A 100,367-nucleotide genomic window follows, 5' to 3' on the forward strand; every position below is an offset into this window, starting at 1 on the left:
TGCGTGTAATTTGTGAAGAAGGTTGCGATTTTATAATTACTTCATTGGGAAGTCCAGAAGAAACCATAAATCAGGCACACAGGGTAGGTATAAAAGTGTTTTGCGATGTAGTAGATTTAAAGTTTGCTAAAAAAGTTGAAGGTTTAGGAGCAGATGCTGTTATTGCTGTTAACAATCAAGCAGGTGGGCATAGGGGTGATGCATCTCCAGAAGAATTAATAAAGCATTTAGTTGTAAATTGTAACATACCAATAATTTCAGCTGGTGGTGTAGGCTGTAAAACAGATATTGATAAAATGCTAAGTTATGGAGCAGCAGGTGTTTCAGTAGGAAGTCCATTTATTGCATCAATAGAAGCAAATGTTACTGATGAATACAAGCAAGCTTGTGTAGATTATGGCGCTAATGATATTGTTGTAACAGAACGTATTTCTGGAACACCTTGCACTGTTATTAATACACCTTATGTACAAAAAATTGGTACCAAAGCTACTTGGATTGAAAACTTACTTAATAAGAATCGAAAACTCAAGAAATGGGTAAAAATGATTCGTTTTTCTATAGGAATGAATGCCACTAAAAATGCAGCAACCAAAGCTACATACAAAACGGTTTGGGTTGCTGGCCCGAGTATTGAGCATACAACAGAAATTTTGCCAACAAAAGATATTATTAATCGTTTGGTTAATTAACTAAGGCTGTTTTTGCACCCTTTTTTCTGTTCTTATTTTTACCAACAAATATGCTAAGTGTTGTACTCATTGCCAAACCACCAGTTGTAGTTGCAATTATTTCTCCAGTATCAAACCTTTCATCTTGTCCTGCATCAATAAGTTCTTTAGTTAATCCAGCTAAAGCAGAAGCGCCTAAGCTATACCAAAATGCTTTTTTTTTGTTTTTTATAGTTGTATGAACTATTATATAAGTAGCTCCAGAAATAAGCGCACCTGCAGCTAAATGTAATTTGTCGTCATTAGAAATAAATTGTGCATTACACAAATCTGTAAACGATAATGCTAAAATTATAATAATTACCCTCATGGTTTAATATTTAATTATTTATCTATAATTGTAAGTAATATTTACTTTAATACTAACAAATACTTGATGAAATACCTTTTTATTTGATTATTGACCATATTATTAAATTAAATTTTTTCTAAATACATGACAAAAGTTTAGTCAAGTTTGTATTATTTAATACCCTAGTGGAAGAGCAAAGGATAAATCACTTTTTAAATTAGATAAGCATTCTAGAAATTTTATCAATACTTAGCCTTTTTTAGTTTTATCTTTTTTAAACAATAAAGGAAAACAAAATACTTTGTTAAGAGGAGGATTTCGAGGTTTTGTAAAAGTAATACGCGATTCAAAAATAATTATGCCTGATGTTAAAGAAATAATAGAGTAGATAGCTTATTAAATGTTATTGAAACAGGAAAAGTTGGTCTGCTGTTTTCAATACCTAGTGTAAATGGGACCTTACGAATTAATCTAAATACTTATATATTAGTAGATTAAGGATTATTTAATTTACAACAAAATAAACCCAAAATCGATATTGTTATTACTGCAAAAGAAGTTTTTTTTGGCATTGTGAAAAAACTTTATATGCGGTCTAAATTATTGGATGAGTTTTCAAAACATTAAATAGCTACTTTTATAAAGGTGGCTAATTATTCGGCTATTTTAATTTGTTAATTTTAACAGAATCTATATGATTAATTTATTTTAAGTATTTTAGTCTTTTAATCTAACTATACAACCCTTTTTAGTATTATTAACTAACTAAACTATTTATTTATGAAAACAAAATTTGCATTAGCGTGTATAACTTTTTTTATTTTTTTAATTATTGGATGCAAGCAAAAAGAGGAAACTCAAGTAATTGAGGAACTTAAAATAGACATTATTAACGATGAATTCCCTGAAGCACAGCAGGAAATTAAAGAGACCTTTGGCGCAATTGCACAAAGCCTTAAAGATGGAGATATTGATAAGTTAATTTCTTATCATGCTTACGGGCCTAAGTTTACTGAATTTAAAAATGGAGAACCTCGAAATGGAGGTAAAGCAAATGAAGACTTTGAACGAAGTATATTTGGTTCTGTTACTGAAGTTGTAAAGTTTGAAGCAAATGATATGCAAATTGCGGTATACGGAGACGTAGCCAATGTCACTTTTCATTCCGATTTTCATCTTAAATTTGGAGAAGATTTAGCTATTGTTAACGATCAAATAACTTTATTATTTGTTAAAACAGATAGTGGATGGAAAATAGTTCATGAACACCATTCTCCATTAAAAAAGGAAGACTCAAAATAAATTTTCATAAAAAAATAACGCGAAATAGCGGTTTAAATTTTAGTTTAAATCGCTATTTTTAAGTTCCTATTTTATAATCAAAACCTAATTATCATGAAAAGAATTGTATTAATTTTAATTTTGATAGCATTTAGTAAATCATTTAGTCAAACAACAAATCTAAGATCTACTAATATAAAAGCTAAGTACGAAAACGTATTTTATAAGTCGCCTCAAGAATTTAATAACCAAGAGCAGATATTTAAAGTGAATAGGATATCGTTTTCTTCAAATTATATAGGGTCCAAATCAAAAAACGTATACCAAATTTCGGTTTACGGTACTGTAAATAATAAAAAAATGCAAATTGTTTATAATGCCAAATCAATTGATGAATTGGAGCATTATAGAGATGTATTTAAAGGCAGATACAAGAAAGTATTATTATTTGAGCATGCATATAAATCTGGTTCTAAAACACACCGTAACATTTCTATTTCTGTAGAATATTAGGTTGATTCATTGGTCTCATTCGTTAGTTGAAACTATGCACTTTCAGTACAATACTTTCAGTTGCTACCCACTTTTGTGTCTTTGATTTATGAAAGATCAAAGAAGAATGGGGCATACAGTTTCTTGGCTTACAATGCATATAGTTTGGGTTAGTAAATATCGATATCAAGTACTCAAGGGAGACATTCAAAACCTTTTACAGCATTTTATAAACAAACACTAAAACAATAGATGTTGTAGATAACGAAATGAGTAAAAGTGCTACTTCTGGAGTAATTGCAATACAAGTTCATAAAGGACCAAATATGACTGTTTTTTGTAAAAAATCTTATTATCATTCCAATTTTTAATTGATTTCTAACATTAAGTAATTACTTTTGTTTTTTAGTTTAAAAGGCAGAAAATTATATGCAACTACCAAAAGAAGTTATATTACAACGTTTTCAAGCAATGGCAGAAAATACCTTGCTTGAAACCTTAAAGATTGAAATGATTGATTTTGGCGATGACTTTTTAATACTAAAAATGCCTGTTAACTCTAAAGTCCACCAGCCTGATGGTGTTTTGCATGGTGGTGCAACAGTGGCTTTGGCTGAAACCACAGGGAGTTTTGCTGCAGAATTACTTTTAGATACCGATAATTATTTTGTGCGTGGAATAGAAATAAATGCAAATCATGTAAAGAGTGTTAGAGATGGTAATGTATATGCTAAAGCTACATTTATTCATAAAGGAAGAACTACACAATTGTTTGAAATTAGAGTGACTGATGATGATGATAACTTGATTTCGTTGTGTAAGTTAACTACCATTTCGCTTCCAAGAACTAAATAACCAATGACAATGACATTGGAGGATTTTTTTAATAGTATAGAAGCACAATATAATAATACACTTCCTTTTGTGGTTTATAGAAAACCTAATGAAGATGTTGTAAAAGCCATACTTCAAAAAACAAGCGATTTAAATTTTACTAAAGATTTTACTGAAAAAGGTTTTGTGTTTTCTCCTTTTGAAAATACTAAGGATTCAGTTTTAATACCTACTAATGATTCAAATGTAATAAGTATTTCCTACCAGACAGAACCTTCTATAGGTAGTGATAATGGGATAAAAAAAGTGTTTTCTGTTAATAATTCAACTTTAATTAAAGAAAAAGCATTTCATATAAACCTTGTTAAAAAAGGTGTTGATGCTATTAAAAAAAAGCGCTTAAAAAAAGTGGTTTTATCTAGATGCGAAACAGTTGATGTTAATGAAAGCACCCCAATTTTAATCTACAAAAAACTTTTAAAAGCTTATCAATCTGCATTTGTGTATTGTTGGTATCATCCTAAAGTAGGGCTGTGGCTGGGGGCAACACCAGAAACTTTAATTAAAATTGAGGGCAGACAATTTTCTATTATGGCTTTAGCTGGAACACAAAATTATAACGACACGCTAAATGTACAATGGAAAGATAAAGAAAAAGATGAGCAAAATATAGTTACAGATTTTATTATTGAAAACTTAAAACCTTTTGTAGAAAATATTAAAGCATCAGATACTGAAACTGTAAAAGCTGGTAATTTACTGCATTTAAAGACTATTATTTTAGCAAGATTAAAACCCAATTCAAACTTAAAAGATGTTGTTTCTATATTGCATCCAACTCCGGCGGTTTGTGGTTATCAGAAAGAAGATGCAAAAAAATTCATTATAAAAAATGAAAATTACAACCGTGAATTTTACACGGGTTTTTTAGGTGAATTAAATTTAGATTTAATAAAATATCCTAGATCAGGAAAGCGAAATATTGAAAATAGAGCTTATGCAATAACCAAAAAAAGCACCCAACTTTATGTTAATCTAAGATGCATGCAATTAAAAGATTCTAAAGCTATTATTTATGTAGGTGGTGGTATTACCAAAAGTTCAAATCCTGAAGATGAGTGGGAAGAAACTGTATCGAAATCTTTGGTTATTAAAAATGTTTTGGATTAGTATTTTTAGCTACCTATTTCTTATTTTTGTGCAACATGAAATACCCAAAAATTCCGCTTGCGCAAACCGTAATACAGCTTTGTAAAGCCAAAAGCATTAAGCATATTATTATCTCTCCAGGTAGCAGAAATGCACCTTTAACTATAGGTTTTACAAACAATCCTTATTTTAAATGCTATAGTATTGTAGATGAACGTTGTGCTGCTTTTTTTGCTTTGGGTATAGCGCAACAGTTACAAGAACCAACAGCTTTAGTTTGTACATCGGGTAGTGCATTGTTAAATTATTATCCGGCTGTAGCCGAAGCTTTTTATAGCGATATTCCATTAATTGTTTTATCGGCAGACAGACCAAAACATTTAATTGGTATTGGAGACGGACAAACCATTAATCAGCAAAACATATTTGAAAATCATATTTTATATTCTGCTAATTTAAAATTGGATTTAGATGAAGAAATTGAAGTAGAAGAAGAGTTGCCTATTTTTAAAAACCTTGAAAATAAACTTGAAAAATTATTGGGTTTAAAGCAAGGAATTCAAGATTATAATGAAACTGAAATTAATAAAGCTGTTAATATTGCCTTCTCAAAAATGGGGCCAGTTCATATTAATATTCCGTTCGATGAACCGTTGTATGATAGAATTGATGAGCCAACTGTTAATCCAACTACAGTATCTGTTGAAAAGCAGGAATTAAAAATTGAAACAAATATTTTAAACGAGTGTATAAGGGATTGGAATGCTGCTTCTAAAAAAATGGTGTTAGTAGGTGTTAGTCGACCAAATAGTATCGAGCAAAAATGGTTAGATGTTTTGGCAAAAGATGACAGTGTATTAGTGTTTACTGAAACTACATCAAATCTACATCACAATAATTTTTTTCCAAGTATTGATAAAATAATTGCGCCTTTAAAAGATGAAGATTTTAAAAGTTTGCAACCAGATATTATATTAACATTTGGAGGTTTAATTGTTTCAAAAAAAATAAAAGCATTTTTACGTAAGTATAAACCACAGCAACACTGGCATATTGATGTAAAAAAAGCAAACGACACGTTTTTTAGTTTAAACAGATTTATTCAATCCTCACCAAATCAATTTTTATCAAAGTTTTTACCAGAAATACAATCAAAAAAAAGTGATTATAAAAAGATTTGGAGCTCAGTAAAAGAAACAAGAGCCTATAAACATGCTAATTATCTTAGCAAAATAGACTTTACTGATTTAAAAGCTTTCGAAATTATTTTAAAAGCTATTCCAAACAACACAGTTTTACAGTTAGGAAATAGTTCAACTGTGCGTTATGCACAATTATTTGATTTAAACAAGACGTTAGACGTTTTTTGCAATAGGGGGACAAGCGGAATTGATGGTAGTACTAGTACCGCTATTGGTTGTGCGGTTGCTAACGATAAGCAAACCACTTTGATTTCTGGTGATTTAAGTTTTATTTACGATAGCAATGCGTTGTGGAATAGTTATATCCCTAATAATTTTAGAATCATTATCATTAATAATCAAGGAGGCGGTATTTTCAGGATTCTACCTGGACATAAAAACACTAAGAATTTTGACACTTATTTTGAAACTAAGCACCAGTTAACAGCAAAGTATTTATGTAAAATGTATGGTTTTGAATATAATTATGTTTCAAACGAGTCAGGTTTAAAGAACAACTTTAATTCATTTTATTCTTTAAGTCAAAAGCCAAAATTATTAGAAATATTTACTCCTAAGAATTTGAATGATGAGGTATTGCTTCAATATTTTAAGTCAATTAGTTAAATAAAGTGACTTTCTACGATTTTATGTGTCAAAAAAAAAGGGTTACCTTTAAAACGTATTTTACAAACACATTAAAACAATTTAATTATGAGCAAAAGAGACGAATTAATAGCAAAGTACGCTGCAGATTTAAAAGACAAATGCGGTGTTAATGCAGATATGGACTTACTAACTAAAGTGACTATTGGCTGTGGACCATCAATTTACAATGCAGATTCTTCAACAGTTTCTGGGTCAGATGATTCAGAATTGGCAACTGTGAAAAATAATTTTTTAATTAAAAAATTAGGATTAAAAGATAGTGCAGATTTAGATAAAGGTATTCAAGCCGTTATGGATAAATACGGTCAATCTAACAGAAACAAATACAGAGCAGTAGTTTACTATTTGTTAACTAAGCATTTTGGTAAAGAATCAGCTTACTAGTATATAAATTTATTTTAAGTTTAAAGCGTTACAATATTGTGGCGCTTTTTTATTTGTTCTGAATATATACCAGAATCTTTTTAACTTATAGCATTATTTAGCAATAGTTTTGTCATTATCAATTAAACAATCTTTCCTTAATATCATTACCTTTGCCACATGATAGAATTAGGACAAATAAATACTCTAGAAATACTTCGTGAAACTGATCATGGTATTTATTTGATAGACGATGAGGATAACGAAGTGTTATTACCAAACAGATATGTTCCAGAGATATTTAAAATTTGGGATAAGTTAGATGTTTTTGTGTATTTAGATAATGAAGAGCGACCAGTAGCTACAACCGACATGCCTTATATTATGAAAGGTGATTTTGCGCTTTTACGTTGTAACCAAGTTACGGATTATGGTGCTTTTTTAGATTGGGGATTGGTTAAAGAATTGTTTTGCCCGTTTAAAGAACAAGCCTTTAAAATGAAACCAGGGGGTTGGTATTTAGTGCATTGCTATTTAGATGAAAAGACTGATAGATTAGTAGCTTCAAGCAAAACAAACCGTTTTTTAAATAATAAAGAGCTTACGGTTGCAGAGTTTGATGAGGTTGATTTAATTGTATCACATCCATCAGATATAGGAATGAATGTTATTGTAAACAAAACACATTTGGGCTTAATCTATAAAAACCAAATATTTAAAGATATAAGTGTTGGCGACAAGCTAAAGGGTATTGTTAAAAAAATACGACTAGGGAATAAATTAGATATTACTTTAGGTCAGATTGGTTACAGGAATATTGAGCCTAATTCCGAGCGTATTATACAAGAACTAAACGATAACAGTGGTTTTATTAATTTAACAGATAAATCATCACCAGAAGCTATAAAAGATCAGCTTCAAATGAGTAAAAAGAATTTTAAAAAAGCTGTTGGGGCATTATACAAGCAACGTCTAATTGAAATTAAACAAGATGGTATTTATTTAGTTTAAGATTTTTACGTTCAAATTGTTATTTTTATTTCATGATTAATCAGGATACTATAGTAGCTTTAGCAACTCCTTCAGGCGCAGGAGCTATAGCTATAATACGACTTTCTGGTAATAGTGCGATTAATATTGTAGAAAAGCAATTTAAGTCAATTTCAGGAAAACAACTTTCAAAACAAGCAACGCATACCATTCACTTAGGGCATATTATTGATGGAGATAGAACTTTAGATGAAGTGTTAGTATCCGTTTTTAAAAATCCAAATTCTTATACAGGAGAAGATGTTGTAGAGATTTCATGTCATGGTTCCAATTACATCCAACAAGAAATAATACAATTATTTTTAAGGAAAGGCTGTCGAATGGCAACCGCAGGGGAATTTACATTGCGAGCTTTTTTAAATGCTAAATTAGATTTAAGTCAAGCAGAAGCCGTAGCAGATTTAATTTCTAGCGATAATGAAGCGTCTCATCAAATTGCAATGCAACAAATGCGTGGTGGATTTTCATCTGAAATTGCTAAACTTCGAGAAGAACTTCTAAACTTTGCATCATTAATAGAATTAGAGCTCGATTTTGCTGAAGAAGATGTTGAATTTGCGGACCGCTCACAATTTAAAGATTTAGTTGATCGAATTATTTTAGTATTAAAACGTTTAATAGATTCATTTGCCGTTGGTAATGTTATTAAAAATGGCATTCCAGTTGCTATTGTTGGCGAACCTAATGTGGGAAAATCTACGCTTTTAAATGCTTTATTAAATGAAGAGCGCGCCATAGTTTCAGAAATTGCAGGAACTACAAGAGATACTATAGAAGACGAAATTTCTATTGGCGGAATAGGATTTCGGTTTATAGATACTGCTGGTATTCGAGATACTAAAAATGTTGTTGAAAGTATTGGTATTAAAAAAACGTTTGAAAAAATAGATCAAGCTCAAGTAGTGGTTTATTTGTTTGATGCTTCAGATTTTAAAACAGGAAGTTCTAGATTTAAAGTAGGAATTGAAAAAATAAAAAATAAATACCCTAAAAAACCTCTTATTGTTATCGCTAATAAAATGGATAAACTTTCAGACAACGAAAGTGTAAGTATTCAGTCTCAAATTAAAAATCTTACTTTATTATCAGCAAAAAGAGGTAATGGAGTAGATGTACTCAAAAACCAACTACTCGGTTTTGTAAATACTGGGGCATTAAGAAATAATGATACAATAGTTACCAATACAAGGCATTATGATTCTTTGTTAAAAGCATTACAAGAAGTGAATAAGGTTAGACAGGGTTTAGAAACTGATTTGTCAGGAGATTTATTAGCAATCGATATTCGCCAGGCATTATATTATTTTGGAGAAATTACTGGAGAAATAACAAATGATGATTTGTTAGGTAATATTTTTGCTAATTTCTGTATCGGAAAGTAACACCTGTTTTTTACTTACTATCCAGTTTCAACCTTTTATATTTTTTTGAGATATAATTTATTCTTGCTCAAAATCAGTAATTATAAAAAAATTATAAAAAAATCGACAAAACGTTTGTTTTTTTCGGTAAATTACATAAATTTGCTTTTTAAATCCTTAAATCTTCGACATGAAAATTAGAATTATTTTAGTAAGTTTTAGCCTTTTTCTGGTTACTAGTATTAGTTTTGCTCAAAAAAACAAAGCTCCTAAAAGTATTATAAGTGAAAATGTTTCTATAAAGAAATACCATACCAAGGAAGATCTTGATCGTATGCAAAAGGGAGAACTATTGGATTTATATGTAGAGCGTATAGAAAGTCTTGTTAAGTTATTACCTTATATTGCATTTGCTACTAAACCTGGAGTTACGATGACCACTTTAGGAATTCCTAACGATAAAGACAACAGAACTGCATTGGATGAACAATTTGATGCTACAGAGAATTTTTTAGAAACAAATAACGAATTTCAGAGGCGTATTTTGCCATACTCAGATACAAGTAATTTAATTGCCGCCATTTTATTTTATGAAGAAACAATGAAATCATTACATGAATATAGTGAGTTTCATTAGCAACTAATTAAGATATTTAATTAGTTACTTCAATATTTATTTTGCTAGAAAAAATATAAATATTCATATTTTTTGTTACTAGTTTTTTAAAATATATTTTTATTTATTAAGCAGATACTTCTCTTTAGGTTATTAAAACTGTATTTTATCCATATTAAAACTGTATTTTATCGATAAAATAATATCAAATATTATTAAAATATGTATTTCAACGAAAAAAATTGCATTTCATAGATTTTTTATTATATATTTGGCTTTGTATAATTTAAATCTATTTGTTTTTTAATATAAAAAATTAATCATGAATAACATTACTAAAAAGCTATGGGTATTTCTTCTAGTTACAGGAGGAATTTTTGCACAACAAGAAAAAGGAATAATAGGTGCTGATAATTGGTTACATAATTGGACGGAGTTTAAACCTGAGACAGTTGATTATGGAGAACCTACTCAAATACTAGCAGGAAACATAACTGAAGACACAAGACTTTATAAACGTCACGTGTATTTACTTTCTGGAAATGTTTTTGTTACAGATAGTACTACACTAATTATAGAACCCGGAACTGTTATTATTGGTGACTATGCTTCAAAAGGATCACTTACCATATCTAAAGGTTCAAAAATTATTGCTGATGGCTTAGAAACAGATCCTATTATTTTCACTTCTAATCGAAGTGTTAAAAGAGCAGGAGATTGGGGAGGATTAATAATCCTAGGAGATGCACCAATAACTAAGTTTGGTAGTGGTTCTGTGGCATCATATTATAATCAACTTAATGCTAATATTTATGCAAATTCTAACTATGGAGGAGATAATCTAGAAAGTAATTCGGGTATTTTAAGATATGTAAGAATAGAGTATGCAGGTAAAAGAATTAAAAATGCAGGCCATTTTAATGGTCTTTTATTGGCTAGTGTTGGTAAAGAAACCATTTTAGAGAGTATAATGGTTAGTCATTGTGCTGGCAACTCTTTTGAAATATTGGGAGGAGAAGTTAATTTAAATAAAGCTGTTTCCTATAAATCAAATAGTAATGATTTTAAATTTAATTACGGTGCTCAGTGTAGTTTGTCAAATTCTTTAGCTGTTAGGTCTCCTTACGTTTCAAATAGTGCAGGAGCCAGATGTTTACAGATTAACTCATACGACAATAAAGAAGAAGTAGATTTTACTAAAAACGGCACTTCAGTAGTAGCCAAAAACATTACCTTAATAACAGATAGTGATGATATTAATTCAAACATCAGACAAGGTTTGGTAAAGGAAGCAGTTTATGTTGGGCATAATGCTTCACTTGAAATGAATAAAAGTGTTATTTCCGGTTTTAATCCTGCTGTTTTATTCGAAGATAAGATTAGGATAAATCAAGAAAATTTAGAAAAAATAAAATTTACCGATATGTATTTTAACAATTGTAATGGAAACATATTTGTTGAAAACAATATTAATAATGAAGATTTAGAAAACTGGTATGGTAGCTCTGCCTTTTTTAATGTCTATTCGAAAAGTAATAATTCTGAAACATTTATTGATTTAAGAAATAAGAGACGACCAGATTTTAGATTAAGAATTAATAAAATAGTAGCTTCAAATGAAGTTGATTCAGATTTAAGACTAATAGACGAAAATTAGAAGTGAATCTAATTGTTAGTTTGATAAGAATTTTTACTACCCGCATTGTTTTACTTCGAATTTTTATTTTATTAAATCATTAATTATAATACAGGTAGTTTAACTTCTAAAATCCAAACGATAGTTATTTCTATTCTTAAAGAAAACAATATCTAATGAAGACTTTTATCACTACTTGTTTTATTACTTTTTTTATGTTTTCAATAAGTAAAACTGTTGGTGCACAAATAGTTATAAGTACACCAAGTTTAGGAGGTTTTAGTCAAGCCTGTGCAAGTTCTTCATTCAATACTTATAATATAACATTTTCCTTTTCCCCTGAAGAAAACTTAAGCTCAACAAATCAATTTATAATAGAACTATCTGATGAAACGGGAAGTTTTTCAAACGCTACAGTTGTATATACTTCTGCTCAAGGATCCATTGCATCATCACCAGCAACGTTAAGTTTTTCAATACCTACTGATACTTCTGGAGAATCATACAAACTCCGAGTAAAAAGTACTGCTCCAGTAGCTACAAGTACAGGGTCTGTGGCTTTTCCTGCATATTACAAAATTCAAGACACACCATTTTCAATTAATAATTTAGTTGATACTGGCGTGTATTGTTCTGGCGGTAGTTACTTGTTAACTATTGATAACCCTGGAACTGGTGATAACGATTCGCCTTTGCAATATTCATCACTTACTTTTAATTGGTTTAAGGAAACTAGTCCAACAACCTCTGTTTTTGTTGCTACTGGTAACACGCTTTCGGTGAGTCAGCCAGGAACATATTTTGCCGAAACTAATTATGGATCCTGTACATCTAATTCGTTTTCTAATCGTGTTACTGTAAGTGAGTCAACAACAAATGGAACATCTTCAATCAGCTCAAGTTTAGGTAATCCGTATTGTGCAACTCAGGGGTCAACTACTTTAAGTTCGATAAACGGTTTGAGCTATCAATGGTATAAAGATGGTGAAGAAATTCTAGGTGCAACAAATCAAATGTATATGACTAATGAGTCTGGCGAGTTTTCTGTTGATGTTGATTTAGGTGATTGTATGACGAGTGCATCAATTAGTTTGGATGGTATAGGTTTTACAAGCCAAATTGATGTAGATCTTGAAGATGTTAATATTATAGAAGACAATCAAACGTTGCTTGCTACAATAACAACAACAGCTAGTAGCCCTGAGTTTAAATGGTATTTAAATGATGTATTGATTGCTACTGAAACAGGAAATAGCTATGAAATTAACGAATCTGGAAATTATAAAGTTGAAATTGCTCAAACCGTTGGATGTGTTTCAACTAAAGAATTTCAGTTTATAGTTAGATTGGCTTTTCCTAATGTAGCAGATATACCAAATTTAATAAGTCCTAATGGAGATGGCATAAATGATACTTGGGTAATTCCACAAGCGTATGTAAACGGTTCAAATGCTTCGGTAACAATTCTTGATTCTCAAGGAAAAATTATACTTAAAACCAATGATTACTTAAATAATTGGCCAGAGAATCAAATAGATTTTAAAAACGTAAACCCTGTTTTTTATTACGTTATAATAACACAGGATAATAAAACTAAAAAAGGCTCAATAACGGTCGTTAAATAGAATGAAAAAATTACTATTACATATAGTTTTATTTTTCTGTATTACACAGCAATTCTATTCTCAAGAGGATGGAATTGTTGCTTTTAATATACCAACAAGAAATTCTTTAAAATTTAATAAATATACCATCAACCCAACATTTAGTTTTGTTAGAGAGCAGAATAGATATTTTAGTTTTTATAATAAGCGCCAATGGGTACAGTTTGATGATGCCCCATTAACTTATTTAGCAAGTTATTCAGGCAGATTTAAAGAAAATATTGGCATTGGTGTTGGTCTGTTTCAACAAGATTATGGTGTACTTACAACCTTTGGTGGTGTTTTAAATTTTGCATACAATGCAGTTTTAAATACTGATAGTAACTTAACTTTTGGAATGAATTTTGGCTTTTATAAAAGTGGTATAAGCGAAGGTAGAGTTATTACAAACTTTCCAGATCCGTCTTTACAAAACATTTCTTCAAATTCTATAATTACTATAAATCCTGGTATAAATTATGGTACTGCTTTTTTCGATTTTGGTGTTTCAATAAACAACGCAGTTTCTTATAACTTGCAAACATCAGAAATAATTGAAGATAATCCTGAACAAACTATTCAGGGGCACATAATGTATACTGGTTATGTAAATAGTGGTGGTTTTTTTGATGAAAGTAAGTTTACAGGTTTGTTACGTTCAGAATTTAAAAAAGATCAAACCATTATTTCTGGTCTTGTTATGCTAAATGTTCCAAAAGGTATATGGGCACAAGCAGGTTATAATAGTTTGTATGGTGTTTCAGGAGGCTTAGGTATAAACATTAGTGCTCAAATTGCTATAGAATACAACTATGAAAAAGCTATTGGTGATTTCTCTAATTTTGGTAATTCGCATGAAATCACACTAGCTTACAAATTTAAAAACTCAAATCGCTATAGTTACAGTGGTGATGATAATGAACAAGCGCTTTTAACTACAAAAAAGAGACGAAAAGTGCTTGCTAAAAATAATAAAACACCAAAATTAAGTGCTGAACAAAGGCAAATTGCAAAACAAGAAGCCAAAGCCAGAATTGAAGCAAGACGATTGGCAGCACAAGTTAAGGCTGAAGAAAGAAGACAAGTATCTCAGCAGGCTAAGGAAAAAGCAAAACCTGAAGTTCAAGTTAAGATCCCAGTTGAAGAAGCGCAGAAAAAAGCAGAGACTCAAAGATTAAAGCAAGAAGAAGCTGCTAAAATTAAAGCTAAAGCAGAAGAACAAACTAGGATTAAAGAAGCAGCCGAAAAAACTAAAGCAGATACAGAAACACGGGCTATAGTAGAAAAAGAAGCCAAAACCGATGAAGAAGAAAGCATAGAAATGATAGAATTAGAAGGTGTACTTGTTCCTGTTGCAAAAGATAAAGTTGCTAGAGAGATGAACAGTTTAGCTAAGTTAACAACAAACGCTAAAATAGAACAGCAAAATTTATTAAGCAGGTTGCGTGAAATGGTTGAAAATAGAGACCAAGATCTTAAAGATTTAAAAGAGGAAAACGATTTGAGCGAAAGAGGTATTTACAAAGCACCAAAACCATTTAAAAGTGTAACAGCCGAAAATGCAAAGCTAGAGTCTTTAAAACTAGAGATTGATAATGTAATTGAGTCTCAGAACGAAAAAATCTCTCAATTAGAAAACTTATATAACGAAAGGCTTAAAACAGTTAGTGATGGGAATGATCCAACCAATGTATTCTATTTTAAAACAATTCAAGATTTAAAGTCGGAACAGCTACAAGCGTTAAGTACAAAAGAACGCTTGTTATCTACTATAGAAAAGATTAAAGTTGCTACTGAAGTTGAAAGAAAAAGAAGGATTAAACGCGCTACTTATGATAATGAAGAAGAACGATATTTAAAAGATAGAGAAGCATTAAAACAAATAAAACAATTTACGCCTTTAGCTTCAGAGCCTTTAACAGCAGAAGATTTTGACTCTGGAGAAACGCAGAGTTCTAGTATACAAATTGTTAAAGATGTAAAAAATACTGAAAGTGGATTTTATGTTGTTATTGGCGTACATAGTGATATAGGCAAAAGAGATGAGTTTTTAAGAAAAGCAGTGGCTGCTGGAGAAACAAATATTGATTTTTTCTTTGATGTTGCAACAAGCAAATATTATATCTATTATCAAAAATTTGATAATATTGAATCTGCTAGAAGTGCAATGGAATTAAAAGGAAGTAAGCCATATAATAATAATATGTCTATGGTAAAAGTTGAAAATTAAATGATACAAACCCTTATTGGTTTTACTTCTTATTTGTTATAAGGTTTCAAATTTATTACTTCTCAATATGGTTTTAAAACTGACTTATTGAGTTTTAATAAATAAATTTTGCATTCTTCAATTTTCTAAAATAAAGAAAAACACATCATTCATTTACTTTTTTGTATTTAAAAGATTACAAAAATATAATTAAATTAAGTTTAAGTGAGTAATTCAGCGATTAACTGCATAAATTATTGTGTAACATCATATCTATTACATTTTTTTTTACGATATTTATACCGTTAAAAATCATTAAAAATAGACGAAATACATGTTTAGTAGTATTAGGATTACTTTAATGGTTTTTAGCATAGCTTGAATATTTCTTTTTTTACCCCAAATAAAAAGAAATACTAAAAAAAATAATCAACCATGAAAAAAACTACTTATGTAAACAAAGGAATTGTTTTTTTATTGTTTATTACTCTGTTTTGTAGTAATTATGTTTTTGCCCAACTACCTGTCCCTTTTTCACCTAGACTTCCAGGAGGAAGTATAGAGGTTAAAGGAGATATCGTGTTAATTGGTAATGGTATTGTTACAGCCAAGGATTTGCCTTTGCCTTATAATGGCACAGGAATAAATAACAATAATGAAGGCGTTTATATTAATGTAGCAAGTGGGGGAGATCCTTCTATATTTAGTTCTAGTAGTGCAGATTTACTTATAGATAATGATTGTAAAAGAATTTTATATGCAGGTTTGTATTGGGCATCAGTTTACCCACTTGAAGTGGCCACTAATAGAAGTGTACAGTTTGAAGGAACTCCTAGAATTGAAGATTGGAATCAAATAAAATTTAAGCTTCCAACGGGTGGTTTTATTGATTTGGTGGCAGACAATGATTCTGACCCAGTTGGAGAAGAGGATGATATTATTTTTGATGGATATGAGTATTATGGAGCAGGTGTTACCAATTCATTTAAAGATTCACCAATTATTTGCTACAAGAATGTTACTAACTTACTTCAAGGGTTAACTGAAGCGGATGGAGAATATACGGTTGCCAATTTAAGAGCTACTAGAGGTGTAAGAAGAGGAGGGTGCTCTGCAGGATGGACACTTGTAGTCATTTATGAAAATCCATTATTACCAAGTAAATTTATTTCTACTTTTGATGGTTATGCAGGAGTTCAAGGGGGAGCTGAATTGGATATCCCAGTTTCGGGATTTCAAACTTTGCCAGCGCCTTTACCTGTAAATTCTAATATAGGTGTCGCAGCTCTTGAAGGAGATATAGGTATTAGTGGAGATTCTTTTCAATTTAAAGCCAGTACATCAGGAACCTACACTGTTTTAAGCGATGCTATCAACCAAGCAAACAATTTTTTTAATTCAAGTATTACCAGAAATGGTGTGCATGCTATCAACAGAAACCCTGCTAGTTTAAATACTCTTGGTCTAGATATTAATAATTTCAATTTGCCAAATCCTCTTAATTCGGTTCTACCCAATAATGCCACTGCTGGAGATTTAAAATTGACAACTAGTGGAGATGGTTATGGGGTGTTTTTAACATCATTTGCTGTTGAAATTATTGAACCAAAAATCACTTTGACAAAAGTAGTTGAAGACCCAGCTGGAAATGATATTGGGAATCAATTAGTTGATCTAGGTGATGAATTAAATTATGTTATTGGCTTTCAAAATACAGGAAACGATGATGCAACAAATTTAACTATTAGAGATATTCTTCCCGTAAATGTGGTATTTAACTATCCAGCTGATATGGATTTATTACCACCTGGTGTATCTGTTCAAAGTTATAATCCGGTAACAAGAGAAATAATTTTTAGTGTTGATGATTCAGTAGTAGAAGAAAATGATCCTGTTCAAGAAATTAGATTTAAAGTAACTGTGGTGTCATCTTGCAGTTTGTTAAATGATGCCTGTTCTAATATTATTAGTAACCAAGCCTATGTAACTTATAACGGGACTATAAATTCAACTTTTGCAATTTCTGATGATCCTAGTTTTAGTAAAAACACAGGTTGTTTAATAACCCCTGCAGCCACTAATTTTTTAGCGGATTTAAATTGTACTTTTGAGGAAGAAGTAGTGCTATGTGGTGCAAGTACAGTGTTAACATCAGGAGATGGTTATGACGAGTATTCTTGGTCTACTAGCCCAAGCGGGACTCCAGTGATAGGAACTACACAATCCATAACAGTTACATCTACAGGCACTTATTATGTGAGTAATACGGCTATTGCTCCTTGTCAATCTACAAGTCAAAGATTTGATGTGATTACATTTGGTGCTGGAGTAACTAATCCTGTTATTCCGTTTGCAGATGAAGTTGTTATTTGTCCGAATGACGGCAAAGAGTTGCCTAATATATTTTTATGTGGTGCTAATGGTTCTCGATTTATTCAAACGGGTATTACAGATACCACTTCAATGATTTGGGAAAAATTAGACGAATCAAGTTGTACTGCTGTTACTAATCAAGACTGTGCTAATGAAGATGATACATGTAGCTGGAGTGAGGTTGCCATCGGGCCAGATTTCATGGTGGATACTGCAGGACAATATAGATTAACACTAAATTATACGGGTGGGTGTTTTAATAGATTTTATTTTAATGTGTACACCAACCTTTTAGTACCAACTGTAAATTCAAGAGATATATATTGTACAACACCCGGAGAAATAGTTGTAGGAGGAGTTCCAAATGGCTATGAATATAGCCTTGATGGAATCAACTACCACCCAAATAATACATTTTCAATAAATACTGGTGGTGTATACTCCGTTTATATCAAACAAATTGGTGTAACTCCCAATCCTTGTGTTTTTACAGTTCCTGATGTTCAAATACGAGAACGCGATTTTACAGTTTCAACCATTATAACTCAGCCCTATTGTAATGGAGAATTAGGTAGTGTGGTATTATCAGCAAATGATGTACGTCCGCAATATTTCTTTTCAATTTATGATGGCGCTACTTTAGTAAATAGTGTGGGACCTATAAATGATAACAACTATACATTTTCAAACTTAAATCCAGGAATTTATACAGTCAATATTTTAACAGAAGATGGTTGTACACATACCGAAGATGTCGAAATTATTAATCCACCACTATTAGAAGCAACAGTGGCTCTTACGCAACCCTTAACCTGTACTGATGGTGAAATTACAGTCTATCCAATGGGAGGAACACCTCCGTATTTTTATTTTGTAAATAGCACAACGGTTTTTCAAACAACACCAATAATTCCTGTAACAAGCGCAGGTGTTTATAATATTACTGTTGTAGATTCTAATAACTGTTCTGCAGATGCATCAATTAGTGTTGAAGCTACACCTGCACCAGATTTTAGTGTTACTAAAACGGATATTTTATGTTTTGACAATGTTAATAGTGGTTCAATAAACATTAATGTAACAAACCCTAACGGGAATAGTTTACGATACAGTATTGATAACGGTGTAACGTTTACTAATTCACCAGTTTTTATAGGACTAACTGCTGGAGATTATGATGTTGTTGTTGAGTACACTTTTGGTACAGACGTATGTTTATCGACCCCACAACTAGTAACAATTATAGCATCAACCGCTATTTCAGGAACTGCAACATTAACAACTCCATATACTTGTACAACTAATGGCGTGATAACAGTTTCAGGAGTTTCAGGAGGTAATCCACCATATATGTATAGCCTTGACGGATTTACATTTCAATCAGGAACAACCTTTTCGGGATTAACCGATGGTACTTATACTGTAACCATTCAAGATGCTAATAACTGTACTTTTGTTACGGCACCAATTACTATAGACCCTTTAAATCCACCAACAGATTTAACATTTAGTAATACCCCATTAAGTTGTCCTGCTGTAACTACAGATGTAACAATTAGCTCAACTGGAGGAACATTGCCTTTAGAATATCAAATAATTGCACCTGCAGCATCTGCAACAGCGTATCAATCTTCAAATGTGTTTATGGGTTTAACTCCCGATACTTATACGTTTCAAGTAAGAGATGCTAATGAATGTATCTATAGCGAATCGTATACCATTGATGCATTGCCGGCATTAACTATTGTGGGTCAAGTATTGAATGATGTTAGTTGCTTGGGAGCTTCAGATGGTTCTACAAGATTCACAATTTTAGGAACTGCAAACTTTAATTATACCATTAACGGAGGCTCTTCTACAGTTGGAACTTCAATTATCAATTTAACAGGATTATTAGCAGGAGATTATACAATTGTAATAACCGACAGCCAGACAAATTGTTCAGCAACTGAAATTCTTACTGTTAATGGACCACCTTCAACATTAAGTATTTCGACAGCAGTTACACCAATTACATGTAGTAATGCAAATGGCAATGTAACTATTAATGCAACTGGAGGTTGGGGAGGATATACCTATGAAGTTGCGCAACCAGATGCTACGGTTATTGGACCTCAAGGGAATAATACATTTACTAACCTTACACAAACAGGAACTTATACGGCGGTAGTTACAGATTCAAATGGATGTATGGAGAATACAACATTCACCTTAAATGTACCAACAAATCCAACTGCAACAATTGATGCATCATCAAATTATTGCTATGATGGTACCAATGGAGCAACTTTAATAGTGAATGCCTCTGGAGGACAGGCGCCATACGAGTACAGTATAAATGGAGGTCCATATGTGTCAAATAATACTTTTAATAATTTAACACCTGGAAATTATGATATTGTAGTTAGAGATGATTATGGTTGTACTATACCTATTCCAACAGAAACTATTGCCAATCCATTAGCTGTTTCTACAGTTATTACTAAAGATATTGATTGTACTGTGTCACCTGATGCTGTAATTACAGGAAGCATCACTGGTGGATATGCGCCCTATACTTATGAAGTTTCTTTTAATGGTGGAGCCTATGCACCTTTAGGAACAACAGGGACTCCTTTTGCATATTCAACGGGAGCAGATGGTACTTATCAATTTCAAATTACCGATGCTCAAGGTTGTGTTGTTCAATCTGCGGTAAATACAATTAATGCGATTACCTATCCAGAAATTACGGTATCTCAAACACAGTTTATACGTTGTAATGGTGATGAAAATGCTGCTATTCAAGTTTTTATTAACAATGCTGTAGGAACACCTGCATTCACAATAAATGTTGTTAACGACTCAACTGGCACAGATTATGGTACGCAAACCTCAGGTCTGCCTGCAGGTAATTATACCATTACTTTAACCGATTCAAAATCGTGTACCGATACAGATACGATTACAATTGGAGAACCATCTGCTATAGTAGTTAATACGTCATCTTTACCAATAACTTGTAACGCCCTTGGCGTTTCAAAAGGATCGGTTATAGTGAATAGCGTTACAGGAGGAACGGCTCCATATAATTATTTTGTAACTGGTACAAATGGTTATTCTGATTCTGAATCAAATCCTACGGGTACAACGTCTACAACTTTTGATGTGGTTGATTTTGGGTTGTATCAGGTTAATGTTGTAGATGCTAATGGTTGTTCTGTTTTGGTTCAAGATATTTTAGTGGCTTCGCCTCCTGATGATTTAGATATTTCAATAAATACAACAGCCAACTGTACTACAGGAGGAGAGGCCGAAGTAAGTATTGGAACGGCTTTAGTAGGCTCTGGTCCATTTTTCTTTGATATATATCGTGGATTTGTTCCACCAGTGCCGCCAGCAGGCACATGGATTCCTGAAGACACTCCAGGTAGTCAATCCGGTACATTTACAGGTTTAATTCCTGGTGTAACCTATACTTTTATTGTATTTGACCAAGATACTGGATGTAGTTATTATGAAACAGCTACTGCACCAATTCCTACCAATTCAACCTTAACAGCAACAGGATTAACATCAAACAATATAACCTGTGTTGGAAGTGCAGATGGTAATGTGTCATTTACAGTGAATAGTGCTTATGGCAGTTCTACAGATGTTGATTATGAAATATTTCATTTATATTCATTGGTAACTACAGGTATTTCTGGATCTGGAACCATACCAGCAAATTCATCTATATCAGTGTCCAATTTAGGAGGTTTAGATTTTGGAACATACTTTGTTTTGATAACAGAAACTACGGGCTCTAATGCAGGCTGTTCTGTAGTAACTGTTCCATTTAACATTAATGAATCGGCTATAGACTTAAGTATTACTGCTCAAGTTGACAATAATGCGAATTGTAATTCAAACTCTGGACTCATAAGTGCTATTGCTAGAGATGGAACAGCTCCTTATCAATATCAAATAACAACTTCAGCTACAGCACCTTTAGTTACTGATCCTTCGTGGGCGTCTGCAAATGTGTTTTATAGAGATGCAAATAATTATTACGTGCATGTTATGGATGCTTATGGCTGTATTAGATCTACCCCTGTAATAGTATTACCTATGGATCCAGAACCTGTAATTGATATTATATTAACCAATGAATGTACGGCTACAGAAGGTAGTTTTGAATTGGATGTTAATTTAGTTACACCTGGAGTTGGACCTTATAGTTTTAGTATAGATGGAGGGGCTTTTCAAGCTAATACAGCTCCATTTACAATTTCAAATTTAACATCAGGTATTCATACCGTTGAAGTTCAGGATGCTAATGGCTGTGGAAACTTAGTAAGTATTACTATTGAAGCCCCTTTAGGTCTTTCATCAACTATTAATGCATTACCATCATGTTTAAATAATGATGGGGAAATTATAGTTACTGGATTTGCAGGCTCTGGAGTATATACTTACGAAATAATTGCTCCTATAGTAGTTGCTCCACAACCTTCAAATGTTTTTTCCGGACTATCAGCAGGAACATATACAGTTAGAATCACAGATACAACCACCTTATGTGCTAATGATGCTAATATTGAATTAGATGCTGCAACACCAGTTACCTTTACAGCTAATGTAACCGATGTAACTTGTAATGGTGATAGTGATGGTAGCATAACTGTAAATTTACCAGCAACTAATGATAATCCTGTTTACACTTATGAAATTATAGCACCTTTTGTTGTAGCGCCACAAACATCTAACATATTTACAGGACTAGCTGCTGGAACTTATACCGTGCAAGTGAACTCTGGAAGAGGTTGTTCTGCAACTGAAAATATTGTAATAGGAGAACCAACTCTTTTAAATGCATCAGGAGTTGCAACAGATTTTGCTTGTACACTAAACAATTCGGTTGATACCTCAACACTTACTATAACAGAAACCGGAGGGACTGCACCATTTAGGTATAGTATAGATGGTGTAAATTATTTTGCATCAAACCTATTCGATATTATCGATAACGGAAGTGTTCAAAATATAGATATTTATGTAAGAGACTCTAATAATTGTATTGCAACTAATACAGTTACAATTAATCCATTGCCAATAATAACTGCCACTTCTGTAGCTGTGGGAACACCAATTGATTGTAACGGAACAGGAACAGTTTCAATTACAGTTACTGGAGGTTCGGGGAACCTTAGTTATCAAATGTTACCAAGCGGAACACCACAAGCCTCAAATATATTTGCTATTACCAGCCCTGGAGATTATTATTTCCAGGTGAATGATATTGATACAGGCTGTTCTATTATAACTGCGCCATTTACCGTGTTGCCTTTCAATATTATTGATGTTGTTACTACAACGACCAATGCAGTTACTTGTTTTGGAGGTTTAGATGGTACTTTAGAGATCGATATTAGTGGTTATTCAGGACCATATACCTATGAAGTATTCGATAGTTCAAGCGTTTCAGTTTTTGGTATTGTACCTGCTAATACTTCTACAAATCCTCAAGCAGTAACAGGTTTATTAGCTGGTAGTTATACAGTAGTTGTAACAGAAACAGCTAGTCCTTTTTGTTCAAATTCAGGAAGCGTAATAATTCCTTCACCAGCTGAAGCATTAACGGTTGTTGCATCCGAAACATCTAATGTAACATGTGATGATAATATTGGAACGATTACTGCCGTTGCAAGTGGTGGTCGGGGATCATATGAATATCAATTAACAGGAGCATCAACAGTGGCATATTCTCCAAACGGTACCTTTACCAATTTATCAGCAGGTATTTACACAGTTAATGTTAGAGATGCTGGTGGATGTATAGCATCTGATGGAGTAACTTTGGTTATTCCACCACCAATAACAGCTACTGTTGCAGTAAATACACCTCTATTATCATGTTTTGGTGATACAAACGGAACCATAACAGTAAGTGCTACTAGTGGAGGACAAGGAAGTAACTATTCATATACATTGAATATGATTTCTCCAACAGCAAGTACATCTGGTCCGCAAGCATCAAATGTATTCAATGATTTAGCAGCAGGAACTTACAATGTAACTGTTACAGATGGCTATAACTGTACATTTACTTCAACTAATTTGGTTATCACAGAGCCAACTCCAATACAAGCAAGTTTAGTGGCAGCCACTACACCAACGTGTACAACAGATGCCGCATTAACATTAAGTGCAACTGGAGGCACAGGAACATATGAGTATAGTAATTCTGCTTCTTTTACAGCGGTTTTAGGTACTTTTACTTCTTCTATAACAATTACTGGTGCAACTCCAGGAATATATATGTATTATGTTAGGGATGCTAATGGTTGTGTATCGTCTGTTTCAAACGAAATCACAATTGATCCATTACCTACACTAATGGTTAATTTAGATATTACAAATGCTTCAATCAATTGTGCAGGTGATAATACAGGTGTAATTATCGCTACAGCAGAAGGTGGTTTAGGCAGTTACATATATAATTTACAAGATGGAACAGGAACTAATATTACTCCAATACCAGTACAAAGTAGTCCAGGTGTGTTTACCAATTTGCCTGTAGGTACTTACCAAGTACAGGTAGATAGTGGTGATTGTTTAACAACATCGGCACAAGTGTCTATTACAGAACCTACAAATCCTTTATCAGCTAGCTTTACAGTAACTGATGTTACTTGTACAGGAAGCAATGATGGCATTATGGCGATTACCGCCTCAGGTGGAACTGGTGTTATAAAATATGCCATTTCGCCACAATTGAATCAGTTTTTTGATTCACCTATTTTTGAAGATTTGGCTCCCGGAACTTATCAGGCTATTGCTCAAGATGAATTAGGCTGTTTTGTTATTTTAGATTTCACTATTGCTCAACCTATACCAGTAACACTAACTATTGTTCCAAATTCCATTATTCCTGAGATTTGTAATGGCGATTTAGATGGTGAATTTAGTATTGAAATATCTGGAGGAACTTTACCGTATAGCGTAAGTTTAGATGATATTAACGGAACATATACTACAGGAACATTAACACAAGCACAGTTTGACTTTACAGGATTAGCTGGTGGAGACCACATAGTTTATGTTAGAGATGCTCAAGGATGTGAATCTGAATGGAACATCACTTTCCCACCATCTGTATTAATCGATCCAACGGTTGAGGTAGATTTTGGTTGTATAAATAACCTATCAACCAATACGGTTACAGTAACTGTTGATGCTAGTGTAAATCCATCAGATTTAGATTATTCGTTTAATGGCGGAACATACCAAGCAAGCAATATATTTACTAATGTTCCACCAGGATTAGATCATTATGTAGATGTAAGACATACAAACGGATGTATACAAAGAACCGATACTTTTGATATTACGGCTTACGATCCGTTGGTATTGGTTTTAGAAGATGGCGCATTAAATGAAATTGTAGCAATAGCTACTGGTGGTACAGGCGATTACGAATTTACACTTAATGGTGTGTCTTACGGAACTACAAATACATTCCTAATTTATGAATCAGGCGATTATACTGTAACAGTTACAGATACTAATGGGTGTTTTGCCACTGCAACAAGATATTTTGAATATATCGATGTTTGTATTCCTAATTATTTCACACCTAATAATGATGGTGTTCAAGATGAATGGGGCCCAGGGTGTACGGATCAATATAGAGACATGACATTCGATATTTTTGATAGATATGGGCGTAAAGTGGTAACCCTACGAGTGGGACAAAAATGGGATGGAACATATAATGGTGTCGAGCTTCCTACTGGCGATTACTGGTATGTTGTAAGATTGAATGATAATAGAGATAATCGAGAATTTGTTGGTCATTTTACACTTTACCGATAAAACCCTCAAAACTTAATATAAAATGAAAAAACGAATCATATATCTACTTTTTATAACGGTGACATTTAGTTACGGTCAAGAGTTGAATTTGCCTGTTTTTACTCAATACTTAGCAGATAATGAGTTTGTTATATCTCCAGCATATGCTGGCATTGGTGATAATTTAAAAATTAGAGCTAATGGATTAACTCAATGGGTTGGTATAAAAGGTGCTCCAGATAATCAATCTATTTATGGCGATTTTAGAATTGCAGATCGTTCAGGTATTGGTATATCTTTATATAATGATAGAAATGGAAATACCATCCAAACTGGTGCTAAATTTTCGTTTGCTCATCATTTAGTTTTAGATTATTATTCGAAGCAGTATTTGTCTTTTGGTATTTCGTATAACTTAAATAACTTCAGAATTGATATTAATAATTTTAATACAGGTTATGAAAACCCAGTAATAGATCCTTTTGTTACGGATGATAGACGAACATCAAACCATAACTTTGATGTAAGTGCACTTTATAGGTATAAAGGGTTCTTTTTAAGTTTTAATGCTAATAATGTATTAGATAAAGATTTTGATAGCTCAATAAGAAATTTAGAACCAAACCTACTCTTAAACTATCAAGTTTATAGTGGATTTACTTTTAGAGGTCCTAAAAAAAGCGGATTAGAGTACGAGCCTTCAATCTTCTATCAAATGTTTAGTAGTGATAAACGTTCAGCAACAGATTTAAACTTTAAGTTTAGAAAATATAATAAAAACGACGATTATTATTGGGCAGGAATATCTTATCGTTTTCTTAACGACCAATTTTTTAAACCACTAAATATTGGTCCAATGGCTGGGTTTAAAAAATCTCAATGGTACTTTGGCTATGCTTACCAAGTAACCATTAACGATTTAGCAAGGTTTAATTCAGGAACACATGTTATTACTATTGGTATAGACTTTTTACAAGGTATTAGTAATTGTCCTTGTACACAAAGTGCGGTACGTAAATCACTTAGTTACGATTAGATATTATTAAAATTAAAATATTTAATTGCATTTGCATTGCCTTAAATTGAAATAGGACCAATATAATTTAGCTGAGGTGAAAAGGTGAAAAGGTGAATAATTTCCATTTGTGTTTTTCAGTATCAGCCCATTTAGTTTCTAATAACTCTGTTTTTTTTGTCTGAATTTATACATACAGAAAACGAGTTTAGGGGAAATGTAAGCCTTGGTTACTAAAATTAGTAACTAAGATTCGTTGTATTTTCTTTTCTTTGTTTATGTTTGGTAGACTCGCATTTCATATATTTATGAATTATGAAAAAACACTTTCACATTTTGGAAAAATGGTTTGATCAATTTTTCATGTTTTTACAAAAAAGCAATGATTACTTCAATATTGTTTCTAAAGTAATATTAATTACAACAAGCCTATTATTATTTGTATATACTACTATGCTGGTTATTGAGGTAAATGCATCATGGATGTATTTAAGATTTGCCAGTATTTTTCTAGTATTAGTTCTATTTGCTATTATTTTAAACTGGATTTTTGATAAAGTTATCTATATTCCAAAATTATTTAGAGCTGCAATAGTGGTTTCTGCTCCAATATTATTTATGGTCTCAGAAAGAGATCCTATTATTGTAGCTTTTTTACTCTTTTTTTTTACACTTATAGGATCACTAATTTACCTTTTTTCTAGAAACAAATTTTCTAGTTATTCTCTATTTATAAAGACTATTTCTTGTTTAGGAATAATATTAGCGATGTCTTTGAGTTCTATTGCAATATGGTTTTATTCAATTCCTGGCTTTGAAATGAAAGAAACCATTAATGCGGCCTCTTTTTCAATGGATAGAAAAATAAAAATAAGTTCCCCTGCTGTTAAAGGCAATTACGAGGTAGAAGAAATTACTTATGGAAGTGGAAATGATAAGAATAGATTAGAATTTGGTGCTAACGTTAATATAAAAACAACATCGATAAATTGCAATAATTTTATTGGTAATTGGAGTGGTATTAACGGATGGTGGAGAACTAAATACTGGGGGTTTGATGCTACTAAAATACCCCTAAATGGTCGTGTTTGGTGCCCGAAAACTAAAGGCAAATTCCCATTAGTTCTAATAATTCATGGTGATCACCCTATGCAAGACCATTCAGATGGAGGTTATGGCTATTTAGGACAACTATTATCTTCTCGAGGTTATGTTGTTGTTTCTGTAGATCAAAATTTTATTAATGTATTATGGTCTTATACTTCGGGTGTTTTATTTGAAGAAAATGATGCACGGGCTATTATTTTGTTGGAGCATTTAAAATTATGGCATGCATGGAATAAAGATAGCGAACATATGTTCTATCAAAAAATAGACACAAATAATATAGCTTTAATTGGTCATTCTAGAGGAGGAGAGGCTATATCTCACGCAGCACTAATTAATAAATTACCATACTATCCTGATAATGCCTTAATAAAATTCGATTACAATTATAGAATCAAATCTCTTTTAGCTATTGGAGCAGTTGATGGTCAATATAAACCTTCAAACGATTACACCAAATTAGAAAATATTAATTATTTAAGTATTCATGGTACTCATGATGGTGAAGTTACAGACTTTATGGGTTTAAAACAATTTGGTAGAATTAATTTTACAGATAGTTTATATCATATTAAGTCTGCAATTTTAATAGATGGAGCTAATCACGGACAATTTAATTCGACTTGGGGAAACAAAGATTCCTATAGTCCATTTTCAAAGCTATTAAATTTAAAAGGATTGATGTCTGAAAAGAACCAACAACAGATAGCAAAAGTTTATATATCTGGTTTTCTAGATGCAACCTTAAAGGAGAGTAAGGCATATCTGCCTCTATTCAAAATAACTCCATTGTTTAGAGAATGGGTTCCAGATATTGTTTTAATGAATGAATTTGAAGACTCTAACAGCCACTATCTGTGTACTTTTGATGAAGATTTTGATTTATCTACAACAACTACTAACTCAGGCATAATTTCTTCTAAAAACTTAAGTTTATGGAAAGAAAAAAAGTATAAAAGAGGCAGTAAGGCTTTAGTTTTAGGATGGAATGAAACAGAAAATTTATTAAAAAAAGAAAAACCTTATTTTAATATTAACTTTCCTGTAAGTATAAAAAATATCAATACAAATTCAGTATTCACTTTTTCAATTAGAGACTCTAGAGATAACCATGAATCTTTGTTGCAAATTGCATCTAAAAATAAAGAAAAAGTTGAAGCATTAAATAAAAGTGATTTTTCTAAAAATCATCTATTGAAACAAAAATTGATAGACTTTTCTATTATTTTATCAGATATTGAAGGTAAAAAAGTAACTTTCTTACTAAGTGATTATTCATATTTGCAAATTGGACTTAAGCATGCAATTATGAAGACAGATTTTATTACAAATGATTTTAAATCTATACCAATGATGCAAACTTATTCTTTTCCGTTGAAAGATCTAATTAAAATTAATTCAAAGATAGATTTTGACAAAATCACTAATATTCAATTTTTATTTAATAAAACACAAAAGGGAGTTATTACAATTGATAACATCGGTTTTACCAAAAATTAATTTAATTTTGGTTTTCAGCTAATGTAAAATTATAATAATTTATACTTTTAATATTACCTTTTATTGAAACAGCACCTATGTAATTTTCTTTTAGAGAAAAAGTAAATAATTTCCATAAGTTCTTTTCTTTTATATCCCATTTAGTTTCTAATAGCTCTGTTTTTTTATCTGAATTTATACATACAGAAAATGAGTCTAGGGGAAATGTAAGCCCTAAAGATTTGGCTTTTATAAAGGATTCTTTTCGCGTCCAGCATCTATAAAAATATTCAGTATGCATTTCTTTAGGTAGTTTTTTTAAAGTTTCAATTTCTAATTCTGAAAAATAATTTGAAACGATTTCCAATACATCAAAATCATTTTTAATCTTTTCAACGTCAATACCAATATCAAAACTCTTAACAAAACCTATGGCGCCTAGGTTACCAGAATGAGAGACATTAAATTTTAAATCTGAATTAAAATCAAATTCAGGCTTACCATATTCGCCATATTTGAATTCAATTTCTTTTGCATTCATATCCAAATAAGCTGCACTTAAAATGCGTAATGCTCCACGCGAAATAATAAATTGGTTTTGGTCTTTTTTAAAACGAAATTTTGAAGCTTTTTCTTTTTCATTGTCAGAAAGCAAGTTTAAAAAAAAAGAGATATTATCTGATTGCTTGCCAAAATTAACATGCCATACATGGACTCTATTAGCTAATAAAGGCTTGACTTTTATTAATGATAACATGGTATTAATTATCTTGAATCATTACTTTCTCTATTTTTTCTGCCAATAAATCTGCATGTGGCGAGCTAAATAGTTGATGGTGCACCCCTTCTGTAAACAACACATTAACATCTTGTGTAGTAATGCTGTTCCAAGCATTAATATAAGTTGGGTTTAACTTTTTATCTGGTTTTTCGGTTAAAATTAAGTTTGTAACACCAGGATGCTTTTTATCCCATTTGTAAAGTTTGTAAATCCGTATTAAATTTTGTTTTATTTTTTCAAGATTTTTTTTATTTGAAGAGGCAAACAATTGGATAACTGTTGGTTCTATAAAACGCTCATAATTATTCGAAATCATTAGCTTTATTGCACTAATTGGGTTGCTAGTTAGTCGCTTAAAAAAACCCGAAAGGCGCATTTTTATACGTGTTGGATCTGTGAAATCTTCTTGTTTAATAATACTATCTATAACAATAAGGTTTGTAGTGTCTCCCTGTTTTTTAAAAGCATCAGCAATTTCAATACCTACTGCTGGACTAAAACAATACACAAGTAAATTGTATGGCCCATTAGGTTGAATATCCTTAATTTCTTTAGCATAATCCTTTGCCATTTCCTCAATGTTTTGGTGCATTTTTTCATTACCACTTATGCCAGATGGCTGTATGGCATAAACAGGTGTTTCTTTGTCTAAAGCATTAGCAATTGGGTTAAAGAAAAAAACATAGCCACCACCACCATGAATACAAAATAGGGGCTTATTACTTCCTGAGGTTTTTATGGGTACAACATAATTCCAAGGGGCATTATTTTTATCTTCAATAATATATTTTGAAAGTGCTTCAATATTTGGGTATTCAAGTAAGGTGATTGGTGATATTTTTATTTTTAGCTTTTTTTCAATTAGGGTAAACATCTTTATAGCTAATAACGATTTTCCACCTATTTCAAAGAAATTATCGGTAATACTAATATTATTTTTATTGAGTAAGTTTTCCCAAATTTTTAATAGCTCTAGTTGTGTTTTATTTTTTGGACTAACTATTTGACTTGCATCATTAGTTTTTTCAATGGTTTCATTAAATATATTAGAGTTTATTGGGGTTATATTTTCTAATATAGATTCAATTGTTATGGATTGATTATTATAAAGAAGATTAATTATTTCTTCAAATCGGTTTAAAATCCAATGATTTATGTCATCTGAAAAAATCGATTCATCACTGAATAAATAAATTTCAATAATGTCACCAGTTTTTACAGTTAATGTTAACGGATACGTTGTTGTTATACCACTTTGCGAACTGTGTACAGTAATATTTCCAGCTTTTATATCGTCCCAAGGGTAATTCTCAAAAATAAAAAGGCTATCAAAAAGGTTTTCAGAACTGCTATCAATCCATTCAGTTATTTCTCCTGTAGTAAACTGCTCATATTTTCTAGCTTCTAATTGTTGCGTTTGTATACTTGTAAGCCAATCTTTAGTACTTAAATTAAACTTTATTAAAGTTCTTACTGGTAGTACATTAGCAAACATACCTGCTAATAGCTCTATATTTGGAAAATCACCCGATCTGCCCGAAACCGTATTTCCATATGTAATATCTTTAGTATTTGAATATTTTGATATTATTAAAGCCCACAAACCTTGAAACAAAGTATTTAAAGTAACTTGATTTGTTTTTGCTAAAGCTTGTGCTTTTTGACTAGTTTCAGTCGATAAATTGATATGATTATTTACAGTTGTATTTAGTGCTGTATTTTTTTTATTGAATAAAAAAGGGTTTTTAAAATCTCTAAATGTTTTTGTCCAGAAATTTTTAGCGGCATTTGTATCGGTTTCCTTTAACCAATTGAGGTAAGATTTATAACTAGGTATTGGCTCTAATAAAGCATTTTTATTATTAGCTAGTGCATCGTAAAATGTAAATATATCTTTTAAGATTATGCTAGAAGACCAACCATCTAATAGCAAATGATGGCAGCACCAAATCAAGTAATGCGAGTCTTTTTTTGTTTTAATTAAACTTACTTTTCCTAATGGTTTTTTTTGAAAGTTGAGACCAGTATTTTTATTATTAATCTTATATGCTTCTAGCTTTTGTTGTTGGGTTTCATCATTTTCATTCGTCCAATCTAAAATATTCCAATCAATATTTCCATTAGGTTTTACAAGCTGTATAGGCTTTTTTATTTTTTCCCAATGTACAGAAGTTCTTAAAATAGGGTGGCGCTTAATAGCTAAATCCCAAGCTTGTTTTAAGAAATCGATATTTAAATTACCATCTAAAGTACACTGTACATTTAAAAAACCTTGGTCTTTTTTTGCAGTTAAGTGATGAAACAGTATCCCTTGCTGCATTGTACTAAGGGGATAAATAGCTTCAATTTTTGATTTTTCCTTAGAATCATCAACCATAGTTTTTCTTTTTCACAGCAATATAATACATGTTTTTATAAATATGAAGATATTTTTTTTGCATCATAGCTTTTGTAAATCGTATAAGTAGTTAGCATTTCTTTTTGAAAGTTAATATTTTTCAAAATAGTATTGATTTTTGAATGAATTTCGTCTGAAGTATCTATGTCCTTATCGCCCATCAAACCTAAACCATGATAAGCAATTCTGGCTGCATTACCGTTTTGGTCATATTTTTTACCAGAATAAATTAGCATAGGCACTTTATTGCTTATACATTCATTTATGGTATGAATACCGCCATGGTTAATACTACAATCTATTTTGCTTAAAAGATAGAACTGCGGCACCCATTTAAAAACATGTACATTATTTGATAAATTATTGAAAGTATTAGAGCTTAATTTTCCTCCAAGTGAGATGATGAGTTCCCATTTTTTTTCATCTTTAACAGCATCAATTACTTTTTTAACAAAACTAGTGTCGCCTGTCTCTGTCATTGTGGTTATTGAGCAATAAATGAGTTTTTTATTGTTTTTTGTTTTTGAATCTATAATTGCTTTTAATGTATTAGGAAGGTTTAAATTTTCAGAATTGTTTTCAAACACCATAGGTCCAATGTAGGTTATATTTTTAGGTTTGCTATGAGGAAACTCTAATTCTGGTAGTGTCATGGATAAAATAGGTAAATATTTATGAATAAATACCGATGGAAAATTTCTTGAAATTAACACTTTTCTAGATAAGCCTATACTTTTAGCATACTTTTTCAATATAGATCTTCGGCTATTTTTAAGTGTAATTTTATTTAAGTAAGCTCGTCCAAAAACCTTCATTTTTAAAAATACCCAAGCATATAGTATACCAATTAGACTACCTTTTAATCCGTTTTTTGGAATGATACTTGTTCGTATTGGTGGCAGATTATAGCGCATTCTGCTACAAAAAAACTGACTAATTAACTTAACTGGGATATTGAATTTTATACACGTAAAAATAAGTTCGTGAAGTTCTTCGTCAATAAGTACTAAGTTAGGTTTTAAATCGGATAAGGTTTTTTCGTAAACTTCAAAATTTAGCGCCTTAAATCCATTACAATATTGGCTTTTTAAATGAGTAAAATGATAAATAACTCCTTTTGGTTTTAAAAATGTAAAATCAAAATTAATTTCTGGTAACTGTATATAATCAATTTTATGTTTTTCAATTTTTTCTTTAATATCGATAGGGCATAGGTATGTAACTTTGTAACCTTCATCTTTTAATTTTTTAACCAATTTAAGGCTAGCATTGGTGATACCAACTAAACCTGAAGTTATAATAGCTACATGTTTCATGTTATTAAAGCTCTAAATCGTTAAGAAGATTATCTAAATCATCTTGATCTAGATCTACATCTTCAAAATCTGATGGTGTGTATTTTACAGTATTAGAGCTTATGCAATGGGCAACAATATTTTTTAAAGCTTCATTAAAACCACCAATTATAGTTTTTATGGTTTCAGGTTTGTGTATTTTATTAGAAAAACTCCAATTTAAACCTAATATGCCATCTTTAATTAAAGCGTTTATTTCTAAATAATAATGTCTTTCACTTAACGTATGTCTTGTATTTTTTGATAGAAACTCTATATTACTATCTCCTGTACTTTGCTTACCTAAAAAGTTGAAAACAATTTCAGGATATTCAGTATTTCCTAAGCTAGAAGTTAAATATCGCAGCAAACCATAACCTATGCCCCCATTGGGTATTTGGCGCATTTGCTCTTTTATTGTTATGATTTTTGAAGCTAAATCTGTAGTCGATTCAAAATTAAATGTTTTAGGAAAAAAGGCTGTAAACCAACCCACAGTATTAGATAAATCGATGTCGGTATTTAAAGTTTCTCTACCATGTCGCTCCATAGCAAGTGTTATTTTCTTGTTGTTACACCAAAGGCTTAATACATCAACCAAAGCAGTTAAAAGTAATTCGTCAATTTTTGTATTATAGGTATTGTTAGCATTATTAATAAGGTTGTTTGTTATTGATTCTTCAACTTCAAAATAAATGTCGCTAACGTCTTTTTCAAATATAGGCGGCTTGTCTTCAAAATCTTTTGGGAGGTTAATTTTGTTTGCTATCTGTGTTTTCCAAAAATCTATTTCATCGGTTATGGTTTTTGATTTTGCCAATGCTAATAAATGATTCCCCCAAGTTTTAATAGATGCTGTTTTAGTGTTTTTTTCTGAAAGCTTATTGTTATAAATAGCTTCAGTATAACTATTTAAAATTATCTGCCACGACACAAAATCTATGACCAAGTGATGTGCTAATAGCAAGATGCTGTTTGTTGCAATATTGCCAGTTTCAAAATAAATACACTTAAAAAGACAATCCTTTTCAAGCGTTATGTTTTCTTGAATGTCTTTTAAAACAGTTTCGATTTTTGAATTGTAATTTGAAGGATTTTCGTTTGAAATATCAACAGTTATAAAAGCTTCAACATTTGTTGGATTTAAAACTTTAGCAGTCCATTTTTTGTTTTCTAGATAAAAGCTTAATCGCAGTGCATCGTGCATTTCTATCACATGATTTGTGATTTCAGAGAGCAAATTTTTATTAGCGGTTTTTGGTAAATCTTGTATTTTAAATATTTGATTCCAGTATTGTGGAGCCGTTTTATGGGTTTCAAAAAACCATTCTTGAATAGGCGTTAATGGCACTTTGCCAATAACCATTACCTCGGTAACTTTGCTTGTTTCGTTTTCTAAAGACACAAACATAGCTAATTCTGAAATGGTTTGATGCTCGAACAATTGATTAGGGGCAATAACCAAACCTGCTTTTCGTGCTTTTGCTATAATTTGAATACTTAAAATGGAATCGCCACCAATTTCAAAAAAGTTATCGGTAATGCTTAGCGATTTAATATTTAAAATATCTTCCCAGATATTAAGTAGTTTTTGCTCAATGTCGTTTTTTGGTTTTTCAGCGCGGTTGCTGTTACTTGGTTTAAGTTCAACTTGAATTTTGCTAAGTGATTTTTTGTCAACTTTTCCATTAGGAAGCTGAGGGATTTTTTCAATTAAAACAAAACTACTCGGAATCATGTAATCGGGTAATACTTTTTTAAGCTGAAGTTTTAATTCATTTTCATTAAAAGGTTTCTTTGGTATTATATAAGCAACGAGTCGCTTTGGTTTGTCTTCATCTTGTTTTACTAAAACAACGGCTTGATTTACTAGCGTATTTTTGCTTATGGTGCTTTCAATATCATCTAATTCTACGCGGTAACCCCTTATTTTAATTTGCTGGTCTATTCGCCCTAAAAACTCAATAGTTCCATCATTTCTGTATTTAGCTAAATCGCCTGTTTTATATAGTTTTTCGTTTGTGTTAAAAGGACTTTCAACAAAAACCTTATTAGATAAATCAGGTCTGTTTAAATAGCCTTTTGAAAGTCCGTCGCCACAAATATAAATTTCACCTGAAGTACCAAAAGCAACTTTATTTTTATCGTCGTCTAACAAATAAATTTGTGCATTTGCAACAGGCTTTCCAATTGGGATTTGCGTTTTTTCTAAATCAGAAATTCCAATTTTATGGGCAATACACCAGACTGAAGCTTCTGTTGGCCCATATTCGTTATAAAGTAACACATTGGGTAGGGTTTTAAAATGAATTTCGCAAAGCGATTTTGGGCAAGCCTCTCCAGCAACTATAACTGTTGTTAAACTTTTAAGCTTGTTAGCATCAACATTTTCTAATATAACTTTATATAAAGATGGAAGCATTAGCGTGTGGCTAACGTTGTGCTGTTCAATAATATCTACAATTTTTACAAGGTCTTGTTCAATTCGTTTTTCTGCAATTACTAAATTTCCACCTGTGCAAAGCGTCCAGAAAATACCAGCTTTAGAGCTATCAAAAGAAATAGACGATATGAGTAAAAACGCCGAAGGGTTTTCAGTGTAAAAATCTAATCTTCCAGCAGTGGAATTGATAATATTCGTATGGGTAATGGGAACACCTTTTGGTTCGCCTGTACTGCCCGAAGTGTAAATTATATAGGCTAAATCGGTCCCTTTTACTATTGGTAATTCAATAGTATTATCATTTTGTGAGCTATCAATTTTATCGATTAAAATAGGGTTTCCTTTAAATTCACTAAAAAGATTTAAAAGCGAATTTTGAGAAACAATACTATCAACTTTAGCATCTTTAAGCATAAAATTAACACGCTGTTTTGGGTATTCGGGATCGATTGGTAAATACGCGCAACCAGATTTTAAAATGCCCAACATGCCAATAATCATATTTAAAGAACGATCGATACATAAACCAATAATTCTGTTTTCAGTTTTAGTTTTTATTATTTCTTGGGCGATTCGGTTAGCTTTTTCGTTTAATTCTTTATATGTAATTGCACTATTTTTAAAGGTTAAAGCTACATTATCAGGATGTTTTTTAGCAATATTTTCTATTATAGAATGGATGCTTTTAAACCCATTAAAAGCAGTTTTATGTTTTGCATTATTTGAATTAAGTAAATTTTTGTCGGTTTCAATTAGTGCAGGAATAGTATCAATCGTTTTGTTGATATGCTCAACAACATACTCTAAAGTGTGTTTTAAATGTTGCTGAAATCTGTTGATAGTTTCTTCTTCAAACAAATCTGTAGCATACTCAAAAGTAGAGTTTAATTCACCGTTGTTTTCAGTTATAAAAAGTGTCAAATCAAACTTTGAAACATCTGGACTATATTCAAAACTATCGAGTAATTCGACATCTTTTCCAAACAATGGATATTCTGGTTTTGATGCATAAACAAACATAACTTGAAAAAGCGGGTTTGTTGCCAAAGATCTCTCAATATTTAATTCTTTTACCAGCGCATCAAACGGAAGGTCTTTGTTTGAAAGTGCTTCCATAGACATCGTCTTAACTCTTTTTATGAATTCTAAAATAGTGAGTGATTTTTTTACTGATGTTCTAAAAACCAAAGTATCAATAAAAAGCCCAAAAACTGATTCTAATCCTTTTTTATTTCTATTAGAAACAGGTGAGCCTATTAATATATCGTCTTGGTTACTAAATTTTTGCAGTAATATATAATACGCCGCTAGAAACAAAACAAATGGTGTGATTTCTAGTTTTTTTGCTATATCTAGGATTTGAGAAGAACTTGTTTTTGAAAAGTTAAAAACATGATGTTTCCCCTTATATGATGGCGTGTTTGGACGATTAAAATCTGTTGGTAGGTTTAAAAATGGAATATCGCCAGAAAGCTTGTTTTTCCAATAAGCTTTTTGGACATCAAAGCTTTGATTGAGATTTTGCCAATGTGCATAATCTACAAAATTGATGGTATTTTCGTTTATCTCTGGTAATAACCCGCTTGACAGTTTTGTGTAATTATTGGCAAGTTCTTTTTTTAAAATACCCATTGACCATTGGTCTGCAATAATATGATGCAGGGTTAAAAACAATATGTGTTTGCTTTTACTTAATTTTAAAATTGATGCTCTTATTAAAGGAGCAACGGACAGGTTAAAGGTAAAATCTGCCTGTTCATTTATAAAGTTTTTTGCTTGTAATTCCGCCTTGTTTTCTGCATGATTACTAAGGTCTTTAACAGTAATTGGTAGTTTGGCTAGCGCATCAATTTTTAAAACAGCTTTGTCATTTTCAGTTGGATAAAAAGACTTTAAAATTTGATGTTTTTCAAAAATCAAGTTTAGGCTTTCTTTTAAAAAATCTATATCGAGTTTGCCTTTAAACAAATAATATTCTGATAGATTATAAAACGTATTATCAGGATTTAACTGCTGTAAAAACCAAAGACGTTGTTGGGTATTAGATAGTGTATAGCTAGAACTAATAGGTACTTTAGTTATTTGTAAACTAGTACTTTCTTTTTTTGTTCTATTTTTCCACCTATCGAGTAAAGATTTTTTCTTTGTACTGTCTTCCATAAGGTTGTAAGTTAATTAATAATTAACGCAACCCTAACCAAACAGCAAATTCATAGCCTCTGCGTCTAATATAATCATCAACTGGTAAATCAATATCAAAAGCACGCTCAATTAGCCAATAAAGCGAAATGATGATAAGTAAAACAGACATATAAACCAAAAACTTAGGATATAATTTGAGTTTACGAATTAGGTATAGCACAGGGAAAATAGCAGCAATAATGGCAACTTGCCCTATTTCAACACCAATATTAAAACCTAATAATGATAGTGTTAAATGTTCTCCGTTAAACCCTAAATCACCTAAAACACTAGCAAAACCAAAGCCATGGAATAAACCAAAAACAAATGCAATAATCCAGTCTTTTCCTTTAAATATAGGTTTAATATTGTGGTAGGCTGCTAATCCAATAGATAAAGCTATTACAGACTCCACTAATTGAGATGGTAAAACAATAATTTGTAATGATGCTAAACTTAACGTAATGGTATGTGCAATTGTAAAAAACGTTATAATTTTTATAATATATAAAAAAGCAGGTTTAAATTTTTTTACTGGTACCCAGCTCCAAATACTAAAAGAAGTGTTATCTGTTTTCTTTCTCCTTACAACTGCAGGAAGTATTAATGCTATAATAAATAAAATGTGGTCTAACCCAATCCAAATATGCCAAACGCCTTGTCTTATCATAGCTTTAAAACCTGTCCAAACAGAACCTTCTGTTAAATCTAATGTTTTGGTCCAATTATTATTACTAAAATCAAGTGCTATAATACTTTCATTGTTAAACAAACCAGCTTTCCAGTTGTATTCCATTCCCAATAAATTCATGTGATTGGGTTCTTCCTCAATAAAAACCTTGTAGGTCACATCTAGTTTATCTGGAGTTTCTTGTGTGTTTTCTAGATAAAAATTTACTAGTACAAAGTCGCCGTAGCCAACTTGTAAAAATTTAATTTTGTCTGTAAATACAATATTATACGTTTTACCCAAAGATGAAAACGAGGTGTTTTCTAACAGATATTTTTTTATTTTACTCAAATGCGGTGTTACCTCATCAATTGATGTCCTTTTGCTTAAATTAAGACCAAGTACATCATTTAATTCATTTACGTTAATATGAAAATCGCCTTCAATATTGGCATTTTCATATACTTTTAGATATAGTAAACTATTGTCTGGATGATGAGCAAAAGTTTTACAAATAGGACTTAATAAAAAAATAAGCAGTAAAGTACGAAGTATATATTTATTCATAGTGGTTAGTTTAAAAACACGTCTTCTATTGAAAATGTATTTTATCGATTTTTTGTTTCAATATCGTAATTATTGAATTATTCCTAAGTTTTTACTACTCTTTTTTCGATAAATTCAAGTAATTAGTCGTTAAACAACTAATTTTTAGCTTCTACGGTATAGAATATTGATATATCTTTACTTTTTAAGTTATCAAGTTATATATAAAAATGCTATGAATGTATACTTAGTTAATTTAAATGCTTTTTTATTTAAAGCTTTTAATTAACAAATAACTCCCTCAGTAATTTATTTTTTGAAATTATTTTTAGGCTATATCATATGAAATTAAGTGATGCTTTAAGTACTTATATTAGTAAAGAAATATTAGAAGAAACCTCTAGCAAAATAGGCATAAAAGAAGAGCTTTTATCCTCTGGAATAGTAGATTCTATTGGAATGATGCGAATTGTTCGTTTTGTTGAAAAAACATATAAAATTAATGTTCCTTTTGAGGATATGACTATTGAAAATTTTATGACTATTGAAGCTATATCTAATTATGTTTCAAAGAAATTAGACAAAAATTAGTAGCTAATGAACCAACCCGAAAGTATATATAGTTTAACTCAAAGTCAAACCTCAATATGGTTTGGGCAAAAGTTAAACCCAAAATCTCCATTATATAATGTGCCTTACGCTTTTTATATAAAAGGAGAAATTGATGAGGGTGTTTTCATCAAGGCATTTCAAGAAATGATTAAAAAAACAAATGCTTTAAAAACGGTTTTTGTTGAAAAGGAAGGAATACCATACCAAAAATTCTTAGAGCACCTTGATTATCATATAAAGGTTATAGATGCAACGAATGATAAACTCGATGATTTTACAATTAGCGATTGGTTGCAACAACGTAGCGAGCTAACATTCGATTTAAACAAACCATTGTTTGACAGTGTTTTAATAAAGCAAGAGCAAGATGTATACATCTGGTATCTAAATGTGCACCATTTAATTACTGATGCATCAAGCTCTGTAATTCTTTTTAATAGGCTTTCAGATATTTATGGTGAATTAAAAGATACAGGATTCACTGAACAAAAAGTATACTCTTATGTAGATTACTTAGCATATGAAAAGAAAGAAAGAGAACGTAATTTAGATATAAGAGACTATTGGGATAAAAAAGTTGAGAACCTTAAAAAAGTCCCATCCCTATATGGAGTTAAAAAACGGAATAGGTTTACTACAAAATCCAATAGGGTAGTTTTAACCTTAGATTCAAAACAAACAGAGTTAATTCATAATATAGCCAATGATGACGATATTAAATCTTGGAATAAAGAACTAACATTGTTTAACATATTCTCAACACTGCTTTTTGTTTACTTATACCGAGTGAGTGGGCAAAAAAAATTAGCTATAGGTGCACCTATACACAATAGAATTAAAAATACGTTTAAAAATACTGCTGGCTTATTTATCGAAATATTTCCTTTGGTAGCTGAAATTTCAGATGCGGATACTTTTAATTCGATTTTAAAACGCATTAAAAATGAAACAAACACCTATTTAAAATATGCTGTTACTGGCACTGCTTCAGCAACAGTAAGCAGAAGTTTTAATACCATTTTTAATTTTATAAATGTTGGTTTCCAAGATTTTTATGGATTCAAATCCAATGCAGAATGGATTCATCCAAATCATAATGACCCAGCACATCAAATACGCTGTCATATATATGATATGAATGATACTGGTGAGCTAAAAGTTGTTTTCGATATTAACGAGGATGTCTTAAAAGTAGATAATGTAAATAATATTACTATCCATTTTTCTAAAATCATAAATGCATTTTTAAATAATATAAACCAACCAATTGGTTTGGATAGTATGCTAGCGCCTTCAGAGAAAAAATATTATTTACCACAAAACCTAGAAGCCACAAAGTCTTATCAATCAATTTTAGAGCTTTTTGAGTTGCAGGCTAGTAAAACACCTAATGCTATTGCATTGCAATGTGGAAATGAAACATTAACGTTTAATGGTTTAAACAAAAAGGCTAATCAATTAGCAAATTATTTAATTGATGCATATAAAATTGGTTTTGGCGATAAAGTTGCATTATATAATTATAGAAGTACTGAATATATCATATCGCTTTTGGCAGTTATAAAAACTGGAGCAGCCTTTATTCCTATTGATGCCAACCAGCCTAAAAACAGGGTTGTGTTTATGCTTTCTAATTCTAATGCATCATTGGTTATAATAAACAATAATTTAAAATCAAATATTGAAGCTATTAATTATAAAGTGTTTTGCTACAATGATTTAGAAGTTTTACTTAAAAACCAGTCAACCAAAAATATAAATAGACCTCTAAGGCAAAACTATTTAGCATATTTACTCTATACTTCAGGGTCTACAGGTAATCCTAAAGGGGTTTTAGTTTCTCAGGGTGCGTTATCAAACTATTTATTGTGGGCAAAAGATTATTACTCTATTACAAGCAAAAGTGTAATGCCATTGTTTACTTCAATAGGATTCGATTTAACAATAACCTCTACTTTGTTACCATTTATTAGTGGAGGACGATTAGTTGTTTATAAAGAAAGCCCATTTGGACCAGATATGTCTTTGTTTCAAGCTCTTGGAGATAATTATATAAATACTATAAAGTTAACACCATCACATTTGTCATTTCTAAACGATAGAGATTTAGTAAACTCCAATATACATACAATTATAGTTGGCGGTGAGGATTTTAAAGTAGCTTTATCTATATCAATAAAAAAGGCATTTGGTAATTCCGTTCAAATTTTTAATGAATATGGTCCAACCGAAGCTACCGTTGGTTGTATTGTTAGTGAGTTTAACCCAGCAATTCATAAAGATAGTTCGGTTCCAATTGGAAAACCTATTACTAATATGCACGCATATATTCTTGATGAATATAAAAATTTGGTGCCAAAAGGGGTTATTGGCACATTGTATTTAAGTGGCAGTAGTTTAGCAAATGGTTATTTAGGTTTAAATGAATTAACTAAAGAAAAATTTATAGATAACCCTTTTGTTAAAGGACTAAAAATGTATAATACTGGTGACTTAGCTAGAATAAATGAAAATGGAGAATACGAATACTTAGGTAGAGTAGATGAGCAAGTTAAGTTGCGTGGTTACCGAATTGAGTTAACTGATATTGAATCAAATTTAAATAATATTACCGGTATTGAAAACTGTGCAGTTGTTTTAGCTGAAAGTGCTAAAATTAAAGTTGCCGAAGAAGATGTTATAAACTGTACAGATTGCGGATTGCCTTCAAATTACCCAAATACAGATTTTGATGAGCACGGAGTTTGTCATTTATGTAACGCCTTTAAAGGTTACAAGAAAAAAGTTGAAAAGTATTTTAAAACCGAAGAGGAATTAAAAACAATTCTAACTAAAAATAAAGGTGAAAATCCAACTTACGATTGCTTGTCTTTATTAAGTGGAGGAAAAGATAGTACATATATTTTAGCTCAACTAGTTGGTATGGGCTTAAAAGTTTTAGCATTTACTTTAGATAACGGATATATTTCTGAGCAAGCCATTGATAATGTAAAACGCATTGTAAATAAGCTTGGTGTTGATCATGTTTTTGGAACAACTGAGCACATGAACGAAATTTTTATCGATAGTTTAAATCGACACCAAAACGTGTGTAACGGTTGCTTTAAAACCATTTATACTTTAAGCACCAAAATAGCTTTGGAAAAGCAAATTCCTTATATAGTTACTGGTTTATCACGTGGTCAGTTTTTTGAAACACGTTTAACTGAAGAACTTTTTTGGGATGAAGAATTAGATGTTAAAAAAATTGATGACACTATTTTAGAAGTTAGAAAATTATATCATCGCGAGGAAGATGCTGTAAAGGAATTATTGGATGTTTCAATTTTTGAAGAAGATGAAGTTTTTGATAAAGTACAATTTGTAGATTTTTATAGATACTCAGATGTTAGTTTAGAAGATATGCTTACGTATTTAGATGAAAAAGTAGGCTGGGTGAGACCAACAGATACTGGTCGATCAACCAACTGCTTGATTAATCAAGTAGGGATTTATGTCCATAAAAAAGAAAAAGGGTATAGTAATTACTCCTTTCCTTATAGTTGGGATGTGCGGCTAGGGCATAAAACACGTGATGAAAGCCTTGAAGAAATCAATGAATATATAGATGAAGTTGAAGTAAAACGTATTATGGATGAAATTGGATATGAAGAATCTGATGCTTTTGATAATGACGAAAAACTTGTAGCCTATTACACGGGTGATGCATCAATTTCAGTCAAAGACATAAAAAAACAATTATCAAAGCAATTACCAGATTATATGTTACCATCTAATTTTAAACATTTAGATGAGATGCCACTAACTAAAAATGGTAAAATTGATAAGAAAACGTTGCGAAGTTTTAATACCGAACAAATTGAATTAGAAACTGCGTATGTTGCACCAAGAAATGAAGTAGACGAACTTATAGATGGTGTTTGGAAAGAAGTTTTGCGATTGAAAAAAATAGGTATAAATGATAATTTTATTGCATTAGGAGGGCATTCTCTAGCGGCTATTCGTGTTACTTCAAGATTAAATGAAGAGTTAGACATGGAAATTCCGCTTAATAAAGTATTCAATTTACCAACTATTAAAGAATATTCAGATTATTTAGAACAAATCATATTAGAATCATTAGGATAAATGAATAAAACTTAATTGAAAAATTTTAAAACACATATAATAAAACTTACTGCTATTGTGATAAGCATGATATATTTACTTATGCCCATACACAAAGAGGTTAGAAGCACGTTACATCGCATTTCACATTTTTTAGAAATGCCCAATACTATATTATCACACAATAAATATGAAAATATTAATTATAATCTTACAGCATCAGCTATTACATATCACGAGCATAAAATATTAGATTTATTAAATAATTTGACTGAAGCAAATAGCAAAACAAACGAGTCAAATAAACCGCATGTAGTTATAAGCAAGATTGATAAGCATTTTCATTTATCAAAATATGGAGTTTTAAAATTAATAGAGACTAAGTCATCTTTAGCTATTGATTGCTACAAAGAAAAATTAAAAACACTTTTTTATAAAAAAATAAAAATCCCTCCTAAGAATATAAGTATTCAGCTATCATAAAAATCAGTTATAAACTTATAACTGAGATAGCTGCTGTATTTAATACAATTTATTTCTTTATCAATAAAAATTGCTTGCATGTTACCCAGTCTGTTTGCTTGGGTAGTATATAATTATAAAATGAAAAAACATGAAAAAACATATACTTTTATATACGCTTTTAGCTGTTTTTAGCAGTGTTAAAGCGCACGAATTAAGTGGTATTGTTACCTCAGAAGATAACAATAAACCACTACAAGGCGTTGGAGTTTACAACAAAACCACTGGCGCATATACTTATACAGATGTTTCTGGCTATTTTGAGCTGGATGATATTTCGGTAAACCACATTATTTACTTTTACCAGTTAGGTTACGAAAATCAAGAACTTATAATTCTAGAAAAGCATTTAGATAGTGAAATTAATATCAAACTAAAAATATCTTCAGCATCTTTAGATCAAGTTTTAATCGTTTCTAAGGTAAACGTTTTAAGTAATTTTGTTAACGTTGATTTAAAAACAAGTCCCGTAAAATCATCACAAGAAATCTTAAGAAAAATTCCTGGTTTAATAATAGGTCAGCATGCCGGTGGAGGTAAAGCAGAACAAATATTTTTAAGAGGTTTTGATATCGATCATGGTACTGATATCGCTATAGATGTTGATGGTATGCCAGTTAACATGGTATCGCATGCACACGGACAAGGATATGCCGATATGCATTTTATTATTCCTGAAACTATTGAGAATTTAGATTTTGGAAAAGGGGCGTACTATGCAAATAAAGGCAATTTTAATACTGCTGGTTATGTTGATATTAAAACTAAAAAAACCATTGATAATAATGTTATTTCTGTTGAAGCAGGACAATTTAATACCCTTCGTGCCATGAGTATGCTTAAAATTTGGGATGGAGAAAACAGTAATGCTTATATAGCAAGTGAAATGAATTTAACTGATGGCGTTTTTGAATCTCCACAAAATTTCAACCGTTTAAATGTAATGGGGCGGTATAACTATAATAATTTCAAAGACCAAGAGTTTAACCTGTCCCTTTCTCACTTTCAAAGTAAATGGGATGCTTCGGGGCAAATACCACAACGAGCCGTAGACCAAGGTCTTATTAGTAGGTTTGGAGCTATTGATGATACAGAAGGAGGTAATACAAGTAGAACTAATATATGGATGAATCATGTTAAACATATTGATGAGCATTCAAATATTAAATCATCTGCTTATATCTCTCAATATGATTTTGAATTATTTTCGAATTTCACATTCTTTCTAGAAGACCCAATAAATGCAGACCAAATTCGTCAGTATGAAGATAGAACAATAATTGGAGCAAAAAGCGTTTATGAAAAATCATTTCATTTAGACGATCATGATAAACAGTTAAAGTACCAAGCAGGTATTGGTTTTAGATATGATGATGTAAATGATGTACAATTGTCTAGAACAAAAAACAGAAAAGAACTTTTAGAACGATTAGCTTTTGGCAATGTAGATGAATTAAATGCTTTCTCATTTTTTAATTTAAATTATAAAGTAAATAAGTGGACATTTAATCCAGGAGTTAGATTAGATTATTTCACATTTGATTATCAAGATTTACTTACCGAAGCGTATAATAGTAAAAGTGAAAACAAGGTATTGGTAAGTCCTAAAATGAATTTTATTTATGCTGCCTCACCACAAACTCAGTTTTTCTTAAAAACAGGCTTAGGATATCATTCAAACGATACTCGAGTTGTAACAGCCAATAATGGAAGACAAATACTTCCAACTGCGTTTAGTACAGATTTAGGAACCATATTAAAGCCAACCGATAAATTAGTACTAAATTTTGCGCTTTGGTCGTTGTTTTTACAACAAGAATTTGTTTATGTTGGAGATGCAGCTATAGTAGAACCTAGTGGAAAAACAGCAAGATATGGACTGGATTTTGGACTTAGATATCAAATTGCTGATTGGTTGTATTTTAATACTGATGTTAATTACACACATGCAAGAAGTACAGAAGAACCATCTGGTCAAGATTATATTCCGTTAGCACCAGATTTAACTTCGGCAGGTGGTTTAAGTTTTAAAGATTTAGGAAAATTTTCAGGTGGTTTAAGTTACAGATTCGTTAAAGATAGACCTGCAAATGAGGATAATTCTATAGTTGCTGAGGGCTATTTTATAACAGATTTAAGCTTAAATTACAATCATAAAAATTGGACTTTTGGTTTAATAGTTGAAAATTTATTAGATAGTGAATGGAACGAAACTCAATTTGCAACAGAAAGCAGATTGTTTAATGAGGCTAATTCTTTTGAAGAAATACATTTTACTCCAGGAACGCCCTTCTTTTTAAGAGGAAAAGTATCGGTAAGATTTTAATTTATGCTTATGAGTAATTATTTTTCAACAACTTCAACTTCAAATAACTTATCCCAGCGCTTGCCTGTTACAAATATAGTTTTGGTTTTTGAGTTGTAAGCAATACCATTTAAGACATCAAGTTTTTCATGCTGTGTTACTTTTTCTTTTAAAGAAGAAAAATCAATTACACCAACAACAGCCCCATTTTTAGGGTTTATAATAGCAACACCATTTTTTTGGTAAATGTTAGCATAAATTTGATCGTTAATCCATTCCAATTCATTAATACGCCCAATTTTTCCTTTATTAGTAAAAATTTGTATGTAATTTTCCTCTACTAAAGTTTCTGGATTTAGTATCCATATTTTTTCGGTACCATCACTTTTATAAATATTGTTTTCATTATTGCACAAGCCCCAACCTTCTTTACTGTTGCCGTATTTAAAGCTACTTAATTTATCAAACGTATTTACATCGTAAACAAAACCAGTGCCCTTTTGCCATGTTAGTTGGTAAACTTTATTATTTAAAATGGTTAAACCTTCGCCAAAATATTCATCGGCTAAATTTATATTTTTTATAATTTCCCCAGTTTTATAATCTACCTTTCTAAGTTTAGATTCTTTATATTGCCCTGTGCTTTCATAAAGTGTATCATTAAAAAACTCGATACCTTGGGTGTACGAGGTTATATCGTGCGGATATTCGTTTATAATATTAAAGGTATAGATTTTTGGGGCTTCGTTATTTAAAATAGTAACATTGGTATTTGCGGTTTGTTTTTCGTTATTGTAATAAGCATTAGCCTCAATGGTATATTTTCCTAATTTATGATTGTTTAAGCTTAAGGTTTCATTGATTCGCTTTCCGTTTAAAGTGTAAACCACAGAATCTATAGTGTGATTCTTTTTGTTTTCCAACGAAAGCTTTAAGGTATTTGATATAGTAATATTGCCCTTTTCGGCATTGGTTTTAATAGAGAAATCATTTTTTTTCTGACCCGAATTTGAACCACAAGAAACTAAAAATGTACTTAAAAATATGATATTGAGTTGATTAAAAAAACGCATGATTGACTTTAATTTTGCAGCAAGATATTTATTTAAAAACAGTTTAAAAAATTATTGTGAAAATTTTAAAAGGTTGTATCTTTGCGCTTGGCAAGTCCTACACAACCAGCTCCTGTTGAATCCTCCAGGGCGGGAACGCAGCAAAGGTAAATGGTTGTAGCGGTGTGATGTAGGTAGCTTGCCTTTTTTTATGCGCTAAATTTAAGGTTTCTTATCATTTCATTTTTGTAATTTGGTGCTTTATTAGTGTAATTTTAATTTTTATGTCTAAAGTTGTTTTAATAACAGGCGGTTCTTCAGGAATAGGAAAATCTGTGGGCGAGTTTTTAACCCAAAAAGATTTTATAGTTTATGGCACAAGCAGAAACCCAGAAAACTATAAAAACAGTAAATTCTCTATACTTCAATTAGATGTTAAAAAAAATGATACTATAAAAAAAGCGGTAAATGCAATCATTGCATCTGAAGGAAAACTAGATGTATTAATTAACAACGCTGGTGCAGGTATTACAGGACCTATAGAAGAAATTCCAGAGTCTGAAATTAAAGCCAATTTTGATACGAATTTTTTTGGACCAATAAACGTTATAAAAGCCGTTCTGCCACAAATGCGCAAACAGCAATCGGGTTTAATAATTAATATAACATCTATTGCAGGTTACATGGGGTTGCCGTATCGTGGTGTTTATAGCGCAAGCAAAGGCGCTTTAGAACTTTTAACAGAAGCTTTTAGAATGGAGTTAAAAGGATTTAATGTTAGCATGACTAATGTGGCACCAGGTGATTTTGCTACCAATATAGCTGCTGGTCGATATCATGCACCACTTATAGATGATTCGCCATACATAAAACCCTATGGAGATACTTTAAAATTGATGGATAAACATGTCGATTCTGGCAGCAACCCTAAATTAATGGCAGAAACGATTTATAAAATTATAAATGCTAAAAATCCAAAAGGGCATTATAAAGTAGGGGAGTTTATGCAGAAATTTTCTATTGTGCTTAAAAGAATACTTCCCGATAAAATTTATGAAAAATTATTGATGAATCATTATAAGCTTTAATTTTTTTGGCATATTAGTTGATACTGATTATTTTAAAATCTTTCATCATGAAATGAGCCTTAATAAAGCTATTGATACTAATCAAATTATTATTGGCGAATTACATGTGACAAATGACAACTATATGTATTATCACATGAAACAATCAATACGTATCATTCTTTTATTTTATTTTTTTGCAATCAGCAGTTGCGAAAATGTTATAGACTGTATTATTAATGTACGTCCAGTATTATCTGATAAAAGATTAGCGATTGGAGGTGTTAATCAATACTATTCAGAAATAATTTCGGCAGAAATTAAAAACGAACCTCAAGACAATGCTTACGACTATTATTATGATATTCGTGGAGATATTCCTGAAGGATTAGAGGTGATTATAAATTACAGAGATGTTTTTATTGAAGGGGTGCCATCTAAAGCAGGTAGATATACTTTTACTGTTTATTTAGATGTCGACCCACCAAACGGGTATTATTACGACGAAAATGGGAACGAACGCTACGATGATTCTTTGTGTAGCGATAGCACTTCAAAAACTTACACAATTGCAATAAGGTAGACAAATAGCAGTTTAAAATTGTTAATATATTTTAGTAGTTTTTCTTTTAAAAGGACTATTTAATTGTAAATTCGCAAAAGAATTTTACACAACTAAATATATACAAATGAAATTTTTTATTGATACAGCAAACCTTAATCAAATAAAAGAAGCACAAGATCTTGGTGTGCTTGATGGTGTTACTACAAATCCATCGTTAATGGCTAAAGAAGGTATAACAGGACATGATAATATTTTAAAACACTATGTAGATATTTGTAATATTGTTGATGGAGATGTGAGTGCTGAAGTGATTTCAACAAATTTTGAAGGCATGGTTAGAGAAGGTGAAGCTTTAGCTGAATTACATGACCAAATAGTTGTAAAGTTACCTATGATAAAAGATGGTGTTAAAGCTTGTAAATATTTTGCAGAAAAAGGTGTAAAAACTAATGTAACCTTAGTATTTTCAGTTGGGCAAGCTATTTTAGCTGCAAAAGCTGGAGCTACTTATGTATCACCTTTTATAGGTCGTTTAGATGATATATCTACTGATGGCTTAAACCTAATCTCAGAGATTAGACATATTTATGATAACTATGCTTTTGATACTCAAATTTTAGCAGCTTCGGTACGCCATACTATGCACGTTATTGATTGTGCAAAAATTGGTGCTGATGTTATGACGGGGCCATTAAGTTCAATTGAAGGGTTGCTTAAACATCCGTTAACAGATATAGGTTTAGCGAAGTTTTTAGCAGATTATAAAAAAGGAAACTAAGTATATTATTCTCTATAAAAAAAAATCCACTTATATAATATAGTGTTTCTTTTTTATTAAATTTTATTTGATAATTATCTGTTTATTAACCCTAAAAGTTGTTCTTCAAAATTTTTTTCAAAAATATTTGCTTTACTGTTTACTATTTTTTGGTTTTTATCAACTATAAAAGCTTTTGTCATTGGGTAAATAGCTAAATCATCTTTTGATTGTTTTGGGTTTTTAAATAAGTATTGATTTTTGAGTGAGAACCTGTTTCGCTTTAATGCTTTTATTGTAGAGTCTAAGTCATAATCGTCAATATTTATAATTACAAACTTTACTTCTGGATATTTAATATTTAGTTCTCGGATTTTATGTTGGCTTTCTTTAAAATGGTCATAATATTTTTGAGACCAAAAACAAATTACAGTAGGAGAGTTTATAATAGCATCAACACTAGTTTCAGAGTTATTTGTATCTATAAGTTTTACTTCTGGAAATTTAGTGCCAATTTTTAAATTATTTAAAGCTTTTGCATAGCGTACAATCATTTCTTTTCCGTCGTTGTTAGAACTTTTATTGGTGTAAAAGTCTATAATTTTATAATTGTTGTCTAAGTTTCTGTTTCGATTTAAAAAACTTATTGTATAATGATGCAGCAATTCTTCTTTTATTTCACTGTTAGTAATAACACTATCTATCAAAGCGAGCCTATCTAAGTTATAACACACATCGATACTTTTAAAATGATCTGTATTTGTATGCTTATAATGTTGGGTTAGTGCCATATTATTAAAACTCGAACGCAAAAAATTATGGTAATTAAAATAATTTTTCAGGGAACTATCATTGTAATTTACATCTTTTCTGTAATTATAAAAATCTTCCGGTAAGGCTTGCAAAATTTTACTTTTATTTCCTCCGTAATGCACAAAAGGGTAAATTTCTTTATTAAAATAATAGGTATATTCAATATTTGCATGAGCAATTTTATTAAACAAATCTGAAGTTTCGTACTTACTTTTGAACTTTTCAAGCTTTCTTAGTTTGTTATCTTTTAATGAGTCAATTTCTTTTTGATAATCAGCCGGATTTAATTGGCAGAATTTAAAAATCCTTTTTTCTTCTATTTCATATTTTAAAAACTCTTCAATAAGGTAATTGTTCTTTTTTGCTCCTTTACCAGTATATACTAATGACTCATCAAACTCTAAAGTGTTTAGTCTTAGCATAATACTGTCTTTAGGTTCTAATAAAACAACTTGATATTCTAACCCAAATGGAGATCTTAAATTAAAGGAAAACAATCCTGCTTCTAAATTGCTTAGCTTGAAAATAAACCTATTGTTACCATCAAGTTTAATGGTGTCGATATTTTGTTTCGACTTTGAAATGATAATAAAGTCATCAATAGGGTTAATAATTTCGCCACCCAAAAAGGCAAAATCGCCATTGTCTTTAGTGGCGTCTTTTTTACAACCAAGCAGCATTATTACAATAAGCAGTATACAATAATATATTCTCATATTTCCCTCTTCAAAAAAAGTTTTAGTATAAAATACTATTTAAAACAAAAATATAGCTTGTATTTATAAAGTGCTGTTAAGGCGTTGTTAAATATTGCTGTAAGAATAATACATTAAAATACTAGGGTTTAGGTGTTTTTTTCTAAAATAAAAATAAGCTAAGTATGCTTCGACTTACCAATTCATTTTTCTACTTTTGCAAAAAAATAAATAAAACTATGTTATCAGTTTCTAACTTATCGGTTCAATTTGGTAAGCGTGTACTTTTTGATGAAGTAAATACAACGTTTAATAATGGAAATTGCTACGGAATTATTGGTGCCAATGGTTCAGGGAAATCAACTTTTTTAAAGATTCTTTCCGGTAAGCAAGAGCCAACTTCGGGTCATGTATCTTTAGAATCTGGAAAGCGCATGTCTGTTTTAGAGCAAAACCATAATTTATATGATGTACACACTGTTTTAGAAACTGTTTTAATGGGAAATAAACCCTTATTTAAAATTAAGACTGAAATTGATGCGCTGTACGCAGATTATTCTGATGAAAATGCTGAAAAAATTGGGGAACTGCAGGTGCAATTTGAAGAAATGAATGGATGGAATGCCGATAGTGATGCAGCTGCAATGTTATCAAATTTAGGTATTAAAGAAGAATATCATTACAGTTTAATGGCAGATTTAGATGGAAAACAAAAAGTACGTGTGTTATTAGCTCAGGCTTTATTTGGAAACCCTGACGTGCTTATTATGGATGAGCCAACCAATGATTTAGATTACGAAACTATTGCATGGTTAGAAAATTTTTTAGCAAACTATGAGAACTGTGTTATTGTAGTATCTCATGATAGACACTTCTTAGATGCTGTTTGTACACATATCTCCGACATTGATTTTGGTAAAATAAACCATTTTTCTGGTAATTATACCTTTTGGTATGAATCTTCTCAGTTAGCTGCACGCCAACGTGCTCAGCAAAACAAGAAAGCTGAAGAAAAGAAAAAGGAACTAGAAGAATTTATACGTCGTTTTTCTGCAAACGTTGCAAAAAGTAAACAAGCTACCAGTAGAAAAAAAATGATTGATAAACTTAATATTTCTGATATTAAACCAACCAGTCGTCGTTATCCAGCCATTATTTTTGAGCGCGATAGAGAGGCAGGTGATCAAATTTTAAATGTTAGTGGTTTAACAGCTTCAATAGATGGGGATATACTATTTAAAGATATCGACTTAAATTTAAACAAAGGAGATAAAGTAGTTGTTTTCTCAAGAGATTCTAGAGCCACCACAGCTTTTTATCAAATATTAAATAATAAGGAAAATGCTGACTCAGGCAAATTCGCTTGGGGCGTTACAACTACACAATCTTATTTACCATTAGATAATAGCGAATTTTTTAATAATAATTTAACATTGATTGATTGGTTGCGCCAATGGGCTCAAACTGAAGAAGAGCGCGAAGAAGTTAATATTCGTGGGTTTTTAGGGAAAATGATTTTTAGTGGAGAAGAGGCGTTTAAAAAATGCTCCGTATTATCTGGAGGAGAAAAAGTACGCTCTATGCTGAGTAGAATGATGATGATGAGAGCAAACGTATTACAATTAGACGAACCAACAAACCACTTAGATTTAGAGAGTATTACGGCTTTTAATAATTCGTTAAAAAACTTTAAGGGTACCGTTTTGTTTACAACACACGACCATGAGTTTGCACAAACTGTAGCTAATAGAGTAGTAGAATTAACCCCAACCGGAGTTATTGATAGATACACAACGTTTGATGAATACATGCAAGACCTAAAAATTAAAGAACTGCGTAATAAAATGTATGCGGTTACGGTTTAATATTTATGGTATTTTGAAGAGCGAAAGCTACAGTGAGAATCGATAAATTTAAACTCTGTTTATGCGTTCAAATTGGCATTAATACTTTCAACAATGTATACGGCTTTATCAAGTTCGTCTTTATGAACAAAAACCTGCTGAAATCCAGGAACAATACCACCTCCAAAACCTGCTAATCTAGCAGATTCTGTTTGGTCTTTTACAATTGGGCTTATATCTATTTTCTTTAGTTCATCTACAATGCGTTGTACAATAATAAAATTTCCTGTAAATATTTTTATAAAATTTGTCTTTGTCATAGTATTATGAATTTTTAATCTATTAAATATACTATTTTTTAAACTAATTTCATAGTAAGACCAAAGAGGTGAGCGTTGGTATTCTAAAAAGGTTTAATTACTGCAATTTTACAAGCACCGAATAATAAACTTCAAGAAATTTTGTCCTTTTTCTAAGTCTATTAGAATAAGCTTCACTTTTATTTAAATAGAACTCATCTTGACTTTTTCTATTTCCTAAAAAAATGGCTAAAATCCACCCATATTTTGTTACTTTTCTTACCCGTAGTACTGTTATGGCTTTTAAAAAGTGCCTCATCTGGTCAAATTTCAACTCATTTTCGGTTAAAAACAAAAAGTCAAGACGAGTTCGTATTCATCAATGCAATCAACAACAAAAAACAGTAAAAAATAGTTTATAAACGTCAAATTTTTAGCGTAATTCAGCACCCAATTGTTTTTCAAAATTATTTTGAAGTTTATTCATAATTTTATCAATTTGCTTATCAGTTAGTGTTTTGTTTTCATCTTGAATAATGAAACTAACAGCGTAACTCTTTTTACCTTTTGGTAAGTTTTTACCTTGGTATACATCAAACAATTTTATATTTTTAAGTAGTTGCTTTTCACTTTGCTTAGCAATTTTATATATCGATTCAAAAGTAACAGCTTCATCTAATAATAAAGCAAAATCTCGTCGTACTTCTGGGTATTTAGGTATAGCTTTAAATGTAATGTTATGTCGTTTTACAATATCTAAAATAGCATCCCAATTAAAATCGGCAAATAATACATCTTGAGAAATATCAAAATGTTTTAAAATTGATTTTTTTACTATACCAAAATCAACCAATTTGGTTTTCTCTAAACTCAAATTAAGACCTTCGCTAAACAAATCACTCTTTATTGGAGATTCCTTAAATCTTGTAATACTCAAACGATCTAACAGAGAAACAATACTGCCTTTTATGAAAAAGAAATCACTCTTTCTTGGTGCATTATGCCAACTTTCGTTATTCTGATTTCCAGTGGCAAAAAGCGTTAAATGTTTGTTTTCAACTCTATTATCATTATAATGATGATAGGTTTTACCAAATTCGAAGAACTTTAAATCTTGTCGCTTTCTATTAATATTATGCGAGATAGCTTCTAAACCAGAAAACAATAAAGATTGGCGCAACACAGATAAATCATTACTTAAAGGGTTTAGCATAGTAATATTATATTCCTCTTTTAACTGCTCGCTTAGCGCTGTGTAATTTGGATTAGTTAATGAGTTTGAAAGAATTTCATAATACCCCTGAGCTGCCAACTGATTGCTAACTATATTCTGAATTTTATGATCTTCAAAACGAGATGTGCTAGAAATAGATGCGTTTAATTTTTCGGTGGTTTTAATATTGTTATACCCATAAACTCTTAAAATTTCTTCAATAATATCTGCTTCACGCTGTACATCATTTCTATAAGAAGGAACGGTTAATCCTAGTCCTGTTTCGGTAACATTATTAACTTTAATGTCTAGCGAGGTTAAAATACTTTTAATGGTTTCTCTAGGAATTTCCTCTCCAATTAACTTTTTTGCATTGTCAAAACTTAAGCGTACCTGAAAATCTTCAATTTTGCTAGGATATAAATCAATTACATCACTGGTAATTTCGCCACCAGCTAACTCTTGAATTAATAAAGCGGCACGTTTTAAAGCATACTCAGTAATATTGGGGTCAATTCCGCGCTCAAATCTAAAAGAAGCATCGGTGTTTAAGCCATGTCTCTTTGCTGATTTACGAATACTAACGGGATTAAAATAAGCACTTTCTAAAAATATACTAGTAGTACTTTCTGTAACTCCAGAATCTATTCCGCCAAAAACACCAGCAATACACATTGGTTTTTCGGCATTGCAAATCATTAAATCGTCTTCGTGTAATTCACGTTCAACACCATCTAAAGTTATAAATTTTGTGCCCGTTTTTACAGTTTTTACTTCAATTTTATTTCCTGATATTTTTACAGCATCAAATGCATGAAGTGGTTGCCCTAACTCATGCAACACATAGTTAGTTGCATCAACAATATTGTTAATTGGGCTTAGTCCAATAGCCTTTAAACGATGTTGTAACCAGTTTGGAGACTCAGCGACTTTTAAACTAGAAATCGTTACACCGCAATAACGCGGTGCTAAATCTTTATTTTCTACATCAACATCAACTTTTAATGTGCGATTGTCAATACGAAAAGAACTTACTGAAGGCGTTATAAGCTCTAAATTAATATTCTTTTGAATTAAACCTGCTTTTAAATCGCGAGCAACACCTAGATGACTCATGGCATCAGCACGGTTTGGTGTTAATCCTATTACAAAAATCTTATCGTTTTCAATATCAAAAACATCAGCAGCTAGAGTTCCTACCTTAATTTTATCATCTAAAACCATAATGCCATCGTGTGATTTTCCTATACCTAATTCATCTTCGGCACAAATCATTCCATGACTTTCTTCTCCACGAATCTTCCCTTTTTTAATTGTCCAAGATTCCCCCTCAGCAGTATATAAAGTTGTTCCAATAGTAGCAACAGGTACTTTTTGTCCAGCAGCAACATTAGGTGCTCCACAAACTATTTGCAATGGAGCATCGCTACCTATATCAACTGTGGTTAACTTTAATTTATCGGCATTGGGGTGTTTAACACAGGTTAAAACCTTACCAATAATAACACCCTCTAATCCTCCTTTTATAGATTGGTAACTTTCTACACCTTCAACTTCAAGACCTAAATCTGTAAGTAGCTCGCTGGTTTGTTCTGAAGTCCAATCTGTTTTTATAAATTGCTTTATCCAGTTATATGAAATTCGCATAAATCATTTCCTATTTAAGCGAACAAAGATAAAATATTGAAGTTAGCATTCAAACAATGTATAATTATTTATGAATGACATTCAAAAAAATCAAATAAGTTTTCTAACAAAGTTGATTATTAGTTAAGATTTCAATGGTTTATAACTCTTCTAACATTAAATTGTAATCGTATTGTAAATCTTCATGCAAAGTACCAATTATTTTTTTTGCTAAAAGGAGTTGTCTGTTATACGAGTTTTGTAATTGTGCACTATATTTTATGCTAGGGGAAAAGCCTTTTAATTTTTGGCAAAAGTAGAGGAGTAGTTCTACTTCTGTTTCCTTCTTTTGTGAGTAACGAATATATTTTTTTATGTTTTTAAGAATCTTGCGGACACTTTTTCTAATATAAAAATAGCTTTTTGTATTAATTAGTTCAAATTCATCATCTATATAATTTTTAACTGATTGAATATAGCCACTTTCGTTATGAGACTCAAAAAGTAAATAGGTAAGTAATTCTTTGTTTTCCTTTTTGAAGCGTGATAAACGCAAACAAAGTTCTTGAATTTCGGTAGTAGATAATGTGTTTAATTCTTGTTTTATATCTTTAAGTGCTACTGCTTTCATTTGTTATGTTTGATGATAAATATATAAAAAGAAAAGCCTTTTCGAAACAGATAAGAAAAGGCTTTTTAAATTATTTATATTATGAGTTATCTTAATTTAGGATAATCATCAGGATTTGCTTCATGCATTACCTCATAGACTGCTTCAAAAATATCTTCAGCTGAAGGTTTTGAGAAGTAATCACCATCGTTCCCGTAAGCTGGTCTGTGTGCTTTAGCGCTTAATGTTTTTGGCTGACCATCTAAAAACTGATACCCATTTTGAGTGTTTAATATCTCATTTAAAATATATGCTGAAGCGCCTCCAGGAACATCTTCATCTATTACCATAACACGATTTGTTTTGGTTATACTTTTAGCAATGTCGTGATTTAAATCGAATGGCAATAAAGATTGTACATCAATAACTTCGGCATCAATACCAACAGTTAATAATTCTTTAGCAGTTTGCTCCACTATGCGAAGTGTTGAACCGTAAGAAACCAATGTAATATCTGTACCTGTTTTTACAGTTTCAACTACGCCAATTGGTGTTTTAATATCACTTAAATTATTTGGCATTCTTTCCTTTAAACGATATCCATTAAGACACTCAATAACTAGTCCAGGTTCGTCACCTTGCAGAAGCGTGTTGTAAAATCCAGCAGCTTTAGTCATGTTTCTAGGGACTAAAATATGAATACCACGCATTAAATTAATGAGTCCACCCATTTGAGAACCCGAATGCCATATACCTTCTAATCTATGTCCGCGTGTTCGAATAATTAAAGGTGCTTTTTGCATACCTCTAGTTCTGTAATGTAGCGTAGCTAAATCGTCGCTAATTACATTTAAGGCATATAAAACATAATCTAAATATTGAATTTCTGCAATAGGACGTAAACCACGTAATGCCATACCAATACCTTGACCTATTATAGTTGCTTCTCTAATTCCTGCATCGGCTACTCTTAATTCACCATATTTTTCTTGTAAACCTTCTAAACCTTGATTTACATCACCTATATTACCAGTGTCTTCTCCAAAAACTAATACTTCGGGGTGGTTTGAAAACATTGAATCAAAATTATCGCGGATAATAATACGACCATCTACTTGCTGAGCATCTTTATTGTAACTTGGTTTTACTTCATTAACTTGAAGTGCCGATTTTTCTGTTTCAGAATATAAATGAGAACTAAATTTTGGTTGTACGTTTTCAATAATAGTATTTATCCAATTTTTAAGTTGCTGTTTGTGTGCATTAGTTTCTCCTAAAGTGTGCCTTAATGTTTTTCTGGCATGAGATAACAAATCTTTTCTTGTAGGTTCACTTACATTAGATAAACTATGTATAATGGGTTTAATAAATACACTATTAATGCTTGAACTAGCAACGCTATTTAAAATAGAAATTAATTCTTGCTGTTCTTTTTTAATTGGATTTAAAAAAGTATTCCAAGCTTTACTTTTTGCTTCACGTACTTCTTTTTTTAAATTACGCTCAATTTCTGTAAGTATCTCGTTGGTTGCAATGCCACTTTCAATAATCCACTCACGCATTTTTAAATTGCAATCGTTATTTCTTTCCCATTCTAAGCGTTCTGTGCTTTTATAACGCTCGTGCGAACCAGATGTGGAATGCCCTTGTGGTTGTGTTAATTCGGTTACATGAATAAGCACAGGCACATGTTCTTCTCTTGCTATGGCAGAAGCTTCTTGGTAAGTTTCTATAAGATTAGCATAATCCCAACCTTTAACGCGTAGTATTTCGTAGCCTTTTTGTTCGCTATCGCGTTGAAATCCTTTTAGTATTTCTGAAATATTTTCCTTTGTGGTTTGATGTTTTGCATGTACAGAGATGCCGTATTCGTCGTCCCAAATGCTAATAACCATAGGAACTTGTAAAACACCTGCTGCATTTATGGTTTCAAAAAACAGGCCCTCACTGGTACTTGCATTACCAATGGTGCCCCAAGCGACTTCATTTCCGTTATTTGAAAAATTGCTTGTATTTACGCCTTTAACTTTTCTGAAAATTTTTGAGGCTTGAGCTAACCCTAGTAAACGAGGCATTTGACCTGCGGTACAAGAGATATCTGCGCTAGAATTATATTGCTTTGTTAAGTCTTTCCAATTACCATTGTTATCTAAGCTATGTGTTGTAAAATGACCCCCCATTTGCCGACCAGCAGACATGGGCTCTAATGCTAAATCTGTATTAGCATAAAGACCAGCAAAAAATTGTTCTATTGATAGTTTGCCAATTGCCATCATAAAAGTTTGATCGCGGTAATATCCAGACCTCCAATCCCCTTTTAAAAAGGCTTTAGCCATTGCTAATTGGGGAACTTCCTTGCCATCCCCAAAAATGCCAAATTTTGCTTTTCCGGTTAGTACTTCTCGTCTTCCTAATAAACTACATTCTCTACTTTTTACCGCTATGGTATAATCATTTAAAACTTCTGTTTTAAAATCTTCAAAAGAAATGTTGTTTTTCAAATCAGGAATTAATTGCATTTATTAGAATTTTTGCTACAGCAAAAGTAGTTAAATTTTGTTGTTTTTACAATTATAATCCGTATAAACAAATTGAATTATCACTAAAAATGCACGACATAATAAGTTAATATTATAAATATCTTAAAAAAAACCTATGTATTCAAAGAATATGTTAAATAAATTAACGTTTTAGTACCAGCGTCTTCTAAATAATCCTAAAAGTGATTGCGGATCTAAAGTAAACTTAAACCTGATTTTTTGATCATAATTAGGTTGTCCAATTTCCCAGCCTAAATTTGAATATATAGGAAAGTATATTTCAAAATAGTCAGTCACCAAGTCAATTCTAATACCAGAGTCGTAGACAAATTTTAGATTTTCAAACTTGTTTTTTACAATACCAATATCGCCATATGCTAAAATATATTTCCAAAGTGTAGTACTTGTATTTATTGTACTAATCCATTGGTTTGCAAAAGGGGTTTCTAGTTTAGATTTGAAACCACCTTCGGCAGTAATATATTGCTGGCTAAATATTCCGCTAGCTTCAGAACGACCTAAATAATTATAATCAAACAAATAGTCTGTAGGTCTGTCTAGTGCAAAACTAAAATAATCAGAAGTTGCATCTGTTCTATTGCTTAAAAATGCTCCAGTAAAAAAGCGCAAGTTTAATTGTCGGTTGCTTTCAAACAATCGCCTGTATTCATAATTGAACGACACCTTGCTAAACGTTTTAGCTATTTGTAGATCTGTAGACCATTTGCTGAAATTTATTAAATTATCGTTAGAGTTTAAATAATTAATATTAAATATATTATAATTTGGTTCGGTAGTGTTAACTATATTGTTTACATCTTCATCTCTATTAATATCTATATACCTAAGCTTTAATCGCTGCCTTTTATTTGATCTAAAATCATTATCATTTCTGAATAAAAAAGTTAGAGAAGGAATTATTTTTCTAACAAATAAATCTTCAGCATAAGATGAATAGCCTCCCTTAATGCCGTAATTAATGGAATATAAATTACTGTTTTCTAAATAATGAGTCATGGATGCTGAAGCAGAACCAGTAAAAGATTTAGATTTTAAGGCATATCTAGGCTGAATTTTATAATTAAACTGTTTTCTCAATAGTGTTGTATTGTATGCTTTAAGCCCAAAAGTAAAGCCATCGTAAATATTATTAAACTCTGCCAATGGCATAAGAAAGACTTGATTGTAATTAGGGTCTTCTATATCCTTAAAAAGCCTAAATTGTAAAGGTTTATTATTAAAGAAAAACCCTTTTAACGATTTCCAATTGTCTCTTTGATTAAATTCTGGAATCACTCTGTTGTAATTTAAAACTAGCTTATTGGCATCATTTCTTGGTATCGTAATAGTTTTGTTTTCTCTTACATTCTCTATCCAATATTTTGAAACAATGCTATCGTTATTTAGTGCGTATAAAGAAATAGGCGTGTTACTGTTCCTTTTATTTTTTAGAGTTAGGGTTATAGAGTCTTCTGTTTTTGTTATTTTTTTAATCTTGAAATCAATTTTTTTGCGGGTGTTTATATAATCATTAAAAAACCAATCAACATCTTTTGGTGTCTTACTTTTTAAATGGTCTTCAAATTCTTTTGGAGATGTTAGCTGTAGTTTGGTTTTTTCTAGAAATGATTTAAGTGTGTTCTCTAAAACATTTGAATTAATAAAATCGTCTAAATATTTAAGACCAACCCCTGCTTTATATTTGTTTGCTAAGTTGGCGTTAAACTTAAGCAACGAGTCTTTAGACATTGTTAATGGCTGATCTCTGTTGGTTCTTGACATAGACATGAACGCAAATACATATTTATCGTTAAAAGTCATATCAGCTGCATGAAATGATCGAACACCCCAAAAATCTGCTAAAGATCCTAAAAACTTCATGTTGGGGTAGTGTTCTTCTACATAATTCATTAAATAATATATCTGTATACCGTCAATTAACCACTGATCTTTTCTTGGGTTTATAAGTAATGTGTTTTCCAAATAATTGCGTATCGCAACTTTTAAAAGTTTAAGTTCATATTTAAAAGTTATGGGGTAAACTTTAATAAAACTTGGTAGAAAATTTAAACCATAAATGGGGTCTTTATTGTAATCAATATCAGTTAAAAGTAATTTTTTGTGCGGGTAATCTCCAAGATTTTTTAGTATGAACTTTGTGATTTTTTCAGTAATTAAAACGCGGTCCATAAGCTCTAAACCATCATTGTCAATGTTAGAAATTAAAGATAAATTTTGTGTTTCAATGGTTTCAAAACCAGATCTTTTTCTAAATAACAGCTTATTGCTAACCCTGTCTTTACCTACTAAGTTAATTATTTGTTTTTTAGCGTTTTGTGGTGATTTATTTAAATTTAAATCTGAAATAATTATGTAGCCATTAGGATAAGTGATTTCTAAACTTAAATCTGCTTTTGGGATAAATAAATCATCTAAATTTTTATTGCTGTAATACTGCCATTCACCATTATAAACAGCGGGCGTTATATACCAGTATTTTAGTGTTAACTCGCCATATTCTGAAATGCCGTAGTTTGTAAATTTGTCTTTGGGTATTTGAACTATATATTCTAAATCTATACTATAAAATTCGTTAGGTTGCAATGGTGTTTTTAACTCAACTTTTATAACGTCTGGTTGATTTTTTAGTTGATTAAAAACTAAGGTATCATTGTTTTGTTTTATTGATGTGATTACTGAATATCCTCTATCTTCATTTTTTGCTAAGTGGAATTTATTATCGTACTCCTCGGCAAATCGAATGGCAAGTGGTGTTTTTTTAGTTGAATAGCTATTATTCCAATCGTTTAGATATATAGATTGAAGAACGTCTTGTGATGTATTTTTGTATTGAATGGTTTGAGAGACGGTGATTTTTCTATTCTCAATATCAAAGTTAGCTTTTAGGTCAATTTTATTTTGACCAAAACTTATGATACTTAAAAAGACAAGTGTAAGAGAGAAAAATCCGTGTAACTTCAATTTATTCTATAACATTAATATGGTTAATAACAATGTAAGGCGTTGCAATATACTAAAATATAATGTTTGCTTAGTCTTAAAACCTTTGGTTTACTAAGTGTTTGGGTGTTAAAAATTAGGACTTAAGTTTGATTCTTTGTAAAAGGCATTTAATATGTCAATCACTTCTTGGTCAGTATCTACTAAATGTATTAAGTCTAAATCTTTTGCAGAAATATTTCCAAATTTATTTAATAAGGTTGTCTTTATCCATTCAAAAAGACCTTCCCAAAATTCAGTCCCCACTAATATTATAGGGAATTTTTCAATTTTGTGGGTTTGTATTAAGGTAATGGCTTCAAAAAGCTCATCTAAAGTTCCAAAGCCGCCAGGCATAACAACAAAGCCTTGAGAATATTTAACAAACATGACTTTGCGCACAAAGAAATAATCAAAATCTAAGCTTTTATCAGAATCGATGTATGGGTTATCGTGCTGTTCGAAAGGTAAATCTATATTTAAACCAACAGAAGTACCACCGCCTAAATGAGCTCCTTTATTACCAGCTTCCATTATTCCTGGTCCACCGCCAGTAATAACACCATAACCTGATTCCACAATACTTTTGGCAATACTTTCAGCTTGTTTATAATATTTATTATCTGGTTTTGTTCTTGCAGAACCGAAAATGGATACACAAGGACCAATTTTACTTAGTTTTTCGTAACCATTAACAAATTCGCCCATGATTTTAAAAATGGCCCACGAATCGTTTGTTTTAATCTCATTCCAACCTTTGTGACGTAGTTCCTTTCTCATAATCTATGATTTTCCTCGCTAATGTAATTCTTTTTTAAGAAATTTAGCTGTGTAACTTTTTTTGTCTTTTATAATTTCTTCAGGTGTACCTTCAGCTACTACTTGTCCGCCACCTTTTCCACCCTCGTAGCCAATATCAATAATATGGTCAACGGTTTTAATAACATCTAAATTATGCTCTATAATTAGTACGGTATTTCCTTTGTTTACCAATTTGTTTAATACAATCATTAGCACTCTAATATCTTCAAAATGAAGACCCGTAGTGGGTTCATCTAAAATATAAAAGGTATTCCCTGTATCGCGTTTACTTAATTCGGTAGCAAGTTTTATACGTTGTGCCTCACCACCAGAAAGCGTTGTGCTTTGTTGACCTAAAGTAATGTAGCCCAAACCTACATCTTTTATAGTTTTTAACTTTTTATAGATTTTAGGTATATGCTCAAAAAATTCGACAGCTTCGCTAATTGTCATATTTAGCACATCACTAATTGACTTTCCTTTGTAACGAATTTCTAATGTTTCACGGTTAAAACGTTTGCCTTGGCAAGTTTCACACTCTACATAAACATCTGGTAAAAAATTCATTTCTATTACTCGTAATCCACCACCTTTACAAGTTTCGCAACGTCCGCCAGCAACATTAAAGCTAAAACGCCCAGCTTTATAACCTCTGATCATAGCCTCAGGAATTTTGGCAAAAAGGGCTCTTATTTCGCTAAAAGTACCTGTATAAGTTACAGGGTTGCTTCGTGGTGTTCTTCCAATGGGAGATTGATTTATATCAATTACTTTATCAATATGTTCTAACCCTTTGATACTTTTGTAAGGCATTGGTTTTTTAACGCCATTAAAATAATGTGCATTTAAAATGGGGTAGAGCGTTTCGTTTATTAATGTAGATTTTCCGCTACCAGAAACCCCTGTAACACCAATCATTTTTCCTAAAGGTAGTTTTACCGAAATATTTTTTAAGTTATTTCCTGTGCAGCCTTTTAGCTCTAAAAATTTACCGTTTCCTTTTCTGCGTTTTTTAGGAATTTCAATTTGTTTAGTACCATTTAAATAATCTGCAGTTAGCGTATGATGTGTTTTTAGTTCGTGAGGGGCTCCAATACTAATTATTTCTCCTCCATGTTTTCCTGCTTTGGGGCCAATATCAATCACGTAGTCTGATCGTTCAATCATGTCTTTATCGTGTTCTACCACAATAACAGAGTTTCCTATATCTCGTAATGAGACTAAGGAATTTATGAGTTTTTCATTGTCACGCTGATGTAAACCAATACTAGGTTCGTCTAAAATATAAAGAACACCAACAAGTTGCGAGCCTATTTGTGTTGCTAATCGAATACGCTGTGCTTCGCCACCAGATAGCGACTTAGAGCTTCTATTTAACGATAAATAATTCAATCCTACATCTAATAAAAATTGCAATCTAGATTTAATTTCTTTAAGAATTTCTTCGGCTATTTTAAATTGTTTTTCTGAAAGATGTTTCTCTAAATCATAAAACCAATTAGCAAGCTCAACAACATCTTTGTTAGCAAGTTCTGCTATATTTTTATTGTTTATTTTGAAATATAGTGACTCTTTTTTTAATCGAGAACCTTCGCAAGTAGGACATTTAATTTTGTCCATATAGTCTTTTGCCCAACGTTTTAACGATCTAGATTCTGCTGTTTTGTACTGATTTTCAATAAAATTGGCAACCCCTTCAAAATCTATTTTATAATCACGCGTAACCCCTAGAGTTTTACTTTCAACCGAAAATTTTTCGTTGCCACCATACAAAATCATTTGTTTGGCTTCTTCAGGGATATCTTTAAACGCATCCGTTAGTTTAAAATTAAAGCGTTGCGCAATAGTTTCAAATTGTTTAAAAATCCAAGAATTTTTTTCTGGACCATGAGGTGCTAATGCACCATTTTTTATTGAAATAGAATCATCTGGAATAATTTTATTTTCATTGACTTGATATAATTCTCCGATGCCATTACAGTTTAAGCACGCACCTTTTGGAGAATTGAACGAAAAGTTATTGGGTTCAGGATTTGGATATGAAACACCTGAAGACGGACACATTAAGTTTCTACTAAAATATCGTGTTTCTTGAGTGTCTTGATCTATTACCAACAGTACATCTTCACCATGATACATAGCCGTATTAATGGTTTCCGTAAGGCGTTTATCGTTATCAACTAAATCATCAATTACCAACCTGTCGATAATAATTTCGATGTCGTGGGTTTTGTACCTATCAAGTTTCATGCCTTTAACAATATCTCGAATTTCCCCATCAGTCCTTACTTTAACAAAACCTTGTTTGCCAATTTGCTCGAATAATTCGCGATAATGTCCTTTACGGGAGCGCACAACGGGAGCGAGAATATTAATACGCTTTCCGTTAAAATCACTTATTATAAGCTCTTTAATTTGTTCATCGCTATAGCTTATCATTTTGTCACCAGTGTTATAGCTGTATGCATCACTGGCACGAGCAAAAAGTAAGCGCATAAAATCGTAAATTTCGGTAATTGTACCAACTGTTGAGCGTGGTGACTTGCTGGTTGTTTTTTGCTCTATGGCTATTACTGGGGATAGTCCATCAATTTTATCAACATCTGGTCGTTCTAAGCCTCCTAAAAATTGTCTGGCATAGGCAGAAAAGGTTTCTATGTATCGGCGTTGCCCTTCAGCATAAATGGTGTCGAAAGCCAGTGAAGATTTTCCGCTACCCGATAAACCTGTAATAACAACAAGTTTTTCGCGAGGAATGGACACGTCAATGTTTTTAAGGTTGTGTACACGTGCGCCTTTTACTTCAATAGATTCTTCGAAATTTGTCATAGAAAATGCAAAGTTGCAAAGTTGCAAAGTTGCAAAGTTACAATTTTAGATGTTAAATTCTTGTGAAGTTTTATTTAGAGATATGGATATTATTAAACCAAATATTAATAGTATTTAAAACAAAAACAGGAATTGTTCTAGTTTTCCATCATTAACCGCTTGTTTACTAAATTTCCTATTTTTTTACCTTGCCCTATACCTAATTCAACTGCTGACCTGTAGTGAATTCCACCATACATCCTGCTTATGGCTGCTTCTTGAGCAGCGGCGTTAAACGATGTAAATGGGCGAATTGGTAAGCCATAAGTAGTTTCGGTATCATCTAAAAAACTAAAATTATCTCCAAAAACATCCGTTAATACGGTTGCTGCAGCGTTAGAAACAACAGAATGCCCGCTTGTATACTCTGGAAATGGTGGTGTTTGTAAAATAGGTTTCCAATCGTCGTCCCAATATTTATTAATAAGTGTTTCGGGTCTTACAAGATTGCTTCTATATTTTTCATCCCAGCAACTAATAAATGCATCAGCAATAGCAATGGATGTTTTGGTGTATGCAAAAACGGTGCGATTAAAATCGGATTTTTCAGTTTTACATGCAATTTTAGTAATGCCAATCCAATGGGCACCAGGTGTTATTTTTTTTACTGCAAACATTAAATGCCCACGTGTAACAGAAACGTAAGGATTACAGTCCCAAAAGCGTGCTATTAATACTTCTTCTGATTCATCGCCATCTTCAGTAATTAGGTTACTTATATTGTATACTTCTTTTAATTCTTTATGAAAGTCTGAACCTTCATCCATTGAAAACGAAGGAGGAGGAACAGGTTTAAATTGAGAAGCAGAATCTATAACAAATGGTCTAATTTTCCCCCAATGCGGTTCTAAACCATCCATGTAAGCTGGTGGAGTAGGTTGCCATCGTTCTTCATTTTCTGGTTCGATGTCGAATTTAGACATGGTTCGGGTTTGGTTGTAGTTATCAGTATTCATCCATTCTGCAATGAAGTTAGAAACTTGCAGCGCATACTGTTTTGATGCTTCAAACTCTGACTTGTTTTTTGCTTCCCAAATTTGATAAAGGCTATCACGAAAGGCTTCAATACGCTGCTCGGAAAAAATTAATTTCTTACTAACATCAATATGAGCAATTAAAGCGGCAAGTTGATAGTTTATATTTTCATCACTTTTAGGGATATGCTTTAAATGGTTTATTTGCCCTTTAAGTGAATGATACGTGGAATCATTTTGTGCTATAATTTCGTAGGCTGCTATATTGGGATATACAAAAATTCGGCTAGCTACAGGTGGCGAAAAAATATCGTGTACCATTACCTCAATAACTTGATCTACCGAAGCGTGAAAATCGTTAGAAGTTATTATAATAGGTTTGGGGTTGTTTTTACTACAGGAAAAAGTAATAAGCACTACTAAAAACAGTAAAAAAGGTACTTTTATAAATCTCATTTTAAAATTCAATTATTTTATTAGCTCGTATACTTGGGCTTTGTCGTTATTTATTGTAGTTAATAAATAGGGTTTGTTATTAAGAGTAATTATACTTAGGTTTTTAATGGCTTTATCGCTAAAATCGAGTCCTATTTTATTCCCCAAAGTAATATCATTTTCAGTATTAATGAGTGCTCCTGGAAATGAATCGAATTTACCATGAAAAGGAGTAACGCCAAAATAGTTTCCGGCAGCTAAAACTTCATTTTTACCATCAGCATCAAAATCAAAACTTAAAAATGAGGTTATTGGAGACACTTGCAATTCGTTTTTAAATGGTACGAATGTAAAACGATTATTTTCATTTTTTAAATACCCAGATTTAAGTTCCTCAATTTCTAAAAGGTTAGCTTTTTTTATTAGGTTTTCACTCAAAATAGCTTCAATAGGTTGTCCTGCAAAATCTTTATACGATGTGTATATTTTGTGTAAAGCCACCATTTGTCCAGCAAGGTCATCTAATCCGAGTAAAGGATAATAAGCACCATTTTTATAGGTGCAAACTATAGTTTCGGTACGTCCGTTTTTATCAAAATCATCATGATACATACGCATTGGGTGTTCGGCAGATGCTTTAAATTTAGAGTTAGTTCCCCAATTCCCTAAAAGATAATCTGTATCTCCGTCACCGTCAATATCAAATGGTTCAATTTGTTGCCAAAGGCCTTTTATGTTGGAATCAAGAAGCTTCTCTTCTGTGAAAACACCATTGTTATTTTTAAAAAATTTAGGCGACATCCATTCGCCAACTACTATTAAATCATTTTGTCCGTCCTTATTAAAATCGCTCCAAATCGCATCAGTAATCATACCTGCTTTTTGTAAAGCTTCATTTTTTAATACTGAAAAATTACCACTATCATTCTTTAAAATATAAGAGTTAGGAATGCTTCCAAAATCGTTTGATACCGAATTACTACCAATAAAAACATCTAAATCGTCATCATTATCAACATCATTTGCAATAATTACTGAAGCATTTTCGTAAAATTCAGGAAGTTTTATGCTTTTAAAACCGGTATTGGTTTGTGTAAAATAGGAGTCGAGTAGTGGTTTGGTTTTGTTTGAAAAATCGCCACCACCAGAGCCAATAATGATGTCGTTTTTATCATCATTATTAAAATCTGCAATAATAGCTCTAACATCTTCTTTAATTGAATCGTTGGCAAAAAGATTGATTCTGTTTTCTTTGAAAATAGTATCGGTTTGGAAAAACACTTTTTGCGCTTTTAATTTTGAACCACCAAAGTAAACATCATCTTTTCCATCGTTATTTAAATCGCCAATAGCAACTGCTGGTCCGCGATCTGAGACACGATACGGTATAAGTTTTTGTCTATTGAAATCGAGATACTTATCTTCTTTATGTGCAAAATCAATACCTAAATTATCATCTAATTTTTTAAATAATGTCTTTTGTTGGTTATGTAAAGATTTATAATTGAATGGCTTTGTATTTTCAGGCTTTATGGTTAAGGTTTGATTTAAGGAGATATCTTTAATGGTTTGGCTTGTTTTATTTGGCCATATAATTTTAAGTGAATCGATATTTTTAATAGATCCAAAACCAAAGTGAACTATAGGTTCTGATGACGATTGAAATCCTCTTGCAGTATAAAGCTCTTTATACTGAAGTTTATCTTTATAATATGCAAAAACTTTAGTGCCAATGCCAAAAGTATTTGGCTTTGAGTATTTAAATTTTAATTTAAGATAACTGGTACTATCTGTTGTTTTGTTATTTGCTTGATTAACATATAGAGAAACCCTTTCGTTAAGATTACTAACCACGATATCTAAATCGCCATCATTATCCAAATCGCCAATAGCTGTGGCTCCAGAAACTTGTTTGTCCATAGGTATCCATTGTTCAGATACATCTTCAAACATCAAGTTTTTACCACCTTTAAACATGTAATTACTAACTTTTCCAGAAGGCATGGCATCAAGTGATTCTTGATTCATTAATTTAGAATCGTTTATATTGTTTTGAATTTTTTCGTTTGAAAAAAAGTTGGTAAAATCTAAATCGTTTGGGCGCTTTAAAATACCGTTAGTTATAAAAATATCTTGCTCTCCATCCTGGTTGTAATCTGCAAAAAGGGAACTCCAACTCCAATCGGTAGCAGCAATACCACTCATCAATCCAGTTTCTAAATAATTAGAATTTTGCTGATTTATATGAAGCATATTTCTTGTAAATTGATAATGATAACCAAACATGAGTTTTCTAACGTTTTGTGTTTGTACATTATCATCACTCTGTGAGGATTTTAAAATAACTTCATCTTCTGGAAGCATATCTAGCGACATAATATCTGGCCAGCCATCATGATTTATATCTGCAGCATCATTACCCATTGAAAACCTGCTAGTATGTCCAAAATAGTCTCTTAATTTTTCAGAAAACGTACCGTCGCCATTATTTATATAGTAATAATCGTCTTCATAAAAATCATTACTAACATATATATCTGGATATGCATCTTGATTAAAATCAGCAATAGCAACACCTAAACCATAACCACTAATACTACTTATAATACCTGCATCTTCGCTAACATTTGTAAATGTACCACCATCGTTTCGTAACAATTTATCACCTGTTTTATGGTTTCTTTTTTGACGAATTTTGACGCCTTTATAAGAATCGTCAGTATGTACCGCATGATTTAAAAGATAGATATCTAAATCGCCATCTAAATCATAATCTAAAAATGCTGCCGAAGAACTGTAAGAATCATAATCTAGGATGTACTTTTTGGCACTTTCAGTAAAAGTTTCGTCGCCATTATTAATATACAGCTCGTTACGACCATTAAAACCATTTAACCCTACAACTGCACAAACGTAAATATCGAGCAACCCATCTCCGTTAACATCACCCATAATAGCGCCAGTATTCCAAGAGCTATTTCCACTAACATTTGCTTTATCGGTAATATCTTCAAACTGCAAATTCCCTTTATTGAGATACAATTTGTTTTTCACTTGATTACCTGAAAAGAAAATATCTGGTAAATCGTCATTGTTTATATCACCAATAGCAACGCCTCCACCGTTGTAAAAATAGATGTAGTCAAGAATGTTTAATTCGTTGGTTTCGGTAATCCTATTTTTAAAGGATAGCCCAGTTTTACTTGGTTTAGCACTAATGAATAATTGGTCTTTTTTTTGATTACAAGAAACCATTAAAAACCCAAGTAGTAAGATTATTAACTTGAAATTATTCATTAGAAAATGGTTTGCTTTTTAGAAATATTTTAAAATTCTTTATAAGAATATGTGTTAGCGAATATACGTTTTTTGTATATAAATATGAAGCTGAAAAACCATTCATTATTAAATAATGATCTTTGTGAGTTGAAGCGATTGTTGAGAAAAAAATTAACAAATTTAAAATATAAACTACTCAGTTCCTTTTACAACATCCATTTCAAGACCAATAACAAGTAGTTTATGAAATGTTGGTAATTGAGCACCACCATCTGTGGTAATCCAGTCGCTCCAAGTAGCTTCTAAACCACCAATAGGAAGTATTGATGTCCACATTTTAAAACTTTTAGGCTTACCTGTTTCATCAAATAGCCATAAATACGAGTCACCTGGAGTTGTACCACCAGATGTGTAGGTTACTAAAAGAGCTTCTTCGTTATTATCTAATGTTACTAATCGACGCTCAACACCTTCATCAAAAACTTTGTATGGCGCAACAAGCCAAAACGAATCGTTATTAAAAATTTTAATGGCTTCATCTATTAATTCCTCTGCCATATCACCTTTCATTTTAAAGCTATGTACATATACGTTACTTAATGCATAATCTTTAAGATTTAGATTAACCCGATACTCTTTCCAAAACACATCACAAATATTTTCGTTTTTTTTCCATTCAAAATGATGACGCCTTTTAAAAGTCCATTCAATATAATTGGTGTTTTTGTAGGCATCATAGTCTAAGGCGTCTAACATTTTAAGAGCTAAGGCATCTGCTTTTTCACCTTGAATACCTGTTGGTAGATCTTGATTGTATTTAAAAAAAACAAAACCAAAAAACAATAGGCTAGGTAGCGTAAGGAATATAATTATACCTGTAACTATTTTAAATGTTTTTTTAGATTTTGATTTGGGTTTCACAACAATAAACCTTTGTTATCTAATTAATTAGAAAAGATAATTAGAGGTCTAAATTATTAAATATAACGGACTAAGAGAAGAAAAAACACTAAAAACCGACAGCTGTATCGTCACCTCGATAATCTGCACCCCCCTCTAACGCTTTATCCTGTAAAACCATAATTCCATCGACTTTGCCAATTATCGATGAGTTACTTTCGTTAATAAAATACCCTAATTTTTTAAGCCTTTTTATTAAATCAGAATCAAAAGCATTTGGTTCCATTCTAATTTCGTCTGGTAACCATTGATGATGAAATCGTGGCGCATTTACTGCTTCTTGCATTGTCATATCAAACTCATGCACATTTAAAATGGTTTGCATTACTGATGTTATTATGGTTGAGCCACCTGGTGTTCCTAAAGTCATAAATAACTCGCCACTCTTTTCAATAATAGTTGGTGTCATAGAACTTAGCATGCGTTTTTCTGGTAAAATACTGTTGGCTTCACCACCAGTTACACCAAACATGTTTGGAACTCCAGGTTTGCTGCTAAAATCGTCCATTTCGTTATTTAAAAAGAACCCTAATTCAGAACAGTATAGTTTAGACCCGTAGCCACCATTTATAGTTGTTGTAACAGAAACTGAGTTCCCTAGTTGATCAACTATAGAATAATGTGTGGTTTCGTTACTTTCAATAACTTGTACATCTCCGTATGAAATTTCACTGGATAGTGTTGGTTTTTCAAAAGAAAAAGTACGCATTCTATCTTTCAAATAATTTTCGCTTATTAAATCCTCTCCAGGAATATTAACAAAGTCTGGATCGCCTAAATAAAAACTTCTGTCTGCATAGGCACGACGTTCCGCTTCTGTAATTACCTGAATAGTTTTAATCGAGTTATGCCCAAATTCATCTAAATTATAGGGTTCAATCATTTTCATTATTTGAGCCAAACAAATTCCGCCACTTGATGGGGGCGACATGGATATAATTTTTAAATCATCATATGTAAACGTAATAGGTGTTCTCCATTTTGCTTCATATTTTGCTAAATCTTCCATAGTTATAATGCCGCCATTATCTTGTATAAATTTGACTAGTATTTTTGCTGTTTCACCTTTATAAAATTCCTCTTTACCATTTTTCATAATGCGCGTTAGTGTTTTAGCAAGTGCAGGATATTTAATGGTGTCGTTTTCTTTCCAAAGTTTATTTAAGAAAATAGAATCCTTATTCGCTTTAAGAAATAATGGCTGATAGTATTTTAATCCTCTTGCTTGTTTTTTAGTAACAATAACACCTTGCATTGCAAGGTCTATTGATGGTTTAATTATATCTTCAATAGGCAAGCTTCCAAATTTTTCGTGTACTGCAAATACGCCAGCGACAGAACCTGGAACACCAACTGCCATAACTCCTAAAGTGCTTTTTTCAGGAATAACATTTTCTGCTTCGTCTAAATACATGTCTTTTGTTGCTGCTAAAGGTGCTTTCTCTCTAAAATCGATAGCTCCAATTTCGCCATCAGCTTTTCTATACACCATAAAACCGCCACCACCAATGTTTCCAGCAACAGGGTAAGCCACTGCGAGTGCGAGTTGAGTTGCCGCCATTGCATCAAAAGCATTACCGCCTTTTTTTATAATATCGCTTCCAATTTTAGAGGCTTCAACACGTGCCGAAACAACCATGGCATTTTTAGTAATTAAGCCATGTTTTGGTGTTTTATTCGCTAAAGGTGTTTCAGATTTTTTACAAGAAATGATTAAAAATAAAATGAGAAATAATGAAATGAATTGTTTCATAAAGTAGTGTTTAATTCTTTTAATTTAAGCTTAGAAAATTTAATAAGTTCATCAAAGAAAGAAGTAAATTCTTGTTCAAAATCTGTATAAAAAACTTCTAATTCTTTGGTAGCTTCATTCATTCCAGAACGGTTTTTTGTTCGTCTGTTCATGCCATCAAGTACTCTTTGAATACCTTCAATTGAAGCATAACTAAGCAACCAATTATCAGTCATCATAAAAGGCATCATTTTTTGAATTCGTAGTGGTAATATGTTGTAATGCTCTTCTAAAGAATTGTAAAAGGTTTCAACATAATCACCTAACGGAATATTAGAATATTTACTCCAGTTTTTCGCTAAAAAATGATCGTATAAAATATCAACTATAATCCCTGAGTAATGACCGTATTTTTTGTGTAATCGTTTAGTACTTTGGCGTACCGTTTTATGAGCATCGGTAAATGAGTCAATATGTCGATGTAATAGAATTCCAATTTGAATGTCTTTTGAAAACTTTTTATATCGTTTACCTTTAACACCATCTGCCATAAAGTTACCAATTGTAACGAGGTCGTTTTCTCCAGAAAGATAAATATGCGCTAAGTAATTCATTTGTGAAATTTACGAATTCCGATTTAACATTTACCATTTTGTAATTGTATATTTGCATTTAATTTTAATAAAAATAAGTTTAATGACACTAATAAAATCAATTTCAGGAATACGAGGAACCATTGGCGGACAAGTAGGTGATAACTTAACACCTATAGATGCGGTTAAATTTGCATCGGCTTATGGAGTTTGGATAAAACAACAACGTAATAAAGAAAATTATAGAGTAGTTGTTGGCAGAGATGCACGTATTTCTGGAGAAATGATTCAGAATTTAGTAATGAATACTTTGGTTGGATTAGGTATTCATGTTATTGATTTAGATTTATCTACAACACCAACTGTTGAAGTTGCAGTACCAATGGAACATGCCGATGGTGGTATTATTTTAACTGCAAGCCACAACCCAAAACAATGGAATGCTTTAAAGCTTTTAAATGAAAAAGGAGAATTTTTAGATGCTAATGAAGGCGCTAAAATTTTAGAAATTGCTGAAAGTGATAATATGGATTTTGCCGATGTTGATAGCTTAGGAAAAATAACAACAAATTCTGCATACATAGATTTGCATATCGATGAAGTTTTAAACTTACCACTTGTTAACATAGAGGCTATTAAGAAGGCGAAATTTAAAGTTGTTGTTGATGGTGTGAATTCTACAGGAGGCATTGCTATTCCGTTGCTTTTAGAGCGCTTGGGTGTGCATCCTGTTAAATTGTTTTGTGATCCAACAGGGCATTTTCCACATAACCCAGAACCTTTAAAAGAGCATTTAGGGGATTTATCTAAAAAAGTTATTGAAGAACATGCCGATTTTGGTATTGTTGTAGATCCTGATGTTGATCGCTTAGCTTTTATGGATGAAAACGGTGATATGTTTGGAGAAGAATATACACTTGTTGCATGTGCTGATTATGTACTAAGTAAAACCCCAGGAAATACAGTAAGCAATATGAGTTCAACTAGAGCATTGCGCGATATTACAGAAAAGCATGGTGGTACTTACCAAGCTAGTGCTGTTGGCGAAGTAAATGTGGTAAAACTAATGAAGAAAAACAAGGTTGTAATTGGAGGTGAAGGCAATGGCGGTATTATTTATCCAGAATCGCATTACGGAAGAGATGCTTTGGTTGGTGTTGCTTTGTTTTTGAGTTTACTTGCCGAAAAGAAAATGAGTGTTAGTGAGCTAAGAAAAGCGTATCCTAATTACTTTATGAGCAAAAAGAAAATACAACTAACACCAGATTTAGATGTTGACGGTATTTTAAAAACAATTGAAAACCGATACCAAAGTGAACAATTAACAACGATTGATGGTGTAAAGATTGATTTTGCTGAAAGCTGGGTGCATTTACGTAAAAGTAACACCGAACCCATTATTAGAATATATACCGAAGCAAAATCGCAGGCAGAAGCTGATGCTTTAGCAGATAAATTTATTGAGGAGATTGGTTCAATCGCAAATAGTTAAAGAATACACATTTTTTATTGTGTCTGTTTATCCCGATGCTTCCAGCGTTTATGTGTCCATAAATAATACTCTGGTGCTTCAATAATTTGCTGTTCTACTAGTTTTAAATAAATATCAGTAATCGCGTAGTTTTTATAGTCTTTTGGAGTTGTAGTTATAGTTTTAAAAGTAGTTTCGTAATAGCCACGTTTCACTTTTTTTACAGCAAAAAACACAACAACCATATCTAATTTTTTAGCTAACATTTCAGCGCCTGTATGTATAGGCACGTTAATATCCATAAAACTATTCCAATGATAAGCTTTATTTATTTTTGGAGATTGATCTGCAGCAAATCCGTTTATAGTTAACTCGCCTTCTAGTTTTGCTTTTACTAAAGTTGGAATGGTTTCTTTAGTAGTAATTAAATAGCTATTGTATTTAGCTCTAATGCGTTTTATTAAAGCATCAAAGTATTTATTAGCTAATTGTTTGTAAACAGCATAACCTTTAGCGCTAATATATTTTTGAAGAATGAATATCCATTCAAAATTACCGTAGTGCGCACACATTAAAACAACACTTCTGTTATTCTTTTCGTGTTGCTTAATCTCATCAATATTTGTAAATGTAAATCGCTTTTTCATTTCAGTTTCTGATATGGTGAGAGATTTTACAGACTCTAACATCATATCACAAAAATGATGATAAAATGCTTCAGAAATGCGTTTTATTTCTTTTTCAGATTTATTAGGAAAAACAAGTTTTAAATTTTGATAAACTACCTCTTTTCTGTATCCAATTACATGATATAACAAAATAAACATGCCATCAGAAAACATATAAAGTAACCTGAAAGGCAATATAGAAATTAGCCATAAAAAAGGATAAACAACAATATAAACTAGAAATTGCATTAATAAGTTTTAGATTTGTAGCGGCAAAGATATATTAATTTCATTTTAAACGTTTAAACCCTATGGGCAAATTAGATTTAGTTACAATTATAATTATAGCAACCAACGTTATTATATCTTATAAAGGCTTTGGCGACTATAGTTTTTTTGAAAAATATAAGTTTAATGTTGGTGCTGTAAAAAGAGGCGAACAAATACGACTGTTTAGTTCGGGCTTCCTTCATGCAGATAATGCACATTTATTTTTTAATATGTTTGCTTTATATCTTTTCTCTGGGCAAGTAATATATGAAGTTGGTAAGTTTAATTTTTTAATTATTTACTTCGGAAGCCTTCTAGCTGGAAGTTTGCTATCATTATATTTTCATAAAAACGAATATCATTACAGTGCCGTTGGAGCAAGTGGTGCGGTAACGGGAATATTATATTCTGCTATACTTTTAAATCCTGAGCGACTATATTATTTTCTTTTTTTACCTCCAAGGATTGGTTCGGTAGATTTAGGGATTCCTGGTTATATTTTGGGTATTGGGTATTTATTATATTCCATATATGGTATGAAAAACAGAATAGGTAATATTGGTCACGATGCCCATTTTGGTGGTGCCGTTGGTGGTTATATTATCACCTTGGTGTTATCTCCGTGGCTGTTTAAAACCAATTTGTTGATGATTGGTTTACTAGCACTACCAATCGTTTTATTGTATGTTTTGAAGAAAATGGGGAAGATTTAGGCTTTAAACTTAGAATTTTAAACATCAAATTTGTAGAAATGGCATAGCTATTGAATTTATGTAATGAATGTTAATTTTGTTTTAATTTAAAAAATTGATATTCAGTGGTTTAAAATCGAATTGAATCTTAAAAAAATTAAAAGCAATTTGTTTTAATGACAGATTGGCTCAAATACATATATGAAGAAATCTAAATTTACTACGCTTGACAGTTTGTCACTACAGGAATTTGATGAAAACTCAGAGTTAATCCCTTTGATGACACCTGAAGATGAAGAAGAAATAAATAATGAAAAATTACCAGAAACGCTACCTATTCTTTCTTTAAGAAATACCGTGTTATTTCCTGGTGTTGTAATTCCTATTACCGCAGGTAGGGACACCTCAATTAAACTCATTAACGATGCTAACAATGGTAATAAAGTTATTGGTGTTGTTGCACAAAAAGACGAGTCTGTAGAAAATCCTACAGCTAAAGATATTAATGAAACAGGAACTGTTGCAAGAATACTTCGTGTCTTAAAAATGCCAGATGGTAACATTACAGTTATTATCCAAGGTAAAAAACGCTTTAAAGTAGCTGAAGTTATTACTGAAAAACCTTATATGAACGCTACAGTTAGGGATTTAGCTGAAGCGAAACCAGCTATTAATAATAAAGAGTTTTCAGCAATTATTGATTCTATCAAAGATTTGGCACTTGAAATTATAAAGGAGAGTCCAAACATTCCAAGTGAAGCTTCGTTTGCTATAAAGAATATAGAAAGCAATTCGTTTTTAGTCAATTTTGTGTCCTCAAACATGAATCTTACAGTTGCTGAAAAACAAGCGCTTTTAGAAATGAATAATTTAAAAGAGCGTGCTTTGGCTACACTTAAATTTATGAATGTTGAGTTTCAAAAATTAGAGCTAAAAAACGATATCCAATCTAAGGTACAGATGGATATGAATCAGCAGCAGCGTGAATATTTCTTGCATCAACAAATAAAAACAATTCAAGAAGAATTAGGTGGTGTAAGTCATGACGAAGAAGTAGAAGAGATGAAAGCTCGATCCAAAGAAAAACTTTGGGACAAAAAAGTAGCTAAACACTTTAATAAAGAAATAGCTAAATTACAGCGCATGAATCCTCAAGTGGCTGAATATTCTATTCAAAGAAATTATTTAGAGCTATTTTTAGATTTACCATGGAATGAATTTAGCACTGATAAATTTGATTTAAAGCGAGCCAAAAAAATTCTTGATAGAGATCATTTTGGTTTAGAGGATGTAAAGAGACGTATTATTGAATATTTGGCGGTTTTAAAATTGCGTAATGATATGAAATCGCCTATTCTATGTTTATATGGTCCCCCAGGAGTTGGTAAAACATCTTTAGGCAAATCTATTGCAGAAGCCTTAGGTAGAGAATACGTTCGTATTTCTTTAGGTGGTTTAAGAGACGAAGCAGAAATTCGTGGACATCGAAAAACCTATATTGGAGCTATGCCAGGACGTATTATTCAAAGCCTTAAAAAGGCAGGAACTTCGAATCCAGTTTTCGTCTTAGATGAAATAGATAAATTGTCGAATTCACACCAAGGAGACCCTTCTTCTGCAATGTTAGAAGTTTTAGACCCCGAACAGAACAGTGAGTTTTACGATAATTTCTTAGAAATGGGTTACGATCTCTCTAAAGTCATGTTTATTGCTACATCTAATAGTTTGTCTACTATTCAACCTGCATTAAGAGATAGAATGGAGATTATTAATGTTACAGGCTATACTATTGAAGAAAAAGTAGAAATAGGGAAACGCCATTTACTGCCTAAACAATTAAAAGAGCATGGTTTAACTAATAAAGAACTTAAAATTGGAAAAGCACAATTAGAAAAGATTGTAGAAGGTTATACACGCGAATCTGGAGTTCGTGGCTTAGAAAAACAAATAGCAAAAATGGTACGTTATGCAGCCAAAAATATTGCTATGGAAGAAGATTATAATATCAAAATTTCTAATAATGATATTATTGAAGTTTTAGGCGGACCAAAATTAGAACGCGATAAATATGAAAACAATAGCGTAGCTGGTGTTGTGACTGGGTTAGCATGGACTCGAGTTGGTGGCGATATATTGTTTATAGAGTCTATACTTTCTAAGGGAAAAGGAAATCTTAGCATTACTGGAAATCTTGGAAAGGTTATGAAAGAATCAGCAACCATAGCTATGGAATATATTAAATCAAATGCTGATGAGTTTGATATTGACGTATCCATTTTCGAAAAATACAATGTGCATATTCATGTGCCAGAAGGTGCTACGCCAAAAGATGGTCCTAGCGCAGGAGTTACTATGTTAACATCTTTGGTTTCGCTATTTACTCAAAGAAAAGTAAAGAAAAGTTTAGCTATGACAGGAGAAATTACGCTTAGAGGTAAAGTGCTTCCTGTTGGTGGAATTAAAGAAAAAATACTGGCTGCTAAACGCGCACGTATTAAAGAAATCTTGCTATGCGAAGAAAACCGAAGAGATATTGAAGAAATAAAACCTGATTATTTAAAAGGGTTAACCTTTCATTATGTAACTGATATGAGTGATGTTATTAAAATAGCAATTACAAATCAAAAAGTTAAAAACGCAAAAAAGCTTTAAAAGTTCTATAGATTGAAAAACCTCGATTTTTTCGAGGTTTTTTTATGTTTTAAAATAAAAAATACTTGCTGCCGTTTTAAGATAGATTTGTTTACTTTGTAACAGTAAATATGCTAAAGAAAATTATCACTATTTTTTGCTTGTTTTTAGGCAACTTTATTTTTGCACAAGTTGGTGGCGAATCTACGTATCAGTTTCTCAATTTAATATCATCACCACGTCAAGCTGCATTAGGAGGAAAGGTGCTAACTAATGTCGATTACGATGTTACCCAAGGTCTTTACAATCCAGCAACTATTAATATTGAAATGGATAATCAATTAGCTGTAAATTATATTAGTTATTTAGGAGGTATTAGTTACGGAACCGCTGCTTATGCATATACAGTAGATAGACACACTCAAACATTTCATGCTGGCGTTACTTATATAAATTATGGTTCTTTTGAAGGTTACGATGAAAACGGAAATCCAACAGGCTCTTTTTCAGGTAACGAAGCTGCCCTATCAATGGGTTATGCACTTCAAATTGGTTATTCTGATTTTTATTTTGGAGGGAATTTAAAACTAATTACGTCTAAACTTGAGCAATATAGCTCTTTTGGAGTAGCCGTAGACCTAGGGCTTTTATATATTAATGAAGATTTAGATTTTCATGCAGCTATTGCCGTTAGAAATTTAGGAAGTCAAATCACAACTTATGCTGGTTTGAATGAACCTTTACCTTTTGAAATTGATTTTGGCATGTCTCAAACCTTAGAGCATGTGCCTATTCGTTGGCATGTCACTCTGGAGAATCTTCAAAATTGGCCAATTGCAAGGCCTAATCCTGCAAGAACTACCAGTGATTTAAGCGGTAACCAATCTGCCGAAAAAGTAAGTTTTTTAGGACAAGTAATCCGCCGCACTATTCTTGGAGCAGAATTGTTTCCAGAAGGCGGGTTTAATATTAGGCTAGGTTATAATTTTAGAAGAGGTGAGGAGCTTCGTATCGAGGACCAACGTAATTTTTCAGGATTATCGGCTGGTATTTCAATTAAAATGAATAAAATGCGTTTTAGCTATGCACACGCAAAATATACTAGTGCTGCTAATTCTAACTTTTTTGGTTTGCAAATAGATTTGCAGTAAAAAAGCAAACAGTAAGCAGTCTTTTTCAGCCAAATAATATCTTGTTTAATAATTAAAGTGAATTATTTTCCACTTTAGCACACTTTAAGTATTTTAGGCACTTCAAACTATAATATGTCAAAAATCACTATAGCCATAGATGGCTTTTCTTCAACCGGAAAAAGCACCGTAGCAAAACAAATAGCAAAACATTTGGGTTATGTTTATGTAGATTCTGGAGCCATGTATAGAGCCGTTACATATTACGCTATGCAAAACGGTTTGATAGGCGATAACGATTTTAATAAAGAAGCACTTATATATCAATTACCAAAAATTAATATTAGTTTTAAATTTAATGAGTCTTTAGGTTTTGCCGAAGTTTATTTGAATGATGAAAATATTGAAAAACAAATACGAACTTTAGAGGTTTCAAACTTTGTTAGTCAAGTAGCTACGGTTTCAGAAGTACGTGAACAGCTGGTTAAGCAGCAGCAAAAAATGGGACAAGATAAAGGAGTCGTGATGGATGGGCGTGATATTGGAACTGTTGTTTTTCCAAATGCTGAGCTTAAAATATTTATGACAGCCTCAGCTGAAACCAGAGCTAAACGAAGATATAACGAACTTATTGAACGTGATGATGATGTTGCTTATAAAGATGTTTTAAAAAACGTTCAGAATCGTGATTATATTGATTCCAATAGAGAAGATTCTCCATTAATTAAAGCTGACGATGCGATAGAAATTGATAATTCAGATTTAAGTTTAGACGAACAGTTTGAAAAAGTTTTGCAACTAGTTAGGATGACACTAGAGGATAAAGAATAAAAAGCGGCTTTTGAACCGCTTTTTTATAAAATATTTCTAAACTTTTACAAATTAGGAATAATCAATTCCTGATTAGGATGAATTAAATCAGGATTCTTTAAAATATCAGAATTTGCTGCAAATATATTTTTGTATTTCATCACATCGCCATAATACTGCTTAGCAATTTTGCCTAAAGTTTCTCCAGGTTTAACAACATGTCTGTGAAAAACACTTTCATCAGCTACCTTAATATCAGCCATTATATCGGTTGGATTTTCACCACCAACTGCTTTTATTTTATCCCAAAGTAAGTTCTTTTGGTAAGGTGTGTTTGCTGTACCCCAAACTTTTAAAACCCCATTTTCTTCTTTTACATCGCCGTTTTGTATGTTTAATTCTTGACCTAAATCTAGTACAGATTGGTATTTTGCTTTCATTGTCATAAGTATCATTGTTTTTAGATGTTAATCTCATAAATATAACAAAAGTACAGTCAATAAAAAGTTTTTTTTAACTTAAATACAGTTCTAATAAACAGTGGTTTAAAATAATTTTATCAAATTAGGCTAATTTGCTTAAAATATGTATTTTTGCACTCCTTTTAGCGGATTATTGGAAAGATAAAGGGAACTAAACTATAACAAAATTAACACTTCTGTGTGGTAAACGCTTAAATCTTCCAAAGCATACAGAATACAAACGCGATGAAATGGCGTTTCCACGAAGGTGGGAATCTTAGCAATGATTCGCAGATTTAATTAAATGGCTGAAAAAGCAAAACAAGCTGAAGTTGAAACAACCGAAGCAACAACAGTAGAAGCTCCAGTAGTATCTGAAGCAAAAGCAAATCCTGAAAAATTCTTAAAAGACTTTAACTGGCACAATTACGAAGAAGGAATTGATGAAGTTGACGACAAGCAACTACAAGAATTTGAAAAATTAGTAGCAGAAAATTTTGTTGACACTTTAGATGATGAAGTTGTTGAGGGTACAGTAGTTCACATCACAGACCGTGATGCAATTATCGACATCAATGCAAAATCTGAAGGTGTTATTTCTTTAAACGAATTTCGTTACAATCCTAACTTATCAGTTGGCGATAAAGTAGAAGTATTAATTGATGTGCGTGAAGATGCAACTGGTCAATTAGTATTATCTCACAGAAAAGCTCGTGTAATTAAAGCTTGGGATCGTGTAAATAAAGCTCACGAAACTGGTGAAATTGTTAACGGTTTTGTTAAATGCAGAACTAAAGGTGGTATGATTGTAGATGTTTTTGGTATTGAAGCATTCTTACCAGGTTCTCAAATTGACGTGAAGCCAATTAGAGATTATGATCAGTACGTAAATAAAACTATGGAATTTAAAGTGGTGAAAATTAATCACGAATTTAAAAACGTAGTAGTTTCTCATAAAGCCTTAATTGAAGCTGATATTGAAGAACAAAAGAAAGAAATTATTGGTCAATTAGAAAAAGGTCAAGTACTAGAAGGTGTGGTTAAAAACATTACATCTTATGGTGTATTTATAGATCTTGGTGGCGTTGATGGATTAATTCATATCACAGACTTATCGTGGTCTAGAATTAATCACCCTAACGAAATTGTAGAACTAGACCAAAAACTTAATGTTGTAATTCTTGATTTTGATGAAAATAAATCAAGAATCCAATTAGGGTTAAAACAATTAAGCAAACACCCATGGGAAGCTCTTGCAGAAGAGGTTAAAGTTGGTGATAAAGTAAAAGGTAAAGTTGTAGTAATTGCAGATTATGGTGCATTTATTGAAGTTGCAGACGGTGTTGAAGGATTAATTCACGTTTCAGAAATGTCATGGTCTACGCATTTACGCTCTGCTCAAGATTTCGTATCTGTTGGAGACGAAGTTGAAGCTCAAATTTTAACTCTAGATAGAGAAGACAGAAAAATGTCTCTTGGTATTAAACAATTAACACCAGATCCGTGGACAGATATTACTGCTAAATATCCATTAGCTTCTAAGCACACTGGTATAGTACGTAACTTTACAAACTTTGGTGTTTTTGTTGAATTAGAAGAAGGCATTGACGGATTGATTTATATCTCAGATTTATCTTGGACTAAGAAAATAAAACACCCATCTGAGTTCTGTGCAGTTGGTGATAAATTAGACGTTGTAGTATTAGAATTGGATGTTGAAGGGCGTAAATTATCTTTAGGTCATAAACAAACAACTGAAAACCCTTGGGATAAATATGAAACAGAATTTGCTTTAGAAACAGTGCATACTGCAGTATTAACTGAAATTGTTGATAAAGGTGCTACGGTTGTTTTTAACGAAGATATCGTTGCATTTGTACCATCTCGTCATCTTGAAAAAGAAGATGGAAGTAAGCTTAAAAAAGGAGAAACAGCAGAGTTTAAAGTTATTGAATTCAATAAAGAATTTAAACGTGTTGTAGCTTCTCATACGGCGATCTTTAAAGCAGAAGAAATTAAGAATGTAAAAGCAGCAGCTAAAAAAGCCGCTACCGCAGCAGCTGAGGCTAAACCAACTTTAGGTGATGCTAATGATGCTTTACAAGCTCTTAAAGATAAAATGGACGGAAAGAAATAATAATTTCCTATTTATAATATAAAACCAAAGCCTTCAAGAAATTGAGGGCTTTTTTTATTAAACATTTTTAAAGACTTCAAATTTTAAAATTTTGCATTACCTTTGTACACCAAATACGTTTGGATAGTATATGAGTCAAAAAGTTTTACTTAACGCAAAAGAGGTAAACATCATTCTTCATCGATTGGCTTGTCAACTCATTGAAAAACATAACAATTTCTCTAACACCGTTTTAATTGGCTTACAGCCTCGTGGTGTTTTTTTAGCTGATAGATTAGCAAAAATACTAACTAAAGATTACAAGGTTAAAAACATTAAACTTGGGCATTTAGACATAACGTTTTATAGAGATGATTTTCGCAGAAGCGATAAACCTTTAGAGGCTAATGCCACTAAAATTAATTTTTTAGTTGAAGATAAAAACATTGTATTTATTGATGATGTCTTGTATACAGGACGAAGTATTAGAGCAGCTTTAACAGCAATTCAATCCTTTGGAAGACCAAACGAAATAGAATTATTAACGCTAATTGACAGGCGTTTTAGTAGGCATTTACCTATTCAACCAGATTATAGAGGCAGACAAGTAGATGTTATAAATAATGAAAAAGTAAAGGTAAACTGGAAAGAGTATGACGATGAAGATTCGGTTTACTTAATTGAAAAATGATGAGCTTGAAGACAGGAGCGCGGAGTTAGAAATTCTTGTCAGGTTGAGCGCAGTCGAAACCTAATACTTTAATAAAAATATCTAATAAGAACTACAATGAGCGAATTAAGTGTAAATCACTTATTAGGAATTAAATATCTTAACAAAGAGGATATTCAATTGATTTTTGAAACTGCCGATCATTTTAAAGAAGTGATTAACAGACCTATTAAAAAAGTTCCTTCGCTTAGAGATATTACTATTGCCAACTTATTTTTTGAAAATTCTACCAGAACAAAATTATCTTTTGAACTAGCTGAAAAACGCTTATCTGCTGATGTGATTAATTTTTCATCATCACAATCTTCAGTAAAAAAAGGCGAAACTTTAATTGATACTGTAAATAATATTTTATCAATGAAAGTAGATATGGTTGTTATGCGACATCCAAATCCTGGAGCTGGTGTGTTTTTATCTAAACATGTAAAGGCAAGTATTATTAATGCAGGCGATGGTGCTCACGAACATCCTACGCAAGCCTTATTAGATTCGTATTCTATTCGAGAACGATTAGGAGATGTAAAAGGCAAAAAAGTGGTTATTGTGGGTGATATTTTGCATAGTAGAGTAGCTCTCTCAAATATATTTGCACTACAATTACAAGGTGCACAAGTTATGGTTTGCGGCCCAAAAACTTTAATTCCAAAGCATATTAATGAACTTGGAGTAAAAGTTGAAACAAACTTACGTAAAGCGTTGAATTGGTGTGATGTAGCTAATATGCTTCGAGTGCAAAACGAGCGTATGGATATTAGCTATTTTCCATCAACCCGAGAGTACACACAGCAGTTTGGGGTTAATAAAGATTTACTAGATTCTTTAGACAAAGAAATCACTATTATGCATCCAGGGCCTATTAATAGAGGCGTGGAAATTACTAGCGATGTTGCCGATTCTAAACAAGCTATTATCTTAAATCAGGTTGAAAATGGCGTTGCTGTAAGAATGGCAGTAATTTACTTATTAGCTTCAAAAATTAAACAGTAAAACATGATTTTAGATCAGAACGGAAATATTTCAATTATAACTCAAGAAAAAGCTACAATAATTGAATTAGTAAAAAAAATTCAAGTGTTGTATCCTAAATTTAAGGGTAATAATATTATTGTTTCATTAACTACACTTGAAAAAATTAGCTTATCGGAAATTTTAGAGTTCTTAGAGCTTTCAAATACGCATAGAGCTTCAAAACAATCACTTGTTATCGTTTCGGATAAAGTAAATTTAGATGAAGTTCCAGACGAAATTATTGTGGTGCCTACCTTACGAGAAGCTTATGATATTATTGAAATGGAAGATATGGAGCGTGATTTAGGATTTTAAACAATGTGGATTTGTTTGCTGTTAAGTTGTTAAGTCCATTAAGCAACAGCTAAACAACAATCAACTTAACGATTAACGATTAATGAAATTAACCATATTAGGCTGCTACAGCGCTACACCGCGCACTTTAAACAATACCACTTCTCAGGTTTTAGAAATTAATAACCACATGTTTTTAATTGATTGTGGAGAAGGCACACAAGTGCAACTTCGTAAGCATAAAATTAAATTCAACAGAATTAAGCACATTTTTATATCGCATTTACATGGCGACCATTTTTTTGGTTTAGTTGGTTTAATCTCAACTTTCAGGTTGTTAACACGTGAAGCAGATTTGCATATTTACGGACCAAAAGGCATAAAAGAAGTGGTGACGCTTCAAATGAAATTAGCCGATTCTTGGACAAATTATAAACTTATTTTCCATGAGTTAACATCTGAAAATTCAGAATTAATTTTTGAAGATGATTTAGTAGAAGTGCATACCATTCCTTTAAATCACCGTGTTTACACCAATGGTTTTTTATTTAAAGAAAAAGAAGGTGACCGTAAATTGGATATAAACGCTGTTGAAGCTGCCAATATTAATATTGCCTATTATACCAAGCTAAAACAAGGCTTTAATGTAAAAAATAACGACGGAGTTTTAATAGACAACAAAAAGGTAACTACACCAGCTAATAAACCTAAAAGTTATGCCTTTTGTAGTGACACAATGTATAAAGAGGATATAGTACCTATTATAAAAAATGTCGATGTATTGTACCATGAATCTACTTTTTTAGAAAAGCATGCACATTTAGGGCCAAAAACAAAACACTCAACAGCAAAAGAAGCTGCTAAAATTGCTAGACTAGCTAATACTGGCACATTGTTACTTGGGCATTATTCAACACGGTATGATGGTTTAAAGGCCTTTAAAGAAGAGGCCCAAGAAGTTTTTAATAATGTAGAGTTGAGCGAAGACGGTAAAACTTTCGAATTTAATTAAGTTCTTTTAAGCTTGTATAGCGTTTAATGTTTTTTTAGCAAATGATCTTTCTATAAGCATTGTATTATACAAAGCAATTAAGTTTGGGTTATTTTCAACCAAAAACGCACGAATAATAAAAATGAAGCCAGCAAGTGTTTCTACAAAAAGCATTTTGTGTAAATTTGAATATTCAAAGTTACAATTTATTTGATTTTTTAAAATTTATGCAAAAAGATTTAAGTGATTATAGAAAATCTTATGAGAAAGGCGAATTGCTTTTAGCAGATGTTCCAGAAAACCCAATGGAATTATTTCAAAAGTGGTTTTATGAGGTAGATAAGTTTTTTGTTGAAGATGAAACCAATGCGATGACGGTTTCAACTATTGGAAAAGATGGTTACCCAAAGAATAGGGTAGTACTACTTAAAAAATACACTTATGAAGGCTTTATATTTTATACCAATTATAAAAGTGAAAAAGGACTAGCTATTGCAGAAAACCCTAAGGTTTGCTTATCTTTTTTTTGGCATGGTGCCGAAAGGCAAATAATAATAAAAGGTAACGCAGAAAAAATTGCAGAAAATTTAAGCGATGGGTATTTTGAATCTAGACCTCGCGGAAGCCAATTGGGAGCTTTAGTTTCTAATCAAAGTGAAACTATTGAAAATCGAGAATATCTTGAAAATAAACTACAGAACCTTGAGAAAAAATTTGAAGGCAAAGAGATTCCACGTCCAGTTTATTGGGGTGGATATATAGTTAAGCCAGTTGAAATTGAATTTTGGCAAGGTCGCCCAAATAGATTACATGATAGAATTAGCTATAAATTACAAAAAGATTATAACTGGCTAATTCATCGATTATCTCCTTAAATATCAGTTAAAATGCATATTTGTTAATTTCGATACTACATTTAAACGGTAAAAAATGCTTTTTATCGATTTTTAGTTTGTCGTTCATCGATTTTGCACTCCAAAGTATTTGCAGGCTGCATATGGTTAATAACTTTATAAGACCAAATCTAAATTTACCTACTTATGAAGTTATTAAAAAAGCTACCGTTACTGGCATTGTTAGCTATTTTGACATTTTCTTGTTCAACAGATAGCATTGATGATAAAGCAGACGCTCTTGTAGAAAACTTAGTTGTACCGCCTACAAAAGAAATTGAAACCAAAATTTTAGAGCTTATTAATAATCACAGATTATCATTAGGCTTAAATCCATTAGGAGATTTAACAATTGTAAAATCTGTTGCGTATAGCCATACTGATTATATGGTTGATAAAGATGAAATATCGCATGATAATTTTTATACACGAAGTAACTATTTAAAAGCTAATGCTGGTGCTAAAAAAGTATCAGAGAATGTGGCTTATGGTTATAGTAAAGCAGAATCTGTTGTAAACGCTTGGATAAAAAGTGATAGCCACAGAAAAAATATTGAAGGTGATTTTACAAACTTTAATATATCGGCAGAAAAGAATGAAGAAGGAAAATGGTATTACACAAACATTTTCATAAAAAAATAAATTGTTTTATAAACAATAACAACATAACCTTTTAATTTACTGATTTTTAGCAAAACGCTGCATTAGGTATGCAGTACAAGGAATTAACTGGTTATTTTTTAATAACTATGTAGTTATTGAATTTAGATTCAGGTATAAAACCCTCTCAGTTTTCTGAGAGGGTTTTTTGATTTATTTTACATAAAGCACGTTAGAATGAGCAATAAATGATAGATAGTACCATGTTAACTTATTATATATACTTTTCAATTTTATTAAAATTTTTCAGAGTTTTTAGCACCCATAATGTTTGTATTCCAGCCCATTCTAATTTTGTCCCTTCACTAATCCCATACCAAGTATCCCAACGTCCATCATTTTTTTGTCTATTAATTAGTTCTTTTAGATCAGATTCAATAGTTTCTTTAGTAAATAAAGAATATAGTATGCTTTGAGAAGAATGGGCATAATTTAAACTATGTGGTTTTCCATAAAGCCCCCAACCTTTATCAGTTTTGTCTTCAAAAATAATTCCATTATTCAATATCCATTTTTTAAGGCTATGTATTATTTTTTCAGCATTTTCACGACTTTTTGTGTGTTCTAAAAAAGTCAACCACCTTGGGACGCACAAATAACAAAAAACATGCTTATCTTGAATTCGTTCAAATTCACTCCAAACAAACTGTTCTGCTTTTTTCATCCAAGGAATATCAATCTTATACTTTTCCAAAATTCCAAGCAATGGAGCAGTAGTACTTAAAGCAGCCCATTCTTTAACTGTTTTAAAATGCTCTTCGCATGGGTAGTTGCTTTTGGGTCTAAACATCCATGGAATACCTCCTTTTTCTGTTGTTATGCTTTCAAAATAAGGCATAAAGTCATTTAGAATCATTTCTTTGGTTAGATAACCAACTTCATCGAGTGTTTCAAGAGCCATGATGCTAAATAGGGGTTGACTTTCTGGGGATGCTGTATCTGGTTCCATTCCGTGTCCAAATCCTCCATCAGGGTTTCTGTAGGCATAAACTGCGTGAAAAACACCTTCCATATCTCCATTTACAAAATGAAATTCAAACAAACGCCTTTCAATCATTCTTGCATTTGTCAAGATGAAATCTCTTGCTTTTAGGAAGTCGCTTTTCGGTAAAATCATTTTGTTTTTAAGGATGGCTTAAATTATAAATAACTAAAGGGTTAGAATTATTATAATTATGAATTTAGCTTTATGTTATTCCATTTTAACCACAATAAATTGTGTACGTCTGTTTAGCTGATGTTGGTCTTCGTTACAGTTTATAGTGCCATCACAATCATTTGTTAATTTACGCTCGCCAAAACCATCATATTCGGTTATTCTCGATGCATCAACACCATTAGCTATTAAATACTTGTAAGTGGCATTAGCTCTTTCTTTTGAAAGCTTATTGTTGTAAGCATATGTGCCTCTAGAATCAGTATGCGATTCTATTTTAATAACCATGTTTGGATACTTGTTCATCATTAAATCAACAATTCTATCTAACTCTGCTGTGCTTTCACGACGAATATCATATTTATTAAAATCGAAGTAAATAGGGTAGAGCTCTGTTATTGGTAATTCTTTTTCTACAACAGGGTTTAAAACAAAATCAGCATTAATGCTAGTTACACTGTTTTCAACACCTTTTGTGGTTACCATCCTAGAATCGTCAATATAATTGTCTTTTTTAGTATTTAGTTTGTAATCGGTATCTCTATCAATATTGATTTCAAAATGTCCGTTTTCATCGGTTTGCAAATCTGCTATTTTATTATCGTTACTATCGAGTAAGGTAACAACAGCATTTGGGACTGGTGCGTTAGTATTAGCATCAGTAATTGTGCCTTCTATTTTTAATTGTGGAATTCTGTCGTAGGCATATATATCGTCACCTCCAACACCGCCATCTCTATTGGATGCAAAGAAGCCAGATAACCCATCATCATTCATAAAAAATGAAAAATCATCTTTACTTGAATTTACGGGAACGCCTAGATTTAAAACACTAATCATGTTATTGTTGGCATCTGAAACGGTTCCGAAAATATCTAACAAGCCTAAACCTGCATGTCCGTCTGAAGAGAAAAACAATGCATTCTCGCTATTTACAAACGGGAACATTTCATTTTTATCGGTGTTTACTACACTTCCTAAATTTTGAGGTTCTCCTAAAGAGCCGTCGTTATTAATATCAACATAATAAATATCAGAACCACCATAGCCTCCAGACCTATCTGAAGTGAAATACAATTTAGTGTCATCACTATTTAATGCTGGATGACCAGTGGAGTAGGAGTTGCTGTTAAAACTAAGTTCCTCAACATTTTTCCATTCTCCATCAACCAATGATGCTTTATAAATTTTTAAATGTGTCATGCCTTCATCATCTTTTCCTAAAACATTTTTATTAAAATCGTTTCTAGAAAAGTACATGGTTTTCCCATCTTTAGTAATAGTTAATGGACCATCGTGATATATTGAATTTATATCACCTTTTATTTTAGATTTGTGATTAATTATACTATCAGTTCGATTTTGAACTGTATAAATATCTAAAAAAGGTTCTTCGTTCCAACCGTAAATATGTTTTGTTGAAACGCCAACATCTTTTGAAGATGCAAAATAAATAATTCCATTCTGCTCGAAAGCACCAAAATCACTATATTTTGAATTGAAATTAACATCAGCTAAAAAGTATTGCTGTTTAGCATTAAATATTGATGTTATAAAATCGCTATCTTTTAAATATTTGTCTTTTTTTACAACACCACCAGCATCTTTAAAACGTCTTAACCAAACACGAGATTGTTTGTAGTCTTTAACACCACGTAAAGCCTGTGCATAGTTGTAATAATACTCAATAGGGATGTTGTTTTGTTGAACTGCTTTTTGATAATACACAACAGCGCTATCTGGATTACGCATATAGGCATAACTATCAGCTAACTGTCTAGTAGCATAATCTGCATTAAAGTCTTTTTCAATAAGATTATGGTAGACTTCAGCTGCACTCACAAATGAGAATTTATTAAATAAATTATCAGCTTTTTTTTGTGACCCATATTGCGCAGAAGCGGTAAAACATAGCAATAATATTATGCAGGTTAGTATGTAGTTTTTTAATTTCATTGGGACGATATTTTAATTAAAAAATATTTATTTGTTTACACAATTAGGCTAGTATTGTGTGTTTTTATTCCATTTTTACTACTATAAATTGTGTACGTCTGTTTAATTGATGATCTTTCTCTTCACATTTTTCTCCATCTTCACAACCATTAGTTAATCTACGTTCACCAAATCCTTCATGCTCTGTAATTCTTTCTGGAGCTATGCCCTTAGAAATTAAATATTCGTAGGTTGAATTAGCCCTATCAATCGATAATTTATCATTATGTGATAATGTTCCTCTAGAATCGGTATGTGATTCTATTCTAATAACCATTTCTGGATAATCATTCAGCATTAAATTCACAATTTTATCTAATTCTATAGCAGCATCTTCTCTTATGTCATATTTATCAAAATCAAAATAAATGGTGTTTAATTCTGCAAGTTTTACAACATCTTGTACAGGATTTAATAATAAATTTGCTGTAATTGTAACAAGCTCTGTTTGCAAATTTTTTGATGTGAATGTTCTGTAATCGTCAATATATTTTTCTTGACTACCAACAATTTTATAATCTTTATTTCTGTCTATATTTATTTGATAATAACCGTTTTCATCAGTTACCATATAAGCAATTTGATTGTCTTTATCGTCGTATAATGTGATTTTAGAATTTGGAATTGGCTTGGTGTTAATGGCATCTGTTACAACACCTTCAACTTGCATAATTGGTTCTCTGTGATAAGCATAAATATCATCATCACCACGACCACCTCTACGATTTGAAGCAAAATATCCAGTAATTCCGTTAGGGTTCATGCTAAAGGAAAAATCGTCGCTATTAGAATTAACAGGAATTCCTAAGTTTACAACATCAACAAATTCATTATCCTCTCCTTTAATAGTAGCAAAAACATCAAGCAAGCCTAAACCTACATGTCCATCGGATGAAAAGAATAGAACGCCTTCATTATTTATAAAAGGAAAACCTTCGGCACTTTCAGTATTTATTACATTTCCAAGATTTTCTGGCTCGCCAAAAGTACCATCAGGATTAATATCAACAACATAAATATCAGATCCGCCATAACCACCAGGTCGGTCTGATGAAAAATACAACTTGGTGTCATCACTGTTTAAAGCTGCATGTTGTGTAGAAAACTTATCGCTATTAATTGATAAATCTTCAATATTTGTCCAAATACTATCTTGCAAAGTAGCTCTGTATATTTTCATGGCAGTTAAGCCACTATTGTCTCTTTTTCTAACCTGGTCTTTATAATTATTTCTTGAGAAATACATGGTGCGACCATCTTTAGTAATTGTAACCGGACCATCGTGATAAATAGAATTTACATCACCTTTTAATTTGCCAGTATGGTCTACATTTCGTCTTGAGCCAACTTCGGTTACATAAACATCTAGAAATGGTTGCTCATTCCAACCATATAGTCGTTTTACTGAAACACCTTCGTCTCTTGATGATGCAAAATATACTTTCCCATCATGTTCAAAAGCTCCAAAATCACTGAATTTAGAATTGAAGCGAACACGATCTAAAAAGTATTGTTGTTTTGCGTTAAAAACACTGGTAATAAAATTAACATCTTTTGAAAAATCGTTAGCATTTACAACGCCTCCAGAATCTTTAAAACGTTGTAACCATATTTGAGACTCTTTGTATTTTTTAATACCACGAAGCGATTGTGCATAACTGTAATAGTACTCAATAGGTACATTTTCTTGTTCTACTACTTTTTTATAATAGCGTGATGCTCTTTGCGGATTTCTTAAATAAGCATAACAATCTGCTAATTTTCTAGTAGCATAATCTTTATTGTAATTATTTTCAATAAGATCTTGGTAAACTTTTGCTGCCTTAACAAAAGAAAATTTGTTAAACAATGTATCGGCTCTCTTTTGTTTTCCTTGTTGAGAAAAAACAGAAAGACTAAGCATTAAAGCTAAACAGATTAATATGTATTTTTCTAGTTTCATTTATACAAAAATTTCTTATTAGAAATATCTTGGTGATTTTAATTTAGAACTTAAGAATTTGAATTCGTAAATCAATAATATCTCATGTGTTCCAGTAGTATATCTTGCTATTTCAGAAATTGGTTTTTCGTAAGCATAACCTACACGCAATTGTCTAGATACCTGAAAGTCTGCAAAGCCTCCTAAAGCTCCTGTTTCATTATTTAATCTATAGGAACCACCTAACCAAAATTTCTCGTTAAATAAAAAACTTCCAGTAAAATCATAGGATATTGGCGCACCGTTCGTGGCTTTTACTAATACCGCAGGTTTAAGTTTTATAGTCTTGCTTAAATCAAATACATAACCACCAGTAAAATAATAACTAATACGTTCTAAAGCTTCAAAACTATTATTATTGTTAGCAAAATCATTATTTAATATTCTCGGAGCAGATAAACCTAAATACCATCTATTTGAGTGCCAAAAAACACCAGCACCTAAATTTGGTGTCCATCTATCTTCTGTTCCAAAAATTAAAGGGTCATTTATGTTTCCAGGATCATTACGAAAATCTGAATCGAAACTAAATTGTGTAAAACCAGCTTTTAAACCAAAGGCTAGTTTACCATCGCTACCTGTTGGAATGGTGTATGAAAAATCACCATATACATAGGTAAAGTTTTGAGGCCCTAAATCATCTTCTATAAATGATAAACCTAAACCAATTCTATCATTTCTAAGAGGTGTATGTATAGAAAGGGTTTGGGTTATTGGTCCGCCTTTAAAACCAACCCATTGGCTTCTGTGTAATCCAACAACGCTTAATGCTTCTCTACTACCTGCGTATGCGGGATTAACAGAGATTGTATTGAACATATACTGAGTGAATTGCGGTAATTGTTGCGCAACTCCAATCGTACAGCTAAACAATGCAATAGCGATTATGTTATGTTTAATAAGTTTCATAGGTTAAGGTTTTATTTGGTTCCTAAGTAAATTGGACCTGTTATTGGTTTCAATCCACTATTTTCTAAATTAATAATGTAATAATATGTTCCGTTAGGCAATTTACCAGCATTTCCAATTGATGATTTAGGTGATGAACCATCCCAATCTCCTTTTGATCCTGATGTTTTAATGCTACCTAGCGTATAGTTATTTGAACTATAAACTAAAGCTCCCCAGCGGTTAAATATTTTTACGTTAGCAGTAAATCCACATAAATCAATACCTTCAATATCAAAAGTTTCATTAAAGCCATCACCATTTGGAGTTAGTGCTTTCGAGATAGTAATATCGTTTTCACCACACGGAAGTACAACACATTCGGCGTGTATATTCATTGTTACTTCATAAATACTGATACATCCGCCTTCAGTTGTTGTATACCTAAATTTATAGTCTATACCGCCGCTATCTGGAAGGAAATCTTCACTAAGTTCGAGAACGGTAGGGTCAAAGATATTGTCGTTAAGTGTTGCTGTTGGGTCTCCTTCAAGCAACTCCCATGTGCCATTAGGATTAACATCGTCACTTAGAGTGTTAAATAAATCGATGATACCATCATCATAACATGCGTCTGGTGCAGTTACATCAGTAATAATTTCATCAAGAGATACATTTAGTGTTTGTGTATATACTTCTTGATTAGCACACTCATCAGTTACTGTCCAAGTTCTAATGATTTGATAATCTACTAAAACATTCTCATCAAAAGAATTTGTTTCTTCAAAAAGAACAGTTATTCCAGCAGTATCAGAACAATTATCAGAGAACTCTAAAACTGGTGCATCAGGCACATCAGCACAACTTACATCTAATGTTTCATCAAAAGTTGTTGTTAGTTCTGGAGCAGTTGTGTCTTGAACAGTTATTGTTTGTGTATGCGAAGCTATAAGGCCACATTCATCAGTAGCTATCCAAGTACGCTCAATTACATAGCTATTAGCACAGTTTCCGTTAATAATTACATCACTTACTGACACAGTAGCATTACTACAATTATCTGTTGCTGTTAATGTAGTAGTACTAGGAACTGCATCACATTCTACTGTGATATCACCAGGTAATGTTTCAACAAACTCAGGTCTGGTTGTATCTTGAACTGTTATGTTTTGTACATGTATTGTGGTTAATCCACTTGCATCAGTTGCTGTCCAAGTTCGTACTAACGTATAATTAGATGTACATGAACCATCAACTCTTTCTTCACTAAATGTTACCTCAGCAGAACCACAATTATCGGTAGCTGTAAGTACTTCTGCATCTGGAACTTCACTACATTCAACAATTACATCTGCAGGTAACGTTTCAACAAACGTTGGATTAATGTTGTCTAATACAGTTACAACTTGCGTACAAGTTACGCTGTTGCCTGCTTCGTCAGTAATCGTCCATGTTACTACTGTATCACCTTGCGGAAATAAAGTTGGTGCGTCATTACTTATGGTTACTGATGTACAATCTGAAGCACTTGGAGTGCCTAAGTCTACATTTGAAGCTGTACATAAACCAGCATCTACATTTACAGTTACATCGATTGGACAAGCTATAGTAGGATCAGCATCATCAGTTATAGTAACTGTTTGTATACAAGTAGCTGAGTTTCCAGCAGTGTCGGTTACCGTCCATGTTACTATAGTATCACCTATTGGATAGGTCATTGGCGCATCGTTAGTTACAGTATCAACTGAACAGTTATCATCTGTGATTGGCGTGCCTAAATTTACACTTGAGGCTTCACATGAACCAGCATCAACATTCACAGATATATCACTAGGACATGTAATTGTTGGATCAATATTATCAATTACTGTTACGGTTTGTGCACAAGTAGCTGTATTACCAGAACCATCGGTAACTGTCCAAGTTACTATAGTGTCTCCTAATGGGAATGTTGTAGGCGCATCATTTGTCACACTATCAACAGAACAGTTATCGTTAGTTGTTGGAGTACCTAAATCAACACTTGAAGCTTCACATAAGCCAGTATCAACGTTTATCGACACACCAGCAGGACAAGTAATTGTCGGGTCAATATTATCAGTTACTGTTACCGTTTGCACGCAAGTAGCTGTATTTCCTCCTGTATCAGTTACCGTCCAAGTTACTAGAGTATCTCCTATTGGAAATAAAGTAGGTGCATCATTTGTCACACTATTAACAGAACAGTTGTCCGTAGTAGTTGGAGTGCCCAAGTCAACATTTGATGCAGTACATAAACCAGCATCAACATTCACAGATAGGTCACCAGGGCAAGTAATAATTGGATCAGTGACATCATCCACAATCACATTTTGAGGTACCACAATCACATTACCATTACCATCATCAAAGGTCCAATTGATTGTAAATGTACCTTGAGTAGTGTATGTTAATGGATCGGTAGTTGTACCAGTAATTACGGTACCATTACAGTTATCGGTAATAGTAGGTGCCGTAGCTGTAACTAAACACTCACCAGTTAAATCTGGAAGCGTTGGAGCAGTAGGCGGTGTTGTATCATCCACAATTACGTTTTGAGGCACCACAATTACATTACCATTGCCATCATCAAAAGTCCAGTTGATTACAAAAGTACCTTGAGTGTTATAAGTTAAAGGATCTGTTGTTGTACCTGTAATAGGACCTGAACAGTTATCAGTTGTTGTAGGCGCTGTAGCCGTAGCCGAACATTCACCTGTAACATCAGCAAGTGTTGGTGTATCAGGATCAGTGACATCATCCACGATTACAGTTTGAGGAACAACGATTACATTGCCGTTACCATCATCAAAGGTCCAATTGATTGTAAATGTACCTTGAGTAGTGTATGTTAAAGGATCAGTAGTTGTACCTGTAATAGGACCTGAACAGTTATCAGTTGTTGTAGGCGCTGTAGCCGTAGCGGAACATTCACCTGTAACATCCGCAAGTGTTGGTGTATCAGGATCAGTGACATCATCCACGATTACAGTTTGAGGAACAACGATTACATTTCCATTACCATCATCAAAGGTCCAATTGATTGTAAATGTACCTTGAGTAGTGTATGTTAAAGGATCAGTAGTTGTACCTGTAATAGGACCTGAACAGTTATCAGTTGTTGTAGGCGCTGTAGCCGTAGCGGAACATTCACCTGTAACATCAGCAAGTGTTGGTGTATCAGGATCAGTGACATCATCCACGATTACAGTTTGAGGAACAACGATTACATTTCCATTACCATCATCAAAGGTCCAATTGATTGTAAATGTACCTTGAGTAGTGTATGTTAAAGGATCAGTAGTTGTACCTGTAATAGGACCTGAACAGTTATCAGTTGTTGTAGGCGCTGTAGCCGTAGCTGAACATTCACCAGTTACATCAGCAAGTGTTGGTGTATCAGGATCAGTGACATCATCCACGATTACAGTTTGAGGCACCACAATTACATTTCCATTACCATCATCAAAGGTCCAATTGATTGTAAATGTACCTTGAGTAGTGTATGTTAATGGATCGGTAGTTGTACCAGTAATTACGGTACCATTACAGTTATCGGTAATAGTAGGTGCCGTAGCTGTAACTGAACACTCACCTGTTAAATCAGGAAGTGTTGGAGTCGCAGGAGGTGTAGTATCATCGACAATTACAGTTTGAGGAACAACGATTACATTGCCGTTACCATCATCAAAGGTCCAATTGATTGTAAATGTACCTTGAGTAGTGTATATTAAAGGATCAGTAGTTGTACCTGTAATAGGACCTGAACAGTTATCAGTTGTTGTAGGCGCTGTAGCCGTAGCTGAACATTCACCTGTAACATCAGCAAGTGTTGGTGTATCAGGATCAGTGACATCATCCACGATTACAGTTTGAGGAACAACGATTACATTGCCATTACCATCATCAAAGGTCCAATTGATTGTAAATGTACCTTGAGTAGTGTATGTTAAAGGATCAGTAGTTGTACCTGTAATAGTTCCTGCACAGTTATCAGTTGTTGTAGGCGCTGTAGCCGTAGCCGAACATTCACCAGTTACATCAGCAAGTGTTGGTGTATCAGGATCAGTGACATCATCCACGATTACAGTTTGAGGCACCACAATCACATTACCATTACCATCATCAAAGGTCCAATTGATTGTAAATGTACCTTGAGTAGTGTATGTTAAAGGATCAGTAGTTGTACCTGTAATAGGACCTGAACAGTTATCAGTTGTTGTAGGCGCTGTAGCCGTAGCCGAACATTCACCAGTTACATCAGCAAGTGTTGGTGTATCAGGATCAGTGACATCATCCACGATTACAGTTTGAGGAACAACGATTACATTGCCATTACCATCATCAAAGGTCCAATTGATTGTAAATGTACCTTGAGTAGTGTATGTTAAAGGATCAGTAGTTGTACCTGTAATAGGACCTGAACAGTTATCAGTTGTTGTAGGCGCTGTAGCCGTAGCTGAACATTCACCTGTAACATCAGCAAGTGTTGGTGTATCAGGATCAGTGACATCATCCACGATTACAGTTTGAGGCACCACAATTACATTTCCATTACCATCATCAAAGGTCCAATTGATTGT

At 31.9% G+C, this 100,367-nt stretch carries 66 protein-coding genes and 1 other RNA gene (1 of these 67 only partly in view); 38 read left to right on the forward strand and 29 right to left on the reverse strand.

The features are described 5' to 3' along the window. Window positions 1–692, forward strand: the 3' portion of a protein-coding gene (locus L3X37_RS06500) for an NAD(P)H-dependent flavin oxidoreductase (protein WP_237239358.1). 256 nt of this gene lie to the left of the window's left edge; 692 of the gene's 948 nt are visible here — the last part of the coding sequence; its start codon lies beyond the left edge, outside the window; it ends in the stop codon at window positions 690–692. Here the strand turns inward: L3X37_RS06500 and L3X37_RS06505 are convergent. Beyond that, window positions 685–1,041: a hypothetical protein gene (locus L3X37_RS06505; protein ID WP_237239359.1), complete on the reverse strand. Its 357-nt coding sequence runs from the start codon at window positions 1,039–1,041 to the stop codon at window positions 685–687. The two genes, L3X37_RS06500 and L3X37_RS06505, sit on opposite strands and share 8 nt — an antisense overlap. Window positions 1,042–1,803: 762 nt before the next feature. Between L3X37_RS06505 and L3X37_RS06510 the strand changes: the two genes are divergently transcribed. The 16 genes from L3X37_RS06510 (at window position 1,804) to L3X37_RS06585 (ending at window position 29,320) form a co-directional block, all read left to right on the forward strand. Then, window positions 1,804–2,325 (forward strand): YybH family protein, encoded by a 522-nt coding sequence (locus L3X37_RS06510; RefSeq protein WP_237239360.1) that lies wholly within the window; start codon window positions 1,804–1,806, stop codon window positions 2,323–2,325. 93 nt (window positions 2,326–2,418) lie between these two features. Next, entirely contained in the window at window positions 2,419–2,817 is a 399-nt protein-coding gene (locus L3X37_RS06515) for a hypothetical protein (protein ID WP_237239361.1), read from the forward strand. A gap of 88 nt (window positions 2,818–2,905) precedes the next feature. Then, a complete protein-coding gene (locus tag L3X37_RS06520) occupies window positions 2,906–3,040 on the forward strand; it encodes a transposase (RefSeq protein ID WP_439654830.1) in 135 nt (44 codons plus the stop codon). A 185-nt stretch (window positions 3,041–3,225) separates the two neighbouring features. Further along, window positions 3,226–3,651, forward strand: coding sequence for a PaaI family thioesterase (locus tag L3X37_RS06525; RefSeq protein WP_237239362.1), 426 nt, complete (start codon window positions 3,226–3,228; stop codon window positions 3,649–3,651). A gap of 9 nt (window positions 3,652–3,660) precedes the next feature. Next, window positions 3,661–4,800, forward strand: a complete 1,140-nt coding sequence (locus L3X37_RS06530) for a chorismate-binding protein (protein ID WP_237239363.1) — start codon at window positions 3,661–3,663, stop codon at window positions 4,798–4,800. Between the two features lie 35 nt (window positions 4,801–4,835). Further along, window positions 4,836–6,587 carry a 2-succinyl-5-enolpyruvyl-6-hydroxy-3-cyclohexene-1-carboxylate synthase gene (gene menD / locus L3X37_RS06535; RefSeq protein ID WP_237239364.1) on the forward strand — a complete coding sequence of 584 codons (1,752 nt, stop codon included), beginning with the start codon at window positions 4,836–4,838 and terminating at the stop codon, window positions 6,585–6,587. A gap of 87 nt (window positions 6,588–6,674) precedes the next feature. Continuing rightward, the gene (locus L3X37_RS06540) at window positions 6,675–7,013 is read left to right on the forward strand and encodes a DUF2853 family protein (RefSeq protein WP_237239365.1); all 339 of its coding nucleotides are present in this window, start codon (window positions 6,675–6,677) and stop codon (window positions 7,011–7,013) included. Window positions 7,014–7,172: 159 nt separating this feature from the next. Next, complete coding sequence (locus L3X37_RS06545; protein WP_237239366.1) at window positions 7,173–8,003, forward strand: CvfB family protein; 831 nt, start codon at window positions 7,173–7,175, stop codon at window positions 8,001–8,003. Between the two features lie 32 nt (window positions 8,004–8,035). After that, window positions 8,036–9,424 carry a tRNA uridine-5-carboxymethylaminomethyl(34) synthesis GTPase MnmE gene (gene mnmE / locus L3X37_RS06550; RefSeq protein WP_237239367.1) on the forward strand — a complete coding sequence of 463 codons (1,389 nt, stop codon included), beginning with the start codon at window positions 8,036–8,038 and terminating at the stop codon, window positions 9,422–9,424. Window positions 9,425–9,593: 169 nt separating this feature from the next. Beyond that, window positions 9,594–10,040, forward strand: coding sequence for a hypothetical protein (locus tag L3X37_RS06555; RefSeq protein WP_237239368.1), 447 nt, complete (start codon window positions 9,594–9,596; stop codon window positions 10,038–10,040). A gap of 301 nt (window positions 10,041–10,341) precedes the next feature. Further along, window positions 10,342–11,676: a beta-helix domain-containing protein gene (locus L3X37_RS06560; protein WP_237239369.1), complete on the forward strand. Its 1,335-nt coding sequence runs from the start codon at window positions 10,342–10,344 to the stop codon at window positions 11,674–11,676. 155 nt (window positions 11,677–11,831) lie between these two features. Beyond that, window positions 11,832–13,280 (forward strand): T9SS type B sorting domain-containing protein, encoded by a 1,449-nt coding sequence (locus tag L3X37_RS06565; RefSeq protein WP_237239370.1) that lies wholly within the window; start codon window positions 11,832–11,834, stop codon window positions 13,278–13,280. Between the two features lies 1 nt (window position 13,281). Then, window positions 13,282–15,528, forward strand: coding sequence for a PorP/SprF family type IX secretion system membrane protein (locus L3X37_RS06570; RefSeq protein WP_237239371.1), 2,247 nt, complete (start codon window positions 13,282–13,284; stop codon window positions 15,526–15,528). 414 nt (window positions 15,529–15,942) lie between these two features. Further along, on the forward strand, window positions 15,943–25,719 hold the full coding sequence (locus L3X37_RS06575) for a T9SS type B sorting domain-containing protein (RefSeq protein WP_237239372.1): 9,777 nt from the start codon (window positions 15,943–15,945) through the stop codon (window positions 25,717–25,719). A 22-nt stretch (window positions 25,720–25,741) separates the two neighbouring features. Further along, window positions 25,742–26,734 (forward strand): PorP/SprF family type IX secretion system membrane protein, encoded by a 993-nt coding sequence (locus L3X37_RS06580; protein WP_237239373.1) that lies wholly within the window; start codon window positions 25,742–25,744, stop codon window positions 26,732–26,734. A gap of 294 nt (window positions 26,735–27,028) precedes the next feature. Beyond that, window positions 27,029–29,320, forward strand: coding sequence for an alpha/beta hydrolase (locus L3X37_RS06585; RefSeq protein ID WP_237239374.1), 2,292 nt, complete (start codon window positions 27,029–27,031; stop codon window positions 29,318–29,320). Between the two features lies 1 nt (window position 29,321). Here the strand turns inward: L3X37_RS06585 and L3X37_RS06590 are convergent, their stop codons facing one another. Genes L3X37_RS06590 through L3X37_RS06610 form a run of 5 tightly spaced genes read right to left on the reverse strand, consistent with a single transcriptional unit; the run spans window position 29,322 to window position 39,673 of the window. Continuing rightward, the gene (locus tag L3X37_RS06590; protein WP_237239375.1) at window positions 29,322–30,056 is read right to left on the reverse strand and encodes a 4'-phosphopantetheinyl transferase family protein; all 735 of its coding nucleotides are present in this window, start codon (window positions 30,054–30,056) and stop codon (window positions 29,322–29,324) included. A gap of 4 nt (window positions 30,057–30,060) precedes the next feature. Beyond that, entirely contained in the window at window positions 30,061–32,457 is a 2,397-nt protein-coding gene (locus tag L3X37_RS06595) for a condensation domain-containing protein (protein WP_237239376.1), read from the reverse strand. A 35-nt stretch (window positions 32,458–32,492) separates the two neighbouring features. Next, window positions 32,493–33,794 (reverse strand): nucleotide disphospho-sugar-binding domain-containing protein, encoded by a 1,302-nt coding sequence (locus L3X37_RS06600; RefSeq protein WP_237239377.1) that lies wholly within the window; start codon window positions 33,792–33,794, stop codon window positions 32,493–32,495. Between the two features lie 4 nt (window positions 33,795–33,798). Continuing rightward, window positions 33,799–38,415: a non-ribosomal peptide synthetase gene (locus tag L3X37_RS06605; RefSeq protein ID WP_237239378.1), complete on the reverse strand. Its 4,617-nt coding sequence runs from the start codon at window positions 38,413–38,415 to the stop codon at window positions 33,799–33,801. A 22-nt stretch (window positions 38,416–38,437) separates the two neighbouring features. Continuing rightward, the gene (locus L3X37_RS06610; RefSeq protein WP_237239379.1) at window positions 38,438–39,673 is read right to left on the reverse strand and encodes a HupE/UreJ family protein; all 1,236 of its coding nucleotides are present in this window, start codon (window positions 39,671–39,673) and stop codon (window positions 38,438–38,440) included. A 321-nt stretch (window positions 39,674–39,994) separates the two neighbouring features. On the opposite strand from L3X37_RS06610, the gene L3X37_RS06615 reads away from it, so the two are divergent. The 4 genes from L3X37_RS06615 to L3X37_RS06630 all read left to right on the forward strand — a co-directional run bounded on the left by L3X37_RS06615 (window position 39,995) and on the right by L3X37_RS06630 (window position 47,219). Then, window positions 39,995–40,243: an acyl carrier protein gene (locus L3X37_RS06615; protein WP_237239380.1), complete on the forward strand. Its 249-nt coding sequence runs from the start codon at window positions 39,995–39,997 to the stop codon at window positions 40,241–40,243. A 6-nt stretch (window positions 40,244–40,249) separates the two neighbouring features. Further along, the gene (locus L3X37_RS06620) at window positions 40,250–44,392 is read left to right on the forward strand and encodes a non-ribosomal peptide synthetase (RefSeq protein WP_237239381.1); all 4,143 of its coding nucleotides are present in this window, start codon (window positions 40,250–40,252) and stop codon (window positions 44,390–44,392) included. 66 nt (window positions 44,393–44,458) lie between these two features. Beyond that, complete coding sequence (locus L3X37_RS06625; RefSeq protein ID WP_237239382.1) at window positions 44,459–44,854, forward strand: hypothetical protein; 396 nt, start codon at window positions 44,459–44,461, stop codon at window positions 44,852–44,854. A gap of 130 nt (window positions 44,855–44,984) precedes the next feature. Beyond that, on the forward strand, window positions 44,985–47,219 hold the full coding sequence (locus L3X37_RS06630) for a TonB-dependent receptor (protein ID WP_237239383.1): 2,235 nt from the start codon (window positions 44,985–44,987) through the stop codon (window positions 47,217–47,219). A 17-nt stretch (window positions 47,220–47,236) separates the two neighbouring features. On the opposite strand, the gene L3X37_RS06635 is transcribed toward L3X37_RS06630, so the two are convergent. Further along, complete coding sequence (locus L3X37_RS06635) at window positions 47,237–48,271, reverse strand: glutaminyl-peptide cyclotransferase (RefSeq protein WP_237239384.1); 1,035 nt, start codon at window positions 48,269–48,271, stop codon at window positions 47,237–47,239. A gap of 88 nt (window positions 48,272–48,359) precedes the next feature. On the opposite strand from L3X37_RS06635, the gene ffs reads away from it, so the two are divergent. The 4 genes from ffs to fsa all read left to right on the forward strand — a co-directional run bounded on the left by ffs (window position 48,360) and on the right by fsa (window position 50,660). After that, window positions 48,360–48,458: signal recognition particle sRNA small type (gene ffs / locus L3X37_RS06640), an RNA gene on the forward strand. A gap of 76 nt (window positions 48,459–48,534) precedes the next feature. Continuing rightward, on the forward strand, window positions 48,535–49,338 hold the full coding sequence (locus tag L3X37_RS06645) for an SDR family oxidoreductase (RefSeq protein ID WP_237239385.1): 804 nt from the start codon (window positions 48,535–48,537) through the stop codon (window positions 49,336–49,338). A gap of 52 nt (window positions 49,339–49,390) precedes the next feature. Continuing rightward, on the forward strand, window positions 49,391–49,900 hold the full coding sequence (locus L3X37_RS06650; RefSeq protein WP_237239386.1) for a hypothetical protein: 510 nt from the start codon (window positions 49,391–49,393) through the stop codon (window positions 49,898–49,900). A 106-nt stretch (window positions 49,901–50,006) separates the two neighbouring features. After that, on the forward strand, window positions 50,007–50,660 hold the full coding sequence (gene fsa, locus L3X37_RS06655) for a fructose-6-phosphate aldolase (protein ID WP_237239387.1): 654 nt from the start codon (window positions 50,007–50,009) through the stop codon (window positions 50,658–50,660). A 74-nt stretch (window positions 50,661–50,734) separates the two neighbouring features. On the opposite strand, the gene L3X37_RS06660 is transcribed toward fsa, so the two are convergent. Continuing rightward, complete coding sequence (locus L3X37_RS06660; protein WP_237239388.1) at window positions 50,735–52,168, reverse strand: TlpA family protein disulfide reductase; 1,434 nt, start codon at window positions 52,166–52,168, stop codon at window positions 50,735–50,737. A 218-nt stretch (window positions 52,169–52,386) separates the two neighbouring features. On the opposite strand from L3X37_RS06660, the gene L3X37_RS06665 reads away from it, so the two are divergent. Further along, window positions 52,387–54,012 (forward strand): ABC-F family ATP-binding cassette domain-containing protein, encoded by a 1,626-nt coding sequence (locus tag L3X37_RS06665; RefSeq protein WP_237239389.1) that lies wholly within the window; start codon window positions 52,387–52,389, stop codon window positions 54,010–54,012. Window positions 54,013–54,071: 59 nt separating this feature from the next. On the opposite strand, the gene L3X37_RS06670 is transcribed toward L3X37_RS06665, so the two are convergent. The 13 genes from L3X37_RS06670 to L3X37_RS06730 all read right to left on the reverse strand — a co-directional run bounded on the left by L3X37_RS06670 (window position 54,072) and on the right by L3X37_RS06730 (window position 74,942). Next, complete coding sequence (locus L3X37_RS06670) at window positions 54,072–54,311, reverse strand: putative signal transducing protein (RefSeq protein ID WP_237239390.1); 240 nt, start codon at window positions 54,309–54,311, stop codon at window positions 54,072–54,074. A 97-nt stretch (window positions 54,312–54,408) separates the two neighbouring features. Further along, window positions 54,409–54,609 (reverse strand): hypothetical protein, encoded by a 201-nt coding sequence (locus L3X37_RS06675; RefSeq protein WP_237239391.1) that lies wholly within the window; start codon window positions 54,607–54,609, stop codon window positions 54,409–54,411. A gap of 114 nt (window positions 54,610–54,723) precedes the next feature. Continuing rightward, window positions 54,724–57,150: a phenylalanine--tRNA ligase subunit beta gene (gene pheT, locus L3X37_RS06680; protein ID WP_237239392.1), complete on the reverse strand. Its 2,427-nt coding sequence runs from the start codon at window positions 57,148–57,150 to the stop codon at window positions 54,724–54,726. A gap of 139 nt (window positions 57,151–57,289) precedes the next feature. Continuing rightward, window positions 57,290–57,760: a hypothetical protein gene (locus L3X37_RS06685; protein WP_237239393.1), complete on the reverse strand. Its 471-nt coding sequence runs from the start codon at window positions 57,758–57,760 to the stop codon at window positions 57,290–57,292. Window positions 57,761–57,846: 86 nt separating this feature from the next. Then, a complete protein-coding gene (locus L3X37_RS06690; RefSeq protein WP_237239394.1) occupies window positions 57,847–60,258 on the reverse strand; it encodes an alpha-ketoacid dehydrogenase subunit alpha/beta in 2,412 nt (803 codons plus the stop codon). A gap of 171 nt (window positions 60,259–60,429) precedes the next feature. Continuing rightward, a complete protein-coding gene (locus tag L3X37_RS06695; RefSeq protein WP_237239395.1) occupies window positions 60,430–63,261 on the reverse strand; it encodes a gluzincin family metallopeptidase in 2,832 nt (943 codons plus the stop codon). Between the two features lie 108 nt (window positions 63,262–63,369). Next, the gene (locus L3X37_RS06700) at window positions 63,370–64,059 is read right to left on the reverse strand and encodes an LOG family protein (RefSeq protein WP_237239396.1); all 690 of its coding nucleotides are present in this window, start codon (window positions 64,057–64,059) and stop codon (window positions 63,370–63,372) included. An 18-nt stretch (window positions 64,060–64,077) separates the two neighbouring features. Beyond that, window positions 64,078–66,909 (reverse strand): excinuclease ABC subunit UvrA, encoded by a 2,832-nt coding sequence (gene uvrA / locus L3X37_RS06705; RefSeq protein WP_237239397.1) that lies wholly within the window; start codon window positions 66,907–66,909, stop codon window positions 64,078–64,080. 137 nt (window positions 66,910–67,046) lie between these two features. After that, entirely contained in the window at window positions 67,047–68,378 is a 1,332-nt protein-coding gene (locus L3X37_RS06710; protein ID WP_237239398.1) for a vanadium-dependent haloperoxidase, read from the reverse strand. A gap of 12 nt (window positions 68,379–68,390) precedes the next feature. Further along, complete coding sequence (locus L3X37_RS06715) at window positions 68,391–71,654, reverse strand: VCBS repeat-containing protein (protein WP_237239399.1); 3,264 nt, start codon at window positions 71,652–71,654, stop codon at window positions 68,391–68,393. 174 nt (window positions 71,655–71,828) lie between these two features. Beyond that, the gene (locus L3X37_RS06720) at window positions 71,829–72,557 is read right to left on the reverse strand and encodes a hypothetical protein (RefSeq protein ID WP_237239400.1); all 729 of its coding nucleotides are present in this window, start codon (window positions 72,555–72,557) and stop codon (window positions 71,829–71,831) included. 88 nt (window positions 72,558–72,645) lie between these two features. Then, on the reverse strand, window positions 72,646–74,349 hold the full coding sequence (gene ggt, locus L3X37_RS06725; protein WP_237239401.1) for a gamma-glutamyltransferase: 1,704 nt from the start codon (window positions 74,347–74,349) through the stop codon (window positions 72,646–72,648). After that, window positions 74,346–74,942 carry an acyl carrier protein phosphodiesterase gene (locus L3X37_RS06730; RefSeq protein ID WP_237239402.1) on the reverse strand — a complete coding sequence of 199 codons (597 nt, stop codon included), beginning with the start codon at window positions 74,940–74,942 and terminating at the stop codon, window positions 74,346–74,348. Before L3X37_RS06730 ends, ggt begins: the two co-directional genes overlap by 4 nt. Window positions 74,943–75,024: 82 nt before the next feature. On the opposite strand from L3X37_RS06730, the gene glmM reads away from it, so the two are divergent. Then, window positions 75,025–76,413, forward strand: a complete 1,389-nt coding sequence (glmM, locus tag L3X37_RS06735) for a phosphoglucosamine mutase (protein WP_237239403.1) — start codon at window positions 75,025–75,027, stop codon at window positions 76,411–76,413. Window positions 76,414–76,427: 14 nt separating this feature from the next. Here glmM and L3X37_RS06740 read toward each other — a convergent pair whose 3' ends face one another. Further along, entirely contained in the window at window positions 76,428–77,309 is an 882-nt protein-coding gene (locus L3X37_RS06740; RefSeq protein WP_237239404.1) for a lysophospholipid acyltransferase family protein, read from the reverse strand. Window positions 77,310–77,371: 62 nt separating this feature from the next. On the opposite strand from L3X37_RS06740, the gene L3X37_RS06745 reads away from it, so the two are divergent. The 4 genes from L3X37_RS06745 (at window position 77,372) to cmk (ending at window position 82,614) form a co-directional block, all read left to right on the forward strand. Then, on the forward strand, window positions 77,372–78,043 hold the full coding sequence (locus L3X37_RS06745) for a rhomboid family intramembrane serine protease (RefSeq protein ID WP_237239405.1): 672 nt from the start codon (window positions 77,372–77,374) through the stop codon (window positions 78,041–78,043). 180 nt (window positions 78,044–78,223) lie between these two features. Then, window positions 78,224–80,674, forward strand: coding sequence for an endopeptidase La (lon, locus tag L3X37_RS06750; protein WP_237239406.1), 2,451 nt, complete (start codon window positions 78,224–78,226; stop codon window positions 80,672–80,674). Between the two features lie 110 nt (window positions 80,675–80,784). After that, window positions 80,785–81,804, forward strand: coding sequence for a type IX secretion system protein PorQ (gene porQ / locus L3X37_RS06755; protein ID WP_237239407.1), 1,020 nt, complete (start codon window positions 80,785–80,787; stop codon window positions 81,802–81,804). Window positions 81,805–81,918: 114 nt separating this feature from the next. Next, window positions 81,919–82,614, forward strand: coding sequence for a (d)CMP kinase (gene cmk / locus L3X37_RS06760; RefSeq protein ID WP_237239408.1), 696 nt, complete (start codon window positions 81,919–81,921; stop codon window positions 82,612–82,614). Window positions 82,615–82,658: 44 nt separating this feature from the next. On the opposite strand, the gene L3X37_RS06765 is transcribed toward cmk, so the two are convergent. Beyond that, complete coding sequence (locus tag L3X37_RS06765; RefSeq protein WP_237239409.1) at window positions 82,659–83,039, reverse strand: LysM peptidoglycan-binding domain-containing protein; 381 nt, start codon at window positions 83,037–83,039, stop codon at window positions 82,659–82,661. Window positions 83,040–83,358: 319 nt separating this feature from the next. Here L3X37_RS06765 and rpsA point away from each other — a divergent pair, with 319 nt between their 5' ends. From rpsA to L3X37_RS06790, 5 genes are all read left to right on the forward strand, one after another. Further along, window positions 83,359–85,191, forward strand: coding sequence for a 30S ribosomal protein S1 (gene rpsA / locus L3X37_RS06770; protein ID WP_237239410.1), 1,833 nt, complete (start codon window positions 83,359–83,361; stop codon window positions 85,189–85,191). 130 nt (window positions 85,192–85,321) lie between these two features. Continuing rightward, on the forward strand, window positions 85,322–85,861 hold the full coding sequence (gene pyrR, locus L3X37_RS06775; protein ID WP_237239411.1) for a bifunctional pyr operon transcriptional regulator/uracil phosphoribosyltransferase PyrR: 540 nt from the start codon (window positions 85,322–85,324) through the stop codon (window positions 85,859–85,861). A gap of 96 nt (window positions 85,862–85,957) precedes the next feature. Then, entirely contained in the window at window positions 85,958–86,887 is a 930-nt protein-coding gene (locus L3X37_RS06780) for an aspartate carbamoyltransferase catalytic subunit (protein ID WP_237239412.1), read from the forward strand. Between the two features lie 3 nt (window positions 86,888–86,890). After that, on the forward strand, window positions 86,891–87,223 hold the full coding sequence (locus L3X37_RS06785; protein WP_237239413.1) for a ribonuclease Z: 333 nt from the start codon (window positions 86,891–86,893) through the stop codon (window positions 87,221–87,223). Window positions 87,224–87,305: 82 nt separating this feature from the next. After that, the gene (locus L3X37_RS06790) at window positions 87,306–88,214 is read left to right on the forward strand and encodes a ribonuclease Z (protein WP_237239414.1); all 909 of its coding nucleotides are present in this window, start codon (window positions 87,306–87,308) and stop codon (window positions 88,212–88,214) included. A 6-nt stretch (window positions 88,215–88,220) separates the two neighbouring features. On the opposite strand, the gene L3X37_RS06795 is transcribed toward L3X37_RS06790, so the two are convergent. Then, the gene (locus L3X37_RS06795) at window positions 88,221–88,367 is read right to left on the reverse strand and encodes a hypothetical protein (RefSeq protein ID WP_237239415.1); all 147 of its coding nucleotides are present in this window, start codon (window positions 88,365–88,367) and stop codon (window positions 88,221–88,223) included. A 53-nt stretch (window positions 88,368–88,420) separates the two neighbouring features. Between L3X37_RS06795 and pdxH the strand changes: the two genes are divergently transcribed. Both pdxH and L3X37_RS06805 read left to right on the forward strand, forming a co-directional pair. Further along, a complete protein-coding gene (gene pdxH / locus L3X37_RS06800; RefSeq protein ID WP_237239416.1) occupies window positions 88,421–89,068 on the forward strand; it encodes a pyridoxamine 5'-phosphate oxidase in 648 nt (215 codons plus the stop codon). Window positions 89,069–89,233: 165 nt separating this feature from the next. Then, the gene (locus L3X37_RS06805) at window positions 89,234–89,728 is read left to right on the forward strand and encodes a CAP domain-containing protein (RefSeq protein ID WP_237239417.1); all 495 of its coding nucleotides are present in this window, start codon (window positions 89,234–89,236) and stop codon (window positions 89,726–89,728) included. A gap of 232 nt (window positions 89,729–89,960) precedes the next feature. On the opposite strand, the gene L3X37_RS06810 is transcribed toward L3X37_RS06805, so the two are convergent. From L3X37_RS06810 to L3X37_RS06830, 5 genes are all read right to left on the reverse strand, one after another. Further along, window positions 89,961–90,863: a hypothetical protein gene (locus tag L3X37_RS06810; RefSeq protein ID WP_237239418.1), complete on the reverse strand. Its 903-nt coding sequence runs from the start codon at window positions 90,861–90,863 to the stop codon at window positions 89,961–89,963. 75 nt (window positions 90,864–90,938) lie between these two features. Further along, window positions 90,939–92,858, reverse strand: coding sequence for an OmpA family protein (locus L3X37_RS06815; RefSeq protein ID WP_237239419.1), 1,920 nt, complete (start codon window positions 92,856–92,858; stop codon window positions 90,939–90,941). Between the two features lie 64 nt (window positions 92,859–92,922). Then, window positions 92,923–94,839, reverse strand: coding sequence for an OmpA family protein (locus L3X37_RS06820; RefSeq protein WP_237239420.1), 1,917 nt, complete (start codon window positions 94,837–94,839; stop codon window positions 92,923–92,925). Between the two features lie 18 nt (window positions 94,840–94,857). Further along, window positions 94,858–95,787: a PorP/SprF family type IX secretion system membrane protein gene (locus L3X37_RS06825; protein ID WP_237239421.1), complete on the reverse strand. Its 930-nt coding sequence runs from the start codon at window positions 95,785–95,787 to the stop codon at window positions 94,858–94,860. 11 nt (window positions 95,788–95,798) lie between these two features. Then, the coding region (locus tag L3X37_RS06830; RefSeq protein WP_237239422.1) for a T9SS type B sorting domain-containing protein at window positions 95,799–100,367 on the reverse strand (4,569 nt) is incomplete at its 5' end.

The organism is Wocania arenilitoris, from assembly GCF_021728535.1.
In the GTDB taxonomy this organism is placed as follows: Bacteria; Bacteroidota; Bacteroidia; order Flavobacteriales; family Flavobacteriaceae; genus Wocania_A; species Wocania_A arenilitoris.

Excerpts from the sequence above, each read along its gene's own strand:
- L3X37_RS06505 (WP_237239359.1), bottom strand. The coding sequence starts at position 1,041 with ATGAGGGTAATTATTATAATTTTAGCATTATCGTTTACAGATTTGTGT.
- L3X37_RS06510 (WP_237239360.1), top strand. The coding sequence starts at position 1,804 with ATGAAAACAAAATTTGCATTAGCGTGTATAACTTTTTTTATTTTTTTA.
- L3X37_RS06515 (WP_237239361.1), top strand. The coding sequence starts at position 2,419 with ATGAAAAGAATTGTATTAATTTTAATTTTGATAGCATTTAGTAAATCA.
- L3X37_RS06520 (WP_439654830.1), top strand. The coding sequence starts at position 2,906 with ATGAAAGATCAAAGAAGAATGGGGCATACAGTTTCTTGGCTTACAATG.
- L3X37_RS06525 (WP_237239362.1), top strand. The coding sequence starts at position 3,226 with ATGCAACTACCAAAAGAAGTTATATTACAACGTTTTCAAGCAATGGCA.
- L3X37_RS06530 (WP_237239363.1), top strand. The coding sequence starts at position 3,661 with ATGACATTGGAGGATTTTTTTAATAGTATAGAAGCACAATATAATAAT.
- menD (WP_237239364.1), top strand. The coding sequence starts at position 4,836 with ATGAAATACCCAAAAATTCCGCTTGCGCAAACCGTAATACAGCTTTGT.
- L3X37_RS06540 (WP_237239365.1), top strand. The coding sequence starts at position 6,675 with ATGAGCAAAAGAGACGAATTAATAGCAAAGTACGCTGCAGATTTAAAA.
- L3X37_RS06545 (WP_237239366.1), top strand. The coding sequence starts at position 7,173 with ATGATAGAATTAGGACAAATAAATACTCTAGAAATACTTCGTGAAACT.
- mnmE (WP_237239367.1), top strand. The coding sequence starts at position 8,036 with ATGATTAATCAGGATACTATAGTAGCTTTAGCAACTCCTTCAGGCGCA.
- L3X37_RS06555 (WP_237239368.1), top strand. The coding sequence starts at position 9,594 with ATGAAAATTAGAATTATTTTAGTAAGTTTTAGCCTTTTTCTGGTTACT.
- L3X37_RS06560 (WP_237239369.1), top strand. The coding sequence starts at position 10,342 with ATGAATAACATTACTAAAAAGCTATGGGTATTTCTTCTAGTTACAGGA.
- L3X37_RS06565 (WP_237239370.1), top strand. The coding sequence starts at position 11,832 with ATGAAGACTTTTATCACTACTTGTTTTATTACTTTTTTTATGTTTTCA.
- L3X37_RS06570 (WP_237239371.1), top strand. The coding sequence starts at position 13,282 with ATGAAAAAATTACTATTACATATAGTTTTATTTTTCTGTATTACACAG.
- L3X37_RS06575 (WP_237239372.1), top strand. The coding sequence starts at position 15,943 with ATGAAAAAAACTACTTATGTAAACAAAGGAATTGTTTTTTTATTGTTT.
- L3X37_RS06580 (WP_237239373.1), top strand. The coding sequence starts at position 25,742 with ATGAAAAAACGAATCATATATCTACTTTTTATAACGGTGACATTTAGT.
- L3X37_RS06585 (WP_237239374.1), top strand. The coding sequence starts at position 27,029 with ATGAAAAAACACTTTCACATTTTGGAAAAATGGTTTGATCAATTTTTC.
- L3X37_RS06590 (WP_237239375.1), bottom strand. The coding sequence starts at position 30,056 with ATGTTATCATTAATAAAAGTCAAGCCTTTATTAGCTAATAGAGTCCAT.
- L3X37_RS06595 (WP_237239376.1), bottom strand. The coding sequence starts at position 32,457 with ATGGTTGATGATTCTAAGGAAAAATCAAAAATTGAAGCTATTTATCCC.
- L3X37_RS06600 (WP_237239377.1), bottom strand. The coding sequence starts at position 33,794 with ATGAAACATGTAGCTATTATAACTTCAGGTTTAGTTGGTATCACCAAT.
- L3X37_RS06605 (WP_237239378.1), bottom strand. The coding sequence starts at position 38,415 with ATGGAAGACAGTACAAAGAAAAAATCTTTACTCGATAGGTGGAAAAAT.
- L3X37_RS06610 (WP_237239379.1), bottom strand. The coding sequence starts at position 39,673 with ATGAATAAATATATACTTCGTACTTTACTGCTTATTTTTTTATTAAGT.
- L3X37_RS06615 (WP_237239380.1), top strand. The coding sequence starts at position 39,995 with ATGAAATTAAGTGATGCTTTAAGTACTTATATTAGTAAAGAAATATTA.
- L3X37_RS06620 (WP_237239381.1), top strand. The coding sequence starts at position 40,250 with ATGAACCAACCCGAAAGTATATATAGTTTAACTCAAAGTCAAACCTCA.
- L3X37_RS06625 (WP_237239382.1), top strand. The coding sequence starts at position 44,459 with ATGATATATTTACTTATGCCCATACACAAAGAGGTTAGAAGCACGTTA.
- L3X37_RS06630 (WP_237239383.1), top strand. The coding sequence starts at position 44,985 with ATGAAAAAACATATACTTTTATATACGCTTTTAGCTGTTTTTAGCAGT.
- L3X37_RS06635 (WP_237239384.1), bottom strand. The coding sequence starts at position 48,271 with ATGCGTTTTTTTAATCAACTCAATATCATATTTTTAAGTACATTTTTA.
- L3X37_RS06645 (WP_237239385.1), top strand. The coding sequence starts at position 48,535 with ATGTCTAAAGTTGTTTTAATAACAGGCGGTTCTTCAGGAATAGGAAAA.
- L3X37_RS06650 (WP_237239386.1), top strand. The coding sequence starts at position 49,391 with ATGAGCCTTAATAAAGCTATTGATACTAATCAAATTATTATTGGCGAA.
- fsa (WP_237239387.1), top strand. The coding sequence starts at position 50,007 with ATGAAATTTTTTATTGATACAGCAAACCTTAATCAAATAAAAGAAGCA.
- L3X37_RS06660 (WP_237239388.1), bottom strand. The coding sequence starts at position 52,168 with ATGAGAATATATTATTGTATACTGCTTATTGTAATAATGCTGCTTGGT.
- L3X37_RS06665 (WP_237239389.1), top strand. The coding sequence starts at position 52,387 with ATGTTATCAGTTTCTAACTTATCGGTTCAATTTGGTAAGCGTGTACTT.
- L3X37_RS06670 (WP_237239390.1), bottom strand. The coding sequence starts at position 54,311 with ATGACAAAGACAAATTTTATAAAAATATTTACAGGAAATTTTATTATT.
- L3X37_RS06675 (WP_237239391.1), bottom strand. The coding sequence starts at position 54,609 with ATGAGGCACTTTTTAAAAGCCATAACAGTACTACGGGTAAGAAAAGTA.
- pheT (WP_237239392.1), bottom strand. The coding sequence starts at position 57,150 with ATGCGAATTTCATATAACTGGATAAAGCAATTTATAAAAACAGATTGG.
- L3X37_RS06685 (WP_237239393.1), bottom strand. The coding sequence starts at position 57,760 with ATGAAAGCAGTAGCACTTAAAGATATAAAACAAGAATTAAACACATTA.
- L3X37_RS06690 (WP_237239394.1), bottom strand. The coding sequence starts at position 60,258 with ATGCAATTAATTCCTGATTTGAAAAACAACATTTCTTTTGAAGATTTT.
- L3X37_RS06700 (WP_237239396.1), bottom strand. The coding sequence starts at position 64,059 with ATGAGAAAGGAACTACGTCACAAAGGTTGGAATGAGATTAAAACAAAC.
- uvrA (WP_237239397.1), bottom strand. The coding sequence starts at position 66,909 with ATGACAAATTTCGAAGAATCTATTGAAGTAAAAGGCGCACGTGTACAC.
- L3X37_RS06710 (WP_237239398.1), bottom strand. The coding sequence starts at position 68,378 with ATGAGATTTATAAAAGTACCTTTTTTACTGTTTTTAGTAGTGCTTATT.
- L3X37_RS06715 (WP_237239399.1), bottom strand. The coding sequence starts at position 71,654 with ATGAATAATTTCAAGTTAATAATCTTACTACTTGGGTTTTTAATGGTT.
- ggt (WP_237239401.1), bottom strand. The coding sequence starts at position 74,349 with ATGAAACAATTCATTTCATTATTTCTCATTTTATTTTTAATCATTTCT.
- L3X37_RS06730 (WP_237239402.1), bottom strand. The coding sequence starts at position 74,942 with ATGAATTACTTAGCGCATATTTATCTTTCTGGAGAAAACGACCTCGTT.
- glmM (WP_237239403.1), top strand. The coding sequence starts at position 75,025 with ATGACACTAATAAAATCAATTTCAGGAATACGAGGAACCATTGGCGGA.
- L3X37_RS06740 (WP_237239404.1), bottom strand. The coding sequence starts at position 77,309 with ATGCAATTTCTAGTTTATATTGTTGTTTATCCTTTTTTATGGCTAATT.
- L3X37_RS06745 (WP_237239405.1), top strand. The coding sequence starts at position 77,372 with ATGGGCAAATTAGATTTAGTTACAATTATAATTATAGCAACCAACGTT.
- lon (WP_237239406.1), top strand. The coding sequence starts at position 78,224 with ATGAAGAAATCTAAATTTACTACGCTTGACAGTTTGTCACTACAGGAA.
- porQ (WP_237239407.1), top strand. The coding sequence starts at position 80,785 with ATGCTAAAGAAAATTATCACTATTTTTTGCTTGTTTTTAGGCAACTTT.
- cmk (WP_237239408.1), top strand. The coding sequence starts at position 81,919 with ATGTCAAAAATCACTATAGCCATAGATGGCTTTTCTTCAACCGGAAAA.
- L3X37_RS06765 (WP_237239409.1), bottom strand. The coding sequence starts at position 83,039 with ATGACAATGAAAGCAAAATACCAATCTGTACTAGATTTAGGTCAAGAA.
- rpsA (WP_237239410.1), top strand. The coding sequence starts at position 83,359 with ATGGCTGAAAAAGCAAAACAAGCTGAAGTTGAAACAACCGAAGCAACA.
- pyrR (WP_237239411.1), top strand. The coding sequence starts at position 85,322 with ATGAGTCAAAAAGTTTTACTTAACGCAAAAGAGGTAAACATCATTCTT.
- L3X37_RS06780 (WP_237239412.1), top strand. The coding sequence starts at position 85,958 with ATGAGCGAATTAAGTGTAAATCACTTATTAGGAATTAAATATCTTAAC.
- L3X37_RS06785 (WP_237239413.1), top strand. The coding sequence starts at position 86,891 with ATGATTTTAGATCAGAACGGAAATATTTCAATTATAACTCAAGAAAAA.
- L3X37_RS06790 (WP_237239414.1), top strand. The coding sequence starts at position 87,306 with ATGAAATTAACCATATTAGGCTGCTACAGCGCTACACCGCGCACTTTA.
- L3X37_RS06795 (WP_237239415.1), bottom strand. The coding sequence starts at position 88,367 with ATGCTTTTTGTAGAAACACTTGCTGGCTTCATTTTTATTATTCGTGCG.
- pdxH (WP_237239416.1), top strand. The coding sequence starts at position 88,421 with ATGCAAAAAGATTTAAGTGATTATAGAAAATCTTATGAGAAAGGCGAA.
- L3X37_RS06805 (WP_237239417.1), top strand. The coding sequence starts at position 89,234 with ATGAAGTTATTAAAAAAGCTACCGTTACTGGCATTGTTAGCTATTTTG.
- L3X37_RS06810 (WP_237239418.1), bottom strand. The coding sequence starts at position 90,863 with ATGATTTTACCGAAAAGCGACTTCCTAAAAGCAAGAGATTTCATCTTG.
- L3X37_RS06815 (WP_237239419.1), bottom strand. The coding sequence starts at position 92,858 with ATGAAATTAAAAAACTACATACTAACCTGCATAATATTATTGCTATGT.
- L3X37_RS06820 (WP_237239420.1), bottom strand. The coding sequence starts at position 94,839 with ATGAAACTAGAAAAATACATATTAATCTGTTTAGCTTTAATGCTTAGT.
- L3X37_RS06825 (WP_237239421.1), bottom strand. The coding sequence starts at position 95,787 with ATGAAACTTATTAAACATAACATAATCGCTATTGCATTGTTTAGCTGT.